The following is a 115343-nucleotide window of genomic DNA, read 5'->3' as shown; positions in this document are numbered from 1 at the left end:
TCCGGGAAGTCGTACACGCTGGTCTGCGAAGCAAAGGCGAGTGGACAACCCAGATTTGTAAACTCCGCCATCCTGCAACTTCGTGACTACATCAACACGCGGGAGATCGATGCCACACCCATCCTGATAGCCCCTTATCTTTCCCCGGCAGCCCGACAAGCCTGTCGAGAAAAAGACGTTGGGTATCTGGATCTGGAAGGAAACGCCTGGATTTCGTTCGCGGGTGTTTTCATTGATCATCAAGTCGCTGAAAAGCCCCCGTCTGAACATAGAGAGCTGAAGTCTCTGTTCAAACCAAAATCGGCGCAGATTATTCGCAGGATGCTTCGAGAGCCAGCTCATGAATGGCGAGTAATAGAGCTTTCTCAAGCTTCCGGCGTCAGCCTTGGTCAAGTCAGCAACGTCCGCACCGCTCTGCTCAACCGAGAATGGGCAGAAGCGACAAACAATGGATTTCTCTTGCGCGATCCTCAGACCGTTCTGGATGCCTGGATTGAGGCCTATGAACCGCCACCAGGAGTGCGCAAGACGTTCTACACCCCATTACATGGCAGCGCCCTGGAAAGCGCGGCTCGAAATGCTATCAGCCAACATAACGACGCAACTGTGCTCTTTTCCTCGTTTTCTGCCGCACAGTGGTTAGCCCCTTACGCGCGCGTCAGCACCCATCACTTCTACGCAGACGAAAAAGGAGTAGACGTGTTGATCAAGGCGTTAAAGCTCGCTCCCGCGTCCAAGGGTGAAAATGTCGTGATCACTCTTCCCAAGGACGAAGGGATTTTGCTGGACACCGTCGAAGCAGCACCTGGTGTCATTTGCACCAGTCCTGTTCAGACCTATCTGGATTTATCTGTTTCAGGAGAACGCGGCAAGGAAGCTGCCGAGCATCTACGACAGGAGCAATTGACATGGCCCCGTTAGTGCCTCAAGAACCTCAAAATGCCTCGGAATATGACGACAGAACAACGACCGCAGTGAAAGCTGTACTCGTTGAAATGGGACAAATTCTTGGTAGCTTCAGAGGCAAGTTCACAGTGATAGGCGGTGCGGTGCCATGGTTACTGCTTGCAAATGATGACATGCAACATGTCGGGACTCTGGACGTCGACTTGAGCCTGGATCCGCAGGCACTGGGTGACGGCGAGTACGCAACCTTGATCGAGGCCTTGATGGGCAACGGCTATGAACAAAGAGGCGACTTACGACGCTTCCAACTCGTTCGTCAGGTGCCCGCCGAAGACGGGGGAGCCCCGATAGATGTGATCGTGGATTTTTTGATGCCACGCGACGCCGAAATCATCAAAAACAGGCCACCCATTCTCAGCGACTTTGCAGTACAACGCGCTGACGGCGCCGACCTGGCCATCCGTTTCTACCAGATGGTAGCAATCGAAGGACCTATGCCCACAGGCGGTAAAAATCGTGTAGAAGTTGCCGTATGTTCCATACCAGCACTTCTTGCGATGAAGGGTTACGCCTTGAATGGGAGACACAAACAGAAAGACGCCTACGACATCTACTACTGCGTCCGCAATTATCCCGGAGGCACAGAATCACTTGCTGATGAGTGCCGGTCAGTGTTGGAAACAGGAAGTGGCGAACAAGGCTTTATATACATCAGCCAGAAGTTCGACGTCATTGACGGGTACGGCCCAACGTCAGTTAGACGCTTTGTTGAAGACAGCCAAATCCTTGAAGATCGAACACCGGATCAGTGGCAGCAGGATGCCTTCGGACAGGTGGATGCTTTGCTACGCGCCTTGCGACTGCGGGACTAAAGCTACAAAAAAAGAAAGGCCCTGATTCTCAGGGCCTTTCTTTTATCTATCAGACGCCGAACTGGGCGCGATAGGCTTCAACGGCTGGCAGGTGCTGCTTGAGTTGCGGGTCGTCTGCCAGGAATTCCAGTACCTGGTTCAGCGATACGATGCTGATGACCGGGATGCCGAAATCACGCTCGACTTCCTGGATTGCCGACAGCTCGCCGTTGCCGCGCTCCTGACGGTTCAGGGCGATCAGCACGCCGGCGGCCTTGGCGCCGTCCTGGGAAGCGATGATCTGCATCACTTCACGGATCGCGGTGCCAGCGGTGATCACGTCGTCGATGATCAGCACGTCGCCGGTCAGCGGTGCGCCGACCAGGCTGCCACCTTCGCCGTGGGCCTTGGCTTCCTTGCGGTTGAAGCACCATGGCAGGTCACGGTTGTGGTGTTCGGCCAGCGCCACGGCAGTGGTTGCCGCCAACGGGATGCCTTTGTAGGCCGGGCCGAACAGCACGTCGAACGGAATGCCGCTCTCGGCGATGGCCGCAGCGTAGAAACGACCCAGCTGCGCCAGCGCGGAACCCGAGTTGAACAGGCCGGCATTGAAGAAGTAAGGACTGGTACGCCCGGACTTCAGGGTGAACTCACCGAAGCGCAAAACGCCGCGATCGATGGCAAAACGAATGAAATCGCGCTGATACGCTTGCATGAAAAAAACCCCAAATACCACGGATTTAGCTAATTAGCTTGACGCCGTGTATCATACACGCACGCGATTTTTGGGGCCATTTATGCGGATCATCAGTGTGAACGTCAATGGTATTCAGGCTGCAGTCGAGCGCGGTTTGCTCAGTTGGCTGCAGGCACAGAATGCCGACGTCATCTGCCTGCAGGACACCCGTGCCTCCGCCTTTGAACTGGATGACCCAGCCTTCCAACTGGACGGCTACTTCCTTTATGCCTGCGATGCTGAAGTCCCTGCCCAAGGCGGCGTGGCTTTGTATTCGCGGTTGCAACCGAAGGCTGTCATCAGCGGTCTCGGTTTCGAGACGGCCGACCGCTACGGGCGCTACCTGCAAGCAGATTTCGACAAAGTCAGTATTGCCACCTTGCTGCTTCCTTCGGGGATGAACGGCGATGAGGACTTGAACCAGAAGTTCAAGCTCATGGACGACTTCGGCAAGTACCTGGACAAACAGCGGCGCAAACGTCGCGAGTACATTTATTGTGGCTCGCTGTACGTCGCGCAGCAGAAGCTCGACATCAAGAACTGGCGCGACAGCCAGCAATCCCCGGGTTTCCTGGCGCCGGAACGCGCCTGGATGGACGAGATTGTCGGCAACATGGGCTACGTAGATGCCCTGCGCGAAGTCAGCCGCGAAGGCGACCAGTACAGCTGGTGGCCGGACAACGAACAGGCCGAGATGTTGAATCTGGGCTGGCGCTTCGATTACCAGATCCTGACCCCTGGCCTGCGGCGCTTCGTGCGCAGCGCACGCCTGCCGCGTCAGCCACGGTTCTCGCAGCATGCGCCGCTGATCGTCGACTACGACTGGACGCTGACCATCTAAGCAGCCTTTCGCAGACACAAAAAAACCGACATCACTGTCGGTTTTTTTGTGGGCGATCGTTCGTTATTTGATCAACCGCCAGGTGAACGGATAACGGTACGGGAAACCTTCGTTGGCTTTCACCCCACCGATAATCGTCAACACCAGCGCCGCGATGGCCAGCAGGCCAAACAGCACGAACCCGATAAGCAACAGCATCAGCACGAAGCAGATCATCGAAGCGATCGCCACGGTGATCTGAAAATTCAGCGCTTCCTTGCCCTGGGCGTCGATGAACGGATCGGTCTCGCGCTTCATCTGCCACAGAACCAGCGGCCCGATCAGCGTGCCGAACGGAATCCAGATCCCCAGCAAGGCGGACAAGTGACAAAACATGGCCCATTGGCGAACCTCCTGGCTCGGTTTGGGCAGCAACTCTTGCTCATCACTCATTGCGTCCTCCTTGCGGGTTACGAACCTGCTCAGTCGGCCAGTGCAGCCTTTTGCAGTTCGAAGATTTCGTTCATGCCTTTCTTCGCCAGTTCCAGCATCGCGTTCAGCTCTTCAGGCTGGAACGGGGCGCCTTCGGCAGTACCCTGCACTTCGATGAAACCGCCGGTGCTGGTCATCACCACGTTGAGGTCGGTCTCGGCGGCGGAATCTTCAAGATAGTCCAGATCCAGCACCGGCTCGCCCTGGTACATGCCCACGGAAATAGCGCCGATCATTTGCTTGAGCGGGTCGCCGCCCTTCAGGCCGCCACGCTTCTTGATCACTTTAAGTGCATCGACCAGCGCAACCATGGCGCCGGTGATCGACGCGGTGCGGGTACCGCCGTCAGCCTGGATCACGTCGCAGTCGACGTAAAGGGTGACGTCGCCCAGCTTGGACATGTCCAGCGCGGCGCGCAGGGAACGACCGATCAGGCGCTGGATTTCCAGGGTACGGCCGCCCTGCTTGCCGCGGCTCGCTTCGCGCTGGTTACGCTCGCCGGTGGCGCGCGGCAACATGCCGTATTCGGCGGTCAGCCAACCCTGGCCCTGCCCTTTGAGGAAACGCGGCACGCCGTTCTCGACGCTGACGGTGCAGATGACTTTGGTATCACCGAATTCGACCAGTACCGATCCCTCGGCGTGTTTGGTGTAGTTGCGGGTAATGCGGATCGAGCGGAGCTGATCGGCAGCGCGACCACTTGGACGTTTCATAGGAGATACCTGTACTGGGGACGGAAAACTGCGGAGCATTATAGAGCTGTGCACCGCGCCTGGGCACTCGTTAAAAAATCCGGCCGACGACCGAAGGCCCTGAAACGCGCTTTGCCGACGGCCTGCAGCCCTTTGTCACACCGTGTGTTTGGGCGCATCCGCCGCACTGCGCTACAATCCTGCGCCTTTGCTGCCAGTCGGCTTACATTCATTGAGATCGTCCGCGCGGAACGTCGTTTCTGCGCCGATCTGCATTGCGAGGTACCACCATGGTGCACAGCATGACCGCCTTCGCCCGCGTCGAAAAAGCCGGCGTCCAGGGCACCCTGAGCTGGGAACTGCGCTCGGTCAACAGCCGCTACCTGGAACCCCACCTGCGCCTGCCTGAGTCGTTCCGCGACCTCGAAGGCGCCGTCCGCGAAGCCCTCCGCCAGGGCCTGTCGCGCGGCAAACTGGAATGCACCCTGCGCTTCACCGAGGAAAGCACCGGCAAGCCGTTGCAGGTGGATCGCGAGCGCGCCGCGCAACTGGTCGCCGCGGCCGAAACGGTTGCCGGCCTGATCAAGAATCCGGCGGCGCTGAACCCGTTGGAAGTGTTGGCCTGGCCAGGCGTACTGGTCGCCGACGCCACCGACCCGCAGGCGCTGAACGCCGAGGCGCTAGCCTTGTTCAATCAGGCTCTGAAAGACCTCAAGGCCGGCCGCGAGCGCGAAGGCGCGGAGCTGGCCCGCCTGATCAACGATCGCCTGACCTCCATCGAAGAAGATGTGGTGACCCTGCGCGAACTGGTTCCGCAGATGCTCGCCACCCAGCGTCAGAAAGTCCTCGACCGCTTTGCCGACATGAAGGCCGAACTGGATCCGCAGCGCCTGGAACAGGAAATGGTCATCCTCGCGCAGAAGAGCGACGTGGCCGAAGAACTGGATCGCCTGAGCACCCACATCATTGAAGTTCGCCGGGTGCTGAAATCCGGCGGGGCCGCCGGCCGGCGCCTGGACTTCCTGATGCAGGAGCTCAACCGCGAAGCCAACACACTGGGCTCCAAGGCCTTCGACCCGCGCAGCACACAGGCAGCGGTCAACCTCAAGGTGTTGATCGAGCAGATGCGCGAACAAGTGCAGAATATTGAGTAAGGCTACCCCGACATGACCCACAGCACCGGCACCCTGTACATCATTTCCGCCCCTTCGGGTGCGGGCAAGAGCAGTCTGGTCAAGGCCCTGACCGACACCAATCCGGACATTCGCGTCTCGATTTCCCACACCACCCGCGCCATGCGCCCGGGTGAAGTGGACGGCGTGAACTATCACTTCGTGACCCGCGAAGAGTTCGTGAAGATGGGCGAGCACGGCGATTTTCTGGAACGCGCCGAAGTCTTCGGCAACTTCTACGGCACCTCGCAAAGCCGCCTGCAGCAGACCCTGGACGAAGGCCACGACCTGATTCTGGAAATCGACTGGCAAGGCGCCGAGCAAGTGCGCAAGCTGATGCCGCAGGCCCGTTCGATCTTCATCCTGCCGCCATCACTGCAGGCCCTGCACCAGCGCCTGACCAACCGTGGCCAGGACAGCGACGAGATCATCGATGGCCGGATGCGTGAAGCGGTCAGCGAAATGAGCCACTACGTCGAGTACGACTACCTGATCATCAACGACGATTTCGCCCATGCGCTGGACGATCTGAAGGCGATTTTCCGCGCCAATCAGTTGCAACAGAAACGTCAGCAAGTGCGTTTCGGCAAATTGCTGGCTGAATTGCTGGGCTGAAACAGCACTTCCCAAAACCGCTGCAAGGGCTTTACATTGGCACTTGCAGCGCGTTGAAGAGTCTGGTCAAAAAATCAGCGCTTCCCTAATCGCTGGTGATTTTTTAAACTGTTGAGTCCGCTCGCCCAACCGGGCAGCGCGCATATTGCATTCGCTCCGAGGAATACCATGGCCCGCGTAACCGTTGAAGACTGCCTAGAACACGTGGAAAACCGCTTTGAGCTGGTCATGCTCTCTACCAAGCGTGCCCGTCAACTGGCCACCGGCGGCAAAGAGCCCCTGGTTCAGTGGGAAAACGACAAACCGACCGTTGTTGCGCTGCGTGAAATCGCTGAAGGCCTGATGAGCTACGAGTTCATCGCCGAGCAGGAAATCGTCCACGAAGACCCTGTCTTCGCTGCGTTCGAGGACGAGTCCAACGAGGCCGTCTAAGCCTATGCCTGGTCGACGTAGCACGGCGCGGGATCACAGCTTGCGGCAGGAGACATCATGCCGAGCATAGACGCCCTCGCCGATCGCTTATCGACCTACCTCGGCAACGACCAGGTCAACCTGGTCCGCCGAGCGTATTTCTACGCCGAACAAGCCCACGACGGCCAACGCCGCCGCAGCGGCGAGGCGTACGTCACGCATCCTCTCGCCGTGGCTAACATTCTTGCCGACATGCACATGGACCATCAGAGCCTGATGGCCGCGATGCTGCATGACGTGATCGAAGACACCGGTATCGCCAAGGAAGCGCTGCAAGCGCAGTTCGGTGAAACCGTGGCCGAACTGGTCGACGGGGTCAGCAAACTGACCCAGATGAACTTCGAGACCAAGGCCGAAGCCCAGGCTGAAAACTTCCAGAAGATGGCGATGGCGATGGCACGCGACATTCGCGTGATCCTGGTCAAGCTCGCCGACCGCCTGCACAACATGCGCACGCTGGAAGTGCTGTCCGGCGAAAAACGCCGGCGCATCGCCAAGGAAACCCTCGAGATCTACGCACCCATCGCCAACCGGCTGGGCATGCACGCGATCCGCATCGAGTTCGAAGACCTCGGCTTCAAGGCGATGCACCCGATGCGTTCCGCGCGGATCTACCAGGCCGTCAAACGCGCCCGGGGCAACCGCAAGGAAATCGTCAACAAGATCGAAGAGTCCCTTGCCCACTGCCTCGCCATCGACGGCATCCAGGGCGAAGTCAGCGGTCGCCAGAAACACCTCTACGGCATCTACAAGAAAATGCGCGGCAAGCGTCGGGCCTTCAACGAGATCATGGACGTCTATGCGTTCCGGATCATCGTTGACAAGGTCGATACCTGCTACCGCGTGCTGGGTGCTGTACATAATTTGTACAAACCGTTGCCGGGGCGCTTCAAGGATTACATCGCGATCCCCAAGGCCAACGGCTATCAGTCACTGCACACCACGCTGTTCGGCATGCACGGTGTACCGATCGAAATCCAGATCCGCACCCGTGAAATGGAAGAGATGGCCAATAACGGCATCGCCGCTCATTGGCTGTACAAATCCAGCGGCGACGAGCAGCCGAAAGGCACTCATGCCCGGGCCCGTCAGTGGGTCAAAGGCGTGCTGGAAATGCAGCAACGTGCCGGCAATTCGCTGGAATTCATCGAGAGCGTGAAGATCGACCTGTTCCCGGACGAGGTCTACGTGTTCACGCCCAAGGGCCGGATCATGGAGCTGCCCAAAGGCTCCACGGCGGTCGACTTTGCCTACGCGGTGCACACCGACGTCGGCAATAGCTGCATCGCCTGTCGGATCAACCGTCGTCTCGCGCCGCTGTCCGAACCGCTGCAAAGCGGCTCCACGGTCGAGATCGTCAGCGCTCCCGGCGCACGGCCGAACCCGGCGTGGCTCAACTTCGTGGTCACCGGCAAGGCGCGCACTCACATCCGCCACGCACTGAAACTGCAACGCCGCTCCGAATCCATCAGCCTCGGCGAACGCCTGCTGAACAAGGTGCTCAATGGCTTCGACAGCGCGCTGGAACAGATTCCGGCCGAACGCGTGAAGGCAATGCTCACCGAGTACCGCCTCGAACTGATCGAAGACTTGCTGGAAGACATCGGCCTCGGCAATCGCATGGCCTACGTCGTGGCGCGCCGCCTGCTCGGCGAAGGCGAGCAACTGCCAAGCCCGGAAGGCCCGCTGGCGATTCGCGGCACCGAAGGCCTGGTCCTCAGCTACGCCAAATGTTGCACACCGATCCCGGGCGACCCGATTGTCGGTCACCTGTCGGCAGGCAAAGGCATGGTCGTGCACTTGGACAACTGCCGCAACATCAGCGAAATCCGCCACAACCCGGAAAAATGCATCCAGCTCTCGTGGGCCAAGGATGTCACCGGCGAATTCAACGTCGAGCTGCGCGTCGAGCTGGAACACCAGCGCGGCCTGATCGCCCTGCTGGCCAGCAGCGTCAACGCAGCCGACGGCAATATCGAGAAAATCAGCATGGACGAACGCGATGGCCGCATCAGCGTTGTCCAGTTGGTGGTCAGCGTCCACGACCGTGTGCACCTGGCCCGCGTGATCAAGAAACTGCGCGCCCTGACCGGGGTGATCCGCATCACCCGCATGCGTGCATAACTCAAACATTACAAGGAGTCATACATGACCAAGACCGTTATCACCAGCGACAAGGCCCCGGCCGCCATCGGTACTTACTCCCAGGCGATCAAGGCCGGTAACACCGTTTACATGTCGGGTCAGATTCCCCTCGATCCAAAAACCATGGAACTGGTCGAAGGCTTCGAAGCCCAGACCGTCCAGGTGTTCGAGAACCTGAAAGCCGTGGCCGAAGCCGCCGGTGGTTCGTTCAAGGACATCGTCAAGCTGAACATCTTCCTCACCGACCTGAGCCACTTCGCCAAGGTCAACGAGATCATGGGCAAGTACTTCGACCAGCCGTACCCGGCCCGCGCCGCCATCGGCGTGGCAGCCCTGCCAAAGGGTTCGCAGGTTGAAATGGATGCCATTCTGGTCATCGAGTAATGCGCACGGCGCGGCCCTAGACGCCGCGCCGACTGCTCTGCGGTAAAGAAAAGGTTTTGAAAGGATTCCACCATGCGCAAAGCGCTTGCTCTCTCGCTGCTCGCCATTTTCCTCGGCGGTTGCGCCAGCAACCCTGCCGACCGTGACATCAGCGGCACCTGGATCAATCAGGTCGCCATCGATGCCGCTGCCAAGGGCGGCCCCCTGCGCGAAGCGCTTCAGGCTTACGGCCCGAACCTGGAGTGGGACGTCAACACCAAGGCCGGTCAGGCCCGCTACACCAACGGTTTCGAAAACGTCGAAGGTCGCTTGCTCGGCGAACAGGCCGGTGCCTGGAAGGTCGACTTCTATGGCAGCTCCGCCAGCGAGCTGAAACGTGACGGCGGTCAACTGCGACAAGCCGCCAACGAAAACGAACCGGAACAGGTCTTCGACCGCGCACAGATTCCGGTTCCGGAAGGCGCACCGATCGGCGCCAGCTTCGAACGCGCGCTGTATTCCGCTTATCTGGGCGGCAACTGGACGATCACCAGCGGCCAGGGCGAAGGCGCCACCGTGCAATTCCAGGCGGACGGGCAAGTCTCCGGCCTGCCGGGTGCCGATCGTTATGCGCTGTGCCTCGCAGGCGATTGCGCGTCGATGAGCAGCGGCAACGACAGCATGTGGTTGCAGCAGAACGGTCAGGGCAACAACTGGATCTTTGTGCGCAAGGGCAAAGAGCTGGAAATCCTGCAGGCCGTGAACACGGCGCTGGCGGACGAACAACCGCAGTTCACCCCGGGTGAGCGCAAGTGGTTGCTCGAGAAGCAGTAACTGCACCTGAGAACAGCATATAACCCTGTGGGAGCGGGCTTGCCCGCGATGAGGCCATAGCATTCAACATTTATGCTGACTGTTATGCCACCATCGCGAGCAAGCTCGCTCCCACGGTTATTTGTTGCGCTTGAAATTCAGCACTTGCCCTCAAGAATCGCGGCATACCCCTCGCGATAACTCGGATACTTCGGCACCCAACCCAAGGCTTTCGCCCGGGCATTGCTGCAGCGCTTGCTGCCGGTGCGACGTACGCTCTCGTCTTCCGACCATTCGGTGACATCCAGATAATCACGCAGCCACGCCACCACCTCGGCCAGCGGCGCCGGCGCATCGTCCACGCCGATGTAAACGTTATCCAGTTCCACACCCTTGCAATCCGCGTCCAGCAAGAACGCCATCAACCCCGCCGCGTCATCGGCATGGATGCGATTGCCATACAGCGGCGGATCGACCGCCACGCGATAGCCACGACGCACCTGGGTCAGCAGCCATTCACGGCCGGGGCCGTAAATGCCGGTCAGGCGCACGATGCTTGCGGGAATGCCAGAGTTGAGCGCAACCTGCTCGGCTTCCAGCATCACCCGCCCGGAATAACCAGCGGCGACGGTTTCGGATTTTTCATCGACCCATTCGCCGTTCTGCTGCCCATAAACACTGCTGCTGGAAACGAACAGCAGCCGCTCCGGCTCCTGCCCGTAATCGTTCAGCCAGCCCAGCACATGCTGCAAACCCTGCACATAAGCCGCGCGATATCCGGCCTCATCGTGATCGGTCGCCGCCGCGCTATACACCAGGTAATCGATGGCACCCACCGGCCAGGTCGCCGGGCAATCCTCGTTGAACAAGTCACCAGCGACACCGATAACGCCGTCCGGCAAACGCGAAACATCCCGGCGCAGGCCGTAGACCTGGAAGCCGGCAGCCAGCAATTGCGTGGCCAGACGGCTGCCGACATCACCGCAACCGGCGATCAAAACAGAAGGCGCGGACATCAAAAATCTCCCATCGGAAAGCTACAGACTAGCCTCGGCAAGGGACGAGCGGCTAGCAATGAAGGAAAAAAAGCAACTCTATTACTTTTGTTAACAAGAATTACTTGCAATAATGCATGCCACTTTTGTTCTCGGCCTCACGAGGCCTGGAAGAGCATCACCGTTTTTCTATCTCAGGTCCGGCCAGCATGACACGCATTCAAAACTCCGCTTCGCCAACCAACCGACCTCGCGCCTGGAGCGCCGTGGCTGCCCTGCTGCTCAGCCTGATGCTGGCGCCGGTCGCCGCCTTCGCTGACGCACAAGCCCCGGCCGCACCAGCCGCCACCGAGCAGAGCGCTCCGGCCGCCGCACCTGCCGCGACCGACCCGGTGCAGGCCGTAGACGCCAGCGCCGCCGACGCACCGGAAGCCCTCGAAGCCGACAACACTCTGGGCATGGCCCACGATCTGTCGCCATGGGGTATGTACCAGAACGCCGACGTGATCGTTAAAGCCGTGATGATCGGCCTGGCCATCGCCTCGATCATCACCTGGACCATCTGGATCGCCAAGGGTTTCGAACTGATGGGCGCCAAACGCCGCCTGCGCGGTGAGATCGCCAACCTGAAAAAAGCCGCCTCCCTCAAGGAAGCCAGCGCCACCGCCGCGAAAGAAGGCACCCTGGCCAACCTGCTGGTACACGACGCCCTCGAAGAAATGCGCCTGTCGGCCAACGCCCGCGAGAAAGAAGGCATCAAGGAACGCGTCAGCTTCCGCCTCGAGCGTCTGGTTGCAGCCTGTGGCCGCAACATGAGCAGCGGCACCGGCGTCCTCGCCACCATCGGCTCCACCGCGCCGTTCGTCGGTCTGTTCGGTACCGTGTGGGGCATCATGAACAGCTTCATCGGCATCGCCAAAACCCAGACCACCAACCTTGCCGTCGTAGCACCGGGTATCGCTGAAGCGCTGCTGGCTACCGCACTGGGTCTGGTGGCCGCGATTCCTGCCGTGGTCATCTACAACGTCTTCGCCCGCTCCATCGCCGGTTACAAGGCTCAGGTGTCCGATGCGTCGGCTCAGGTGCTGCTGCTGGTCAGCCGCGACCTCGACCACCAGCCTGAGCGCAGCAGCTCGCATCCGCACATGGTGAAAGTGGGGTAATCGGCCATGGGCCTGCATTTGAAAGAAGGCGCAGACGACGATCTGGCCGAGAACCACGAAATCAACGTCACGCCGTTCATCGACGTGATGCTGGTGCTGTTGATCATCTTCATGGTCGCCGCTCCGCTGGCCACCGTGGACATCAAGGTGGACCTTCCCGCCTCGACCGCCAAACCGGCGCCGCGGCCGGAGAAACCGGTGTTTCTCAGCGTGAAGGCAGACCAGCGCCTGTTCATTGGCGATGACGAAGTGAAAGCCGAAACCCTCGGCGCCGCACTCGACGCCAAGACCCAGGGCAAGAAAGACACGACGATCTTTTTCCAGGCCGACAAAGGCGTGGATTACGGCGATCTGATGAGCGTGATGGATAACCTGCGCGCCGCCGGTTACCTGAAGGTCGGTCTGGTCGGACTCGAGAGCGCAGTCAAGAAATGATCACGACGCGCCATAAGCTGACGCGTTACAGCGGTAGCCTGGCCGTGGTGCTGGGTGTTCACGCGCTGGCCATCGCGCTGGCGCTGAACTGGAACGTCCGCCCGCCCATCGAATTGCCGCCGCAGGCAATGATGGTCGAGCTGGCGCCGGTTCCGGCCCCGCCACCGCCCGCACCGCCGAAAGTCGTCACGCCACCGCAGCCACCGGCTCCGGTTGAGGAACTGCCGATCCCGAAACTGGCCGAAGCGCCGAAAGCCGAGATCGCGGTGCAGAAACCGAAGCCCAAGCCGAAACCCAAACCGCCGAAGCCGATCGAGAAGAAACTGCCCGATCCGCCGAAGGAGAAACCGTCCGAAGAGAAGCCGGCCGATACCCAGCCGACTCAGGCCCCGACGGAGAAATCCGCCCAGCCTGCACCGGGCCCGTCGCCTGCACAATTGGCCGCCAAGGCCAGCTGGCAAGGCACCCTGCTCGCGCATCTGGCCAAGTACAAGAAGTACCCGGCCAGCGCTCAGGCACGGGGCAAGGAAGGCTTGAACCGGTTGCGCTTCGTGGTCGATGGCGAAGGCAACGTGCTGTCGTTCGAACTGGTGGGCCGCTCCGGCAACGCCGATCTGGACCGGGCCACCCTGGACATGATCCGCCGCGCCCAACCGCTGCCCAAGCCACCGGCCGACATGTTGACCAATGGCTCGATCGAAATTGTTGCGCCGTTTGTTTACTCGCTGGAACGCCGCCGCTGATCTGCACTGGCAGAACACGGCTCGATCCCGCCCAAAAGGCACCGAAAGGTGCCTTTGTCATATCTGCAAACGGCAAACCGGCATTGCCCGGTGTCGCATTCATCACTCAGTCTGATAACGTGCGTCTATCGATTGCAGCCGGTATGCTTGGCCCGCATCTTCATGGACGCTTGCTATGACTCTCACAGAATTACGCTACATCGTTACCCTCGCCCAAGAGCAGCATTTCGGCCACGCGGCCGAGCGTTGCCACGTCAGCCAGCCGACCCTGTCGGTGGGCGTGAAAAAGCTTGAAGACGAACTCGGTGTGCTGATTTTCGAGCGCAGCAAAAGCGCCGTGCGTCTGACCCCGGTCGGTGAAGGCATCGTCGCCCAGGCGCAGAAAGTGCTGGAGCAGGCCCAGGGCATCCGCGAACTGGCGCAGGCCGGCAAGAACCAGTTGACCGCCCCGCTGAAAGTCGGCGCGATCTACACCGTCGGCCCGTACCTGTTTCCGCATCTGATTCCACAACTGCACCGGGTCGCCCCGCAGATGCCGTTGTACATCGAAGAAAACTTCACTCACGTGCTGCGCGACAAACTACGCAACGGCGAGCTGGACGCGATCATCATCGCCCTGCCGTTCAACGAAGCCGACGTGCTGACCCTGCCACTCTACGACGAGCCGTTCTACGTCCTGATGCCGGCCCAGCACCCGTGGACCCAGAAAGAATCCATCGACGCCGCCCTGCTCAACGACAAGAGCCTGCTGCTGCTCGGCGAGGGTCACTGCTTCCGCGATCAGGTGCTGGAGGCCTGCCCGACCCTGACCAAAGGCAACGACGGCGCCAAACACACCACGGTCGAATCCAGCTCGCTGGAAACCATTCGCCACATGGTCGCGTCCGGCCTGGGCATCTCGATCCTGCCGCTGTCGGCGGTGGACAGTCACCACTACGCCCCCGGCGTGATCGAAGTGCGCCCGCTGTCGGCACCGGTGCCGTTCCGCACCGTGGCCATCGCCTGGCGCGCGAGCTTCCCACGGCCGAAAGCCATCGAGATCCTCGCCGACTCCATTCGCCTGTGCTCGGTCGCCAAGCCTGCCGCGCCGGTCACGGCCGGTTAAGCCAGCGTCATGACGGAGCTGTCGCAGGTGTCGGTCACCGCACTCAAGGGTGTCGGTGAAGCCATGGCCGAGAAACTGGCCAAGGTCGGTCTGGAAAACCTCCAGGACGTGCTGTTCCACCTGCCACTGCGTTATCAGGATCGCACCCGCGTGGTGCCGATCGGCGCGTTGCGGCCGGGGCAGGACGCCGTGGTCGAAGGCACCGTCAGCGGCGCCGACGTGGTCATGGGCCGGCGCCGCAGCCTCGTCGTGCGCTTGCAGGACGGCACCGGCGGCCTGAGCCTGCGCTTCTACCACTTCAGCAACGCGCAAAAAGAAGGCCTCAAGCGCGGCACGCGGATTCGCTGCTACGGCGAAGCCCGGCCCGGCGCCTCGGGGCTGGAGATCTACCACCCGGAATACCGCGCCATCAACGGCGACGAACCGCCGCCGGTGGATGAAACCCTGACCCCGGTCTACCCGCTGACCGAAGGCCTGACCCAGGCGCGTCTGCGTCAGTTGTGCATGCAGACCCTGACCCTGCTCAAACCGGCCACCCTGCCCGACTGGCTGCCGACCGAACTGGCCCGCGACTATCAACTGGCGCCGCTGGCCGATGCGATCCGCTACCTGCACAACCCGCCCGCTGATGCCGACGTCGATGAACTCGCCCTCGGTCATCACTGGGCCCAGCATCGCCTGGCCTTCGAAGAACTGCTGACTCACCAGCTTTCGCAGCAACGCCTGCGCGAGAGCATGCGCTCCTTGCGTGCGCCAGCGATGCCGAAAGCCACCAAACTGCCGGCGAAATACCTGGCCAACCTCGGCTTCAACCCGACCGGCGCTCAGCAACGGGTCGGCAACGAAATCGCCTACGACCTCAGTCAGCACGAACCGATGCTGCGACTGATTCAGGGCGACGTCGGCGCGGGCAAAACCGTGGTCGCCGCCCTCGCCGCGCTGCAAGCGCTGGAGGCGGGTTATCAGGTCGCGTTGATGGCGCCGACCGAGATCCTCGCCGAGCAGCACTTCATCACCTTCAAGCGCTGGCTCGAACCGCTGGGCATCGACGTGGCGTGGCTGGCCGGCAAGCTCAAGGGCAAGAACCGCGTCGCCGCGCTGGAGCAGATCGCCAGCGGCACACCGATGGTGGTCGGCACCCACGCGCTGTTCCAGGATGAAGTGCAGTTCAAGAACCTCGCGCTGGTGATCATCGACGAACAGCACCGCTTCGGCGTGCAGCAACGTCTGGCGCTGCGGCAGAAAGGCGTCGGCGGGCGCATGTGCCCGCATCAACTGATCATGACCGCCACGCCGATTCCCCGGACGCTGGCGATGAGCGCCTACGCCGACCTCGACACCTCGATCCTCGACGAATTGCCGCCCGGCCGAACCCCGGTCAACACCGTGCTGGTCACCGACACGCGTCGCGTCGAAGTCATCGAGCGGGTGCGCAGCGCCTGCGCCGAAGGTCGTCAGGCCTATTGGGTGTGCACGCTGATCGAAGAGTCCGAAGAGCTGACCTGCCAGGCCGCCGAAACCACTTTCGAAGACCTGACCGCCGCCCTCGGCGAGTTGAAAGTCGGGCTGATCCACGGCCGCATGAAACCTGCCGAAAAAGCCGCCGTCATGGCCGAATTCAAGGCCGGCAACCTGCAACTGCTGGTCGCCACCACCGTGATCGAAGTCGGCGTCGACGTACCCAACGCCAGCCTGATGATCATCGAGAACCCTGAGCGTCTCGGCCTTGCGCAACTGCACCAGTTGCGCGGTCGCGTCGGCCGGGGCAGCGCGGTCAGCCATTGCGTGCTGCTCTACCATCCGCCGCTGTCACAGATCGGCCGCCAGCGCCTGGGCATCATGCGCGAGACCAACGACGGCTTCGTCATCGCCGAAAAAGACCTCGAACTGCGCGGCCCCGGCGAAATGCTCGGCACCCGCCAGACCGGCCTGCTGCAATTCAAGGTCGCCGACCTGATGCGCGACGCCGATCTGCTGCCCGCCGTGCGCGATGCCGCACAGGCCTTGCTCGAGCGCTGGCCCACCCACGTCAGCCCGTTGCTCGACCGCTGGCTGCGACACGGGCAGCAATACGGCCAAGTGTGAGCACCGTCGCAGTTTCTGACAGCTCGTTCCAACCAAGCTGGTTATACTCCTGCAATTGTTTCAAAAACGGATACAGACCATGACCGAAGCTGCTCTCGCCCCCGAATCACCGCACGCTCCGTCTGTTATTCGGCTGCTGCTCAACAAGCTGGGCGTCGCCTACGAAGAAGTGCTCGACCACCACGGCCTCAATGCCTCGCGCAAAGTGCAGGCGGTGTTGCTGGACGACGCGGTCGGTGCGCTGATGGTGCTGTTTCCACAGAGCCAGTTGCTGGATCTCAACCGCCTCGCCGAACTGACGGGCCGTCGCCTGACCGCCGTGTCCACCGAGCGCCTGGAAAAGATGCTCGGCAAACACAGCCTGAGCCTGCTGCCGGGCCTGCCGGCGCTGACCAGCTCGCCGTGCCTCTACGAAGAAGGCCTGCTGCGCGAGCCGAAGTTGCTGATCAACTCCGGCGAGCCGGGTCTGCTGCTGGAAATCGCCAGCGAAGACTTCAAGACCATGCTGACCAAGGCCAGCGCCGCCAACTTCGGCGAAGCCCTGAGCAGCATCCGCCCGAACCTCGACCGCCCGGACGATGACCGCGAGGAAATCACCCAGGCCGTGCAGGCGTTCACCGCGCGGCGCATCCAGCAGCGTCTGGAAGCGACCATCGAGATTCCGCCGCTGGCCGAAACCGCGCAAAAAATCATCAAGCTGCGCGTAGACCCGAACGCCACCATCGACGACATCACCGGCGTGGTCGAAACCGACCCGGCGCTGGCCGCGCAAGTGGTGAGCTGGGCGGCATCGCCGTACTACGCCTCGCCGGGCAAGATCCGTTCGGTGGAAGACGCGATCGTGCGCGTGCTGGGCTTCGATCTGGTGATCAACCTGGCGCTGGGCCTGGCCCTCGGCAAGACCCTGAGCCTGCCCAAGGATCACCCGCAGCACACCACGCCGTACTGGCAGCAGTCGATCTACACCGCCGCCGTCATCGAAGGCCTGACCCGCGCCATGCCGCGCGCCCAGCGCCCGGAATCCGGCCTGACCTACCTCGCCGGCCTGCTGCACAACTTCGGCTACCTGCTACTGGCCCACGTGTTCCCGCCGCACTTCTCGCTGATCTGTCGCCACCTGGAGGTCAACCCGCACCTGTGCCACAGCTATGTCGAGCAACACCTGCTGGGCATCAGCCGCGAACAGATCGGCTCCTGGCTGATGCGCTACTGGGACATGCCGGACGAACTGGCCACCGCCCTGCGCTTCCAGCACGACCCGAACTACGACGGCGCCTACGCCGAATACCCGAACCTCGTCTGCCTGGCCGTGCGCCTGCTGCGCAGCCGCGGGATCGGCTCCGGCCCGGATGAAGATATTCCGGATGCGCTGCTGGAGCGTGTTGGTTTGACTCGCGACAAGGCCAATGATGTGGTCAGCAAAGTGCTTGAGGCGGAAGTGTTGCTGCGGGAACTGGCTTCGCAGTTCAGCCAGGCTTAAAGCATTCTTCGGAACGTCAACCAGGGCCTGTCTTGATTGCAGATAGGGCCCTGGCTCCACAGATTTCGGCCACTTTGCCAGCAACGACAGCAAACAAGCGCCCTGCTATGATTTGACGGCATTCAGAGGAATTTCCGATGACCCAAACAGATGCTGTCAGCGTTGCAAGCGAAGTGCGCAAGCTTGCCAAAGACAACAAGGTTACAGCCAGTCGTGACGGCATGAGTCGTATGGCCGTGGGGATTACCCGCTTGTCTGGCGATGTCGTCGAGCTGGATGGCATCGAACAGTTGCTCGTCAATCTCAAGCGAAAAGGCGTTCTGAGCAAATCTGAAATCCTGGCGCTCCAAGGGCGCTATCTTCAGGAAAGGCGTGCACAGAAACGTAGCGCATGACTTTTGATCCATTCGGCGACTTCGAAACGGCTGGATATCTTCAAAACTCGCTGCAACTGAAAGATCCCGTCGAAGTAAAAGAGTCAGAGCATCTTTCGTTCGAATTGAGTATCGAAGAGGCGCTTGCCTATCTGGCCAAGAAAAAGCCAATCGATTACCAGACTGTACTCAAGGTTCACGAGATCCTGTTCTCAGGCTTCTATCACTGGGCAGGAAAAGACCGGAACGAGCTCGTCCCCCATCTGGCGGTCTTCAAGGGCTCTTTCGACGACCCTCGCAGCACAGTCTTCGAGCGCCCGGACTCCATCAAAATGTCTGTCGACTATGCACTCAAGCTCGCATCAGACAAAAAACGCTTCAGAGACCATCCCGGTGGAGTGATGGGCCAACTGGCTTTCGCACACCCCTTCCTGGACGGCAATGGACGCGCGATTCTATTGGTCTTCATGGAACTCTGTTATCGAGCCGGGTTCGCCATCGACTGGTCAAGAACAAACAAAGACGACTACTTGCGGGCCCTCAGCGACGAGATCCGAGAGCCGCGCGAAAGGCATCTCGATAACTACCTCAACCCGTTCGTAGTCGATATATCCAGTCGTGACGAATGGCCAGAGACCATTAGTGGCATCCGAGGCTTGGATGGCCTGGACAAGGAAGACATCACTTACGAAAACCTGGACAACCCGCAAGTCCAGCAGATCTACAAGACATACCGGGCCCAGCCCCTGGACGCCGAGCCTCCCGAGCCCGAAAGCTGAAGAGGCAGGCCCGTCCCGACAAGCTGCCTGAAAGCCCTATGACTTCGGCTTGGCCTTCCGCGGCTTCAAATACTTCATCAACCCCTGAAACCACATCACCAGCGCCGGATTCCCCTTGAGCTGGATCGACTTGTCCTGAATCCCCTGCATGAATGCCAACTGCTTGTTCTTGGCCTGCATCGTGGCAAACCCGAACGCCGCGTCTTTAAAGGCAATCGCAAACGCCGGCTCCGCCACCACCCCGGACTTGCTGGTAATGCGCTGGCCTTTCACCACGAAATGCCGCGCCACCTTCCCGTCCAGAGTCTGCAGCTGAAACACCAGATCCTTGTCACCCAACTGCTGCTGGAACGCAGGATTTGTCCGACTGGCCTTACCCATCAACAGACCCAGCATCCACAGTAGAAAACGAAATTTCATGCGCACAGCCTCAAAAGGAAAATGAACGGCTGGGGGAGTGTAAGGGATTCGGACGGTTTCGCCACTATCTTGGACTGATAGAAGACGATGCAGCGCTTTTCCTGCCAGATGACTACCAAGTCACGATTTCCAGACCTCGAACCTGATCGTTCCCACGCTCTGCGTGGGAATGCATCCCGTGACGCTCCGCGTCACACCATCCCCCCGTCCTACACCTGAAGAAACACATTCCTGTAGGAGCCGCCGAAGGCTGTGGTTTCTTGTTCCTCTACCTCGCAAATCCTTGGGAAATGTCCTTCAAACTGCGGTGCTGTCCATGAACTAGGCAGGCTGGACCATCGTCGATAGCCTCTGTGTGTCACCGCAAAATCGGTGACCGGATGTGCAAGTCCGAAAACCGGAGCAAATCTTTCCAACTCAAAAGGATTTACACCGATGATCGACCCAACCTTCACTGACGAAGAAGTTTCCCCTTACGAATTCCCAGACTCGAAGAACTCCACGAAGCCGCCGAACGCGCCCTCGACCACCATTTCAAACCCAGCGCCCCACGCCCAAAACGCCTGGGTGGCCTGTTCGCCCTCTGCCCCAACGCCGACGCCGAAGCCCTCATGGCCAACGCCTCCGAAGACCTGCTCTCCATCAGCGCCTTCGCCGCCAACCTGGCCGACGACCTCGACGGCCCCCGCCGCTCGATGGCACTGGGCCTGAGCAGAATGGCGGACGGCGTGCGGTTGATGGTGGAAGGCACGCTCGATCACATTGAGTTTCGGGAGTATCAGGCCAAGCCGTAGCTGAATCGCGGGCGGAAAAAAGGGGACGATGAGTCCCCTTTTCCAACTGACCAATTCCTCACCACTGACAGCCCGTCTCCGATGAGAAATCCATACTGAAATCGTGTTCGAAGGAGTACTTCTTCCCGGTTTTGTAGTTCGTATAAGTCATGCCATAGACCCGGGCACCCTGACTCACCATTTCATACTCACCCGTCAGCGCGCCCTCCGATACCTCAACCCAAGTCGTAGTGAACTGATACGGACGATCCTCTGCCAGAATTTCTTGCTCGGTATTCCGATACACCAGAGAAATGGCCTTCTTTGACTTGCTGTACCTGACAGCCGCTCCGCTCCATTTGGAGAAGGAGTCGTAATAAGTTCTGAGTTCGAAATTGATGCTTTTGGCGCTTTCTTGCGAACGGAAGCAATAAATCTCCGTCGAGACCTCACTGTGCGCCGCCATAGGAAAGAGAACAAACAGTGCAGCAGATAAAACTCGCAGTGACTTCAATCTGATCATTCCTTCAACGATTCAGAGGCAACTGAAAACGCATTCGCACTGCGCAGTTAGCGATGTCCTCCCGGAACACGCGCTCACTCATTTCACAGTGCCCATCGACGTATTGCCGCCACAACGGATCATCGAAGTTGTCACCCCCCAATCGCTCCATCGAAGCCACCAGACCTTTTTCTCGATCCTGCCCCGCCATGGCCGATGCAGCTTTATAAAAACCGTCCAGGGGTAACCCAGTCTGCAGAGCAACCAATTCCCCCAACCGGGCATTGGTTGTTTGCACCAGGCACCCAAGCTTTTCGATGGGCGCCTCTGCACCGGGCAAGGCCGACTGATAAATATCCTCGCAATACGCCTCTTTGAAGCTCACCCACTTCTTTTGCACGTCAGTCAGTTGCTTCTTGTCGGCGGGCGCCAGACTGACCAGCGCTTTCTTGTATTGCTCATTCAACACTGCGTCGACTTTCTTGAAAGTCTGCTGACCGCAAATGACCAAATCGGGATTGGAAAAGCTGTCGGGATTGCAGGTTTCCTGGGCATGCGCAGGAACCAGCAAAGCAGTCAAAGAAACACCTGCGATCAGCCCAAAGAACGCCTTGAGTTTGATCATGATCCGGATACTCCGGCACTGCGCTCAGCAACCCGAGCGGGAATCTTCGAAGCCTTTCCCGCGTCCGACATACGCGATGCATATTGTTTGTACGCCGGCACCGCCCGCTCTTTATTGTTCATGGCCCAATAGCTATCTGCGAGATTCAGGTAAGCCACCGTCCGTTCCGGGTTGTGGGCAATCACCGCATTCAGCAACTGGACAGACTCCGTGTAGTAACCTGCCTCGCCCAGCAGAAAACCGACGTCGTTGGACCAACCAGGCTGCTGCGAGAAGAAGTACTTTCCGACGATATAACTTTCCGGAGAGCACGCGCCATGCGCATCATTTCCCATCAACATATTACCCATCACCTCCTTGAACGAGCTGCTGTCGCCCTTTCGATAGGCTGCCAGCGCTTTATCCAGCAGGTCAGCCGAACCAACTGTCATCAGTTTTTTATAACCGCCCTGAGGGCTGCCAACGTTTGCAGCCCGCAACTTTTTAAGCGCTTCGAGGCCGTTGAATGAAGCCAAAGTGGTTGGGCCAAGCGTCTCAATCGGCAGCTCCGCGATGCTCACAAGCGAGCGATCGCAGGAGTCGTTATTGACCACTTTCAGCAAACTTTTCAGCTCGAACTGCTTTGAGCCTTTATTGAAGGTGAACAAAAGATTGAAGTTATAAACAGCGTTGTCTTCTTCGTTGGTCACCAGCGCAATGTAGTCCCCCGCCTCAACGAACCGCTGCTTGACCAGAACCTCTTCCTCTTGTGGATCCACAACCGTCATGGCTCCAGGCCGGCCGTTGAAAACCCGCACGCTAAAACTATCCAGAAGATCAGACGAGTACTGACTCTTCGTAAGAGGCAAAGCCTTGGACGTATCGAGCAATATATCCTCATTGCGCCCTTGAACCGGCGCGATCAACAACCGGTTGGATGCCTCGTCCGCGCCTCCCGCCAGAACGAACACGTTTTGCCGTGATCCATCACCCAGCAGGCTTGCCGGGATTTCCTTGAGGACTTGGGGTGCAGCGAGCGCGTGTGGTGTGAAAGCCACGGACGTGGCAATGGCCAAGAGGCCACCGAGTAGAATTGAACATCCTTTCACGCTGTAACTCCGTTCGGTCTTCGCAGGCTTACTCAAAAGCCATGCTGCGCACCGCTGTTTTGATTTGTTCAAAGCCTTCGGCGCTGATCGCCAATGAGGTGGATGAACCCGACTCCGCCGAACCGATCAGCACCTGTTCGTTATGCATCAAGCAGAAGGTGATACGACTGAACTGACGTGGATTCTTGCCGTGGTAACCAATGACGAATCCTGATGAACTCGCGCTCTGCAGGGATTCGAAAGTGAAGGATTGCGGATCACCGGCCAACAACGTCGGTTCCCAACCATGATCGGTCAGGGTCGCCGGGCATTTAAGGTCGTTACTTTCTCGCACTAGTTGCAACTCAATCGCGTCATCAAGCGGCGGCTTCTGAGTGGTGAGCGCGGAAAGGTTGTTGGCACTTTCACACATGACACCGAACCAGGGCTGGCTCAGCTTTGCGGGCTTTTCGAAATTCCACTCATAACCAGTCGAGGTCTGAGCCTGCGATAAACGCGGGGCGTTAGTGGTTTCAGGCAGTTGTTTGGCCGCAATGAATACCAGATCAGGCGTATTGAACTGCAACCATTGATCTTTCGAGAGCGTCATTGAGAACCGGCAAGGTGTCATGTCGACCGCAGCTTCGGCTGGGCCTTGCGCGATCTGCGACTGACCCGACGCATTGCCCACCGAGACAACACTTGCGGCGGCATGACTGGCCTGCGCGAACGCAGCAACGCTGATCAGCAATACCCGCAGAAATCGAGGCCTCACGAAACCCGGTATCGACAAGTCAGGCACAGTTCCACCCACTTGGAATTTAACGGCAAAGAATCGCGACACATCCGCGCTCCGAGTTTCAAATGCAATGGCTCGCCTTGATCGGCTCTGGAACTTGCGACTTCAATCGCGCCACACTGTCGACGCCCGACCGATAACCTTTGTCAGCCGCCATTTGATAACAGGCTAACGCCCGGGACATATCTTTCGTTCCCAACTCGCCCCCCTCAAGGGTAGATGCCAGATAAAACATCGCTTCCTTTGAGCCCATGGTAATCGCCCGAATGACCTGCTCTTCTGCCTGCTTGGGATGAAGGCAAGGACCGTTATAGTCGGTGGAGTTTCCTGAACAAAGAAACGTGGCGTAGCCCAACGCACCACTCGGTATTTTCGAAGCCGCTTTGAACAACGCTTCAACCTTGCTGGTTTCCAACTGAGACGCCATCTGCGAAAGACTCAAGCTCGCCGCTGACAGGCTCGCCTCTGGATCACCCGACTCAGCCGCACAGACATAATTTTCCAGGGACGCTTCTAACAATTCCGCAGTCAGACGGTATTGCTCGAGCGAACCCAGCCCTCCCAAAGCCTCGGCACGTTGATCACAGAAGTTCTCGGCACGGCTCATTGCAGGGTTACGTGTTGCGACAAGATCCTTCTCGCTGATCGACCAGTCTTCAACGCCTTCAAGCACCCAGCACGCCTGACGAGAGAAGTTGAAGATTTTTACATTGCTGTTGCCCGCCCGTTTATCGACCACATCGACGTGACTGTCATCGACCTCTTCAATCTCGACTCCAGGTGTCTTGCCGGGTGTGATGGCGGCCATCAGCGGATAGGTGAAGGAAGCTCCGCTGACGCCCGAGGTCGAAGGCTCAAAGGTACTACGGTCCTTGCCTGCAACCGGCTTCAACAAAAGCAACTTGACCGTCATCGCAGTGAGACGACGCTGTGATTCACTGCTGGCGGAAAACGCTGTCAGGAAAGCAGGGAATTCCTCCGAAGGACAAGCGCCGTTGGCCGGCGTCGTCGAAGTGCTCTTGTCGGATGCAAGAACAGGGACGATCTTGTCCAGGTACGCCGAGCGCTCGCGACTCATTCTTGTGATGCACGAGTTGACCGCGAACACATGCGCCGGCATCCCCGTCTCGATCTCGAATGCCTCCAATGGACAATTCGCATCGCGCAATTTCAGCCACGCGCGTTGCGACTCTTTAACCTTCGCCGCGTACTCTGCGCCCAATGCCGGATCTGCTCGATAGTCAGACTCAAGCCGCGCCATCAATTGCTTATAGCTGACGTTCAGCTGCGTATCGGCAGCCTTCATTGCCGATTCGGAACAGGGCACCATTTCCAGACTCGAAGTAACCTGAGTGCAGCCATCCTGCGCATACACCGCCGAAGCCGGCAGCAAAAACCCGCCGATAAACGCAAAAAAAAAACGCTTCACTGTGTTTAATCCTTGATTCATTCAGGTCATCACGCTTCGCGCTTTGCAAAACGGATTGCTTGGCGGCGGTCATTTCCCTCGCCATTCAAACCCTAATTTTTTGCCCTGTTCATAGTCCCGTGATATCAGCATCCATCCGCATCACCACATAAGATCCATCCGCGAATTTCTTTACCTTTTGGTGTTTTGAACATAACCGAGAGCCAGCCAGCCTCAACAGCTTCCTGCTGGACCTTGTCCCCAGCGATCAGATACATACGAGTGACATCGTCAAAAACCGGAGAACTATAAATTTTGGCTTTTTTGTTTATCGTCAGCTGAACAGGAATACCGTCATTCCATTTAGAAAAAGCCGTGGTAGCAAGTTTATTACTGACAGATAATTGATCCTTGTAAGGAAACACGTACAAAAACCCCTTATAGTCATCCGTCAATATATCCCCACCCTCACCAAAATACTTGGAAATCCGCTCATCCCTTGAGTAACCATCATCGCTCTTTTTGTAAACATGCACACTGTAGTACTCGCCAGAGTACTTAACTCCGGTATCAGAATGTATTCCCACACTGTGAATTACAAATAGTTCACTTTCAGAGCCGCCTTTTACATCAGCAAAAAAAGCCGCACGGACTTGTCCTGTATCTGCCAAATACGGTAACTGCCCGACCAATGTCTTAGCCCTACTCGCACAATCAATATAGTTAACATCTATACCCATTTGACTGTTTGATCCGTCACTACTCGCCTCACCCTCTATGGGAACCAGATCAAAAACAATCGCACCGTCTTTTGTTGAGATCGAATGGTAAGCTTGACTCTCAGGGACATCGCAAGCAAATGAAGCTACCGAATACAGACAAAATGAAATTAGAAATCCCGACTTAAACAAAGCTCTCATAACGAACAGCCTCCAAATCCAGCCTTAAATTTTTCAGCAATCTCTTTCGTGTACTTCTCTCGTTTATCAAGCTCTTTCAGCCCAGAGTTGATAACCCTAGTTACAGACTTAATCTTGGCATCTATATCAGATGAGCTAGCATCCGCAAGCGCACCGATACCTTTCGACTTCCAAAACCACAGACCAGACTCTATTGCGACTTTCATATTGTCTTGTGCCAGGTTTGGATTAGCATCGATATTCACACCTATCGCCACAGCGCATTCACGATAGTTAGCATAGTGAGTCAAATGAAGAAGACCTCTACCCCTGTAGTCGTTATGAGGGTACTGATTGCTACCAAAGCTATGTTTACCGTACGCTGGATCGTTTTCAATCAAATGCTGATCTATATACTCAAGTTTTTCCTCTCTGGTTAGTGACATTCCCAGCCTTGCAAAACCATCATTAATAGCGGTCGGTGCCATTCTATAGAGTTTTTCGGCAGTATAACTACGGCGAGTATAATTTAGACTCTCTCTGAAAGCAGAAAATTGAAAAGTTTCGTGCTTACCCTGCCCCATTATATGGAAAACCTGAGAACAGGTATTCACACCATACTTGGGGAAAAGCTCGTTCGCCACCGTAACAAATTCACTGATAAATGTATCCGCTACAGAGGATGGACAAATGCTTCGCATCAATGCATTAGTTAACGCGATATTACTGCCACACTTCTTGCACATATTGGTGCCCGACGAAGGCATCATATTTCCGATCATAGCAATTGGATGAAAATGCCATACATTTCCATCGCCCACGCCTTTAGACTGCGTAACCGGATCATCCCAAAATATTAAGCTATCTATCCGTTCTTTCTCGTGCTTTAAAACAGACGGATTCCCCTCGAGCAACGTATCTAGCCGTGCCCACTTGGCAGAATCAGACTTAGACCTCCACTCTGTTGGGTGATATGCAATAAGCTTTGACCAGTGGTTTCTAAACTCTACATTCTTAAGCGCAATTGGAAAATCTTCGGGAGTGACTTTTTGATCCTTATTACCAAACTTATCCAAATCCTTATATAAGGCTTGAAAAAAATCCGGCATATCTCCGGGATCCAGAAAACCATCGGAATTTGAATTCGACTCCTTAACAACACGAAAACCTAGTTTTTCCCAATCGTGTTGACTGAGGAGCTTTGCGCCTTCTTTTTTGAGCAAGCCGGTTTTGCTTTCTGCGTTATCAATTATAGTTATTTCATACCATTCTTCAGTGTCCTTATATAGAACGGCCTTTCCAAGCTCTACAAAGCTTTCATTAGAAATCGTCACCACTCCGGTTTGCGGTGGCTTGCTTCTTAAGTTCGTATTCGCTGGCAAATGTAGGTATTGTTTCCCCTGTTTCACATTTGCTTTATTTTTTAGAAAATCCTCAATTTTAGGATCAGCCGAGAAAATCTCCACGTGAACTTGATAACTTCTCGAAACTCCACCATCTGGACCTGCCAATGTTTCATTTAAACCAAGAAAACCAATTGTGTCGCCTGCCTTAATTGCCGTATCCATCGGCACAATCTTATCAAACTCAGTCGGAACCAAGCCTTGCAATTGAACATAAGGTTTTTCAACACAAGCCCAAAAAGTGGCGGGCACAGGAGTGGAGTGGCTTTTCAAACCGGTTGCAGCGCCGGAAGCACTCGGTACAAAGGAGCATTCCGCCATTTTGAAAAACTTAGAGCCAATCTTCAGGCTAAAAACTTTCCCGCTATCAAATTCTATTATGCTATTTGTACAAAGAACTAGGTCTGCGTTCTGTCCTAGACTATTTACCTGTCTAATTGCAGCCCCAGCTAAAGCACCGTGACTTTGCGTTGAGGGAGCCGCTCGCAAAGTAAGCCCCGTTCCGGAAACTACAGCTCTGACTTTGCCCTTCCAATAGTCTGGTTTCTTTCGCTCTGGTGCAGTTATTGCGCTCCAGCTCGGGCTTCCATCACCTCTTGGATAGGCGATGCCGTTTTGCTTATAGGCGAACCAAAAATCTTGCCCTGGAGTGCGCCCTCCAACAGTACCTTTAATCAGCTTACCCTTGGCGTGGACGTGATCAGAATGTTCTTCTAGTATTTCAATTTCAGTTCCAGCAGAAATTGAACCATATTCGACGCAGCCGCTTGCACCAAGAATATCGCTTCGCGCTTTAAACCCACTTGCGATCATTTTTATTTTTGGAGCACCTGGTTGCTCTGGGTCATCCGCATACCTGTCATATGGTAGCAGATGCATATACAGGCTATAAAATACGAGCTCATTCTCAGTGTTAGGCGTCACTTCCTTATTCGGAGGTGACTTATAGTCATGCCTAACAAGACAAAATGAATTTGAGTATTTCAATACTTCTGTAGAATTTGATGCCTCAAATGCAGTCGCTAGATAATCTTCATTCAAACGGTAGGCTACGACGACACCGTCTCCAATACAACGAATAGGCTCGTCTCGCATACATTGCGGGGCAATCCTATGTGATATATGAATTCCGCCATGCCAAAAACCATGATTACCTAATAAAAAATTTCCCGAAGTCTCACCCTCAAGGGCCTTAAAAACCTCTTCAGAATCTTTGAACTGTGTTCCATCAGCCTTTCTAAATGGAAATTGAAAATTCATTATAGGAGCAGCGGCTGGCGCAGTCGGCGCTGTGGGAGTCGGCGCAGGGGTAGACGCAGGTTGGGAACCTGTCTTAAAAATCTCCTTAACTCGTAAGAACTTTATCGGCATTCGCCAATAATTTGAACCGTTCCCAAATTTAGCGGAAGCAGGACCAGTAGAATTTTGTGAACCGAAAAAGTTTCCACTTCTGTTTTCGACATCGATATCTTCGACAAATCCCGTATGGGTTGGCCAAAGCGCGATGTCCCCTGGCAACACATCTTTCCACTCAATAACATCGTAATTGTCGACGTTCGTTTTGAGCAAAGCAGTATTATTGTACGGAACGTTATAGCCAGCCGCCTTTAGCATTTCCCACACTAAAGTTGAGCAATCAATCTCTTTTTTGCCGTCGCCATCAGTATCTTTTCCCTTGCCGCCACCATAAACATAATCGCCTTTGGTATAGAGCGGTCGCTGCTCAAGAACTCCAGTAGTCATCAGTTAGCTTCCTGCTTCAAGCAATTTGAGGATTCAGTTTTTACATTCTTGGCAATCAATCTCGCTGCATTTTCCTTGGATAACTCAAAACCTTGAGCAGCCGCAGCTTGGAAACACGCCAGTGCACGATTGATGTTTTTAGTACCGAGGGTCCCCCTTTCATATGAGAGTCCCAATTGATTCAACGCTTCCATAGAGCCCAGTTTTGAACCTGCCTCAAGGGCGTTCAAAGACTTTTGGGGATCTGCGCAGGGACGGACTTGGTCATAACGGCCTTCGTCGCAATAGAAGTTCGCTAGTGCCAGATTTGCTGCTCCAGAAGTGCTGGCCGCGCTGAGCAAAAGCTCAAGAATCCTTGCGTCATCCAAGCGCGGCGCTTGACCTGATAGGCTCAGCAAGACTGCCTGATACCCCGCTTCTATGGAGCCCTTATCTGCGCCGTTCATATAGCTATCAAGTGCAGAAATATAAAGCTGACTTGATGCTGGAAACTCTGCTTCCATCGCCAAATCAGCATAGTTTTTCCCTCTCATCAAGCTGCGCTCCCCAGGAGGGAGACTTGATGCATCAACCTGAGAGTCCAACACGGTTTCTAGCGACCAGTTTTCAAGGCTACTCAAAGACCAGCAATCGGCTTTTTGGAATGTAAGGATTTTCAGCAACTCTCCTGCCCGATCACGTACGAAGATCTTATTCGGAGGTTGAACCTTTACCTCCAAACTCGACATTTCGACTACTTCGGGAGAGACCGCGCTCAGCTCGCCCCCCCCTAGTACCTCAATTTCTCGCTCAACCACTTTAGGTTGACTACCCTCGGCAACAACCTCCAAAAAGTGGATAGGAGAAGCGGTAAACGCGCGTTGCACCTCTGGCTTCGCCAAAAACTCTTTCACAAAACCATGAAAATTATCAGAAGGGCACTGAATGGCGAATACGTCTGAACTCAGGCCCAATACCAGCAACACGATCCATCTCAAGCCGAATTTCCCGGCGTTCTTTTTAATTTTCATAACTAACTCATCACTCAGAAAACACAAAAAAAGCCTTCGGCTTAACCTTCTCAGGCGGCGCATTCAACAACGCCTGATCCATCAAACTCCCCGCCTTATCCTTATCCGCCGCCCCCGGCAGCACCGGCGGTTTGATCCCGATCCCGGTGCCACTCCCCGCCGACCCGCCAGCATTAATCTTCACCACCGGCCCAACCACCGTCACACCACCGCCATCGAGCTTGATGAAACTGCCGCCGCCGAGAATCGTCAGCTCAGTCCCCGCCTCAATGACAATCTTGTCCCCAGCCTTGATGTGAATCTCTTTCCCGACACTGGTCAGTTGCGCCGTCCCGAGCTTCACATGCTGGCTCTCACCAATAGTGAGGTGGTCATCCATCCGCGCTTCAATCTTGCGGTCGCTGATGGTGGTGCGGTGCTCTTCAGCCTTGAGTTCGGTGTAGGTGTTCTTCACCACCGTGTCGTGACGTTCATTGCCGACCCGAATCTTCTGGTCGTGTTCGACGTTTTCATCCCAGTCGCGCTGGGCGTGGATGAAGATTTGTTCGGCGCCTTTTTTGTCTTCGATGCGCAGTTCGTTATAACCACCGCCGCCCGGGGAGCTGAGGGTTTTGAAGACGCTGCGGGTTTTGTTCGCCGGCAAGGCGTACGGCACCGGGTTTTCCTTGTGGTACAGGCAGCCGGTGACGAGGGGCTGGTCGGGGTCGCCTTCGAGGAAGGTGACGAGGACTTCCATGCCGATGCGCGGGATGCTGATGGCGCCGTAGCGGTCGCCGGCCCAGGAGCTGGAGACGCGCAGCCAGCAGCTGGTCTTGTCGTCGGCCAGGCCTTCGCGGTCCCAGTGGAATTGCACTTTGATGCGGCCGTATTGGTCGCAGTGGATTTCTTCGCCTTTCGGGCCGGTGACCATGGCGGTCTGGCTGCCGAGCACGCGGGGTTTCGGGTGTTCGAGGGCCGGGCGGTAGAACACGTCCCACGGGGTGGCGAGGAAGCGGTTGCGATAGCCCTGGTGGAAGTCATCCTTGTTGTCGGTGGTGTCGCTGGTCACCGATTCTTCGAGGACTTGCGGCTGTTTGCCTTCGTGGAAGATTTCGGTGAGCAGCCACAGGTCGTTCCACTCGCTGCGCGGGTGGTCGGACATTTCCATGAAGTGGCCGCTGACGAGTCTGGTCTGGTCACCGCGACCTTCGGCCTGGCGGTAGTCGGCGCGGTGGCGTTCGAGGGCGCGCTGGCTGAGGAACTTGCCGCGCGCGCGGTCGATGAAACGGCCGGGGTAGTCGTAGTCTTCCAGATCCGGTTCAGTGCTCTCGCCATCAGGTCTGTACGCAGCCTCCATTTGCAGGCGCGGTTTCTCGAAATCGTAGTCGCGGCGGGTGGTGCGGCTGGTGCGGGTTTCCAGGCGCAGCTTGAAGCCTTTGATCACCGGTTCTTCGGCGACCATGCCGCTGCCCTGCACATACGCGGTCGGTTGGCCGAGGTTGGGGAACACGGTCTGGTCGTCACCGAACACCAGCAGGTGACCTTTCTTGCTGTGCTGGAAGTGGTAGTGAATGCCTTCTTCTTCGCACAGACGCTGGACGAAATGCAGGTCGGTTTCGTCGTACTGCACGCAGTAGTCGCGATCCGGGCACGGCTGGCTGAGCTGGAAGCTGTAGGCGTTGCCCTTGATGCCGTGCTCGTCGAGGATCAGCGCGATGATTTTCGGCGCCGACATCTGCTGGTAGATGCGCTGGTTGGTGCGGTGATGCAGGTATTGCAGCTGCGGCACCAGCGAAACCTTGTAGCGGGTCAGGCGCTTGCCGGCATCGCCCTGGGCGACGCGGTAGATCTGGCCGTGGATGCCAGAGCCCTGCGGATCGAGGGCGAGGAATGCCTGTTTGTGCAGAAGCTTTTCCAGGTCCAGATCCGGGTTTTCGCTGACCAGTTCCAGGTCGAAACGGAACGGCTGGCTGATGCCTTCGGTGCCGGTGAACGACAGGACTTGCAGGTCGCCCACGTAGTCTTCAACGGTCAGGCTGAAGTGCGTTTCGTTAGCTGGGTTGAACATAAAGTGCTCCCTGTTCGAATGTCATCCGTTACGCCCGCAGTCGCAAACGCTGCAGCCAGGACGAAGTGGCGCCCAAGGCGTCACGCAATTGGTCGGCAGTGATGGTGCGCTCTGCCGCGTCAAAGGCCAGCGCGGTGCGCAGTGCGGGCCAGCAGTGTGTCGGCAGATTTGCCGGGGCTTGCAGTTCACGATCCAGGTGTTCGTCACGGGCCTGGGTCGAGGGCAAGCGGCGGAACGGGTGTTTGCCGCCCGCCAGTTCATAGATCACGCAGGCCACGCCGTACAGGTCCGCGCTGGCCGACAGCGGTTGGCCCTCAAGCAGTTCGGGGGCGGCGTAGCCCGGGGTCCAGGCGTTGAAGCGCTCGCGGCTCAGGTGCGGCAGGCCGGGCAGGATGCCCTCCTCGGCTTGCCCGAGACCGAAGTCAAAGAGGCGCACGCCGTCTTCGCTGAGCATGACGTTGCTCGGTTTCATGTCACCGTGCAGCACGCCGCGACGGTGGGCGTAGGCCAGCGCGTCGAGCAGCGGCAGCGCGATGTCGCGCAGTTCTTTCCACGGCAGGCCCAGTGGCCGCTCGCAGAGCAGTTTGTCCAGGGTCAGGCCACGCATGAGTTCCATGGTGATGAAGGCCCGCTGGCAATCGGTGTCCACTTCGAACGTGTGCGGTCGCAGCACGTTGTCGTGGCGCAGGCGTCGGGTCAGGGCGAACTCGCTGTAGAGCAAGGCACTGGCGTCCGGCGACTCGGCAAATTCTTCGCTGAGGATTTTCAGCGCAATGTAAGGATCGGGATCGCCGAACTGTTCGTGCAGCAGATCCCGGGCCCGGTAAACCGCACCCATGCCGCCGGCCCCGAGCAGGCGCTCGAGGTGGTAGCGGCCTGCCAGAACATCCGGCAGTTCGCCGACGCTGGCCTTGGTCGGCGCCAGCGCGGGTTCGGCGTTGTGCTGCTTTGCGAAAGCAAAATAGGTCAGGTTGTTGGCCTGCTCTTCGCTCATCAGCAAGTCGTCGACTGAGGATTCGATTTCAGTCATTGGCGGATCACCACGGCCGTCAGATTGTCGCGGGCGGCGCCACGCAGGGCGCCGTCGAACAGACGTTCCAGCGCCACATGCGGCGCCGCCAGGCTGAGGGCGTTGCCGAGGGCATCGCTGCTCAGGCCTTGATACAAACCATCGCTGCACAGCAGGAACACATCGCCCGGATACACCTCAAGCTCCAGCACATCCAGGGTCAGTTGTTCCGCCGCTCCGACCGCCCGGGTCAAGGCCTGGGCCGCCGGGTGCGCCGCTGCCTGTTCGACGCTCATCTGTTGCTCGTCGATCAGTTGTTGCTGCAGCGAGTGATCCTTCGACAGCTGATATAACCGCTGCCCGCGCCACATGTAGCAACGGCTGTCGCCGGCCCAGATGCAGGCCGCACGGTTGCCTTCCACCAGCAGCGCCACGACGGTGCTGCCCATGATGCTGTCGTGGCGCCCGGCGGTGACGGTCAACTCCTGCCCCAGGCGCCGGTTCAGCCAGTGCAGGCACTGGCGGATGGCTTTGAGGCGTTCGTCGAAGTCCTCGTGTTGCGGCAGTTCAGCCAGGCTGGCGACGATCAACTGGCTGGCGATGTCGCCCCCCTGATGACCGCCCATGCCGTCCGCGACCACCCACAGCCCATGCTGCGGGGTGTCGAGGAAGGCATCTTCGTTGCGCGACCGCACCTTGCCCGGGTCGGTTCGCGCCGCGCTGCGCCAGGGACTGGCCACCAGCATCAGAGCTGCACCGGCATACGGAAGGTGCGCAGCACGCCCATGTCGAACGGGTTCGGCGTGCGCTGGCTGGTCAGCAGGTAGTTGGCGCGCAGGCCACCCACGTCGGCTTTCAGCACCAGCACGTCGCGACCGGTCAGGTACTCGGTCTGCATCAGGTCGAACAGACGGAACAGCGACCACGGGCCGGAGTTCTTCTCGATGCCGATCGGGCGCCCGGCCATCTTGTCCATGACCAGGCTGGTGCGACCGTCTTCAGCATCGGTCGGCCACTTGAAGCTCATGGGCAGGATCGGACCGTGGCGGTACTCCATGGTCTTGTCGCCGAACTTGAACTCGGAACGGCTGACCGCCGGATCGAGGGTGTACGGCTCAAGTTTGAACTGCACGGTCGGTTCGGCCGGGTTGATCGAGAAGAAGCTCTGGCGAATGTTCAGGGCCGCCGCCATCTGGTCGAGGAACACCTTCGACACCGGCAGGCTGCGACCGTCGATGCTGCGCATCCGGTAGTTGCCCGGATCACCGCTGACGAACGGACGCATGTAGCTGTCGAAGAAGCGGTCGATGGTGCCTTGAGCCCGGAAGAACTCGCGGAAATCGCTGATCGCCACATCGCTGGTGCTCGAGGCGCTGAACGGGTAACGCTTGTTGATCGTCTTGCCATACACGCTGTACAGCTCGTTCTGATAACGGCCGTTCAGGTACTGGTAGGCATCGTTGAGCACCAGGCGCCACGAGTCTTCGGCCAGCACGTTGAACCACACGCTCAGCGGACGCGGCAGACGACCGGACGCATTGCGCAGGTTGGTCAGCGCATCACGCTGGCCGCTCATGCGGGTCTTGGCCAGTTCGAACGCGGCCTGCTCCGGCGTGCTGGAACGGGCAAGGCCCGCCAGTTGCAGTTGCAGGTCGTTGAGCGCGGTGAAGGCCGGGGTCAGGTCAGCGGCCGGGCCGTTGTTGTCGTCGAGCAACTTGTGCAACGGCTCGAAGCGACGTTGCAGCGACTTTTTGGCGGTGTCCGGCAGGTTCTTCGCCACGTTCAAGGCCGAGGCCTTGTCCGCTGCCGCCGCGGCGAGTTTGCCGACCTTGCCCAGTTTGCCTTTCTGTCCGGCCAGCGCATCAGCCGCGTCACCCGCCTCGTCCACCGGATCGGCAGCGGCCGGGAAACGGGTGTTCTCACGCACTTCGGTCAGCAGCGCCAGCACCGGCGAGTTGGCCGAGGTCAGGCCCGCCAGTTGCTCGGCTCCTTCACCGGCATCGCTGATCGGCGGCAGCGCCACCTGGCCAACGGCTTCGCTCCAGTAATTGGCGTAGTCGCGGAAGTACAGTTGCTCCAGCTCGACCATCAGGCGACGCAAGTCCATGTCGCTGATGCCCGCGCCTTCGCCCAGCACCCAGTTGTCGCGCAGGATGTCGGTCACCAGCGACGCGCCTTGGACCGAGAAATACTGCTGATAACCGGTCTGGGTGTAGAAGCCCGGAATCACGTATTCAGTGCCGATGAACAGCGAGCCCTGCGGCCCGAGGTGCTGGCTGAAACGGTAGTCCGGCAGGTTGCGCGCCTGCTCGCGGAGCATGCGGTAAACCACGGTCGCCAGCGATTCGCTGCGCAGCACCTGACGCGCCTGAGTCACCAGCTGCTCGTTGAGCGGATAGATAAACGGCTGCTGCAACAGACGCTCAAGGTGCGTGTTCAGACCGTTCTGCACTGCGGTGTTGCCGGTGTAGCGCTGCGACCAGTCAGCCGCGATCCAGTCCTTGAGCCATGCCGCGTCACGACGATCCTTCATGTTCAGCATCAGGTACGCGCGCAAGCTGTTGATCAGCTTTTCGCGGTCCTTCATGTTGGCGCGGATCTGGCCTTCAAGCATCGTCGCGACGCGTGGCAGCAGTTGCTTTTCAAGCTCGCGCTCGTAAGCCTCCTTGACCACCGGATTGACGTCCTGGCCCTGATACAGCCCCATCCGTTCGTGGTACGCCGCGTCGCCTTTTTTCGGGAACACCTGGGTGGCAGCGTAGCTGGTGTCGAGGGTTTTCAGTGCGCCCATGGCGTCATCGCGCGGCGACAGTGCCGTACGCTGCTGAGTCCAGTTCTGCGCCAGATTGCGCAGGTTTTCCAGGCGCTCGTAGTTGGCCGAGAAACCACCGGCCCAGAGCATGCCGAACAGCACCAGCGCACCCAGTGCGCCGACGTACAACGCACGCTGGCCCCAGTGGATGCGGCTGCGTTCGCGCTTGTCCAGACCGGCCAGATCGGCCTCGGGGAAAATCACCCGGCTAAGCAAGTGATGGATGAAACGCGAACGACCGCTGCGCAGGGTCGGCAACACGCCGGCGCTCATGCCCAGACTCGCGCCGATGCCGGCGGTGGTCGAATCCATTTCCTGAGTCAGGTGCGGTGCGCTGGTCAGGTAGAAACCACGCAGTTGCGTCGCACGCTGGTAGCGGTTGCCGGTGAACGCCATGTCGACCAGCAGGCACAGACGCTCGCCGATCTGGCCCATCTGGTGCGGGAAGTCGAGGATGCGGCCACGGCGCTGGGTGTCGCGCTCGGAGTGCATGCGCATGATCACCTGGCTGTTGAGGCGACGCAGCAGCTCTTCGAACTCGTTGCGCAGTACCGTCACGTCGGTGCCGACCTGATCCTTGCGGAAACTGGTACCCAGCACCTGATCGCTTTCTTCGCGGGTCAGTTGATCGAAGAACTCGTCGAAGCCCAGCAGCTTGTCGGCCTTGCTCAGCACCAGATACACCGGCACATCGACGTGCAGCTTCTGATAGACGTCTTGCAGACGCGCACGCACCTGACGGGCCAGGGTTTCGATGTCCTGTTCGCTGCCACCGGTCAGGGTTTCCACCGGAATGGTCACCAGCACGCCGTTCAGCGGACGACCGCGACGACGCTTGCGCAGCAGCTCCAGCAGGGTGGTCCAGGCGCTGCCGTCGACTTCCGCATCCGGCTGGGTCAGGTAGCGGCCGGCGGTGTCGATCAGTACACCGTGATCGGCGAAGTACCAGTCGCAATGACGGGTGCCGTGGGTGTCACGGGTCAGCTTGCGGTCAATCTTGTTGATCGGGAATTCCAGCCCGGAGAAGTCCAGCAGGCTGGTCTTGCCGCTGGCCTGCGGGCCGATCAGCAAGTACCACGGCAAGTCATTGCGCCAGCGCTCGCTGCGGCCGCGATACAGGCTCGAAGTCTTGAGGGTTTTCAGGGCGTCCTTGAAACGCTCCTTCAACTCTTTCTGCTCTTCGTCGATCAACTCTTCGCGGCGGATACGGTCCTGGCCGTCTTCGGTTTCTTCGACGGCTTTCTTGCGGATCCCGGCGCGCCAGCTGACGAAGACCATGGTCAGGCCCCAGATCAGGAACAGCACGCTGATGGTCAGCAGACGCGAGGTCGCGCTTTCCCAGAACTTGTAGTCATCCACTGCCAACAACGGGCCGACGAACCACACCAGCAGCGCCACGAACAGCACCAGCAGCAAGGTCCAGACCCAGGTCTGGCGCAGGAAGGCGCCGACTTTCTTGAAAAACTTTTTCATCACACGTCCCTGTTTACGGCTGCGACTGCGGCTGAACCGCGGCCGGATCAAGCGGCTGATAAGGTTGCAGAACGGTGTCGCGCTGCTCGCCCAAGACCCAGGCGAAGCCCGAATACATCATCACCAGACAGACGAAGGTGAACAGCACCACCATCCACGCCGGCACGATGCGCACCAGATTGCGGCGCTGATCGTTGAGGCCTTCCCACTGCGGCGACAATTCACGCGGCACATCGCCACGCAACTGACGGATCTGCCGGTACAGGGCGTCGCGGATGCCTTCGAGTTCCAGCATGCCGCGCGCCTGCACGCGGTACTTGCCCTCGAAACCGAGGGACAGGCACAGGTACATCAGCTCCAGCATCGGCAGGTGCTTGACCGGGTTTTTCGACAGCCGATCGAGCAGCTGGAAGAACTTCTCGCCACCGAAGGTTTCGTTGTGGAAGCTGCTGAGCAGGCTCATCTGCGACCACTCGCTTTCGTTGCCCCACGGCGTGGTCACGACGGCTTCGTCGACCACGGTGCAGAGCACGTAACGGGCGGCCATCACCTGGCTGCTTTCGGCGCCGTTGTGCAGGGCGCGCACTTCGAACAGCTTGAGCCCGGCGGTCAGGCGCTCGTTGAGCGCGTAGAGGTCTTCGCGGGTTTCGCTGTGTTTGAGGCGCACCACTTCCGACAGCAGTTCGGACGACGCGGCCACCAGCGAATTGAGGCTGATGTTGAAGGCCTCCGCCGGGCGCAGGCGCGCGGCGTAGATCATCCGTTCTTCCAGTTGTTCGAAGCGCGGCGGCGCGGCGAAGTCGGTCAGCGGACTCGCCGCCGGGCCATGGCCCTGACGGTCGAGCAGGACGGTTTTGTCGTCCTGGTTGTGTTCCATGTCCTTGATCATGTCGGTCAGTTCCTGATGGCCCAGAATTTCAGTTCAAGCTCGGCGAATTCGCCGGACACATGGAACGCGAAGCCGCCGGAGCGCTCGAGTTGTGCCAGGTCTTCGGAACTGAGTTCGAGGATGAAATAGGTTTTGTTGGAGTGGAACGCGATCTGCCGCGGGGCCACCGGCAACGGTTTGACCTTGATCCCCGGCAGGTGCAGGTTGACCAGTTGGCGGATGCGCTCCACCGGGCCGACCTTGAGGTGCGCAGGCAAGCGATTGCGCAGTTCTTCGGAGTCGCAGTTGGCACTGGCTGCCAGCACGAACGACGCCGAGCCCAGCAGTTTGTGGTCGTGCAGCGGCGATACGATGATCCCGTACTGACGCGCTTGCAGGATCAGTTCGATGGCGTGCTGTTCCAGCACCATCGACAGCACCTGACGGATCGACTCCATCAGTTTGCGGAAGCTCGCGCCCTGGTCGGCGTGGGAGTAGCGGCTGTCCAGACGCGGGCGTTTGCTGTCGCTGGAGAACGTCGCCAGATCGCCGAGCATGGTCAGCAGCGTACGGTACAACTCTTCCGGGTGAACCTGCTCCAGGCCCAGGTAGTGGCGCAGCAGCAGTTCGGTGCGGTTGATCAGTTGCAGCATCATGAAGTCGCCGATTTCCGCGCCGCCGACCTTGCCGTTCGAACGAATACGCTCGGCAATGGTGTCGCCCCGGTGGCCGAGCATGCTGATCACTTCTTTCAGGCACGACAGCAGGTAGCTGGAGGCGTGGGCCTGAATGTAGGTCGGCACGAAATCCGGATCGAGGCTGATCACGCCGTCCGGCGTGGTGTCGAGCACATCGCAGATCTTCAGCTTCACGTAAGCCTGGTCACTCTGCTGCTCGCCGAGCAACAGCTTGAAGTCCGGGCGGCCGCAACTGACCTGACTGGCGGAATCATCACCGGCGTTGGAGTCGGCGACTTCGGCGTCATATGCGGTGTAGCGCGCCAGCACATCGGACTGCTCCGGGCGCCGGGCCTCGATGTGGTTACCGGTGACCAGCGGCAGCGCCAGGTAGATCGGCATGTTGCCGGTGTTCGGCGGTACGTCCAGCGCCAGCGGCTCGGTGTTGCCACCGAGTTCGAACAGGCTGCCGTCCGGCAGGATCCCCGAGGCTTCACTGATCACCAGTTTGCCCATGTTGAGGAACTGCAGGTCGATCTCGAGATTCAGGAAACCCCAGGTGTAGCCGCCCAGCAACTGGGTGCGGGTCTTCATCTGGTGATCGTAGTAGCGGTCGTTGTGCTGGAAGTGCTGCGGACGCAGCAGCATGCCTTCCTGCCAGATGACTTTATGGGTATTCATGATCAGTCATCCGCCTTGGCGAGCACTTCGTTGGTCTTGCGGATACCGGCCTGATCCAGGGTCAGATCGGCTTCGGTGACTTCCAGCGGCGTGATCGGAAAGGTGTGGCGCCACTTGGTTTCCGGCAGGTCGCGGTACGCGGCGAGGATGCCGATGAAGCGGCTGCCCTCCTCCACGCTGAGTTTCAGCTCCACGGTTTCACCCGGGCGCAGTTCGAGTTCTTCGCTGGCCACCAGATCCGGGTTGAGGGATTCCTTGGCGCGCTCGTAGAGGCTGAAGAAATCGGCGTTCTCGAACGTCACCGGGTGCTTGAGTTCGAACAGGCGCACCACGATCGGCGACGGACGACCGTTGAGGTCCGGGTTCAATTGATCGCTGCCGGTCAGCTTCAGGTTGATCTTGGTCACTTTCGAATACGGCGACAGCGACGAGCAACCGGCAAGCAGCACCAACAGGGTGAGCGCGGTCAGCGTCTTGAAAAAAGCGGTCGAGCGGCGAGACATGCGCATCATCCTTGGTGGTCGGTGTGGAGGGTGGAGATCAGGCGGATCTGTTCTTCGTAGGCCTGGGCGAAGTCGCGGGCCAGCAGGCGCTCGCTCCAGTCGTCGTCCTGACGCAGCGCATGGTGGTAACGGTTGAACGCTCTCCAGCGCCCGCCAGCGGTGGCGAGCAACGGCTTGTTGTCGCGCTCGAAACGCAGGGTCAGTTGCTCCGGCGAGAAGTGTTCCAGAGTGCCGCGTACCGCCGCGCGGCTGGCGGTCAGCAGCGCCACCTGATGCGCCTGCAAGTCGCGGAACGCCCGGGAGATCGCCTGCTCGGCCGGCAAGTGGCCCGGCTTGTGCGGCTGCAACAGGATGTCCAGCGCTTCGCTCGGATCGACGGCGAATTTCAGCGGATTCTTGTTGGTGCCTTGCACGGTGGTCTGGGCCAGACGCAGTTCGTTCTTCAGCTCGGAACGAGTGCGCAGGCTCTGTTGCAGACCGCCGATGCTCTGGCGCAGCAGACGTGCGGCGTTCAGCGCGAGGGCTTCACGCTCGTCGTGGCTGAGGTTCTTCACGTTCACGCCGAGGGCCGCGCCGAATTTGTCCCAGAAGGTTTCGCTCTGGCGCTCGACCGCTTTCGGTGCCGGTGCAGGCTCAGGCTTGGGCTCGACGATCAGCTCCGGCACCATCAGGCTTTCCATGTCGATACGCGCGTAGTCGGCGCGCTGACGGGAGTCTTCAGGGTCGGTCACCGGTGCGAGCATTTCCTCGAATTCCGAGTACACGCGCTCTTGCTGCTCCAGCGACTTCAGCGGATCGAGATCGAGGAACGCGTCGTCCGGAATGATGCTGCCGGCGGCACGCGGCAGGCCGACTTCACCGTCGAACGTCGCCGGGTCGCGCACCAGTCGTGCGCGAATCTCGAAGTCGCCCAGCACGTAGGTGCTGCCGTGCTCGATGCGCACCGGTTCGCCCTTGTGCAGGCGTGCGCCGCTGTCGCCGTCCTGCACACCGTTGCTGCTGGTGTCGGTCAGGAAGAACGAACCCTCGCGATAGCTGACGATGGCGTGGTGGTTGGACAAGTGCCGCTTGCGGTCAGGGATGATCCAGTCGCAGTCCTCGCCCCGCCCGATCACGCCGCCGGCCTGTTTGAAGGTCCGCTGGCACAGCTCGGTGGGCACGAACTGCTTGGTGTTCAGCATTTCGAAAACCAATTCCATGTTTGATGCTCCTTGCGGTCACTTGCCGCGATTGACCGCCTGCGGATCACCCAGCGGGCGGTAATCGTTATCGTTGAATTTGTAATTGCCGCTGCAGCCGCCGAGGCCGCATAGAACGACGAGGGTCAGCAGGACAGCGTGCCAGTGACGAACAGACATCAGAGGGTCTCCAGGTGTAGACAAAGCACAAAGCGCCGACCCTTGCGGGCGGCGCTGAAATAGGTGTTCGAGGTGAATCCGACGGACTTTCGCCTACCCATCGAAATCACCCAGATTGATGTTCAAGCGGCCGAGCCGGTACAGCAGCGTGCGTCGCGGCAAGCCCAGTTCACGGGCGGCGAGCGTCTGGTTGCCGTCGTTCTTGCGCAGGCAATCGAGCAGCAGATTGCGTTCGACCGCTTCCAGTCGTTCGCGCAGATTGAGGCCGCAGTGGTCTTCCGGCACCGGCGCCGATTCCAGGCGCAGCGAGAAATGCTCCGCCAGCAATTCGCCGCCCTCGCACAACAGCACCGCCCGCTCGACCAGGCCTTTGAGTTCACGCACGTTGCCGGGGAAGGTGTAACCGGAAAGGTGTTCCAGCGCTGCGTCCGACCAGCGCACCGGGTCACGTTGCAGGAAGGTGCAGGCCTTGTCGGCGAAGTGCTTGGCCAGGTCGAGGATGTCGCCTTCACGCTGACGCAGGGCCGGCAACTCGATCGGAAATTGCGCGAGACGGTAGTACAGGTCTTCGCGGAATTTGCCTTCGCTGACCAACACCGACAAATCGCGGTGCGTCGCAGCGATGATGCGCACGTCGATCTTGTGGGTGTCGTTGGAACCCAGCGGACGGATCTCGCCTTCCTGCAATACACGCAGCAATTTGGCTTGCAGCGACAGCGGCATGTCGCCGATTTCATCGAGCAACAGAGTGCCGCCGTTGGCCGCGTCGAACAGCCCGGCGCGGTCGCGATCGGCGCCGGTGAACGCACCTTTGCGATAGCCGAACAGCTCACTTTCCAGCAGGTTTTCCGGGAACGCCGCGCAGTTCTGCACGATGAACGCTTGCGACCGACGCGGGCCGCAATCGTGGATCGCCCGCGCGACCACTTCCTTGCCGGTGCCGGTCTCGCCACGCAACAGCACGGTGTACGGGCTGTGCAGGACTTTGCTGATCAGCGAGTAGGTCTGGCGCATCGCCGCGCTCTTGCCGATCAAGCCGTAGCCGCTGGCACTCGGCAGATTGCGCACGACCGGTGCGGCCGCATCCACTGGCTGGCGCAGACGCTGCAGCAAGTGCAGTTGACCAAGCACGAACGAGCCGAGCTGGCCGAGGGAATCGGCGAAGCCTTGCAGGTCGATGTGGCGACGACTGGCGCACAGCAACAGGCCTTCGACGGCCTTCTGCTGATTGACCAGCGGCACGCACAACAGCGACTGCCACGGCGTGGACGACGCCGGCAGAAAACTGGTTTCGTGCAGGCTGCCGCCCAGGTCGTCGAAGCTCACCACGCGGTTCTGGCACAGGGCGAACTGCAACAGTTGCTCGCCGTTGTAGTCCGCCGGCAGACTCGCCGCGCTGCGCGGTTGCAGCACGCCGTCCAGGCATTCGGCATTCATCCCCAGCGACGTGTGCGTAGCGTCCAGCAAGTACAGCTGCGTCAGTTCGCAACCGCTCAGCCCGGCCAGACCGCGCACGAAGTCACCCAGCAGCGCAGCACCGTCCGCCGCGCGCGACAGGCTGGCGAACTGCGCCAGCAAGGCTTCGGCATAGAGCAGTGGCTGCGGCACTTGAGTGAACATCACACTCACCTCAGGCGAACTCGCAGGTCACGCTGGCTTCACCGTCGAGCGTCGCATGCACGCGCTTGAGGCTTTCACCGGTGGCCATGGCGTCGAGCAAGCGGTCGGCCACCAGCGGCAGCACGTGCTGGTCGAGCAAGTGGTCGATCAGGCGTGCACCGCTTTCGCTTTGGGTGCAGCGCTCGGACAGGTGATCGACGAGGTTCTGGCACCAGGTGAAATCCAGCTGGCGACGGTTCAGACGCTCGCCCAAGCGACCGAGCTTGATCTCGATCAGCTCGCGCAGCACCGGGCCGCCGACCGGGTAGTACGGCACCACTTTCATCCGCGCCAGCAGCGCCGGTTTGAAGTGTTTGCTGAGCACCGGGCGAATGGTTTCTTCCAGCACTTCGGCAGTCGGACGCGCGCCGTCTTCGCAGAGGTCGCTGATCTTGTCGCTGCCCAGGTTCGAGGTCATCAGGATCAACGTATTACGGAAGTCGATCTCGCGCCCTTCGCCGTCGTTGGCCACGCCTTTGTCGAAGATTTGGTAGAACAGGTTGAGCACGTCCGGGTCGGCCTTCTCGACTTCATCGAGCAGCACCACCGAGTACGGCTTCTGGCGCACGGCCTCGGTGAGCATGCCGCCCTCGCCGTAACCGACGTAACCTGGCGGTGCACCGATCAGGCGGGAAACGGTGTGCTTCTCCTGGAACTCGGACATGTTGATGGTGGTGATGAAACGGTCGCCGCCGTACAGCAGGTCGGCAAGTGCCAGTGCGGTTTCGGTCTTGCCGACGCCGCTCGGGCCGACCAGCAGGAACACGCCGACCGGTGCGTCAGGCTTGTTCAGGCCGGCAGCGGTGGCGCGCATCGAGCGATCCAGGGCGTGCACGGCTTGTTCCTGACCCCGGATGCGGGTGCGCAGGTCGGTGGCGAAGCTGGCGACCTTGGCGTTGTGCTCGCGGGCCAGTTGCGCCAGCGGCACGCCGGTCCAGGCGCTGATCACTTCGGCCACCAGACGCGGGCAGACTTCGAAGCTGACCAGACGCTCCTTGACCTGAGCGGCGGTCAGGGCGCTGTGGGTTTCGTTGAGTTGCGCTTCCAGCGCTTCGACGCTAAGAGCTTCGTCAACTTCGGCGGCGTGGGTTTCGATCACGGTGCCTTCGGCGTCTTCTTCAACGGTCACCACCGGCTCGACCGCAGCGGCTTCACGGGCCTTGGCCAGTTGCTGGCGCAGTTCCAGCAGGCGCTCGGCCAGTTGTTTTTGCTCGGTCCACTGGGTTTCCAGTGCGACCATTTCGGCTTCGGCTTCGTCCAGGCGCGCTTCCAGTGCCTCCAGCGCTTCGTGGTCGATCAGCAGACCGGCTTCGGCATCGCGGCGCAGGGCCTGACGCTGACGACCGCCTTCAGCCAGTTCGCCACGCAGGCGTTCCAGGCTTTCCGGGGCAGCAGCGAGGCTGATGCGCACGCGGGCGCACGCGGTGTCGAGAACGTCGACGGCTTTGTCCGGCAGCTGGCGACCGGCCAGATAGCGGGCGGACAACTCAGCGGCGGACACCACCGCGTCATCGCGCAGATAGATGCCATGACTTTTCTCGTAGACCTGAGCCAGGCCACGCAGGATGGTGACGGCTTCGCTCACGGTCGGTTCGTGCAGTTGAACCGGCTGGAAACGACGGGCCAGCGCCGGGTCTTTCTCGAAGTATTTCTTGTACTCGGCCCAGGTGGTCGCGGCGATGGTGCGCAGTTCGCCGCGCGCCAGTGCCGGCTTCAGCAGGTTGGCCGCATCGGAACCGCCGGCATTGCCGCCCGCGCCGATCAGGGTGTGGGCTTCGTCGATGAACAGGATGATCGGCTTCGGCGAGGCTTTGACCTCGTCGATCACGCCTTTCAGACGACGCTCGAATTCACCTTTGACGCTGGCACCGGCCTGCAACAGGCCCATGTCCAGCGACAGCAGCTCGACACCCTTGAGCACTTGCGGCACTTCACCGGCAGCGATGCGCGAGGCCAGGCCTTCGACGATGGCGGTTTTACCGACACCGGCCTCACCGACCACGATCGGGTTGTTCTTGCGGCGACGGGCAAGGATGTCGACCATCTGGCGGATCGCGCCATCGCGGCACAGCACCGGGTCGAGTTTGCCGTCGCGGGCCTGTTGGGTCAGGTTATGGGTGAAGCGCTCCAGCAGCGATTCGCCCTGGGCGGCCGGCTTACCGTTGGCCGCTGCCTGAGGCTGTTGCGACAGGGCAAATTCCTTCAGGCGATCAATGTTCAGTTTGGCCAGCAACGGCTGGTAGCGGCTGCCGGCGTAGCGCATCGGGTTGCGCAGCAGCGCGAGGATCAGCGCCGCGTCTTCGACCGAGGTCTGGCCCAGCTCAAGGTTGGCCACCAGCAGCGCGTCTTGCAGCCACTGCACCAGTTCCGGAGCGAACACCGGGTTGCGCGAAGCGCTGTGCTCGACCCGCGATTGCAGGGCGGCGCTCAGTTCGCCGGCATCAACGTCGGCATCCTGCAGTGCCCGCGAGAGCAAACCGTTCGGGCGCTCCAGCAGGCCGAGCAGCAAGTCTTCGACCAGAATCTTGCTGCCGCCACGGGCCACGCAGCGCTCGGCCGAACGCTCCAGATCGCGACGGGTTTCGGCGTCCAGCGCCTGGATGAGTTGTTGCAGGTCTACGTTGATCATGGCTCACGTCCTTAATGAATTTTGCTGCCCAGGGTCACCACGCCGTCTGCTTTCTCGCAGCCCAGCCAACTGGTCCAACCCAGGCGACAGTCGTTCTTCTCGCCAATGCGCAGTTCGCGGATTTCTTCCGGGCGCAGCACCAGGCGAATGTCGTAATCGAGCGGGTCACGCAAGGTGAACCGCACCAGCGCGCAAAGCGGCTGGTAACCGAAACCGATGGGCAGGAATTCGTGGAATCGCTCCCAGTCGAGTTCGGTGATGTGAATGCGGAACTTGCCGCTGCGATCGCGCACGCGTTCGCCCAGCACCAGGTCTTCACCCAGCACACTGTTGGCGAAGCCGAGGCGGTTGCGCTGTTCTTCGAGGATTTCCACGCGGCGCTCGATGCACTGCTCGATGACCAGGTCTTCGTGCTTGAAGTAGTAACGCAGCACCGCTTCGATCAGCGCCGCCGAGTGCGCCCGCAGGCTCAGCAGGCCGAGGTACGGCAGCAGGCGCTTCCAGTTCAGTTCCTTGGCCTTGCGGATCTCGTCGCCACCGAGGCCGATCAGGGCGAACAGCTGCGACGAAAACGGGTCGACCGCGCCGCTCTGGAAGCTCGCGCGATAGCGGTACTTGCGCCAGATCGGCAGCATCAGCCGTTGCAGGCGATGGTGGAACAGGTCGAGGAAGTTGCGCGTCGGGTTGCCGTCTTCGCTGTCGCCCAGGGCTTGCTCGCCGTAGAACGCCGGCAGCGGCGAACCGGAACCGACCAGACCGATCAGGTTGAACCGCAGGCGCGCGCGCATCTGCCCGTGCTCTTCAAAAAACTCCACGCGATCGACGTCGCTGCGCGGAAATCCGAGGCTCGGGTTGGCCTGGAATTCCAGCTGGTCGTACAAATCGTCTTCGCTCAGGTACGGGTGCGCATCGCGCAGCCGGTCGATCACCAGCAGCACGGCCTGAAACAGCGAGTACTCGCGTATTACCTTCGTCAGCCCGCTTAAAGCAGGGGCTGCAGGCCCATACGTGGTGTCCATTGGTACACCTCTCCCTGTGTGCTTTTTACCCGCAGCTCATGGAATGAATTGAGACTGGCGTAAAGCGCGAAAAACTCGTTGAGAACCGAGGCGAAGACGAACAGGTCGCCTTCGCCGATATACCCTTCCGGGTCGATGGTCAGTTCGGTGCGCAGACCGCGCACCGGCAAACCACGGTGCAAGCGGTCCACGTGGTGATGCTTGATGTGCTTGAGACCGCCGAGCAGGCGTTTGCTGACCTTCTCCGCGTGCTGGTCGTAGTAGCGCGGCAGGTCGTAGGTTTCGAGAATCACCTTCAGTGCATTGACGTCGGCCAGCGACAGATAGTTAAGCGACATGTTGCTGATCAGCTTCCACAGGAAGTCACGGTTCAGCGGCGGCGCAAAACTCGAAGTGGCCGGGGTGATGTTGCGGAAACTCAGGAACTCCGGGGTCTCTTCGCAGGCCATGCAGATCTGCCCGAGCTTGAGTTTGCGCGGCAGGTTCTGGTTGGTGCAGACCAGCTCGATCGACAGGGTTTCATGGGCTTCGGTGTGGCGGATGCCGAAGCTCAGGTAGGTGTCGAGGCCGTCGTGCAGCAGCGACGAACGCTGACGGATGCTGTAATGCGGACGGCTGTTGGGCACGTCGAAACTAGGGTCGTGCTCGAAGGATTCGAACGGCACGTACTCCTGATAACCGAGCCCACCGGGCTTCCAGCCGGTCACGGTTTCCACCGAGAACACGCCGCAGTTTTCCAGATCGTATTCAGCCGGCAGCAGCAGGTATTCGTCCTGTTTGCCGTCGAGGCGGATCGGCAGTGCGTCGTGCTTGAACAGATTGACGATCGGCGTGCAGAACAGCTTCACGTTATCCAGGGTCGGACGCATGCGCATGATGCCGCTCTTGCGGATGTCGAAGCGCAATTCCAGGCCGCGCATCTGCTTGAGGGTGTCTTCCGGCAGCGCCTTGAGGATGTCGAGGCCGTGGACATCGACGAACAGGAACTTGTCCTGGAAGGCGAAGTATTCCTGCAGATAGCGATAGCCGCGGAAAGTGTTCAGCGGATACGGGATCAACGCTTCTTCTTCGGCAAAGCCCACCGGTTTGACCCGGTCGCCCGGAATCTTGAACGCCATCGGCTTGCCGCTCACGCCATCGATCGGCTTGCCGGCGCCGTCGAGCGGGATAAGTTCGATGCCGTCGAGGTTGCGCAGCAGGCTCAGGTAGAGCATCTGGCTGATGTAGCGCTCGCCGGCAAAGTGCAGGCGCAGCTTGCTCAGCTCAAGCTCGCCGAGGTGGCCGTCGGCACTCATCTCCAGGCGCAGGCTGAGCAGCGAACCGTCGCCCTTCACCGAGTAGTTCAGCGCGGCCAGATCCAGCGCCATGACTTCGGTCGGGTAGCAGGTGCGAAAGCGGCAACGCACGTCTTCGATCGGCACGCTCTCGATCGGCGTATCACGCTCGACCTTCAGCGCCGGCCCGGAACGCTTGAGCGGATCGAACTGCAGAATGCTGAACGCCGGCAGCGGGCGCATGTAGTTCGGCCACAACAACTGCATCAGGGAATGGCTGAGCTCCGGCAACTCGTCATCGAGCTTCTGGCGCAGCCGCCCGGTCAGAAACGCAAAGCCTTCCAGCAACCGCTCCACATCCGGATCCCGCCCGGCCTGCCCCAGGAACGGCGCCAACGCCGGACTACGCTCGGCAAAACGGCGGCCCAGTTGGCGCAGTGCGGTGAGTTCGCTTTGGTAGTAGTGGTTAAAGGACACGGGTTACCTGCCTGGTAGTGGAACTCATTAAAAAACAGCAGAACGACTCACGCGGGCTACATCGGCGATGACACCCTACAGTCATGTTTCAACTTTTATTTTCGAAAAAAAAGGCGATCAATTAATTGACCAGCGAATATCGCCGCAAAAGTCAGAATGCCACCCATTAATGTGTATGCCATCGCACGGACGGGATAGTGTGGCAAAAAATAATACAAAATAAGCGACAGCATGAATGCAACAAAAACGAGTTTGAGTTTAAGCTTTGAAATAAAAAAAGTTATAGCATTCATCAACACAAAATACTGAACCATTAGATCCGGCGTCATGCCGATACCGACGCCTCTAGATGTCAGCCCACCATACATATCTATATATACATCGACGCAATAATTATGCAAAGGAATGTAAATTACGCACACTATTAAATGCGGCACAAGACCGATCCAGCGACTCACACTCATTTATTCCATGTCCCGTACTGATCCATATCGCCTTGCGAGATAGAATTTACCAACTTAGCATTAGAAACGGGAACGTAAGGCGCCTCAGTAAGTTCAATTACGTGAGGAATACCTTTATCGTATACCGTGTCTTTTTTTACCACTAACTTACAGTTTTCTTTCGCCCACAAAATCCCTCGCAATATGATGAAGTTGTCGTAAACGTCTTTCGGACCTTTCTCTGCGCCAGTATAGGCCTTACCGTCGCCCCACTTCACGCCCGTTTCGCCAGCCATCTTTATCGCGAGATCTACCTGCTTTGTTTCTCGTAGATATTTTCTATAGGTATTAACCGCAAAAGGCACTTGGCCGATTCCATCAGCCCAATAGGGTTTATCCTCCATGAACACCATCAGGAATTCGTCACCGCCAGCGCTCTGGAATTTCCAGTCACCTGGCAGTCCGGAGTGGAAGGTAAAAGAAAAACGGTCAACAACCGCAAAGTCAATCAGCTCCTGCCAAGTAACATGCTTATATGCGGTATTTGAATCCGTTCCAGCCTGCATTGTTTCAGGATTAAGCCAGATAAGTTCTCTGTAATATCTGGCCAACGGTTCAAACCATTGACCTTTTTCTGCGTATAGCTTTTCTGCGGTGATAATTCTGAATGCAGAGTCATCCTTACCTGGTTTCAAGGCGAAGAGAGGAACGCCGTTTTTCCTGGTAATAATCCACGCCGACGGAAGGTCAACTTTCTTTGGTTTTGTATCTTTGCTTTCAGTTGTTTCAGCAAGAACCTTAAGCGTCGTCACTTCATCCTGCGTCACAAACGTGTAAGCGACACCATCGATGTTGATTATGGTCTCCATGCTTATTAGTCCGCCGAAATATATATAGTTACAGGCTCTGCTGTTTTGCCAGTTGAAAAACCACCTGACATACCTGTAGACGTTGAGCCTGTTTTCTCAATCCCGCTATCAGAACGCATGGTGTAGTTTAAATTTTCAACCGTCCTGCCATCTGCAGTTTTGAATTCAAAGACACGATTGAATATTCCAGGAATGATGACCGGCTCCGGCGGCACAAACGGCGCCGGCGAATGTGAATTCCCGATAATCACCGTCCCGGAACCGGCGGTGACTTTGTTACCGTGGGAGCCTACGGAATCAACAGTGACAGCAGACTTGCCGTTGATTTTCACCGTCGTGGCCAAACCGCCGACCATCGCACCACCACACGCGGAGGCATCGCCTTCGCGGGCGGCCGCAAGGCCGTCGAAGAACACGTCGCCGGAACCGGCGGCGATCGGATTGGTGCCGTGGCCGGGGAGCGGGCAAGCGGTGGGGTCGGATACGCGTGCTGCAGGTTTGCCAGACATCGGGGTTCTCCTTAGTTGACCTTCACTTGACCGCTGCCATCCAGGCGCGCGGCGAAACTGACCTGACGCTTGAAACCCTCGACTTCCAGCAGGCCTTCGATGCTGAAGGCCAGGCGTAGCTGGTCGTGGTCTCGCGGCAGGGAAATGACACGCACGTTGCTCAGGCGCGGTTCGTAGGCTTCGATGAAGCTTTCGATGGCCAGGCGGGCCTGACTCAGGGAGTCGTGCAGGCTCAGGCGCATGTCATTGAGATCGGGCAACCCGTAGTCGGACAGCGTTTGCACGCTGCCGGCCCGGGTGCTGAGCATTTTGGCCAGATGGGCAGCCACCGACGCCATGGCCGAAGCCTCGAGGCTCTTGCCCTTGCGCTGTTCCGCGTCGCCGTTGAGGCGCTCGAAAAGGCTGCCGTATCCGTCCATGAGTCGCTCTTACTCTTTGTCCAGCTTGCCAACCAGCGACAGGGTGAAATCGGCACCCATGTACTTGAAGTGCGGACGCACGTTCAGGCTGACGCGGTACCAGCCCGGCTCGCCTTCAACGTCACTGACGATCACTTGCGCAGCGCGCAGCGGACGACGGCCACGTACTTCGGCGCTCGGGTTTTCCTGGTCGGCCACGTACTGGCGGATCCACTTGTTCAGTTCCAGCTCGAGGTCGGTACGCTCTTTCCACGAACCGAGTTGCTCGCGCTGCAGCACTTTCAGGTAGTGAGCCAGGCGGTTGACGATCATCATGTACGGCAGTTGGGTGCCGAGCTTGTAGTTCAGCTCTGCGGCCTTGCCTTCTGCGCTGATGCCGAAGAACTTCGGCTTCTGCACCGAGCTCGCGGAGAAGAACGCCGCGTTGTCGGAGCCTTTACGCATGGTCAGGGAGATGAAGCCTTCCTCGGCCAGTTCGTATTCACGACGGTCGGAAACCAGAACCTCGGTAGGAATCTTGGTTTCGATTTCGCCCATGCTTTCGAAGTGGTGCAGAGGCAGGTCTTCAACCGCGCCACCGCTCTGTGGGCCGATGATGTTCGGGCACCAGCGGAATTTGGCGAAGCTGTCGGTCAGCTTGGTGCCGAACGCGTAAGCGGTGTTGCCCCACAGGTAGTGCTCGTGGCTGTTGGCAACGTTTTCCTTGTACACGAACGATTTGACCGGGTTCTCTTCCGGGTCGTACGGGTTACGCAGCAGGAAACGCGGCACGGTCAGGCCAACGTAGCGGGAGTCTTCGGAGGTACGGAAGCTCTGCCATTTGGCGAATTGCGGGCCTTCGAAGTGATCTTTCAGATCCTTCAGGTCCGGCAGACCGGTGAAGCTTTCCAGGCCGAAGAATTTCGGGCCGGCGGCGGCGATGAACGGCGCGTGGGACATGCAGGCTACGCTGGACACGTACTGCATCAGCTTCACGTCCGGCGAGCTTGGGGACATGTAGTAGTTGGCAATGATCGCGCCAACCGGCTGACCACCGAACTGGCCGTATTCAGCGGTGTAGATGTGCTTGTACAGGCCCGACTGCATGACTTCCGGCGAGTCTTCGAAATCGTCAAGCAGGTCTTCTTTGGAGACGTTGAGGATTTCGATCTTGATGTTTTCGCGGAAGTTGGTGCGGTCGACCAGCAGTTGCAGGCCACGCCACGACGATTCCAGGGCCTGGAAGTCCGGGTGGTGCAGGATTTCGTCCATCTGACGGCTGAGCTTGGCATCGATCTCGGCGATCATGCGGTCAACCATGGCTTTCTTGACCGGCTCACCGTTGTTCTGCGGCTTGAGCAGCTCTTCGATGAACGCCGACACACCGCGCTTGGCGATGTCGTAGGCTTCGTCGTCCGGCGTCAGGCGGGTTTCGGCGATGATGCTGTCGAGAATGCTGTACTCGCCGTTTTCTGCGGCGTTCTGTTGTGCTGCGCTAGTGCTCATTGTGTTGGCTTCCTTGGCTGCTGGAGTCTCAAGCGTCCGGAGCTGCGGCGTTCAGGCCCAGCTCACCGAGTACGCGACCGCGGGATTCATCGTCGGCGAGCACGCCTTCGATGGCTTTACGGAACGCAGGTGCGTTACCCAGCGGGCCTTTGAGGGCCACCAGCGCGTCGCGCAGTTCCATCAGTTTTTTCAGCTCAGGCACTTGCTCGACCAGGCTGGCCGGGTTGAAGTCCTTCATGGAGTTGACGCGCAGTTGCACAGCCAGCTCGTCGGCCTCGCCATCTTCCTGCAGACGGTTCGGCACGCTCAGCGTCAGACCCAGCTCTTGCTTGGCCAGCACTTCGTCGAAGGTCATCTTGTCGATGCTGATCGGCTTGCGATCCTCGATCTTGCGATCGTCCTTGCGGTGGGTGTAGTCACCGATTGCCAGCAGCTTCAGCGGCAGTTCAATCTCTTCCTGAGCACCGCCGGTGGCGGGTTTGAAGGTGACGTTGATGCGTTCCTTGGGGGCTACCGAGCCTTCTTTGGCCATGGCTTTTCTCCTTGCGGTTGTGGCCCTGGGGCCTATTCGAGTACCACTTCGAGGTCGAGGTGGCACAGCCTGCGATAAATCTCTTCCTTGCGTTCACGTACGGCATGGTTCTGCGGTAACAACTCGCAGCAACTGTGCAGCAGGTGCAGCACTTCCAATGCAAGATCGGGCTCCCAGGCGTGCAGGCCTGAGTCCTGTAATGTCTGATCGAGGGTTTCGAGCTGGTTCTTGGCCAGTTCGTATTTCTTGGCCAGGAAACACAGCCGCGCGAGGGCGAACTGCCAGAAGAAGCGTTCGCGCCCGCCGTGCGCCGATTGCAGGCCCTGCTTGAGGATCTGCACTGCGGGCTTGAGGCCTTCCTTGCGCAGGATCGGCTGGACTTCTTCGAGGGCCTTTTCCCAGGCCGGCTGGGTTTCGGCGTTTTCGGTTTCGACCTTGCGCGGCGCGCTGGCGCTTTGCAGGTGCGGCATGACGTTGGCGGCGATCCACGCCCGGGTGGACGGATCGGCGAACGGCGCGCCGTCATGGAAACGCAGCTCGATGATGCCGGGCAGGCGTTGAATCAAAAGCGCGAAGTGGATTTCCACTTCGCGCATGGCCAGCTCGGCGTTGAGGTTCTGGAGACATTCCCAGACCATCCTCTGGCCATCGAACCAGAACGGTGCCTTCGCCAGGCTCGCCTCCAGTTCCACCAGCAGGTCGGCGTATTTGCCCTGATCGAAGCGGTCCTGATACTGCTTGAGCTTGTCGACCGGCAACCCGCGCAGCACGGTGATCTGCTCGGCGTTGCGCTCGGGCACCGCGTCGATCGTCATCCACAGCAAGGTGCGGTTGAGGCGCAGCGCGCGCAGGTCGGTGGCTTTCTGCTTGAGCCACCAGGCGCACAACGGGCGGGCGCTTTCCTGCTGGGCGCGCAGGGCCTTGTGGGCTTCTTTCTCGTTGTCGATCGGCGCACCGGGTGCCAGCAACTGAGTCGCCGCCTGCTTGACCTGGGCCACCGCCGCGCCCACCACGCCGGGCGCCGGCTGGTTGTCGGCGGCGCGCTGGATCATGGTTTTCAGACGACGGGAGAGCGGCAGCAGCAGCGGCGCATCATCGCCCAGATGCTCGGTGCAGACGGCGTCGAGACCGGACAGATGCTCGGACAACTGCCGGAACATCGGCAGCTGTTCCTTGATCGCGATGTTCTCGGTGATCACCTGCTCAAGACGCGGCACCAGCCAGCCGATGGCGGCGGCCCGGGTGCGGGGTTTGAGCGGGTGAATCTCGGCCCAGTTGTTTTCCGACAAATGGTGCAGAAAACCGAGGCCGGCCAGCAGGCCGGGGAAGGATTCACGCTGGTACAGCGACCAGGTCAGCCAGGCGCCGACACGCAAGTCCTTGGATTGGGTACGCAGGAGGTTTTCGCTGTTTTCGCGAATTTTCAGCCAGTCGATCTGCCCGCTTTCGTGCATCGACGAGGCTTTGGCCAGCTCGCTTTCCAGGGCCTCGAATTCGCTCGAGAAGCGAACGTCTTCGCCCGCAAAATTCTCTTTGGAAACAGAGACTTTAGCGAGTTCGAGGTAATGGGCGGAAAGTTTGCTTGAGTAGGACATCCATGGCCTTTATAAGGATTACGGTCGTGCGCCTATTGGAGTTGCAGCGGCGCGGGACAGTATCGAAGAGCAGTCGGAAGACTCATCCAATTGAGTGTTTGCTCTTTCAAGTGCGCGCATCGTAATCACAATGATGGCCACTAGCAAGCATCTGATTAAACAACAAGACGAACTGTTCATTGGGCTCTGTAGGAGATCGCCCTATATGTGACAGGGGATTCCCTGATGTCCCTTTATATTTCACTTTTAAGCCTATCCCTTCCGAAAGCATTGGGCCAGAGCGGCCGGCGCGCGGCGTCGAGAGCATCTGCACGCTCGTTCCACAAGTAAGCGGAGAAAGCATGACAAACCCCGAAAAAATTTGAAGTAGGACGCTTCCGAAAATACACCACCATTTATTAACAAATGACTGGCGACAACAGACAACATTAAAAGTGCCATCAAATTGATGGCATTTATATGTTTAATAGTCTTGGATCCTTGCCTGCATAAGACTATTACGCAGGATTCCAATCACCCGCCGTCACTTTCCCGCAGCCATTTCCCACAATTTCCACGTTGTTTTACAACCCGGAAAGCTCCGACTTAAACAAGCGATCCTTCTTACATAAATCTGTTTAACGCCTTGTTAGCGTGCCGGCCAATGTTCGCGTGCGCTGACCAGGGAGGGTTTCGACATCACGCCGTCTTCCCCTCTCTGCTTAAGGACAAGCGTATGTCTGGAGCTGTCAGTTCTGCGCGCTTTACGCTGCAGATTCACGCTGTTCGCAACGACTTCAAGGTGCTGGCCTTCGAAGGCACCGAGACCATCAGCACCCTTTATGCCATCCACGTCGAACTGGTCAGTGAAGACCCCGACTTCGATATGGAAGGCCTGCTCGGTCAGCCTGCCTTCCTGCAGTTCGGCCTGAACGGTGAAGGCATTCACGGGCGCATCGAAGATGTGTTGGCGGGTGAGTCGGGAAAACGCCTGACCCGTTATCGCCTGATACTGGTGCCGAGCCTCCACTATTTGCAGTTCAGTCACGATCAACGGATTTACCAGGAGCAGACTGTCCCGCAGATCATCACGCAAACGCTCAAGCGACATGGCATCCTCGCCGATGCGTTCACCTTCCATGTCCAGCCCCTAGCGGCACGGGATTACTGCACCCAATACGGCGAAAGCGATTTCGAGTTCATTCAGCGCCTGTGTGCCGAGGACGGAATCGCCTGGCATCACCAGCACTCCGCGCAAGGCCATTTGCTGGTGTTCACCGATGACGCGGTGTTCCTCCCGACATTGCGCGCCACACCCTATCGCCGGGATAGCGGGATGGTCCCGGAATATCCAGTAGTCAGCAGGTTTTCCTTGCGCGCCGCCACCCGGACAAGCCGGGTCACGCGACGCGACTATGACCTGAGGCGACCGACGCTTTTAATCGAAAGCCGCTTCAGCGCCGAATTCACCCCGACGCTTGAGGACTACCAATACCCGTTGCCGCTGGACAACGAAAAGCGTGGCAAGCAACTGGCCCGTCAGGCCCTGGAGCGCCATCGCGCAGACTATGAAATGGCAGAGGGTCAAAGCAACCAACCTACCTTGCGCTGCGGCCATCTGTTTGAACTGACCGAACACCCTCGCCAGAAATACAACGGTCTGTGGCTGCTGCTCGGGATCACCCACACCGGGCGGCAGCCGCAAGTGCTCGAAGAGTCGGTTAGCAGCGAAACTCAATCGGCGGACGGTTTTACCCAAGGCTATCGCAACACCTTCCACGCCATTCCGGCCGAGGTAGTTTTCCGTCCGCCGCTTCCCGCACGCAGGCCACCGCTGGTCAGCCAGACCGCCCGGGTGACCGGCCCCAAAGGCGAAGAGATCTACTGCGATGAGTTCGGTCGCGTAAAAGTCGAATTCCACTGGGACCGAGCCGAATTAAACAGTGAGCGCAGCAGTTGCTGGGTGCGGGTCTCGTCGAGCTGGGCCGGGAACGGTTTCGGTGTCGTCACCCTCCCCCGCATCGGGATGGAAGTGGTGGTGACCTTCGTGGAAGGTGATCCCGACAAGCCGCTGATTACCGGCTGCGTGATCAACAAGGTCACCCCTGCACCCTACAAACTTCCCGAGCACAAGACCCGAACCGTGTTGCGCAGTCGCAGCTCGCCTGACACCGGCGGCTACAGCGAATTGATGATTGAAGACCGCGCCGGACTGGAACTGGTCTACCTGCGTGCCCAGCGCGACATGGAGCGGCAGGTTCTCCATGACAGCCGGCTGGTGGTCGGGCGCGATCGATGGGAAAGCATCCAGGGCAGCAGCCAGACGACGGCCGGGAAAATCATTACCGTCGAGGCGGGCCAGCAGGTGCAGATCAAGGCCGGCGCCAGCGTGGTGCTGGATGCCGGCGCCAGCATCACGCTGAAGGCGGGCGGTCACCATATCGTGATCGACAGGGGCGGGATCTTCAGCAGTACCGAGGTCGTGGCGGGAGGAAAGACGTCCGCCAGCGGAGCCGCTGATCATCCAGAAGCCGCAATGGCGGGAGCCTTGGCGGCCGGACTGACGGCCTCATCCACTCAAGACCCGGAAGTCGCCGAACTCGAAGAAGAGGAGGAAGAAGTTGAACTGGAAGATGAAATGCCTGCCGGCATCACCTTGCGGATCGGCGTGTTTTTCGATGGGACGGGGAACAACAAGGCCAACAGCGAAACGGTCGCGGCTTGCTATGCGCCAGATGCCAATCTGGCGGAGGCAGCCGAAGAGATTCAGAAGCACTGCGCCGCTTATGGCTATGACGGAAATGGCAACTCGCCGGATAACAGCTACGGCAATGATGTAAGCAATATCGTGCGGTTGCATGAGCTGTATACAGACCATGCCTTTGACGTATTACCAGAGAACACGAAACAGGCTTCTTTGCGCGTATACATCGAAGGCATCGGTACAACCGCTGACGGAGACGACTCACTTTACGCACAGGCAACCGGCCGAGGCGAAACGGGTGTTCTGGCTCGTGTGGAGCAGAGCCCTGAAAAAATCATGGAGCAAATTCGGTCACTGATTGATAGCAACCCCAACACGCTAATAGAAAGAATCGAATTCGATATTTTCGGTTTCAGTCGAGGCGCCGCCGCTGCACGGCACTTCGCAAACGAGGTGCTAAAAGGCAAGCGCAGCATTCTCGCAAAGGCGTTGCCAGCAGGCTCTCCGTTCTTGGTCAGTAGCTTTGACTGGGTTTCACAATCCAGTATCAGCATCAATTTCATTGGTCTGTTTGATACCGTCGCGGCAATCGCCAATCCATGGTTGCTCGACTTCACTGGCGCCAACAGCAGAAATCCGGGACTGAACTTGAAGCTGCCGGAGGGTTGCGCCAACAAAGTGGTGCGCCTGGTGGCGCGTGATGAACATCGCGAGAACTTTGCCCTTAATAGCCTGGGTGAGATTGATCTGGTATTACCCGGCGCCCACTCGGATCTGGGAGGTGGCTATCTGCCCAGGGCCAGGGAGAAACTTCTGTTGAGCAGTCCGATCACCAGCACCATCAGCCAAAGCAAGGAAGCGACCCGGAGCGCAGCCTATGTCTCTGCCGAAAAGGAGGCGTTTGCCTGGTATACGAAAGGCGTCATCGAAGATGACGCTCCAGGCAATCAACTGCGGGTTGCACTCTGGGAAGCCCCTGTCATTCAACGATTGGAAAGGGGCAGATCCACACCGGAGCCCCAGAAGCGGGTTTATGCTGCGGCCATGATTGAACGCCCGGTACACGGTGAGTTGTCGCTGGTGTATTTACGCATCATGCGTGAGCTGGCGGTAAGAGCCGGGGTGCCGCTCAAGCTGATTCCCGACAGGTCAGCGCTAAATTTGCCCGCAGAGTTAGTACCCATTCACAAAAAACTTCAGGCTTACGCCTTGGGTGAGTCATCTGTTGAAGGGCTGACTATCAAAGAACGGGCTTTGTTACGCAGTCGCTATATCCACCTATCTGCGCACTGGAACGCAGCCAAAGATTTCAACAACAGCGACTGGAGCGTTGTTTTTATCAACCGCCCAACAAAGAACAAACAACGAGTGGTGCACCCCCATGAATAAATTCACTCGGCCCGTCAAAAAACACACGGGGTTCGTCTTCGGATTGCTGTTGGTGCTTTGCACTCAAAGTCATGCACAACCGATCACCAAACGGCCTTGGTATCTCGGCTTCGGAGCACCCGCCTACATGGAGGTCTGGATTGAAACGGCCGACGTGGTGGATATCCGTGAACGTGTGTTCAAACGCGCCGGAGCCGGGATTGCCTCGGTGAACACACCCGCCGACAACAAGGGCAAGCCCGCAGGCTGGCCTGACAGCCCCGGTAGTGGCGGCGGACGTGACGTCACTGGTGCCGATCTTCCCCGCTTGATCTATGTGCGATGGCAATCACTGGCTGAGCCTCAAACCTATGAGGCCTACATTGTGATTCCCGAATCTGCGCGGGAAATCATGCACAAACCGGAAAAGGCGTACTGCAGACTGGATGGCAAATGGATCACGGATTACCGCGATCGCGTAACTATTGGATTGGCGCCCGGCGGCATTGCCAAGGTTTGGCAGCGTGGGCCTTGTCTCAAGCCTGTCGAGATTGCTCGGGTTGAAGGGAGCATCGTCAAGCAGGGGCCGTATCAAGGGAAAAATGGAGGACGCTACGCGCTACCTCTTTCACCGGAGTCCAAAACCTACATCGAAAAATACGGCATCCCCTTCGGGAGCTGGTAAGGCATCTCACCCCCTCCAGTCACTTGCCAATCTGCAATCACTGAACAAAGGGATCCATAAGTAACGTCAGGGAGCGTTAAACCATCATGAGCGGCAGACACAATAAACGATCAATATCAGGGTTTGGATGCGCTTTGGTTGTCATGCTAACGCTCACAACCAGCACCTCTGCTCGTGCTGAGGGCTGCATCGGATTTGGATGCCTGTTGAACGGTGGCCCCTTGGAGTTCTCGATGCTGACCGGGATCGGGTTGCTATTCACAACGGTTGGACCGTTCATTACAACTTCAGACGCCAGTTCGGACGGCCCCTCGAAACATTACACCCAAGCCTTGATAGACGATGCAGCTGCGCATCTAGCGACGGAGGGCGAATACGAAAGTCCCATACTCGAGTCCGAGTGGCGTAAATACCTGAAATCTTATGGACACCAGCCAAGCAAGAACGAGTTCGCCAGAATGGTGCTGGCCACCTACGGGTAACCGGCTAGACGAATCCCATAACGATCCACCAAGACCAGCTCGGCTCGCCATCAGCCAAAAAAATGGGCATCCGACCGCAATCGGTATGCCCATTTTTCATGCAACGCGCCCGGCTGACCGGGCGTTCGCCGCGATTATGGATTGACGCTGTCTTTCAACGATTTGCCTGGCTTGAACGCAACGGTGTTGCTGGCCTTGATCTTCACCGGTTCACCGGTTTGCGGGTTTTTGCCGGTGCGGGCACCGCGGTGGCGTTGCAGGAAGGTGCCGAAGCCCACCAGCGTGACGCTGTCCTTGCGGTGCAGGGCGCCGGTGATTTCTTCGAGAACGGCGTTGAGAACGCGGTTGGCCTGCTCTTTGGTCAGATCCGCTTTTTCAGCGATTGCAGCGGCGAGTTCTGGTTTACGCATTAGTGAAGCCCCTTTGACGGTTTTTTGTTGTTATGTCCGTGCTGTTCTCGTTGGAACAGCGCCCAAGGCGCCGCAGGCTCTACTCTGCGGCAGACGGGAGTGAGGATGGCACGCGGTTAAGGGCGGCGCCAGTCTCCCCGCGACGTTTGTGGGGGCAAAAGCGGGGTGATTCCGACAGAACGACCGGTATTTACGCCAGTAAGGCCGGAAGCTGTTTGTTCAGTGCGAGTTTTTCCATCACCGCCGCGCCGGTCAGGGCGTAACCGAGCAATTGCCCTTCGGCGTCGTGGCACAGCACCTTGACGTCGGCGCCCTGCCCTTCGACCGTCCAGACGCCCTCGCGGCCCCGTGGCGGCGGGGAAACCACCAGCGGGCAGACCGGGGTTTTCACGGTGATCGGCATCGGTCCGTAGTTCACCACGGTCGGGTTGCCGGCCAGGGTTTGTGCCAGCGCTCGCGCACAACTCATGAGGGGCATGACGTACAGAAGATTCAGCCCGTCGACCTCGGCGCAGTCGCCCAGGGCGTAAATGTTGGCGTGCGAGGTTTGCAGGTGACGGTCGACCACCACGCCGCGATTGGTCTGGATGCCGGCTGCCGCTGCCAGATCGATCCGCGGGCGCAGGCCGATGGCCGAGACCACCACATCGCACGGGACAACCTGGCCATCGGACAGGTGCGCTTCCAGCCCATCCGCGACTTTTTGCAGGCGGGTCAGCACCGGGCCGAGATGAAAACGTGCGCCGAGGCTTTCCAGCCCGGCCTGCACCGCAGCCGCCGCCGCGGGATGCAGCAGGGTCGGCATCACCTGTTCACACGGTGCAACCAGTTGCACCTCGTAGCCGCCCAGAATCAGGTCATTGGCGAACTCGCAGCCGATCAGACCGGCACCGAGCAGCAAAACTCGACGCTTGCCGGCCGCTGCGGCGCGAAAACGGGCGTAGTCTTCGAGATCGTTGATCGGGAACACCAGGTCCGCGCCATCGCCTTCGATCGGCACGCGCACGGTTTCGGCGCCCCAGGCCAGGATCAGGTCGCGATAGCTCACTGCTTCCTCGCCGATCCACAAACGCTTGTGGCCGGGATCGATGCCGCTGATGCGGGTGTGGGTGCGGATTTCGGCCTTCAACTGATCGGCCATGGCGCCCGGCTCGGCCATGCTCAGGCCATCGGCGTCCTTGTTCTTGCCGAAGCCGGTGGACAGCATCGGCTTGGAGTAGGAGCGACCGTCATCGGCGGTAATCAGCAGCAGCGGGGTTTCGCCATCGAGTTTGCGAAACTCGCGGGCCAGGTTGTAACCCGCAAGCCCAGTGCCAACGATTACGACAGGTGCGCTCATGCCCTACTCCTCAGTGTTTTCTCAGTTGATTTCGATCATTTCGAAGTCCATCTTGCCGACGCCGCAGTCCGGGCACAGCCAGTCTTCCGGCACGTCCTGCCACAGGGTGCCCGGCGCAATGCCGTCATCCGGCCAGCCGTCGGCTTCGTTGTAGATCAGGCCGCAGACCACACATTGCCACTTTTTCATTCAGGTACTTCCTCAGGGTTCAGGCTTAATCCGGCGCGGACGGTCGATGGTGCAGCGCTGCCGTCCGGCTCAGGGCGTTTTGTACTGATCGTACCGGGCAGATGCAAGCCTGTTCGGCGCAGCGGCGACCCGGATCAATCAAACTCGCGGCTCACCATGGTAAGCTCGCCGCCTCATTTGCTGCCAATACTGACTCATTGTGCAACTCAAAAATGCCCCGCTGTGGTGCCCGCAAAGCCACCTGACACCCCTCCCCGACACATCCACGCTCGACTGGCTGTTCGACGAAGGCTCCCTGACCCGCCGCCTGACCCGTCTGTCCGATGACGGCTTCAGCATCACACCGCTGTTCGAAGGCTGGCAGACCCTGCGCGACGACGAATGCGCCGCGCTGGACCTGGCCGAAGGCAGCGAGGGCTGGGTGCGCGAGGTGTATCTGCGCGGCCATGGCCAGGCGTGGGTGTTCGCCCGCAGCGTGGCGTCGCGCAGTGCCTTGCAGGGCGACGGCTTGCACATGGATGAACTGGGCAGCCGCTCGCTGGGCGAACTGCTGTTCTGCGATCAAGCCTTCCAGCGTCGCGCCATCGAGGTCTGTCATTACCCGGAGCACTGGCTGCCCGAGTGTTCCCGGGCCACCGGTCTGTGGGGCCGTCGTTCGCGTTTCGACCGTGGTGCATTGAGCGTACTGGTGGCGGAGATTTTCCTGCCTGCGCTGTGGGAAGCCGTCCGCGCCCGTCCGGAGAACTGCTGATGTATCAAAGCCTGCTCAAATCCCTGAATCGCTTGAACCCGCGCGCCTGGGACTTCATCCAGCTGACCCGGATGGACAAGCCGATCGGCATTTACCTGCTGCTGTGGCCAACGCTCTGGGCCCTGTGGATTGCCGGCAAAGGCTCGCCATCGCTGGCCAACATCGTGATTTTCGTCCTCGGCGTGGTGCTGACCCGTGCCGGCGGCTGCGTGATCAACGACTGGGCCGACCGCAAGGTCGACGGCCACGTCAAACGCACCGCGCAGAGGCCTATTGCTGCTGGCAAGATCAGTTCGAAAGAGGCGCTGGTGTTCTTCGCGCTGCTGATGGGCGTGAGTTTCCTGCTGGTGCTGTGCACCAACGCCGCAACCATCTGGCTGTCGCTGGGTGGTCTGGCGCTGGCGTTCACCTATCCGTTCATGAAGCGCTACACCTATTACCCGCAGGTGGTGCTGGGGGCGGCGTTTTCCTGGGGGATGCCGATGGCGTTCACCGCCGAAACCGGTGAGTTGCCGGCGACCGCCTGGTTACTGTGGATCGCCAATTTGCTGTGGACGGTGGGCTACGACACTTATTACGCGATGACCGACCGCGACGATGACCTGAAGATCGGCGTGAAGTCCACGGCGATCCTGTTCGGCGACGCGGACCGGGTGATCATCCTGACCTTGCAGGCTCTGTCACTGGGCTGCCTGGTGCTCGCGGGGTCGAAATTCGAGCTGGGGATATGGTTCCACCTCGGCCTGCTGGTGGCGGCCGGGTGCTACGTCTGGGAGTTCTGGTACACCCGCGACCGGGACCGGATGCGTTGCTTCAAGGCGTTCCTGCACAACCACTGGGCCGGGCTGGCGATTTTCGTCGGGATCGTGCTGGATTATGCGTTGCGTTGATCCACAGAACCTGTGGGAGCGAGTTTGCTCGCTCCCACAGGGCATTTGCGTTTATTTGTGCTCGCGCATCACGTGCCACACGTCCTTCATCTTGTCGCCGGTCATATCGCCCGGCTTGGCATCTTTCACAAAGGTATACAGCGGTTTGCCGTCGTAGGCGTACTGCATCATGCCGTCATCGCGCTTGATCACCGTCCATTTGCCTTCGGCCTTGGCGCCTGCGGGAGCCATCAGCGGCGGCCAGTTCTTGGCGCAGTCGCCGTTGCACATCGACTTGCCGCCACTGTCCTTGTCGAACGTGTAAAGCGTCATGCCGTTGTGGTCGACCATCATTCCGTCTTTCATCATGGCCGGCTCGGCCGCCATCGCCAGTCCAGGCAGAGTCAGGGCGGCAGCCATCAGCAAAGCCTTAAAGGAAGCAGTCATTTGAGTCATGGAAACCTTCTCTTGTGGTTGTCAGGATTCGGACTTAGAGCTTAGTTCAGGATTCGCACAATCGCCGCCGGACTAAAATACTGTCACACGACTGCAATAATTCCGTTATCTAATGCGGCGCAAGACAGTTAAATGACAAGAGGATTAAGGCATGGTTGGCAGGAGCATTCTGATCGTCGACGACGAAGCGCCCATTCGCGAAATGATCGCCGTTGCGTTGGAAATGGCCGGCTATGACTGCCTCGAGGCAGAGAATTCGCAGCAGGCCCACGCCATCATCGTCGACCGCAAGCCGGACCTGATCCTGCTCGACTGGATGCTGCCCGGCACCTCCGGCATCGAGCTGGCCCGCCGCCTCAAGCGTGACGAACTGACCGGGGACATCCCGATCATCATGCTCACCGCCAAGGGCGAAGAGGACAACAAGATTCAGGGTCTGGAAGTCGGCGCCGACGACTACATCACCAAACCGTTTTCCCCCCGCGAACTGGTGGCACGCCTCAAGGCCGTGCTGCGTCGCGCCGGCCCGACCGATGGCGAAGCGCCGATCGAAGTCGGCGGCCTGCTGCTCGACCCGATCAGCCACCGCGTGACCATCGACGGCAAACCTGCCGAGATGGGCCCGACCGAATACCGTCTGCTGCAATTCTTCATGACCCACCAGGAGCGCGCCTACACCCGTGGCCAGTTGCTGGACCAGGTCTGGGGCGGCAACGTCTATGTTGAAGAGCGCACCGTCGACGTGCACATCCGGCGCCTGCGCAAGGCCCTCGGCGACGCCTACGAAAATCTGGTACAAACCGTGCGCGGCACCGGCTACCGGTTCTCCACCAAAGCTTGAAAACAGCCGCAAGCTGCGAGCTACAAGCGGCAAGCAACAGCGAGCCGCCCTGACTTATAGCTTGCGGCTTGAAACTTGAAGCTGTGTTAAGGACGCTCCGTGAATCAAAACTGGCATGGCACCCTGATTCGCCACATGCTGTTGCTGGTCACCGGCTGCCTGGTGATCGGTTTGATCACCGGTTATTACGGCTGGAGTCTGGCGGCAGGCCTGGGCCTGTACCTGGCCTGGACGCTCAAGCAACTGCTGCGCCTGCACGAATGGCTGCGCCTGCACCAACCCGATGAAGCACCGCCCGACGGTTACGGCCTGTGGGGCGAGGTGTTCGACAGCATCTACCACCTGCAACGCCGCGACCAACGGGTACGCGGGCGCCTGCAAGCGGTGATCGACCGCGTCCAGGAGTCCACCGCTGCGCTGAAAGACGCGGTGATCATGCTCGACAGCGACGGCAACCTGGAATGGTGGAACCGCGCCGCCGAAACCCTGCTCGGCCTCAAGACCCCGCAGGACAGCGGTCAACCGGTGACCAACCTGGTCCGGCATCCGCGCTTCAAGGAATACTTCGAGCAGGAAAGCTACGCCGAACCGCTGGAAATCCCCTCGCCGACCAACGATCGCGTACGCATCCAGCTGTACCTCACGCGCTACGGCAACAACGAACACTTGATGCTGGTGCGCGACGTCACGCGCATCCATCAACTGGAACAGATGCGCAAAGACTTCATCGCCAACGTCTCCCATGAGCTGCGCACCCCGCTGACGGTGATCTGCGGCTACCTGGAAACCCTGCTCGACAACGTCGAGGAAGTGAACCCGCGCTGGAGCCGCGCCCTGCAGCAGATGCAGCAACAGGGTGGGCGCATGCAGACCCTGCTCAACGACTTGCTGTTGCTGGCCAAGCTGGAAGCCACCGATTACCCGTCGGACAATCAGCCGGTGCACATCGACACCCTGCTGCAGTCGATCAAGAGCGACGCCCAGCAGCTGTCAGGTTCGAAGAATCAGAAAATCACCCTGGAAGCCGACACCAGCATTCTGCTCAAGGGCAGCGAGGCAGAACTGCGCAGTGCGTTTTCCAACCTGGTGTTCAACGCCGTCAAATACACCCCGGCCGAAGGCAATATCCGCATCCGCTGGTGGGGCGACGATCAGGGCGCGCACCTGAGCGTGCAGGATTCCGGAATCGGCATCGACAGCAAACACCTGCCGCGCCTGACCGAACGCTTCTACCGCGTCGACTCCAGCCGCAACTCCAACACCGGCGGCACGGGTCTGGGCCTGGCCATCGTCAAACACGTGCTGCTGCGCCATCGCGCACGGATGGAGATCAGCAGCGTGCCCGGTCATGGCAGCACGTTCACCTGCCATTTCGCCCCGGCCCAGGTCGCTCAGGCACGGGTCATCAGCGCCGCTGAGTAATGCCGGACTAGGCAATCGCCAGGTCAGCCGCTACATTGGCTGACTTGCGCCTGCCTTTCAGGTGCGGATTTTTCTTTCTTTCGAATCACACGGAACCCGCAAAACTCCATCATGGACCCTTCCCCTGGCTTGTCCCTCGCAACAATATTCGCCGATTTCGGCATGATTCTTTTCGCTCTGATCCTGGTTCTGCTCAACGGCTTCTTCGTTGCGGCGGAGTTCGCCATGGTCAAACTGCGCTCGACCCGGGTCGAAGCCATCGCTGAACAGCACGGCTGGCGCGGGCACATCCTGCGCACCGTACACAGTCAGCTCGATGCTTACCTCTCGGCGTGCCAGCTCGGTATCACCCTCGCCTCCCTCGGCCTGGGCTGGGTCGGCGAGCCGGCGTTCGCGCACATTCTCGAACCGCTGCTGAGCGCGGTCGGCGTGCAGTCGGCCGAAGTCGTCAAAGGCATCTCGTTCTTCACCGCGTTCTTCATCATTTCGTACCTGCACATCGTGGTCGGCGAACTCGCACCCAAATCCTGGGCGATCCGCAAACCCGAGCTGCTGTCGCTGTGGACGGCGGTGCCGCTGTACCTGTTCTACTGGGCCATGTACCCGGCGATCTACCTGCTCAATGCCAGTGCCAACACCATCCTGCGCATCGCAGGGCAAGGTGAACCCGGCCCGCATCACGAGCACCATTACAGCCGCGAAGAACTGAAACTGATCCTGCACTCCAGCCGTGGCCAGGACCCGAGCGACCAGGGCATGCGCGTACTGGCCTCGGCGGTGGAAATGGGCGAACTGGAAGTGGTCGACTGGGCCAACTCCCGAGAAGACCTGATCACCCTCGAGTTCAACGCCCCGCTGAAAGAAATCCTGGCGATGTTCCGTCGCCACAAGTTCAGCCGTTATCCGGTGTACGACAGCGAGCGCAAGGAGTTCGTCGGCCTGCTGCACATCAAGGATCTGCTGCTGGAACTGGCGGCGCTGGACCACATTCCCGAGTCGTTCAACCTCGCCGAACTGACCCGCCCGCTGGAGCGCGTCTCCCGGCACATGCCGTTGTCGCAGCTGCTGGAGCAGTTCCGCAAGGGCGGCTCGCACTTCGCCGTGGTCGAAGAAGCCGACGGCAACATCATCGGCTACCTGACCATGGAAGACGTGCTGGAAGTGCTGGTCGGCGATATCCAGGACGAACACCGCAAGGCCGAACGCGGGATCCTCGCCTACCAGCCGGGCAAGTTGCTGGTGCGGGGCGATACGCCGCTGTTCAAGGTTGAACGCCTGCTGGGGATCGACCTGGATCACATCGAAGCCGAAACCCTCGCCGGGCTGATCTACGAAACCCTGAAACGGGTGCCGGAAGAGGAAGAAGTGCTGGAAGTCGAAGGTCTGCGGATCATCATCAAGAAGATGAAAGGTCCGAAGATCATTCTGGCCAAGGTGCTGATGCTCGACTGACGGGTTTACTGCTTGCCCAACGCAAAGTTGGGCAACGCCCCCAGCGGCCGGTTGAATTGATACGGAATCGACACCAGCCCCATCCCGGTATTGCGCTGCACCACGAAGTGCAGGTGCGGGCCGCTGCTGTTGCCGGTATTGCCTGACAGCGCCAGCGGGCTACCCACCGTAACCCGTTGCCCCTCCCGGACACTCACCGATCCTTGCTTGAGATGCAGGTACACACCCATCGTGCCGTCGTCGTGCAGTATCCGCACGAAGTTGCCGGACGGATCAGTGCCGCGCCCGTTCTGGGAATTCTCGGTCTTCACCACCACCCCGGCCCGCGCCGCAATGATCGGCGTGCCGACCGGCATGGCGATGTCCATCGCGTACTTGTTCTTCGGCCCGAAGTGGCTGTAGTCGCCGTTGGCGCCCTGGCTGAGGCGAAACGGCCCGCCACGCCACGGAAACGGATAGCGATAGCCCTGAGCCGCGCCAGCCGGGTCACCGAGGGAATAATGGAACTGCGGCGTGTACACCAGCGGCTTGCCACCGGACACCGCCGTCAGCAGCGCCAGCCGCGTATTGCTGCGCGCCGGCAACACCCGGCGGATCGTTTGCGTCGGTGCGCCGCGTACATTGCTCATTCCGGTAAACGCCAGGGCAATCTCGACCGGCGCATACAGATCGTTGCGCACGAATACCACGTCCGCGCCCTTCTGCTTCTTGATGTCGAGATAGACCTGGCGCTCGAGGCGCTCGACCATCCGGTCCTGAAACACGAACACCTGGGAGCCTTTGCTCGGACGGTCGCTGTACGAAACCACTCCGTTGGCATCGGTGGATTTGTAGATCGTCATGGCCACAGTCGAGGTGGAGGCCATGAACAGACCACAGAAAAACAGCAGGCGCAGGGGCATGGGCAAAAATTCTGTCGAGTAAGGCCTGGGAATCAGCCTAGCAGCTGAAGCAGACCAGGCTAGTCGACAGATGTTTCAAAAATGCGCGAATGATCGTCCCCACGCTCTGCGTGGAGATGCAGCCCGGGACGCTCTGCGTCCCATGCGTGAGGACGCAGAGCGTCCCTTGAGGCACTCCCACGCGGAGCGTGGGAACGATCAGCGTAAAACTGCGCTTACGCGCCCGGAACGAAGTGCTTCTGCGCCGTGCCGCGGGCGATCAGGCGGGAGATGTAGTCGAGCTTCTGCGCGTCCTGGTCGACGAAGCGGAAGGTCAGTTGCAGCCAGTCGCTGTCGGGTTTCGGCTCGTGGGCGACGACGGCGTGCAGGTAGCCGTTGAGGCGGGCGATTTCGGCGTTGTCGCCCTGCTCCAGATCGAGCACGGCGCTGTCGAGGATCTGCGGCAGGGTGTCGGTGCGTTTCACCACCAGCAGCGCTTCCTTGATGCTCAGGGCCTTGATCACGCATTGCTGGGTGCCGCTCGGCAAGCGCAGTTGGCCCTGACCGCGACCACCGGCCGGAGCGCTGGAGGCTGCCGGGGCTTTCACCGGCGGGCTGTTGAGCAGGCCACGCTGTGGCGCGGCGGCAGGTGCCGGGGCCGCAGCGGCAGGCTTGGCAAACGGGTTGGCCGCAGCAGCAGCGGGTGCGGAACCGACCACGGCAGCCTTGCCACCGGTCAACGCGCTCAAGGAGTCGTTGCCGAACGCCGAGTTCATCTTGGTCGGGGCGCTGTTCATCAGGGTGTCGAGCTTGCCGACCTTGTTCAGAGCCTGCTTGACCTTGGTCAGCAGTTGCTCGTTGGTGAACGGTTTGCTGACGTAACCGGTGACGCCGGCCTGGATCGCCTGCACGACGTTTTCCTTGTCGCCACGGCTGGTAACCATGATGAACGGCATGGTTTTGAGATTGTCCTGCTCACGGCACCAGGTCAGCAGTTCGAGGCCGGACATTTCCGGCATTTCCCAGTCGCACAGCACCAGGTCGAAGGCTTCCTTGGCCAGCATGGCCTGGGCCTTCTTGCCGTTGATGGCGTCCTCGGTGCGAATCCCCGGGAAGTAATTACGCAGGCACTTTTTCACCAGGTCACGAATGAACGATGCATCGTCCACGACCAACACACTGATCTTGCTCATCCAACACCCCTATTAAAATCCCGGCAAGCATAACGCTGGCTGATGGCACATTGCCAAAACTCTTCAGTCACGCCGGGACTTTTCGTTCGCGGGTGCTGCTTTTTAATTCGGTTCTGCCTATGAAAAGCAGAAACAAAAACGCCCGGCCAAAGGGCCGGGCGCTTTTCTCAGGCAATCTTACTTATCGTCAGCATCGCCCGGAACATTAGCGGTTTCACCACTTGTCCCTTCAACTTCTTCCTTCATGCGCTTGAGGCCCATGTGGCGCACATCGGTGCCGCGCACCAGATAGATCACCAGCTCAGAGATGTTGCGGGCGTGGTCGCCGATCCGCTCCAGCGAACGCAGCACCCAGATAATGCTCAAGACCCGCGAGATAGAGCGCGGGTCTTCCATCATGTAGGTCGCCAGTTCGCGCAGAGCGGTTTTGTATTCGCGGTCGATGATCTTGTCGTACTGCGCCACCGACAACGCCAGATCGGCGTCGAAGCGGGCAAACGCGTCCAGCGCATCGCGCACCATGTTGCGCACCTGGTCACCGATGTGGCGCACTTCGACGTAACCGCGCGGCGCTTCGCCTTCTTCGCACAGCTGAATCGCGCGGCGGGCGATCTTGGTCGCTTCGTCGCCGATGCGCTCAAGGTCGATCACCGACTTGGAGATGCTGATGATCAGACGCAGGTCGGAGGCCGCAGGCTGACGACGGGCCAGAATGCGCAGGCATTCTTCGTCGATGTTGCGTTCCATCTGGTTGATCTGGTCGTCGATCTCGCGCACTTGCTGGGCCAGGCCCGAGTCGGCCTCGATCAGCGCGGTGACCGCGTCGTTGACCTGCTTCTCGACCAGCCCGCCCATGGCCAGCAGGTGGCTGCGCACTTCTTCCAGTTCGGCGTTGAACTGCGCGGAAATGTGATGAGTGAGGCCTTCTTTGGAAATCATGCGTTCGCTCCGAAAAAGCGTTTAACCAAGAGCTGCAAGCTACGAGCTGCAAGCTGTTATGTGGTGTTCCCTGCCGCATCGCTTCTAACTTGCCGCTTGAAGCTTGCCGCTTGCAGCTGTACGGCTAGCCGTATCGCCCTGTGATGTAGTCTTCGGTCTGCTTCTTGGCCGGATTGGTGAACAGGGTATCGGTATCGCCGAATTCCACCAGTTTGCCCATGTACATGAACGCCGTGTAGTCGGACACCCGCGCCGCCTGCTGCATGTTGTGGGTCACGATGACGATGGTGAACTTGGATTTGAGCTCGTAGATCAGCTCTTCGACTTTCAGGGTCGAGATCGGGTCGAGGGCCGAGCACGGTTCGTCGAGCAGCAGCACTTCCGGCTCCACGGCGATGGTACGGGCGATCACCAGACGCTGTTGCTGACCACCGGACAGGCCGAGGGCCGAGTCATGCAGACGGTCTTTCACTTCATCCCACAGGGCCGCGCCTTTCAGTGCCCACTCGACGGCTTCGTCGAGGATGCGCTTCTTGTTGATGCCCTGGATGCGCAGGCCGTAGACCACGTTTTCGTAGATGGTCTTCGGGAACGGGTTCGGCTTCTGGAACACCATGCCGACCCGGCGACGCAGCTCGGCCACGTCTTCGCCCTTGCGGTAGATGTTGTTGCCGTACAGGTTGATCGCGCCTTCGACGCGGCAGCCGTCCACCAGATCGTTCATGCGGTTGAAGGTACGCAGCAGCGTGGACTTGCCGCAACCGGACGGGCCGATGAAGGCGGTCACGCGCTGTTTCGGAATGTTCATGCTGACATCGAACAGCGCCTGTTTCTCGCCGTAGTACAGGCTCAGGCCCGGCACTTCGATGGCTACGGTTTCCTGCTCGAGGTTCAGGCTCTGCTTGTCGCGGCCCAGGGCAGACATGTTGATGCCGTGGGTATGTGTTTCGTGCTGCATGGGAGATCCCCTGTGCTAACAAATTCGGTTCGTTGAACCACTGGCCAAACCAGCGGGTAACGCAAATTCAGTTTTTGTCGCGATCCCTGTGGGAGCTGGCTTGCCAGCGATGGCATCACTGCGGTGTAACTGAAACACCATGTCGCCTGCATCGCTGGCAAGCCAGCTCCCACAGGATTTGTTTTAACTGTCTAGAGCTTTGTACTTCTCGCGCAGGTGGTTACGGATGTACACCGCCGACAGGTTCAGGGTGGCGATCACCAGCACCAGCAACAGCGCCGTGGCGTACACCAGCGGCCGCGCGGCCTCGACGTTCGGGCTCTGAAAGCCAACGTCATAGATGTGGAAGCCCAGGTGCATGATCTTCTGATCCAGGTGCAGGTACGGGTAGTTGCCGTCCACCGGCAGCGACGGCGCCAGTTTCACCACACCCACCAGCATCAGCGGCGCCACTTCGCCGGCGGCGCGAGCCACGGCGAGGATCATGCCGGTCATCATGGCCGGACTGGCCATCGGCAGAACGATCTTCCACAGGGTTTCAGCCTTGGTCGCGCCGAGGGCCAGCGAGCCCTCACGCACGGTGCGCGGGATACGCGCCAGACCTTCTTCGGTGGCCACGATCACCACCGGCACCGCCAGCAGTGCCAGGGTCAACGAAGCCCAGAGCAGACCCGGTGTACCGAAGGTCGGTGCCGGCAGCGCTTCAGGGAAGAACAGACGGTCGAGCGAACCACCCAGCACGTAGACGAAGAAGCCCAGACCGAACACGCCGTAAACAATCGCCGGAACACCCGCCAGGTTGTTCACCGCGATCCGGATCACCCGGGTCAGGGTGTTCTGCTTGGCGTATTCACGCAGGTACACCGCCGCCAGCACACCGAACGGGGTCACGATCATCGCCATGATCAGAGTCATCATCACGGTGCCGAAGATCGCCGGGAAAATCCCGCCTTCGGTGTTCGCTTCACGCGGGTCGTCGGACAGGAATTCCCAGACCTTGCTGAAGTAGAAACCGATCTTGGTGAACGTACCCATCGCGTTCGGCTGGTAGGCGTGAACCACTTTGCCCAGGCCGATTTCGATTTCCTTGCCGTTCGCATCACGAGCGGTCAAGGCGTCACGGTTGAACTGCGCGTGCAGGTCGGCCAGACGGGCTTCGATGTCCTGATAGCGGGCGTTCAGCTCGGCGCGCTCGGATTCCATGTCCGCTTGCGCGGTGGCGTCGAGCTTGCCTTCCAGCTCCAGCTTGCGACCGTGCAGACGGATGCGCTCGAGGCCGGCGTTGATCGCACCGATATCGACTTTTTCCAGAGTCTTGAGCTGGGCGGCAAGTTTGTTCACGCGATCGATCCGCGCTTGCAGCTCAGGCCAGGCCGCTTCGCCTTCGGCGATCACCTTGCCGTCCTGTTTGACGTTGACCAGGTAGCCGTAGAAGTTGCCCCACTCACGACGCTCCAGCGCCATCAGCTCCGGCGGATTCTTCTGGTCGGTCAGCCACTCGCCGACGATCCAGGTGAAGTCGTTGCCGTTCAGGTCACGGTTACCGACCTTGATCAGCTCGCGGGTCATGAATTCCGGACCTTCGTCCGGCACCGGCAGGCCGGCGCTCTTCAGACGGGCGCGCGGCACTTCTTCTTTCTGCACCACCTCGCCCACGACCAGATGCTGGCCCTGGCCCGGTACGTCATAGCTGGCGTGGATCAGATCCGCCGGCCAGAAGTGACCCATACCGCGCACGGCGATCACCGCCAGCAGGCCAATGGTCATGATGACCGCGATGGACACCGCGCCGCCGCTGATCCAGACGCCGGGGGCGCCGCTCTTGAACCATCCTTTCAGGGAGTTCTGTTTCACAGACTTCTACCTTTGCTTAAAGCGACGAGTATTTCTTGCGCAGACGCTGACGAATCAGTTCCGCGAGGGTGTTCATGACGAAGGTGAACAACAGCAGCACCAGCGCCGAGAGGAACAGCACGCGGTAGTGGCTGCCGCCGACTTCCGACTCCGGCATTTCCACCGCGACGTTGGCGGCCAGGGTGCGCAGGCCTTCGAACAGGTTCATTTCCATGACCGGGGTGTTGCCGGTGGCCATCAGCACGATCATGGTTTCGCCGACCGCACGGCCCATGCCGATCATCAGCGCCGAGAAAATGCCCGGGCTGGCGGTCAGGATGACCACGCGAGTCATGGTCTGCCACGGTGTGGCACCGAGGGCCAGCGAGCCCAGGGTCAGGCCGCGCGGCACGCTGAACACGGCGTCTTCGGCGATCGAGTAGATGTTCGGAATCACCGCAAAGCCCATGGCCAGACCGACCACCAGGGCGTTGCGCTGGTCGTAGGTGATGCCCAAGTCGTGGGAGATCCACATGCGCATGTCACCGCCGAAGAACCAGTTCTCCATAAACGGGCTCATGTACAGCGACAGCCAGCCCACGAACAGGATCACCGGGATCAGCAGCGCACTTTCCCAGCCGTCCGGGACTTTCAGGCGGATCGACTCAGGCAGACGACTGAAAGTGAAACCGGCGATCAGAATGCCGATCGGCAGCAGCATCAGCAGGCTGAAGATGCCCGGCAGGTGCCCTTCCACATACGGCGCAAGGAACAGGCCGGCGAAGAAACCGAGGATCACCGTCGGCATCGCTTCCATCAGCTCGATCACCGGCTTGACCTTGCGGCGCATGCCCGGGGCCATGAAGTACGCGGTGTAAATCGCCGCGGCGACGGCCAGCGGTGCAGCCAGCAGCATCGCGTAGAACGCGGCTTTCAGGGTGCCGAAGGTCAGTGGCGACAGGCTCAGTTTCGGTTCGAAATCGGTGTTGGCCGCAGTCGATTGCCAGACGTATTTAGGCTCGTCGTAGTTCTCGTACCAGACCTTGCTCCACAGCGCGCTCCACGAAACTTCCGGGTGCGGGTTGTCGAGCAGCAGCGGTTGCAGCTTGCCGCCGGCTTCGACGATCACGCGGTTGGCGCGCGGCGACAGGCCGAACAGGCCCTGGCCTTCGACGACTTGATCGACCAGTAAGGTGCGGTGCGCGGTGCTGTGGAACACGCCGAGCTTGCCGCTGGCATCCAGGGCCAGGAAGCCCTTGCGACGTTCTTCGGCGGAGATTTCCACGATCGGCGTGGTGCCCATCTGGAAGGTGCGGATCTGCTTCAGGCGCAGTTCGCCGTCGGTGTCGCGGGCCATGAACCACTGGGCCAGGCCACCCTTGGAGTCACCGACGATCAGCGAGATGCCACCCACCAGTTGCGTGGCGGCGGTGACTTCGGCGTCGGCGTTTTCCAGCAGCTTGTAGCGTCCGTTGAGGCTCTTGTCGCGCAGGCTGAACACGTCGGCCTGGGCACGCCCGTTGACCACGTACAGCCACTGCTGGCGCGGGTCGACGAAGATGTTTTTCACAGGTTCAGTCATCTGCGGCAGATCGATACGCTTCTGCTCGTTGGTGACTTCGCCGGTCATCATGTTTTCTTCGCTGGTCAGCGACAGCACATTGAGTTGCGAACCGGTGGAGCCGACCAGCATCAGGGTCGAATCGGTGGCATTGAGGCTGACATGCTCCAGCGCACCGCCGCTTTCGTTCAGCGCGATCGGTGTCTCGCCGTACGGGTACTCAATGGCCGGGGTGATGGTTTTCTTGCCGTCCGGGTAGCTGACTTTATAAGTGTGACGGAACACCAGCGCCTGGCCGTTGGACAGGCCCACGGCCACCAGCGGATGGCCCGGCTGGTCTTCGCCGATGGAGGTCACACTGGCGCCTGCCGGCAGGGGCAGATCGACGCGCTTCAATTCAGCGCCACTGTCGATGTCGAAGAACAGCGCCTGACCCTTGTCGGAAACGCGCATGGCCACCTGATTCTGCTCTTCGAGCGAAATCATCAGCGGCTTGCCGGCGTCCTGCATCCAGGCCGGGGTGATTGCATCTTTCGCAGTCAGGTCAGCACCTTTGAACAGCGGCGCGACCACGTAGGCGAGGAAGAAGAAGATCAGGGTGATGGCTGCCAGTACCGCCAGACCGCCGACGAGGACGTACCAGCGGGTGAAGCGATCCTTGAGCGCGCGAATGCGGCGCTTGCGTTGCAACTCAGGCGTATTGAAGTCAATGCGCTTGGGAGGGTTCGTAGTCATTTTGGAATTGGCCAGATCATTCATGCGCACACCCTAGCGATCCTGTATGACAGAAAGATGACAATGCAGTGACGCACCAAATCCGCCGCCAGCAGGGCACTGGCAGTGGATAGAAGAATTCGGGGAGTGTGGGGGCCGGGCCGCTTGCGGGCCGGGCCCCACACGGGAGTCAGGCGGGGTTCACCCCTGACTCAGTTTGTTACTTTTTTGCGACTTCAGCGCCGCCTTCCTGCAGACCCAGGTCAGCCAGTGCTTTTGCAGCAACCTTGGCTGGCAGCGGGATGTAGCCGTCTTTCACGACCACTTCCTGGCCCTGTTTCGACAGAACCAGTTTCACGAACTCGGCTTCCAGCGGGGCCAGAGGCTTGTTCGGGGCCTTGTTGACGTACACGTACAGGAAACGCGACAGCGGGTATTTGCCGTTCAGGGCGTTTTCTTCGGTGTCTTCGATGAAGTCAGTGCTGCCCTTCTTCGACAGAGCAACGGTTTTCACGCTGGCGGTCTTGTAGCCGATGCCCGAGTAACCGATGCCGTTCAGCGAGGAGCTGATCGACTGCACGACCGAAGCCGAGCCTGGTTGTTCGTTGACGTTAGGCTTGTAGTCGCCTTTGCACAGGGCTTCTTCCTTGAAGTAGCCGTAGGTGCCGGATACCGAGTTACGGCCGAACAGTTGAACCGGCTTGTTGGCCAGGTCGCCGGTCACGCCCAGGTCACCCCAGGTTTTAACGTCGGTCTTGGCGCCGCACAGACGGGTGGACGAGAAGATCGCGTCAACCTGTTCCATGGTCAGGTGCTGGATCGGGTTGTCCTTGTGTACGAAAACAGCCAGGGCGTCCACGGCAACCGGGATAGCAGTTGGCTTGTAGCCGTATTTCTGTTCGAAGGCCGCCAGTTCGGTGTCCTTCATCTTGCGGCTCATGGGACCTAAGTTGGAGGTGCCTTCAGTCAGCGCAGGTGGCGCAGTGGCGGAGCCGGCAGCCTGAATCTGAATGTTTACGTTCGGGTATTCTTTTTTGTAGTTCTCAGCCCAGAGGGTCATGAGGTTGGCCAGGGTATCGGAACCGACGCTGGACAGGTTGCCCGACACACCAGTGGTCTTGGTGTAGCTCGGGATAGCAGGGTCAACAGCGGCAACCGCGTTGGCAGTCGCAACGCCAGCAGCGACAAAAGTCATTGCCGCCATCAAACGCTTCAGTTTCATGCCTTACTCCTAGCAGATAGGGTGTGTTAAGTCGGGGCCAAGTATCAGCAGGCCGTGTGAACACTCTATGGCTGAAATATGACAATTGGATGAAAGGCCAGCATCCGAGGCGTCACAAAAAATGAATTCCGCAGCAGGTTGACAAATCAAATGCAAAAGATAGCCTTGTCAACCACGAGAGGAACTCATGATAAACGACCGAATTCGCCGCGCCCGCCTGCAACGAGGCCTCACCCTAGAGGGTCTGGCGGCCCAGCTTGGCGACATCACTAAACAAGCGTTAAGCAAATATGAGAAGGGGTTGAGCACTCCAAACTCTTCTCGCCTGCTGCAACTGGCCAAGGCACTTCAGGTCAGTCCCGAATATTTTTTCCGCGCGGAGGTTATTCCGCTGGCACCTCTTGAGTTTCGAAAGCTGGCCAAAATGCCCAAGTATCGCCAAGCTCAGGTTGAAGAAAAAATTCGGGAACATCTCGAACGCTACATTTCACTTGAGCAATGCTTCGATCCTGCGGATATCCACACCCCTGCCACCCCCGCGCAGATGCTCCCGGTGTCGACCCTGGAAGAGGCTGAGCTCGCAGCCGAGAAGCTGCGCCAATTTTGGGGAATCGGTAGCGATCCCATTGCCAATCTGACTGAGCAACTGGAAGAGCACAGCATCAAGGTTGCGATGCTCAACGGCCCAGATGATTTTGACGGAGCTTGCGCGGCTACCGGTGACGGCGACCATGTATTGATTGCTTTGAATTCTGACCGTCCAGGTGAGCGAATCCGATTTACGGCTGCTCATGAGCTCGGCCATTGGGTTATGGCGTTACCTGAAGACATGCCGGAGAAAGACAAAGAAAACTGTTGTCACCGTTTTGCCGGTGCATTTCTCTATCCCGCCAAAAGCGTAACCGGCGATTTCGGCAGCCATCCCCGTTCCAGAGTGCACCCACGAGAGCTACTCATCGCCAAACGCCAATACGGAATATCAATGCACGCTGCGTTGAGACGACTGAAGGATTTGAAGCTACTTAGCGAAAGTGGCTACAAATCCCTCACTATTCAATTCAGTGCCAACGGCTGGCGCAAAGCTGAGCCTGAACCTATGCCGTGCAAACCACCCCAGCGCTTTGATTCACTGGTGTTCTGGGGATTGGCGGAAGGATTGATCACCAAGTCGCGGGCTGCTGAACTCCTGCGCAAACCAGTGAGCGCACTTGATCCCAATTTCTTGGGCTCACTGGAGAGTGCATGAATCTGATCTATATCAGTGATACGAATATCTGGATCGACTTCAGAAATGCCGGATTACTGGAGCAGATGTTCAGCTTGCCGTTTACGCTGTGTTGCACTGACTTTGTAATGTACGAACTCGACGACTTTTCACACGACGAACTGCTCGATAGAGGGTTGATTGTCGAGTCGTTCGATGAGGCAGGTGTAATACGATTGTCGGGGTTGAGGATCGAGCACAACAACAGCTCTTTAGCCGACGTCTCCTGCTACCTGCTTGCGCAGGAAACGGGCCGTCCTTTACTCACTGGAGATGGCAGGTTGCGCCGTCAGGCCCAAAGAGATGGGCTACAGGTACACGGCGCGCTATGGCTGCTCGATTTAATGGTAGAGCACCAAGTCATCGACGAAACAGAAGCCGCAAATGCTTTGGCTCACATGCTCGAACACGGTGCTCGCCTGCCGGTTGGCGAGTGTGAAACAAGGCTTTCGCGCTGGCGAAAGCCCTGAGTTCTGAAACTGAATCAGCGACCTTTGCTCCACAACCACGCACCGACCAGGATCCCCATCCCGCACAGCACCGCCACATAGTAGGCAGGCCCCATCGCGCTTTCTTTCAGCAGCAGGCTGACCACCATCGGGGTCAGGCCGCCGAAGATCGCGTAAGCGACGTTATAAGAGAAGGACAGACCACTGAAGCGCACCACCGGCGGGAACGCTTTCACCATCACATAAGGCACCGCGCCGATGGTGCCGACCAGGAAACCGGTCAGCGCGTACAGCGGGAACAGCCAGTTCGGGTGATCGGCGAGGCTGTGATAGAAGGTCCAGGAACTGGCCAGCAAGCCCAGGCAGCCGAACACGAACACGCGACCGGCGCCAAAGCGATCCGCCAGCGCACCGGAAATGATGCAGCCGAAGCTCAGGAACACGATCGCCAAGCTGTTGGATTGCAACGCAGTGGTCGGCGAGAAGTGATAGACCGTCTGCAGCACGGTCGGGGTCATGAGGATCACCACAACGATACCGGCGGACAGCAGCCAGGTCAGCAGCATCGACACCGCAATGGCCCCGCGATGGTCGCGCAGTACGGCGCGCAGCGGCACTTCCTCGGCCAGCGCCTTACGCAGTTGCAGCTCGGCGAACACCGGGGTCTCGTGCAGCCAGCGACGCAGGTAGACCGAGAACAGACCGAACACGCCGCCGAGCAGGAACGGGATCCGCCAGGCGTAATCCGCAACTTCCACAGGCGTATAGATACTGTTGATCGCAGTAGCGACCAGCGAGCCGAGCAGGATGCCCGCCGTCAGGCCGCTGGTCAGGGTGCCGCAGGCGTAGCCGATGTGCTTGCCGGGCACGTGTTCGGAAACGAAGACCCACGCCCCCGGCACTTCGCCGCCAATCGCCGCGCCCTGAATGACGCGCATCAACAGCAGCAGAATCGGCGCCCACATGCCGATCTGCGCGTAGGTCGGCAGCAGGCCCATGATCAGGGTCGGCACCGCCATCATGAAAATGCTCAGGGTGAACATCTTCTTGCGCCCCAGCAGGTCGCCGAAGTGCGCCATCACGATTCCGCCCAGCGGCCGCGCCAGATAACCGGCGGCAAAGATGCCGAAGGTCTGCATCAGGCGCAGCCACTCAGGCATGTCGGCCGGGAAGAACAATTTGCCGACCACGGTGGCAAAGAACACGAAAATGATGAAATCGTAGAACTCCAGCGCGCCCCCCAGGGCCGATAGCGACAGAGTCTTGTAGTCATTGCGGGTCAACGGTCGTGCGGGTTGGTCGGGCTGCGCGAGGCTCGAGGGCGCTGTGGTCATGGCAAGGTCTTCTCTTATAGTCGGATCTGCCGCCACAACAACGCTGGCTGTGGCTCGGGCAGGTTCGGCACCATAGCAAATTGTTCGAAAAAGCACATAGAGGCGCGTATTTGCCGGTCGAAATGAGAACCGGACGGTCGTCGCGGAGTCTACCGACCGATATACTCGCAACCTTGCTCCGGTTTGTAGGGGGTTGCTGTGCGAAAACGTCGTTGGCCCGACCTTTGCTCGGGATTAGCCGGTTTCGCAGAGTTTCTCCTTAGGCGCCTGATGGAAAACGTGACGAACGTAGTATGTTCGGTGCTGAATCGTTTTTCCCGAAGACGGCTACCACCAGCAGCACCCACGAAGAGTCACGGGTCAGAGGCCCCCCGGCATGATAGAGCTAGAACAAGAAGATCCGATCCCGCAAGGCGACCTGGCTTTGCAAATCACCGCGCTTCCCCGCGAAACCAACGGCTTCGGCGATATTTTCGGCGGATGGCTGGTGGCACAGATGGACCTGGCCGGCACGGCCATGGCCAGCCGTGTTGCCGGTGGCCGTGTCGCGACCGTTGCCATTGATCGCATGGCGTTTCTGGTCCCGGTGGCCGTCGGCGCGCAATTGTCCTTTTATACCCAGACCCTGGAAATCGGCCGCAGCTCGATCCAGATGATGGTCGAGGTGTGGAGCGACGACCCGCTGTCCAGCGAGTGGCGCAAGGTGACTGAAGCGGTGTTTGTGTTCGTTGCCATCGATGGCAGCGGTCGCACTCGCTCGGTTCCGCCACGCGCACGTTAAACCTCGCGACCGTTTCACGGTCGATAGTCGTCCAAGTTGCTGATCGAGAGTTGCCCCATGAACACGCCCAACGTTGAAGCCGTGAAACTGGATGAACTGAACTGCTGGCGCATCCGCCACGGTCAGGCCGAAGTGCTGGTGGCCCAGCAAGGTGCGCACATTCTCAGTTATCAGATCGATGGCCAGCCGCCGATCATCTGGCTCAACGACAAGGCCGTGTTCCAGACCGGCAAAAGCATCCGCGCCGGTGTGCCGGTGTGCTGGCCGTGGTTCGGCAAGTTCGAACGCAACCCGCAGAGCGTGCAGGCCATGTACACAGGTGCGCAACCAGCCCCCGCGCACGGCCTGGTGCGGGCAATGGATTGGGAGCTGGGCGGCATCGAATCAGAGGCTGACGGCGTCAAGGTCGAATTCAGGCTGCCCCGTCCCGAAGGCGGACTGCCGGGCTGGCCGCATCAGGTCGATCTGACCCTGACCCTGCACTTGTCCGAGCAATTGCAGTTCAGCCTGACCAGCCACAACCGTGGCAACGACACCGTCAGCCTCAGTCAGGCGTTGCACACGTATTTTTCCGTCAGCGACGTGCGCAACGTGCGCGTCGCCGGCGTCGATGGCTTGAACTACATCGAGACCCTCGACGACTGGAAGACCTGCACCCAGCAAGGCGACCTGCACTTTGCCGGCGAAACCGACCGCATCTATCTCGACGCCCCGCCGCAACTGAGCATCGTCGACCCGGCCTGGGAGCGGCGCATTGTGCTGACGGCTACCGGCTCGCGCACAGCGGTGATCTGGAACCCGTGGATCGACCGCGCAGCGGCGCTCAGCGACATGGACAACGACGGCTGGCAGCGCATGCTGTGCATCGAGACGGCGAACGTGATAGACGATGTCGTGACACTGGCACCGGGCGCTAGTCACACGATGGGTGTCCGCATCGGCAGCCAGCCACTCTGAAAACAAAAATCGCAGCCCCGGGGCTGCGATTTTCGTTTGCGGCTGTGTATTACAGATCAGATTCCTGCACCACCCGCACCTTGTCCGCTTCCAGCGCGTACGCCGCATCGGCCAGATCATTGCTGACCTTTTCGATCTTCAGCGTGCCGGTCACCCACAGCGGTGTGTAGATGTCATCCAGCTTCAAGCCCTTTGGATAGCGCACCAGCACCAGTTGATTCGGTGGCGGTGGCGGCACGTGGATGCACGCGCCCGGATACGGCACGAGGAAGAACAGCGTGCTGCGACCCTTGGCGTCGGATTCCAGCGGCACCGGATAACCACCGATGCGGATGTGTTTGTCGTTCATCGACGCCACGGTCTTGGTCGAATACATCACCGCCGGCAAACCTTTGGCCTGCTTCATCCCGCCTTTCTGGGTGAAGGTGCCGGTGGCTTCCGGAGAGTTGTGGTCGATTTCAGGCATGGCCTCAAGGGCTTTCTGGTCCGACTTGGGCATCAGTTCCAGCCAGTCGGTTTCCGGCAGTTCGCCGGCGTGGGCCAGACCACTGCCCAGCAAAAGGAGAGTCAACAGAAGACGGCGCATGAAAGTGCTCGGTAAAGGATGCTCGAATAGGGAGGGAACGCTGAATCGCCGAGCATTCTAGCCCTCCCCGCCGGATTGGCAGAGAGGGCTTTGTCGCTTTGGATCAGTTCTTTTTGATCAGGCCGTAGATCACCAGCAGCACGATCGCGCCGACCAGTGCGCCGATGAAGCCTGCGCCCTGACCGGCCTGATAGATGCCCAGGGCCTGGCCGCCGTAGGTGGCTGCCAGCGAACCGCCGATACCGAGCAGGATGGTCATGATCCAGCCCATGCTGTCATCGCCCGGTTTCAGGAACCGCGCCAGCAGGCCGACAATGAGGCCGATAAAGATGGTTCCGATAATTCCCATGGCATTTCCCTCTGAATGGTAGATATGCGATGAAGCCTAGCCAGACTTTCGCATCCTGCCATCAGAGAACGGCGGCCCCTTAATGGTTCCGCCGCTGCCAGATGAAACTGTCGTTACTCGGCGATCAGCGCTTCGACCTTGAGGATCTGTTGCTCGAGAGTTGCCTTGTCCTTGCAGCGCAGGTTGGCGTGACCGACCTTGCGCCCGGCCTTGAAGGCCTTGCCGTAGTGATGCAGGTGGCAATCGTCGATGGCGATGACTTTTTCAACCGGCGGAACAACGCCGATGAAGTTGAGCATCGCGCTCTCGCCGACCTTGGCGGTCGAACCCAGCGGCAGACCGGCAACGGCCCGCAGATGGTTTTCGAACTGGCTGCACTCGGCGCCTTCGGTGGTCCAGTGCCCGGAGTTGTGCACGCGCGGTGCGATTTCGTTGGCCTTGAGGCCGCCGTCGACTTCAAAGAACTCGAACGCCATCACACCGACATAATCCAGCTGCTTCAGCACGCGGCTGGAATAATCTTCGGCCAGGGCCTGGAGCGGGTGATCGGAGCTGGCGACCGACAGCTTGAGGATGCCGCTGTCGTGGGTGTTGTGCACCAGTGGATAGAACTTCGTCTCGCCATCGCGGGCGCGCACGGCGATCAGCGACACTTCGCCGGTGAATGGCACGAAGCCTTCCAGCAGGCAAGGCACGCTGCCCAGTTCGGCGAAGGTACCGACCACGTCTTCCGGCTTGCGCAGGACTTTCTGACCCTTGCCGTCGTAACCCAGAGTGCGGGTTTTCAGCACGGCCGGCAGGCCGATCGACGCGACGGCGGCGTCCAGGTCGGCTTGCGACTGGATGTCGGCGAACGCCGGGGTCGGAATCCCCAGGTCCTTGAACATGCTCTTTTCGAACCAGCGGTCGCGAGCGATGCGCAGCGCTTCGGCGCTCGGGTAGACCGGCACAAATTGCGAAAGGAACGCCACGGTTTCGGCCGGAACGCTTTCGAACTCGAAGGTCACCAGGTCGACTTCATCGGCCAACTGGCGCAGATGATCCTGATCGCCGTAATCGGCCCGCAGGTGTTCGCCCAGCGCAGCGGCGCACGCGTCCGGCGCAGGGTCGAGGAAAGCGAAGTTCATGCCCAGCGGAGTGCCCGCCAGAGCCAACATGCGACCCAACTGGCCGCCACCGATTACACCGATCTTCATCTCAACAACCTCAGGCAATACGTGGGTCTGGATTGTCCAGGACGCTGTCTGTCTGCTCGGCACGGAAGGTTTTCAGTACCGCGTGGAATTGTGGATGCTTGGCGCCCAGGATGCTCGCCGACAGCAGCGCTGCGTTGATCGCGCCGGCCTTGCCGATGGCCAGAGTGGCGACCGGAATACCGGCCGGCATCTGCACGATCGACAGCAGCGAGTCGACGCCCGAGAGCATCGCCGACTGCACCGGCACGCCCAGCACCGGCAGGTGGGTCTTGGCCGCACACATGCCTGGCAGGTGGGCTGCGCCACCGGCACCGGCGATGATCACCTCGATGCCGCGGCCTTCAGCCTCTTCGGCGTACTGGAACAGCAGATCCGGGGTGCGGTGGGCGGAAACCACCTTGACCTCGTACGGGATGCCGAGCTTTTCCAGCATATCGGCGGTGTGGCTAAGGGTGGACCAATCGGACTTGGAGCCCATGATCACGCCAACCAGTGCACTCATCGTCGCGCCTCTTCTCTCTGGGCGCCCGCAGGCGCGTCAAAAACAACAAGCCACGCAGAATGCGTGGCTTGTTGTAGGAAAAATGGCCGGACGAACCGGCCGAAGGCCGCGCAGTATACCGCAAAGAAAGCAATAAACAGCCCCCGTCGCGACCATCTGTCATCTGAACCTAACCACACATTTTGCTGACTCGAGGTTCAAGAATACTGCTTCGTTTTTTCCCACGGGAAACATGATCAACAGGTCGAATGGAGAGCGCACTCAAATTTCCGCATGAGTTCATGTAATAAAAATCAAAATATTCCCAAGAGCCACAATAAAATTTAAATGATATACAACCAAGCATGAAACAAAAAAACAGAGAGCCCACCAAAAACAAAAACTTATATTGCACAGCAACAAATCCATATTAAAAGCACTTCCAAAATCACAACGGCAGGACAGTCGGCACCATCAGGCCTGCCCGTCACTATCAAGTAAATTGCAATCATCCAAGGAACGGAACATGGCCAAACAGCCTTTAACACTGAATGTCTTCATCCATGAGGACTTATCGGACGACAGCAGACGAGACTTGTACAACACTCATTTTTCCTGGTTTACCGACGAAATCCAGAAACTTTCTGGCCGCAAGCTATCAGTCAATATGTTCACCCCGTCAGAAGCAGAAACCTTGAGTGGTTTTGATTATAAAAAAATATCTGCCGCCAGTTCTTTGGACGCTTGGGCAGAAAAACTAAGAAGCCATTTCGGCTCCGTGCTCCTGCAAGACTCGCACACAAGATTCAACAAGTATCTATTACTGACCCGCGACAATATAAACCCGAGCACAATGGGAATTGCACAAAGCAAGGGTTACGCGGGTATATCCTCGATAAGAAGCGACATGGTTCCTGCTCACGAAGCAGGCCACATGTTCGGCGCGACTCATGAAGACAGCGAAATCCTGTACAACGGCTGGTGGAGCGAAACAATCATGAGTGATGATGATTTCTCACCACTTCGAAGCAATGCCAACCGCTTCAGTGATAAAAACAGAGAGAACATTCGCAATTACCTGGACAAACCGATTGCACAGCGGGCCGTGCCGCGCCCCCAAGACGACTGGGACGACGATTGAACTGATGCAAACCTGCCGCATCCCACGAGCTCTCGTATTTTAATAAAGCTCACCCGGCTTGGCAGAGGCGAAAAACAACATTCGCCTCTGCTTTCACTCAGTTATTGCCACTCGCTGCACCGCCTTCCAGCTTGCGCCACAACAACCGCACATTGGCCTTGCGCACCAGCGCGCAGCGGTACAGGCGGATCTCCAGCGGCACATGCCATTGCGCGCCGCCGCAGACCACCAGTTCGCCACGGGCCAGTTCGGCTCGTACGCTCAGTTGCGGAACCCAGGCGATACCGAGGCCTTCCAGCGCCATGCTTTTCAGACTGTCGGCCATGGCGGTTTCATAGATCGTGGTGAAACGCAGCTGACGCTGGCGCAGCAAGCCATTCACAGAACGCCCGAGAAACGCCCCGGCGCTGTACGCCAGCAGCGGCACACTGCCCTCGCCTTCCAGATCGAACATCGGTTTGCCGTCGGCATCCGCCGCGCACACCGGGAGCATTTCGGTCTGGCCCAGGTGCAGCGACGGGAAGATTTCCGGGTCCATCTGCATGGCGGCGTCCGGGTCATAGAACGCCAGCATCAGATCGCAACCACCTTCCCGCAGCGCGTGAACCGCGTCACCGACGTTGGTCGCTACCAGCCGCGTGGCAATGTTCAGGCCTTCGTTGCGCAGTTGAGCGATCCAGCGCGGGAAGAATCCGAGCGCCAACGAATGCGCCGCTGCGACCTGGATCACTTCGCCTTGCCCACCTTCGAGGTGATGCAAATGGCGCAACACCTCACCGAGCTGTTCGACCACGGTGCGCGCGGTCACCAGGAACAGTTGTCCCGCCGCCGTCAGCTCGATCGGCGTACGCGAGCGGTTGACCAGCGTCAGTCCGAGAGCCGCTTCCAGGCTGCGGATCCGCCGACTGAACGCCGGCTGGGTCACGAAGCGCCGTTCGGCCGCCTGCGAGAAGCTGCGGGTGGCGGCCAGAGCACTGAAGTCCTCGAGCCATTTGCTTTCCAGATTCATCACGTCCTCCCGGACACGCACCAAAACAGGTCACACGTCTGCCGCGCACGCGGCGTCACACGGGCATTATGCCGAATGTGCATAGGGCAGTGTTTAACAGCATTGGCCCAAAAATTCCCACAAGCCTAGCATTCGCAGCGTTCCGGCACAGACCGGGTCCATATCGAGATGATTTCTATCATGTCCTCCGCTGCATCATTCCGCACAGAAAACGACCTGCTTGGCACCCTCGAAGTCCCTGCTCAAGCGTATTACGGCATCCAGACCCTGCGAGCGGTGAACAACTTCCGTCTCTCCGGCGTTCCGATTTCGCACTACCCGAAGCTGGTTGTCGGTCTGGCGATGGTCAAACAGGCTGCCGCTGACGCCAACCGCGAGCTGGGTCACCTGAGCGAAGCCAAGCACGCTGCCATCAGCGAAGCCTGTGCCCGTCTGATCCGCGGCGATTTCCACGAAGAGTTCGTGGTCGACATGATTCAAGGTGGCGCCGGTACCTCCACCAACATGAACGCCAACGAAGTGATCGCCAACATCGCGCTGGAAGCGATGGGTCACCAGAAAGGCGAATACCAGTACCTGCACCCGAACGACGACGTGAACATGGCGCAGTCGACCAACGACGCCTATCCGACCGCGATCCGTCTGGGTCTGCTGCTGGGTCACGACGCGCTGCTGGCCAGCCTCGACAGCCTGATTCAGGCGTTCGCGGCCAAGGGTGAAGAATTCAATCACGTCCTGAAGATGGGCCGTACCCAGCTGCAAGACGCCGTACCGATGACCCTGGGTCAGGAATTCCGTGCTTTCGCCACCACCATGGGCGAAGACCTGGCCCGTCTGAAGACGCTGGCCCCGGAACTGCTGACCGAAGTGAACCTGGGCGGTACCGCGATCGGCACCGGCATCAACGCCGACCCGCGCTACCAGGCCCTGGCCGTACAGCGTCTGGCGCTGATCAGCGGTCAACCGCTGGTTCCAGCCGCCGACCTGATTGAAGCCACTTCCGACATGGGCGCCTTCGTGCTGTTCTCCGGCATGCTCAAGCGCACCGCGGTCAAACTGTCGAAGATCTGCAACGACCTGCGCCTGCTGTCCAGCGGCCCGCGCACCGGCATCAACGAAATCAACCTGCCGGCGCGTCAGCCAGGCAGCTCGATCATGCCAGGCAAGGTCAACCCGGTAATCCCGGAAGCCGTGAACCAGGTGGCATTCCAGGTCATCGGTAACGATCTGGCGCTGACCATGGCAGCCGAAGGCGGCCAACTGCAACTGAACGTGATGGAGCCGCTGATCGCCTTCAAGATCCTCGACTCGATCCGCCTGCTGCAACGCGCCATGGACATGCTGCGCGAGCACTGCATCGTCGGCATCACCGCCAACGAAGCGCGCTGCCGCGAACTGGTCGAACACTCGATCGGTCTGGTCACCGCACTGAACCCGTACATCGGCTACAAAAACGCCACCCGCATCGCCCGTATCGCCCTTGAAAGCGGCCGCGGCGTGCTGGAACTGGTGCGCGAAGAAGGTCTGCTCGACGAAGCCATGCTCGCCGACATCCTGCGCCCGGAAAACATGATTGCTCCGCGTCTGGTTCCGCTCAAAGCCTGAGCCGACGCGTGACGTGTAGCACCGCTCACCAGGTCGAGGGACTAGACACCTCTCACCTTTTGAGGGCTTGGGGAGCATTCCCCGAGCCCTTTTTTTTAACTGTTTGAACCTGAGAACCGTATGTATGGAAGCTGGCTGCAAACCGGCTCCCAGACAAGCCCGACGCCGGTAACGTCGGGTGTTTCAAAGCTTCGTTTCGTCGCTTGCACCACAACCGTGCAGACGGGCGCCGCACTGATCGGTATAGTGCCGCCCCTCTTCGCGTGAGCGGTCGTCGGTAACGAGGCCATAACCCATGCGAAACCCGAACTAATAACAAACCCGCGATATGGATCCGGGACGAAACCCTCGCCTCGCCCGTTGTGCCGCACGCACACCGGTGTAACGCGATGTTTCTGACCATCCAGCATTTGCTTAAACAATAAACAGCGAGGAAAAATCCATGCTCGAAGTCATCAACGACTTCCTCTCAGGGAAAGTACTGATCGTGCTCATTGTCGGGCTCGGTAGCTACTTCACGATTCGCTCGCGTTTCGTTCAATTGCGCCACTTCTTCCACATGTTCGCGGTGTTCCGCGACAGCCTCAAAGGCAGCGCCGGGCAACTCAGCTCGTTCCAGGCCCTGATGCTCAGCCTCGCCGGCCGCGTCGGTGCAGGCAACATCGCCGGTGTCGGCATCGCCGTGACCCTGGGTGGTCCGGGGGCGGTGTTCTGGATGTGGGTAACCGCTCTGGTCGGCATGTCCAGCAGCTTCTTCGAATGTACGCTGGCCCAGGTCTACAAGCGTGCCGATGGCGACGGCCTGTACCGTGGCGGTCCGGCTTACTACATCCAGCACGGCCTGAAGCTCAAAGGCATGGCGGTGGTGTTCTCGATCCTGCTGCTGGTCACCTACGGCTTCGCCTTCATCGGCCTGCAGTCCTACACCGTGACCCACTCGCTGCAAAACGCCTTTGCCTTTGATCCGCAACACACCGGTATCGTCCTGGCAGTGCTGCTGGCCATTACCTTCATCGGCGGCATCAAGCGCATCGCTTCGGTGTCCGACCTGCTGGTGCCGATCAAGACCCTGGCCTACATCGGCGTGACCCTCTACGTGATCGGCACCCAGATCGAACACGTGCCAGCCATGCTGGTCACCATCTTCAAAAGCGCCTTCGGTCTCGACCCGGCCTTCGGCGGCCTGCTCGGCAGCGCGATTGTCATGGGCGTGAAGCGTGGCGTGTTTGCCAACGAAGCGGGCCTGGGCAGTGCGCCGAACGTCGCCGCCGTGGCCGCCGTGAAGCACCCGGGCGCTCAAGGCGTGGTTCAGGCGTTCAGCGTGTTCCTCGACACCTTCGTGATCTGCACCTGCACCGCGCTGCTGATCCTGCTGTCGGGCTTCTACACCCCGGGCTTCGAAGGTGACGGCATCGTCCTGACCCAGAACTCGCTGGCCGCCGTGGTGGGTGACTGGGGCCGCATGTTCGTCAGCGTCGCGCTGTCGCTGTTCGTCTTCACTTGCATCCTCTACAACTACTACCTGGGCGAAAACAGCCTGCAGTTCCTCACTCGCAACCGTGCTGCGCTGATGACCTTCCGCGGCCTGGTGCTGGCGCTGGTGGTCTGGGGTTCGATGCAAGACCTGTCGACCGTATTCGCCTTCGCCGACATCACCATGACCTGCCTGGCCTTCGTCAACCTGATGGCCCTGGCCCTGCTGTTCAAGGTCGGCATGCGCGTGATGCGCGACTACGATGCGCAGCGCCGCGCCGGCGTCGACCAGCCGGTATTCGACTCCAGCAAGTTCAGCGACCTGGATCTGGACCTGAAAGCCTGGCCTGCCAATCCGTCGGCCGACACCCAGGCCAACGCTCAGCCGCAAGGCATCCCGGCAGCGCAACGCTGATCGGGTAAAAACCGGGCGCAGATCCTGCGCCCGGCGTGACACAAGCAGCGGTCGGCGTCATGCTCGACCGCATGCTGTCCTCGTTCAGGAGAACTCCCCATGAATTCCTCGACCTACCCTGCCGCCCAGCACGTCATGGTGCTGTACACCGGTGGCACCATCGGCATGCAGGCCAGCGCCAATGGCCTGGCTCCGGCGTCCGGTTTCGAAGCGCGGATGCGCGATTACCTGCACAGCCAGCCGGAGCTGGTGGTGCCGCAGTGGCGCTTTCGCGAGATGTCGCCGCTGATCGACAGCGCCAACATGACCCCGGCCTACTGGCAGCAACTGCGTGAAGCGGTGGTCGACGCCGTCGATGTGCAAGGTTGCGACAGCGTGCTGATCCTGCACGGCACCGACACCCTGGCCTACAGCGCCGCCGCCATGAGCTTCCAGCTGCTCGGCCTGCATGCCCGCGTGTGCTTCACCGGTTCGATGCTGCCGGCCGGCGTCACCGACAGCGACGCCTGGGAAAACCTCAGCGGCGCACTGGTCGCCCTCGGTCACGGCCTGGCGCCGGGCGTGCATCTGTATTTCCACGGCGAACTGCTGGCGCCGACCCGTTGCGCGAAAGTGCGCAGCTTCGGCCGTCATCCATTCAAGCGCCTGGACCGTCAGGGCGGCGGCGTGAAAGCCACTTCCCTGCCGGCAGCGCTGAACTACAACCAGCCCAAGCAACTGGCCAGGGTTGCGGTATTGCCCCTGTTCCCGGGCATTGGCGCCCAAATCATCGACGGCCTGCTCGACAGCGACATTCAGGGCCTGGTGCTGGAATGCTACGGCAGCGGCACCGGGCCGAGCGACAACCCAGAGTTCCTCGCCAGCCTCGGCCGGGCGCGGGACAGCGGCGTGGTCGTGGTGGCGGTCACGCAGTGCCATGAAGGCGGTGTGGAACTGGATGTGTACGAAGCCGGCAGCCGCTTGCGTGGTGTCGGTGTACTGTCGGGTGGGGGCATGACGCGGGAGGCAGCGTTCGGCAAGTTACACGGGTTGCTGGGGGCAGGACTCGAAGTAACAAACATTCGGCAGCTTGTGGAACTGGATCTCTGTGGAGAACTGTCTTTGTAACTTGGTTTGTTCTGCAGTCAACTGATCAATGATGAACAAAAATACCCCTCCTTACTGCCAATGGAGGGGTATCAACTATTTCACCTGAACAATAAAAAGATGCGCCTTCAATTTTGCCGTTTCAGGATTTTGCGGATTACCTCGATAAACTGTTGCATCAACGTCGCATTCATACTTTCCCGTGACGCTGTCAAACGTTGCATTTGAAAGCCTTGTTGTGTCCGCCCACCAACGCGCCTCAGCAACACTAGGCTTCGTATTTAAATATTCGCGCTTACTCATTTGAAGAGTATAGGTGCTCAATTTCAGCGCTGACTCCGGGATCTCAAGGTTAAAATCAGAATGCTTGCTCTTAAATATAAAAATTATACTTGTTCCGTGTTGACCATTATTTACCACAAAAGAGTTGGCATCAGAGAGTAAGTATTTGTTATCTACTGCCCCTTCAACGCGCCCCTCAGTTGCAGGATTCTTTCCATTTCCATATTTTTCCCATATCTCTTCCATATCATCCCATTGAGCTTCGACATCACTATCTTTCGAACTCATTTCCCATTCTCCTCTATTGAAAAACTTCACAGACATTACGACTGCAAACTTGAGCGTAGCCCCAGAAAAATACAAATCAAATAAAAAAACGAAAATCAAGAAAACCAGTAACTAAACGACCAGCGGTGCACTTATATTTAAAAACCTGTTACTTCTGACAGTCGTCAAAAGAGCAATCTCGCATTAAGTTAAACAGGCGGGAGCCATGACCCTATAACTAACAAATCAATCTGGTCTCCTCTGTTAACTTTAATTAGCGCAAACAACTGAAACCGGCAGGTGGCATGTAATTTGCCCCTTCAAAGTTGTATTCGCTCAGGACATTCCCATGCTCCACTCCCACCTCACCACCCTCAACGCCGTCTCCCTGATGCTCATCACCTTCAGGGATCAGGGCCTGTCCAGCGAAGCGCTGCTGGCCGGCAGCAGCATCGGTGCGGCGGAACGAGTCGCCCTCGGCCACGGCCTGGCGCCGGGCGTGCATCTTCGTGGTTGCGGTCACGCAGTCGAAGCGGGCAGCCGCTTGCGTGGTGTGGGCATGCTGTCCGGTGGCGGGATGAATCGTGAGGCAGCGTTTGGCAAGTTGAATGCCTTGCTGGTGGGGGCAGGCCTTGAAACGGCCGAAGTACGACGTCTGGTCGAACTCGATCTATGAAGTGAGCTAATCTGATTCGACGTACAAACCTGCAGCCGGATAGATATGGCCCTGCCCCAATGGATGTTAGGGGGCAGGGTCAATAGACCTGGACAACTCCACAGGCTTCTCGCTCTCGATACGTGAAGATTTGCGTTAATCACTTGATGCTGAAAATGCCGTCTTTTAACTGTTTGATCGTGCTGTCTGGATGAGCGAACTCGGCCTCCACGATTCCGTAAAAATATCCGCCGATGGGATCCCGATTTATTTGGATGACCCCGCTCGTAGCAATATTATGTTCATCTTTGTAGATAGCTTGAATGGACCCGTACTCTTCTGGAATACGAACCTTTTTTCCAAGATCTTTTGCATCAATGAAGAACGCGATCGTTTGCTCGAGTTTATTGTCAGGACCCAAAATGGCGAAAGCAATCAAAATATTACTTTCAGGGTCAAGCCTGTAGGCAGAGAGCCTGACATCTTGCCCATCACGATTTATCTTAATCTCGCCCTCAAGCGCGTTTTTCGCGATTAGATCGATTTTTTTATTCAGATCTTCAAAAGATTTCATTGCCTGATTCTCCGTAGGGATAAAACTGGATTTCACATCTGTTACTGCCATGGTTCAGTCTATGAATTTGCCAGAATGAAAGCCGTCAACCCATTGCCAACTCCAGATTGATCGTACTCCAACAGGCCGAATCCAGTGACACGACCATTCGAAAATAGATGCGGAAGTGCACCAAGTCAAACCAAAAACCGCTCCCGACAAACGGTACACTTTACGGGAAAAACCTGTAACTTCTGACAGTAGCCAGCAAATATCAAATAATATAAATTAATTGAGCGCCGCTCTAACTTATTACTGCCAAATTTCTATTTTTGCTTGTGATGAGCATTTAAAAAACAACAAATCGTCCAACTAACGAATCGGGCAAAGTTATCTTGCTGATTTTCGACAGCTGTCGCCGGCACATAACTTGCTCGCCTTTCCGGCACCGCCCGGCTGGAAGATCCTATGCTTCACTCCCACCTCACCACCCTCAACGCCGTCGCCCTGGTGCTCAACACCTTCAGGGATCAAGGCCTGTCCAGCGAAGCACTGCTCGCCGGCAGCGGCATCAGCGCGGCGGATCTAAGCCGGGCCGACACCCGCATTACCACCAATCAGGAGATGCAGGTCTGCGCCAATGCGGTCGCGCTCAAGCACGACATCGGCCTGGAGCTGGGCCGGCGCATGCATGTTTCCTGCTACGGCATCCTCGGTTACGCGCTGCTGACCTGTGCCACCTTCGGTGACGCTTTGCGGCTGGCGATCCGTTATCCGGCGCTGCTGGGAACACTTTTCGAACTGAGCCTGGAAGACGACGGCGAGCGCGTCTGGTTCGTCGCCGCCGATTATCGCGAGAGCCCGGCGATGGCGGTGTTCAACGCGGAGTTCTGTCTGGTGTCGCTGAAAGTCATCTGCGACGACCTGCTCGGCCATCCGCTGCCATTGCTGGCCGCGCGCTTCGAACACGCCGCGCCGGATTACCGCGACAGCTACGCCGATCACTTCAAGGCGCCCCTGCACTTCGGCGCCAAGGACAACGCCTTCGCCTTCGACCGGCGCTGGCTCGACCAGCCGCTGCCGCTGGCCGACATCATCACCCACCAGGCCATGGCCGAACGCTGCCGCAAACAGAACACCGAGTTCACCGGCCGCCAGGCGTGGCTGGGGCGGATCCGCCAGTTGCTCAGTGCGCAACTCAATGCCGCACCGGGCCTGGAAGGTCTGGCGCAGCAGATGAACTGCTCGCCGCGCACCCTGCGCCGGCATCTGAAGGACATGGGCTGCAGTTATCAGGAGCTGCTCGACGAGCTGCGTTTCGAGCGGGCCAAGCAGATGCTTTGCGAAGATCAACTGCCGATCTACCGCATCGCCGAAACCCTGGGTTTCAGCGAGACCGCGAGCTTTCGCCATGCGTTCGTGCGCTGGAGCGGTGTGGCACCGAGTCAGTTCCGGCCACACTGATACTTACTTTACGGGAGCTGACTGGCCAGCGATGGCGTCGACACACTCGGCATTGAAGTCGCCTGACACTCCGCTATCGCTGGCAAGCCAGCTCCCACATGTTCTGCGTTCCAAATCAAAGGGCCAGAGGAGGGGCGAATTTCGGTCAGTTCTTTTGGCCATATCGATCCCCTTTTGGCCGCTCCTGACGTTCTCCGATTCGCCCCGCGCCGCAACACTGGAGCCAACCGAATCAGCCCCTGCGGAGAACAACAAATGCTGACGATCTACTCTGACGATCACCACCTGCACCATGGCCGCTGCGAATTGATCGACGGGCAACTCAAGCCTTGCTTCGAGATGCCGTCGCGCGCCGACCACGTGCTGCAACGGGTAAAAAATCAAAACCTCGGCCCGGTCGAGGCACCGAAGGATTTCGGCCTCGGGCCGATCGAGCGCATTCACAGCCGCGACTACCTCGACTTTTTCAAAGGCGCGTGGGCACGCTGGACCGAGTTCAACACCGACGGCGACTTGCTGCCTTACACCTGGCCGGCGCGCACCTTGCGTCAGGTCAAGCCGACCAGCCTGCACGGCCAGCTCGGCTATTACAGCTTCGACGGAGGCGCGCCGATCACCGCCGGCACCTGGCAAGCGGCGTACAGCGCGGCGCAAGTGGCGCTGACCGCACAAGCGGAAATCCAGCGCGGCGCCCGCGGTGCCTTCGCCCTGTGCCGTCCACCGGGACACCACGCTGCCGGTGATTTGATGGGCGGTTATTGCTACCTCAACAACGCCGCCATCGCCGCGCAGGCATTCCTCGATCAGGGCCACAAGAAGGTCGCGATCCTCGACGTCGACTACCACCACGGCAATGGCACCCAATCGATTTTCTACGAGCGCAGCGACGTGCTGTTCACCTCGATCCATGGCCACCCGGAAGCGGAATTCCCGTTCTTCCTCGGCTACGAAGACGAACGCGGGGAAGGCGCCGGGGAAGGCTTCAACTTCAACTATCCGCTGCCAGCCGGTTCCGGCTGGGATATCTGGAGTGCGGCACTGGATCAGGCCTGCCAGGAGATCGACAACTACGGCGCCGACATCATCGTCGTGTCGCTGGGTGTGGACACCTTCAAGGACGATCCGATTTCGCAGTTCAAGCTCGACAGCCCGGACTACCTGGCCATGGGCAAGCGCATCGCGGCCCTCGGCAAACCGACCCTGTTCGTCATGGAAGGTGGCTACGCGGTGGAAGAAATCGGCATCAACGCGGTGAACGTGCTTGAAGGTTTCGAACAATGAGCAGACTCAAGCACTTCATCGCGCCGGCGTTGTGCGCGGCTCTGCTAAGCGGCGCCGCACACGCCGAGGAACGCACCCTGCGGGTCTACAACTGGTTCGACTACATCACCCCCAAGGCACTGGAAGATTTCAAGGCGCAGAACAGCCAGACCAGACTGGTCTACGACATCTTCGACACCAACGAAGCACTGGAGGCCAAGCTGCTGACCGGCAACTCCGGCTACGACGTGGTGGTGCCGTCCAACGTGTTCCTCGCCAAGCAGATCGAGGCCGGGGTGTTCCAGCCGCTGGATCGCAGCCAGTTGCCGAACTGGAACCACCTCGACCCGAAACTGATGAAGCTGATCGAAGCCAACGATCCGGGCAACAAGTTCGCCGTGCCGTACATGTACGGCACCATCCTGATCGGCTTCAACCCGGCCAAGGTCAAGGCCACGCTGGGCGACAACGCGCCGGTGGACAGCTGGGACCTGATCTTCAAGGAAGAGAACATCAGCAAGCTCAAGCAGTGCGGCGTGGCCCTGCTCGATTCGCCGTCGGAGATCCTGCCGCTGGCCCTGCAACACCTCGGCCTGGATCCCAACAGCAAGAACCCGGCGGACTACGCCAAGGCTGAAGCGCTGTTGATGAAGATTCGCCCGTACGTGACCTACTTCCATTCGTCCAAGTACATGGCCGACATCGCCAACGGCGACATCTGCGTCGCGGTCGGTTATTCGGGCAGCTTCTCGCAAGCGGCCAACCGTGCGAAGGAAGCGAAGAATGGCGTGGTGGTGGACATGCGTCTGCCGAAAGAAGGCGCGCCGATCTGGTTCGACATGCTCGCGATCCCGAAAGGCGCGAAGAACCCGCAGGACGCCTACACCTTCATCAACTACCTGCTGCAACCGCAGGTGATCGCGCCGGTCAGCGATTTTGTCGGTTATCCGAACCCGAACAAGGACGCCACCGAACTTGTCGACCCGGCGATTCGCAACAATCCGAATCTGTACCCGACCGATGCGGCGATGAATACGCTGTACACCCTGCAGCCATTGCCGCGCGATGCGGAACGGGCACGCACGCGGGCGTGGACGAAGATCAAATCCGGCACCTGAAACCTGCTCATCCAATCCGGACCCGCCCCGGCGGGTCTTTGGATACCGACGCTGCGTCTTCACTCACCCCAGGCTTGCCGCAAACGGGCCAGGGCCGACTCGATCGCCGGCTCCGGCACCGCCGCAAAACCCAGCACCAGACCGGCGCGCTGATCGAGCGGCGTCGTCGAGTCCGGCAGCCAATATTTGCTCAAGCCATTGACTTCCACCTTTACCCTGGCGGCCTGTTCGATCAATTGCTGTTCACGGGCCACGCTATCGACCGCCACGGTGAGATGCAGTCCGGCCGACACGGCTGGCAGTTCGCCGACACCCGCCAGCCCCTCGGGCCAGCCATTGAGAAGTACATTGCGCCGGCTCAGTGCGGCCCGACGCATCCGCCGGATGTGCCGCTGGAAGTGCCCGGCCGCCATGAATTCGGCCATCACCGCTTGAGTGCTCACTTCGGAATGCCGGACATCCACCGCCCGCCGCTGCGCAAACGCCTCCACCAGTCCCGGCGGCAACACCAGATACCCCAGGCGCAGCGCCGGGAACGCGACTTTGCCGAAGGTGCCGACATACAACACGCGGCCCTGGCGGTCGAGTGCTGCCAGCGGGGCCAAGGGTGCGCCGGTGTAGCGATACTCGCCGTCGTAGTCGTCCTCGACGATCCAGCCGCCGTTGCGCTCGGCCCAGGCCAGCAGTTCCAGACGTCGCGCCAGGCTCATCACCAGCCCGGTCGGGTATTGATGAGACGGTGTGACATACGCCACCCGGCAATCTTCGGCGGCCGCCAGTGCCGCGCAGTCGATGCCCTCTTCGTCCACGGCAATGCCGTGCAATCGACCGCCGGCCAGCGCGAACGCATGACCCGCTGCGCGATAACCGGGATTCTCGATGCCCACGCCGGCGCCCGGTTCCACCAACAACTGTGCACAAAGGCTGATTCCCTGCTGCGCGCCACTGGTGATCACAATTTGCTCAGCCGAACACTGCATGCCGCGTGAGCTGCGCAAATACGCAGCGATCAGACCACGCAGGCGCGCATCGCCCGCCGGGTCGCCGTAACACAGTTGCTGCAAATCGGGTTTGCGCCAGAACGCCGCGTTCAGCTTGGCCCAGACATCGAACGGGAACAGATCAAACGCCGGAACACCGACCCGGAATGCTCGCGGCGGACCGCTCGGTGGCATCGGTAAATGGTTCTGCTCAAGCCGCTGCAATGCACCACTGTGGATAACTTTGCTGGATAAATCCCCAGTGGAATTGGCCGAAATTGTGGATAAGGCTGTGGGTAAGCTTGTTGAAAACCCTGTGGATACTTTTGTGGATAATTTTTTCGCGGGCGCCACCGATTGCGGTAACTGCGCCACATAAGTGCCGTCCCCGACCCGGCCTTCAATGAAGCCCTCCGCATACAGCTGATCGTAGGCACGCACCACGCTGTTGCGGGAAATCCCCAACGCTGCCGCCAGATCGCGACTGGCCGGCAGGCGCGTGCCGCTGGCCAGACGTCCGTCGAGCACCCGCAGGCGCAAGGCCTGATAGAGCTGACGGCTCAGGCCTTTGCGGCGGTCGAGCTCGATACCGGCAGGGTTGAACGGCAGCGACAGCGTGGTCGAATCGGGCATGACAATGGACCTATGAAATTGGTCATCAATGGCTCTTACAACAGACCAATAGCCTGCCTACGATGCAGGCATTCGCCAAGGAAATTTTCTCCATGTACACGCCCCGCGCCTTTGCCATCGACGATCTGTCCCAACTGCACGAACTGATCCTCGCCACCCGCCTCGCCATCCTGGTCACCCACGGCGAACAAGGCTTGCAGGCCAGTCATGTGCCGGTGTTGTTGCATCGCGAACAAGGTCCGAACGGCACGCTGTACGGGCATCTGGCCAAGGCCAATCCGCAGTGGAAAGACCTGCGTGACGGCGCCGAAGCGATACTGATTTTTCCCGGTGCCGATGCCTACGTAAGCCCCGGCTTTTACCCGAGCAAGGCCGAGCACGGCAAAGTCGTGCCGACCTGGAATTACGTCGCCGTACACGCCTACGGTCACGCCGAGACCTTCAGCGATGGCGGTCGGCTGCTGGACATCGTCAGCACCCTCACCGATCGCCATGAAGCGGGCCGCGCCCAGCCCTGGTCGGTTGACGATGCCCCGGCCGATTACATCGACGGCATGCTCAAGGCCATCGTCGGGTTCGCCATTCCGATCGACCGCCTCGAAGGCAAGCGCAAGCTCAGCCAGAACCGCAGCGCCGAAGACATCGCCGGCGTGCGCGAAGGCCTGGCCGCCAGCCCCGACATCAACGATCAAACCCTCGCTCACTTGATGCGTTAAGGAAATCACCATGAGTCAGATCGACATCCGCCCGGTCAGCGCCGCCGATCACGCCGCTTGGCTGCCGCTGTGGCAGGCCTACCTGCGCTTCTACAACACCGAGTTGCCGGACGCCGTCAGCCAAAGCACCTGGCAGCGCTTTCTCGACCCGAACGAACCGACTCACGCCGCCCTCGCCTGGGCCGACGGCAAAGCGGTGGGCATGGTGCATTTCATCTACCATCGTTCGAACTGGAGCATCGAAAACTCCTGCTACCTGCAAGACCTGCTGGTGGAGCCGCAAACCCGTGGCACCGGCGTGGGTCGCCTGCTGATCGAACACGTTTACGCCACGGCCAAGGCGGACGGTTGCTGCAAGGTGCACTGGCTGACCCACGAAACCAATGCCACGGCGATCCAGCTCTACGAGCGCATCGCCGAACGCCCGGGTTTCATCCAGTTTCGCAAAGCCATTTAAGGAGCCCTGCCCATGACGACTTCACTTGCCGACTGGAAAGGCGTACCGCCGCCCTCCACCACCCTGATCGAAGGCCGCTTCATCCGCCTGGAAAAACTCGCCCCGGCACGCCACGGTGACGACCTGTTCAACGCTCTGCAAGGCCCCGGCGCCGATCCGAAACTCTGGGATTACTTGCCCTACGGCCCGTTTCCGGAGCGCAGCGCTTTCAATGACTGGCTGAACAACCACGCCGCCCACAGCGATCCGTATTTCTTCAGCGTCATCGACCGCGCCAGCGGCCAGGTGCAAGGCCTCCTCAGCCTGATGTCGATCGTCCCGGCCCAGGGCCGCATCGAAATCGGCCACGTCACCTTCGGCGCCCCGATGCAGCGCTCGCCGAAAAGCACCGAGGCGGTCTACCTGCTGGCCAAAGAATCCTTCGCCCTCGGCTACCGCCGCCTGGAATGGAAATGCAACAACGGCAACGCCCGCTCCAAATACGCGGCCGAGCGTCTGGGCTTCAGCTTCGAAGGCGTGTTCCGCCAGCACATGGTGGTCAAGGGCCAGAACCGCGATACCGCGTGGTATTCGATTCTGGACTCGGAATGGCCGGCGATTGCAGCGGGATTCGAGCGCTGGTTGAGCGATGAGAATCAGACGGCGGATGGGCAGGTGAAGGGGTTGGTTGAGTGCCGCGGTTGAAACTTGATCGACACTAAACAGGTTGCGGGTTCAGCTGTTGTTTCGCCGAACCCGTACCACGCCCATTTTCAGCCCGAACGGGCGGAACACGGCATTCAGGGATTTCAGTGTCTGATTACCTTCGCCGTGTTCGATGTGCACCAGCGTGCGTACCGAAATCTTGCACATCTTCGCGAACTGGGTCTGATGCAACCCGGTCACCTCCACGCGTAAACGGCGAACTGCTTCACCGATTTCTACGGTTCCTTCAGCCAGCGCTTCTTGAATGCTTTCGATGAGCACGGTGCGCTCGGCGACGGTCATGCTCATTTCAGATCCCACTCTTTCAATCGTTGCTCCAGGTTTTTCAGGTGGACGCCCGGATGATTCATTGTGCGGTCAGGCAAACCGCTGGCGCTCAAAATATCCGGCAACTCGGCCAGGCACTGCGCATCTTCACGCAGACGCTCGAAAGACTCCGGCGCGTCGGACAACCCTGCCAATGGGTCATCCGGATCGGAAATATCCGCCAATGCGCGACAAACCCCTCGCCAATCGACATCTCCCGCCCTCTCCAGCTCTTTTGGCCATTTGGTCGTGCGGGTCACACCTTCGTCATCCATGACCATGGGGGCCAGATCATAAATGGGGGCCAGACGATACGAGCCCTCGTCACGAATGATTGCGGTATTGCGACCGTGGTTATCCGAGTTACCAAGAATTTTGTTGATCAGGTCCCGACGTAAATAGTCCGCCACCAGTGCCGGAATCTGATTCGCTTGCCCCGCATTGCGCCAGAGTTCGGCGAGCATGCGAATGACATCCATATGGCTCATCGCGCTTCCCGGCGTCGTCACTTCGGCCAGCGAATAAATCGACTCCACGGCAAAACGCTCGACCCCACGGCTCGTCACCTGGCGATCAAAACGCTGCATCCACAAGCTGGGCTTGTTCGCTTCCTCTAACGCCAGACCTTCTGCTGCGACGGTTTCGATACCCAGTGCCTGAAGCGCCTGGTAGTAGTGGAATTCGCTGCGCAGGATGTCTTGATCGGTTTGACTTCCCTTATTCCGGGCGAATTTCACAAACCAGTGCTGACGGACGTTTTCATCATCCAGCACGGCATCGGGGTACAAAAGACCGGCGTGATCCTCCGCCAGAAGAATCTTGGGAGCCTCACCTCCGGCCCCTGTCGCCCCACCAATCGCAGCTCCCATTTCATAGGCATATTCAAGGAAGCGGTGGTCACGGCTGACGACCTCCTGACGCTGAAAACCGATGGGCTTGCGCTCATCGACAGCCTCAGCCGATTCTTTTATCCGCATGTTGCCGATCGGAGCCGGAGTGCAGCGACCAAGCAGATAAAGATCGGCACTGATGCCTGCAGGTTTCTCCTGCCCCAAACGTGCAAGAAGAAACCTTTTAGCGGCGCCTGCCGGTGCGATGTCATGCACGAATGCAGGCGTGATGGATCGCCGCCCTTCCCAATCAAGGGGAAACAGCGCACTCACGGCCTTGGAAAAAGGGGAGCCAATGGCCTCAATGTTTTCGACCAGATACGCCGACTCGTAGCCAAAACTGCAGCGGCTTTCGAAGCCTTTTTCGGGCGAGTCAAAACTCAACACCATCGCGTCGTGCCATTTACCGGCGTCGAATATCTGCAATGTCAGGTTGTGCATGCGGCTCTCATCTGCAGTTAAATGCATTGCTGCGGTCGTTTGGTGAACTACAAGTGCAATATAGTGCATTTCAGAAGATCAAGAGACTGGTTTATCTGCATTAAAGTGCAGATCAAGAGTTTAAACCTCGAAATAAACGCAAAATAATGCAGATGCTGCTGAGTCCGCCACGGACATCATTCTGTAAAAACCCTCCGCTATACAGGACGCCCCGCTTATAACAAAAAGGACGTTCTGCCCATGCCCTTCCCGCCCCAGCGCCTGTCGCTTGCCATTGCCCTGCTGATCGCCACCAGCGCCGCCCACGGCAAGACCGTGCAGATCGACACCGCCACCACTGCAGCGCAGACACTGGGTGGCAGCGACACGCTGACGATTTCCGCACCGGGCAGCATTACCAACAGCGGCAAGGCCGTGAGCCTCAAGGATGGTACCAGTGGGATCGGCGTGATCATCGACAACGCCGGCAAGATCATTTCCAGCGGCGGCCGGGCCATCGACAGCAGCGGCGACCTGACCCAGGTGCGCAACTACACCCTCTATAACCGCAGCGGCGGGCAGATTCTCGGTTCCAACGACGCGATTCGCATCGACAGCAACTTCGTCAGCGGCAGCCTGTTGATCGACAACAGCGGCACCATTCGCTCGACCACCGGCCAAGGGCTGGATCTGGATGCGTTGCGCAGTGACGGGGTGAAAACCACGATCATCAACCGCGCGGGCGGGCTGATTCGCGGTGACGCCAGCGACGGTATGAAGACCGGCGCCAATGCGACCATCAGCAACTACGGCGAGATTTCCACTGGCGACTCGCACAACGCCGATCAGAAGTTCGACGGCATCGATATCGACACCGCGACCGGCGTCAGCGTGACCAACTACGGCGTGATTTCGGGCGGCCGGCATGGCATCACCGCTGACCTCGGAGCGACGCTGGTCAACTACGGACAAATCACCGGGCGCAACGGCTCCGGTTTCGGTTCCGACGGCGACGGCACGGTGATCAACCACGGCACCATCACCGGAGCATATTCCGGGTTGCAAGCCAATGGCGACGGCGATGGCGTGGACATCGACAAGATCGCCCACATCGAAAACTACGGCACCATTCAGGGTGTCGGCGCTGGTGGTGTGGACAAGGGCGGTTTTGCCAATGGCAGTGAAGGCATTGCGCTGGGCGGCGGTTACATTCTTAACGCCAGGGATGCGCTGATCAGCGGCGCCAACAGCGCCATTCTGGTGGATGACGGCAGCGGTGGTTCGGGACTGGCAGCCACCTCGCTGGAAAACTACGGCACGATCCAGGGCCTCGACGGTTTCGGCGTGAAGTTCGTCGGTGAATTCGCCGACAGCGTGATTAACGGCGGCACGATCAGCGGCAGCAACGGTCTGGCGCTGGACCTGGGTGGCGGCAATGACAGCCTGACCCTGCGCAGCGGCAGCCGCTTCGTAGGTACGGTCGATGGCGGCAGCGGTTATGACCGCGTAGTGATGGACGATGCGGCGGGCGGCAGCTTCGGTGCCAGCCGCAACTTTGAATGGCTGGAAGTCAAACAAGGTGCCTGGACACTGACCGGCAGCGGCGACTTCAGCGACGGCGGTGCCGTGCGCAGCGGCGCCACGCTGATCAACCAGGGCGGTATCGCCGGCAATCTGACCGTGGACGCCGGTGGTGTGTATGCCGGCGGCGGGTCGGTAGGCAGCCTCAACGTGAATGGCACGTTGCGCACCGACACCCGCCTCGGCACCGCAACCATCGTGCACGACTTGAACATGAGCAGCGCCTCCACCCTCGTCTACGGTGTCAACGCCGATGGCAGCAGCGCGCCGACCAAGGTCGGCGGCACGGCCAACCTCAATGGCGCAACACTGGCGGTCAATCCCGGCAGCGGCACCTATCCGTGGCAGAGCCATTACACGGTGCTGCAAGCTGCGCGGGTCAACGGCACATTCGGTGCAGTCACCAGTGACTACGCGTTCCTCACGCCGACCCTCGCTTACACGCCGACTCAGGTCGATCTGACCTACACCCGCAATGACGTGGCCTTCAACGAATTCGCCGCCACCGGCAACGGCAGCAACGCCGCCAACAGCCTGGCCTCGATCGGCAAGAACAATGCGCTGTACAACGCCTTGCTCAACACCACTCAAAGCAGTGCAGGCGCGGCCATCGAGCAACTGGCCGGTGCCAGCAACGCCAACCTGACCAGCGCCACCCTCGGCGCCAGCAGCCAGGTCGGCAGCAGCATGCTCTCGGCGATGCAGCAAACGGGTGGCAGCCCAGGCTTGCTGGTCGGCCTCGATCAGCGTGATACGCCGATCCTCGCGGCCAACGGCGTACCGTCCGAAGCGCGAAACCTGAATGATCCGAACGCCCGGGGCCGGCTCTGGCTGCAGGCCATTGGCGGCTACGGCAAGCTCGATGGCGAACACGGCAGCAGCGGCCTGGAGCAACGCACCAAGGGCAGCGTGCTCGGCGCCGACTGGGCACTGAATCCGCAATGGCGTCTGGGCGTGCTCGGTGGCTATTCGAAGACCGATCTGGATGCCAGCGGCGTCGACGGCAATGTCGAGAGCTGGCACGCCGGCGTTTATGCGCTGCATCAAAACGGTCCGATCGCCTTGCGCCTGGGCGCGGCTTACAGCGGTCATCAGGGCGAAAGCAAGCGCACCATTGCATTCAATGGTTTCAGCGATCGCCCCAAAGGCGATTACGACGCCGACAGCCAGCAAGCCTTCGCCGAACTCGGCTACGCCATGGGCAGCGGCCGAATGAGCGCCGAACCGTTCGCCAGCCTCGGCTACCAGCGCTATCACCGCGAGCGCTATCAGGAAAAGGGCGGTGCGGCGGCGTTACAAGTCGACAGTCAGACTCAGGACAACTTCAGCAGCACCTTCGGCCTGCGCCTGGCGCACCTCGGCTCGCTGGACAATGGCATGAGCTTCACCCCGCGAATGGCCGCCGGCTGGAAGCACACCTACGGCGATGTCAGCAGCTCGACCCGTCAGGCGTTTGTGGTCGGCGGCACGGCGTTCAGTGTCGATGGCAGCTCGCTGGATCGTGACAGTCTGGTGCTCGAAGCAGGGCTGGATCTTGGTATTTCCGCGCGGCATACGCTGGGGCTGGGATACAGCGGCGAGATTGGCAGCAACAGCCGTAATCACGGGTTGATCGGGCAGTGGCAGATGAGTTTCTGAGATTTCGCCAATCCGGATTTCAGCGGGCGTTGTAGGTAAAGGCATCTTGTCGATCGGGTAATCATGGCGGGTTCATTACCCGCCAGCGACCGGGCTACAAAAGCAGACGTCATCGCCTGCATCCGACTCGGAATTGCCCGGCATCGATGGACCGGCATCGACTTTTACAGTTTGGCCTCAATTCACCTGAGGCGAACGGAATGCCCATTCAATGCAAATACAAGCTCCAACATCTTGTCCTGGCGGTTGCTCTAGGAGTCGGTTGCGTGGAATTTTCTCTGGCAGAGCAGTCGGAGCCCGACGCGCCCGTCGTGGACGAAGTGAAACCCAAGCCTGCGCGCAAGAAGAAAGAAAAACCTGCTCCGCCCAGTCTCGCTCCAAAGCCACTGCTTGCAGAAAGTATCGCTCCGACGCCAGAAACATTTCCGGTCAGCACTGAGATTCCAGCGGCACCCCTTCCTGCACCCGATGACATTCCATCCGGGAAAGTCGCCACGACGCAAAGCGGCAGCGCACTCAAAGAAAGCCTGGAAAAACCAGCGCCCTTACCGGAATCGGTTCTGGCCGAAACGTCCGCAGCTCAACAACCCCAAGTGGTAGACCAGCCACCGTCAACGGACTCCCCTTCACCAGCAGGCAACCCAGCCATTGCGGCTCTGCTCGCTGCCGACGAAACCACCGCAGCACTCGCCCTCAATCAACTGTCCGGCGGCAGCAACGCCAACCTCGCCAAGGCCACCTTGAGCAGCGTCACACCGGTCAGCGCCAGCCTGCTGTCGGCCATGCTTCAGCTCGACGACCAGCATGACAACCAGCCAAGCGCACCCCGCCACGCGGCCGGAAACGCCGAGAGCGGCAGGATCTGGCTGCAAGCCCTCGGTCATAGCGGCAAACTGGATCGCGATGTGGAGCCCATGCAGCATTCCACCAAAGGACTGCTGCTCGGTGCGGACTGGCGCCTCGACGAAGAATGGCGACTGGGTTTGATGGGCGGTACCTCCGACACGCGGATGGACAGCAAGGAGCTGGACGGCGACCTCGACAGTTGGCACCTCGGCGCCTACGCCTTGCGCCAGACCGGTTCGTTGGCACTTCGGCTCGGCGCAGCCTGGAGCAACCATGAAGGCAGTACCCGTCGCGAAGTCGCGTTCGGCCGCTTCCATGACCGACTCAAAGGCAACTACCAAGCCAGCACCCAGCAAGCGTTCATCGAGTCGGGATACAACCTGGGGCGGGCCAACGTCAGCATCGAACCCTTTGTCGGTATCGGCTATCAACGCTATCAGCGTGACGGCTACACCGAGAAAGGCGGGGCGGCGGCGCTCAGGGTGGATGATCAATCCCAAGGCAACTTCAACACTACCGTCGGTCTGCGCATGGCGAACGTCAGCACACTGGATAACGGTATGCGCCTCACGCCACGATTCGGCGCGGGATGGAAACACGTTTACGGCGAGACTTACACCAGCACCCGACAACGTCTGGTCACTGGCGGCCATGGCTACACCGTTTACGGCGCAGAGCTGGATCGCAATAGCCTGACGCTGGACACCGGGCTTGATCTGGCCGTCTCGTCCAGCCACACATTCGGCGTTGGCTTGTCGGGCGAGATCGGTACCGACAGCCGAAACCACGGCGTATCGGGCCAGTGGCGAATGGCGTTCTGAGTCCAGACTGGCTGCTGCCGCACGTTGCGGCAGCAACCTGAAAGCAAAAAAAAGGGGAGCACATGCTCCCCCGAGGTTTAAAGCGTTGTATCGAGGCCGTTATCTCAGCCTTCGATCTCGATCAGGATTTCGCCCGGGTTGACCCGGTCGCCCTTGGCAACGTGGATGGCGGTGACCTTGCCGGCAATCGCCGCCTGGACTTCGGTCTCCATTTTCATCGCTTCGGTGATCAGCACAGCCTGGCCGGCCTTGACGGTGTCGCCTTCCTTGACCAGTACATCGACGATGTTGCCCGGCATGGTGGTGCTGACGTGGCCCGGCGCCGAAGCCTGCTTGCGCTTGCTGCTGCCGCCGCCGACGAATTCGTTGAGCGGTTCGAACACCACTTCTTCCGGCATGCCGTCGATGGACAGGTAGAAGTGACGCTTGCCTTCAGCCTTGACGCCGACACCGGTGATGTCCACACGGTAGGTCTCGCCGTGAACGTCGATGACGAACTCGGTCGGTACGCCTTCGCCGCCGGCCGAAGCCACCTTGCCCGCTTCCGGGATCGGCAGCAGCACTTCCGGGGTGAGGGTGCCGGCGGCACGCTCCTCGAGGAACTTGCGACCGATGTCCGGGAACATGGCGAAGGTCAGCACGTCTTCTTCGGACTTGGCCAATGCGCCGATATCGGCACGCAGCTTGGTCATTTCCGGCTTGAGCAGATCGGCCGGACGCACGTCGATCACCTCTTCGCTGCCGATGGCCTGACGACGCAGCTTCTCGTTCACGGTGCCCGGCGCCTTGCCGTAGCCGCCTTGCAGGTAGAGCTTCACCTCGTTGGTGATGGTCTTGTAGCGCTCGCCGGCCAGCACGTTGAAGAACGCCTGGGTGCCGACGATCTGCGAAGTCGGGGTCACCAGCGGCGGGAAGCCGAGGTCTTCACGTACGCGCGGGATCTCCGCCAGCACTTCGCCCATGCGGTTCAGAGCGCCCTGCTCTTTCAACTGGTTGGCCAGGTTGGAAATCATCCCGCCAGGCACCTGGTTGACTTGAACACGGGTATCGACGGCGGTGAATTCGCTTTCGAACTGGTGGTACTTCTTGCGCACGGCGTAGAAGTACAGGCCGATTTCCTGCAGCAGCTCCAGGTTCAGACCGGTATCGAACTCGGTGCCTTTGAGCGCAGCAACCATCGATTCGGTGCCAGGGTGACTGGTGCCCGAAGCGAAGCTGGAGATCGCGGTGTCGATGTGGTCGGCACCGTTTTCAATGGCCTTGAGCTGGCACATGGTTGCCAGGCCGGCGGTGTCGTGGGAGTGGATAAACACTGGCAGCGACTGCTCGGCTTTCAGTGCACGTACCAGTTCACCGGTCGCGTATGGGGTCAGCAGACCGGCCATGTCCTTGATCGCCACCGAGTCGCAACCCATGGCTTCCATTTGCTTGGCCTGGGCGACGAACGCGTCGATGGTGTGCACCGGGCTGGTGGTGTAGGCGATGGTGCCCTGGGCGTGTTTGCCGGCAGCCTTCACCGCTTCGATCGCCACGCGCAGGTTACGCACGTCGTTCATTGCGTCGAAGATGCGGAACACGTCGATGCCGTTGACCGCGGCCTTGGCGACGAACGCCTTGACCACGTCATCGCTGTAGTGGCGGTAGCCCAGCAGGTTCTGCCCGCGCAGGAGCATTTGCAGACGGGTGTTGGGTAGCGCGGCGCGCAGCTGGCGCAGGCGCTCCCACGGGTCTTCTTTCAGGAAACGTACGCAGGCGTCGAAGGTTGCGCCGCCCCAGCATTCCAGTGACCAGTAGCCGACTTTGTCGAGCTTGTCGCAGATCGGCAGCATGTCTTCGGTGCGCATGCGGGTGGCGAGCAGCGATTGGTGAGCGTCGCGCAGGATGGTATCGGTGACAAAGATCTTCTTGCTCATTCTTGTATTCCTCACAGGCCTGCGTGGGCGGCGATGGCGGCGGCGATGGCCAGGGCCAGCTCTTCGGGTTTGCGCTTGATCGAGTAGTTGGTCAGTTCGGGGTGGCTTTCGACGAAGCTGGTATTGAACTGGCCGCTACGGAATTCCGGGTTGCGCAGGATTTCCTGGTAGTACGCGGCGGTGGTCTTCACGCCTTGCAGACGCATGTCGTCGAGCGCGCGCAGACCACGGTCCATGGCCTCTTCCCAGGTCAGCGCCCAGACCACCAGTTTCAGGCACATCGAGTCGTAGAACGGTGGAATGGTGTAGCCGGTGTAGATCGCCGTGTCGGTACGCACGCCAGGTCCGCCGGGGGCGTAGTAACGGGTGATCTTGCCGAAGCTCGGCAGGAAGTTGTTCTTCGGGTCTTCGGCGTTGATCCGGAATTGCAGGGCAAAACCGCGATGCTGGATGTCCTCCTGCTTCACCGACAGCGGCAGCCCGGAGGCGATGCGGATCTGTTCGCGGACGATGTCGATCCCGGTGATTTCTTCGGTGATGGTGTGTTCCACCTGCACCCGGGTATTCATCTCCATGAAGTACACCTCGCCCTCGGCGAGCAAAAACTCCACGGTGCCGGCGTTCTCGTAGCCCACGGCCTTGGCCGCACGCACCGACAGGTCGCCGATGTAGGCGCGCTGTTCCGGGGTCAGCTGCGGGCTCGGGGCGATTTCGATCAGCTTCTGGTTACGGCGCTGGATCGAGCAGTCACGTTCGAACAGATGCACGACGTTGCCGAAGCTGTCGCCGAGTATCTGCGCTTCGATGTGCTTGGGATTGACGATGCATTTTTCCAGGAACACTTCCGCCGAACCGAAGGCCTTGGTGGCTTCGGAAATGACCCGGGGGAAATTCTGTTCGAGTTCTTCACGGCTGTTGCAGCGACGGATACCGCGACCGCCACCACCGGAAGTGGCCTTGAGCATCACCGGGTAACCGATGCGGTCGCCCTCGCTCAATGCTTCCTCGATGCCCGAGACGTTGCCTTCGGTGCCCGGCGTGACCGGCACACCGGCCTTGATCATGCTGCGGCGCGCTTCCGTCTTGTCGCCCATGCGGCGGATGACTTCCGCCGACGGGCCGATGAATTTGATCCCGCGTTCGGCGCAGATGTCTGCCAGCTCGGCGTTTTCCGAGAGGAAACCGTAGCCGGGGTGCAGCGCATCGCAGCCGGTTTCCACGGCCAGGTTCACCAGCTTGCGCGGGTTCAGGTAACCGGCCAGCGGCTCGGCACCAATGCTGTGGGCCTCGTCCGCACGCTTGACATGCAAGGCATGCCGGTCGGCGTCGGAATAGATCGCGACCGAGCGGATGCCCATCTCGGCGCAGGCACGCACGATTCGTACGGCAATCTCACCACGGTTGGCGATCAGGATCTTTGTTATCACTTGGAGGTTCCCTTGAGCCGGTGGCACCACGACCTGCTAGACCCAGGTCGGCACGTGACCAAATGTTTCAATCTGGTCTCGGCTCCACACTAGCGCTGACAAGGGATTAACAAAAATGAATAAAAATTGGGTCAGGCATAAGTAAAGACTTATAGTCAACGCATCAGCCCGCGGCCAGAGTCGGTAGAAAATGCGTAAGTCCTTGATGCGTATGACATTGCGTCAATTGCAGATCTTCAACGAAGTGTGCGATTTGCGCTCCTACAGCCGTGCCGCCGAGGAAATGTCGCTCACACAACCGGCCGTCAGCCTACAGATTCGTCAGCTCGAAGAGCTGATCGGCCAGCCACTATTCGATTACGTGGGCAAAAAACTCTACATGACCGAAGCGGCCGAAGCACTCCAGCGCGCCAGCCGGGACATTTTCGGCCGCCTGGAAAACCTCGACATGCAGCTCTCGGACATGCAGGGCTCGCTGCAGGGCCAATTGAAGCTGGCGGTGGAATCCAGCGCCAAATACTTCGTGCCGCACCTGTTCGCGGCGTTCAAGCGTCAGCATCCGGAAGTGAACCTGCAACTGACGGTGGTCAACCGTGGCCAGGTGATTCGCCGCCTCTCCGACAACCGCGACGATCTGGTGATCATGTCGATGGTGCCGCAGGACATGGGCCTGGAATTCCTGCCGTTTCTCAACAATCCGATCGTCGCCGTGGCGCGGCCGGATCATCCGCTGGCACACATGGGTCCGCTGCGTTTGCAGGACCTTGAGCCGTACACCCTGCTGATACGCGAACCCGGCTCGGGCACGCGACTGGCCTGCGAGGAGTATTTCAAGGAGAAGCGCGTGCACTTCACCCAGACCCAGGAAGTGGCGTCGGCCGAGGCCCAGCGTGAATGCGTGGTGGCGGGTCTGGGCCTGGCGCTGTTGACGCGCCACGCCCTGAACCTGGAGCTGGCGACCGGCGGCCTGGTCGAGCTGCCGGTCGAAGAGTTGCCGCTGTTTCGCAGCTGGTGTCTGGTCCAAGCCAAAGCCAAACGGCTGTCGCCGGTGGCGCACGCCTTCCTGGCGTTTATCCGCAGCGAACGGGTGCAGATCAGCGCGCTGGTTGAGCGCTTCGACGGGAAGCTGCCGGCGCGGCCTGCCAGTAGTTGAGTTCAATGTCCTCGGGAAAATCGCTGATCGCGCTCTGAAGCTGGCGAAGTTCGAAGCGATCTTCGATGGCGCGGCGAAATTCCATGCGGCGCTGGTCTTCCTGCTGACGACGGGTTTTCGCGGCGCTGTTACGTTCTTCGTAGGGCTGAGCCATTTCGAGTCTCCCAAGGCGATGACGGGAGTTTCACGATAGGCCCGGGGGATGACGATTTGGCTGCGTCGGGGTTACAGGCAGATGAAGATTACCGTCACCCCACCACAATCAATCATCCAGCGCTTTCACCGATTTTGGCGACAGCCGCAAGCTGCGCAGGCTGCGCTTGACGCTCTTGAGGTGGTTGACCAGGCTCGGCCCGCGCGCCATGGCCACGCCCATCGCCAGCACGTCGATCACCACCAGGTGAGCGATGCGTGAGGTCAGCGGCGTATAGATTTCGGTGTCTTCGTGAACATCGATCGCCAGGTTGACGGTCGACAGTTCGGCCAGCGGAGTCTGACTCGGGCACAACGTGATCAGCGATGCACCGCTCTCGCGGACGAGGTTGGCGGTAATCAACAGGTCTTTGGAACGGCCGGACTGGGAAATGCAGATCGCCACATCGGTCGGCTTCAGCGTTACCGCCGACATTGCCTGCATATGCGGATCGGAATACGCCGCGGCGGTCAGTAGCAGACGGAAAAACTTGTGCTGCGCATCCGCCGCCACCGCGCCCGACGCACCAAAACCATAGAACTCGACGCGCTGGGCCTGGGACATCAGCGTCACCGCCCGTTGCAGCTCCAGAGGATCGAGCTTTTCGCGAACCTCCATCAGCGTGTGCAACGTGGTGTCGAAGATTTTCAGGCTGTAGTCGGCGACGGAATCGTCTTCATGAATCGCGAACTGACCGAAGCTGGCGCCGGCCGCGAGGCTTTGCGCGAGCTTGAGTTTCAGATCCTGAAAACCGGAGCAGCCGATGGCGCGACAGAAGCGCACGATGGTCGGCTCGCTGATGCCGACGCTGTGGGCCAGGTCGGCCATAGAACTGTGCATCACTGCCGCAGGGTCAAGCAGCACGTGGTCGGCGACCTTGAGCTCCGACTTGCGTAACAGGTGACGTGACTGGGCGATGTGTTGCAGCAGATTCAAGGGGCTGGACTCTTGTTATGGAAAGATGTGCTTTGGCCAGATGCCAAGGATGTAGCAAGCTTGTAGTTATACTACATGAATCGGCTTTTTGCCTGCTCAATGCGTAACTGGATCCCCCCGGATCAGGCGACATGCGCTGCATGTAGCCCTTTACAGCGGTTTTTCCTGCTCATGCAACAACGCGGCAAGACTGACTGCCTCCACCGGACGGCTGATCAGATAGCCCTGCACTTCGTCGCAGCCTTCAGCTTTCAGAAACGCCAGTTGCTCGGAACGCTCGACACCTTCGGCGACAACTTTCAGTGACAACCCGTGAGCCATCGCAATGATCGCCCGGGTGATCGCTGCGTCTTCGCTGCCCTCGCCCAACCCGCGAATAAAGGCCTGATCGATCTTCACGTAGTCCACCGGGATCCGCTTCAGATAGCTCAGCGATGAATAGCCAGTGCCGAAATCGTCGATCGCCAGTTTCACCCCCAGATCCCGCAACTGCTGGAACGTGGCGATGATGTGTTCGACGCTGTCGAGCAGCTGGCTTTCGGTCAGTTCCAGTTCGAGGTAGTGCGGTGCCAGTCCGGTTTCTTCCAGCACCTGGCGCACCAGACTGACCAGTTTGCCCTGACGCAGTTGATGCACCGACAGATTCACCGAAACCCGGATCGGCGTAAGCCCCTGGCGTTGCCATTCGCACGCCTGCCAGCAGGCCTGGCGCAGCACGAACTCACCGATCGGCCCGATCAGCCCCGTCTCCTCCGCCAGACCGATGAAATCCCCCGGCGGTACCCGGCCCATGGTCGGGTGATCCCAACGCACCAGCGCTTCCGCCGCGTTGAGACGGCCGGTCGCCAGACACAGTTTCGGTTGATAGAAGACGTTGAGCTGCTTGTCCTCGATGGCTTTGCGCAGCTGGTTTTCCAGTTGCAGGCGCTCCAGCGTGCTGGCCTGCAGACTATCGGTGTAGAACTGGAAATTGTTGCCGCCCAGGTGCTTGGCATGTTGCATGGCCATGTTCGACTGGCTGACCAGCGCGGAAATCTCCCGCGCGTTGTCCGGCAGCATGCTGATGCCCATCGAGGCGCTGACTACCAGCTCATGCCCTTCCACGGTCAACGGCAGGCGCAGCTTGCTCGACAGTCGCGTGGCGACCCGCGCCAGGCTCGACAGGTTGCCGTAGGCGTCGAACAGTACCGCGAACTCATCGCCGGACAGCCGGGCGATGGTGTCGGCTTCCGGCAAGGCGTTGACCAGCCGCCGCGACATCTTTTGCAGCAACTGGTCGGCAATCTCGTGGCCAAGGCTGTCGTTGAGCAGCTTGAAGCGATCCAGATTGATGTGCAGCAACGCCAGACTCCGGCGTCCGCCCTGCCGCACGCGCTGATGGGCTTCATGCAGACGTTCGCGAAACAGCGAGCGATTGGCAAGGCCAGTGAGCTCGTCGTAGTGGGTCAGGTAGCGCATGCGCTCTTCGGATTCGCGGCGCGCCGACAGATCGGCGAAAAAGCCGACGATATGGCTCACATTGCCCCGACTGTCGCGCACGGCATTCAGTTGCAGCCATTGCGGATACAGCTCGCCATTCTTGCGGGTTTCTACCAGTTCGCCCTGCCAGCTGCCGTGCTGCTCCAGCGCGTGGCGGATCGCGACGTAGTGCCGACGGGCGTCGCGACTGCAAGGCAATTCGACGACGTTGCGCCCGAGCATGTCGCCGATGTCATAGCCGGTGACCCGACTGAAGGCCTGATTGATGGCGATCAGCGAATAATTCGGGTCGAGGATCACGATGCCTTCGCTGGCGGCCTCGAACACCGTCGCAGCCAGCTGCTGCTGGGCTTCCAGGCTTTTGCTGACGCTGATGTCGCGGCGGGTGCCGACCATGCGGATGACCCGGCCGTTCTCGTCGCGCTCCACTGCACGCCCACGGTCTTCGATCCAGACCCAATGACCGTCGCCATGGCGCACGCGGTACTCGATCTGATAATCCTCGGTGCGCCCCTTCAAGTGCTCGATCAACGCGCGCTTGAGCGGCGGCACATCTTCCGGGTGCAGCCTTGGCCGCAGGTGCCTGAGCAGCCCGGTGACGTATTCCGGATCAATACCGAACAGTTCCTGAATCTGCGTGTGATGAACTTCGTCGGTCTGCAGGTTCCAGTCCCACAGCCCCAGCTCACTGGCCTTCAATGCCAGGGCCAGGCGCGCCTCGCTTTTGCTCAGGGCCTGGTTGGCGACGTCCAATTCCCGGCTGCGCTGGGCAACCCGGTCTTCCAGCTCGACCTGGGCTTCGCGCAGTTTGCCCTCGGCGCAGCGCCTGTGCTCGATTTCCTTCGCCAGCTCCTGATTGAGCTGTTCGCTGCGGGCTTGCGCTTGTTGCAGGTGTTCGATCAAGTGCTGGTTCTGGAAGCGCCGCAGCAAACCGCGATCGATCAGCCGATTGACCTGCCACGCCACCACGCTCAGGGAGCCCAGCAGGATCAGTCCGAGCCAGCCCCAGCCCCGCGCCTGCTCGTCGCCGCCCCAGAACAGATAACCGATGGCCGGCAGCAGGCACGGCAAGGTAAAGGAGAGAAAGGCCGGAATGCTCACGGCGTAAGCCACGCTGGCCGACAGGGTCGCGGCGCCGATCAGGCCGAACACCCAGGCCTGCTGCATGAAATTGTCGGCCGGGACCAGGGCGATGCCGGCGCCGGCCAGGGTCAGGCCGGTCATGGTCGAGCCGAGCAGGAACATCCGCCCCCAGATCGGCTGGGCCTGGCGATCGGGAATCGCCGAGTCGAACGCGGCGACCTGAATCACCCGCAACGCTACCAGCGACAGCAACCACACCAGCCAGACGCTGACCACAAAATAACGCTGCGGGCTCCAGAGCAGACCGGCGCAGACCAGACCATTGATCAACATGAACAGGGTGGGCAACAGCGAACCCTGATAAAGAAGGCGCGTGCGCTCGACCGCCATCTGGGTGGCGTAAAGCTTGCGGATTACCCGGGGTTCCACAGAGGGGCCCGACAGGTCGAAGCTGAGGGTCATAGGCAACGTTCTTGTTCTTATAAGTGTGAGCATGCGCCCGGAAACGTGGACGGAGCATACACAAGCCGAACCACTTGCCAAACTGCCCCAGATCATAATTTCGCCGAAACTTTTTCGCGGCTCGCCCCCCTCCAAAGCCCCGACGCCAGGCGGGCCAACGCCTGTAGCCGGTGACCGACCGGTCGTCACGGGCAGCACTTTCATCGGCTAATGCAAAGCTCGGTTTGCCCGGGCCTGCGGCGCACCCTAGAATGCCCCGATGCGCGATGATCTCTCCCTTCTGCTGAACTCCCTCAACGATGCCCAACGCCAGGCCGTAGCGGCCCCCGTTGGCCGTCAATTGGTCCTGGCCGGTGCCGGCTCCGGCAAAACCCGAGTGCTGGTGCACCGTATCGCCTGGTTGATCCAGGTCGAAAACGCCTCGCCCCACTCGATTCTGTCGGTGACCTTCACCAATAAGGCCGCTGCCGAGATGCGTCACCGCATCGAGCAATTGCTGGGCATCAACC

Annotated in this window: 102 protein-coding genes and 2 pseudogenes (2 of these 104 cut by a window edge); 44 read left to right on the top strand and 60 right to left on the bottom strand. The window is 59.6% G+C overall.

The window, feature by feature from the left end; all coding sequences use genetic code 11:
- Together CAF77_RS01315 and CAF77_RS01310 are read left to right on the top strand one after the other, a co-directional pair.
- Positions 1–921, top strand: partial view of a type IV toxin-antitoxin system AbiEi family antitoxin gene (locus tag CAF77_RS01315; protein WP_064379849.1) — the 3' portion only. Its footprint begins 138 nt before the window's first position; 921 of the gene's 1059 nt are visible here — the last part of the coding sequence; its start codon lies beyond the left edge, outside the window; its stop codon occupies positions 919–921.
- The gene (locus tag CAF77_RS01310; RefSeq protein ID WP_064379847.1) at positions 909–1778 is read left to right on the top strand and encodes a nucleotidyl transferase AbiEii/AbiGii toxin family protein; all 870 of its coding nucleotides are present in this window, start codon (positions 909–911) and stop codon (positions 1776–1778) included. The genes CAF77_RS01315 and CAF77_RS01310 overlap by 13 nt, the downstream gene beginning before the upstream one ends.
- 49 nt (positions 1779–1827) lie before the next feature.
- Here the strand turns inward: CAF77_RS01310 and pyrE are convergent, their stop codons facing one another.
- Entirely contained in the window at positions 1828–2472 is a 645-nt protein-coding gene (gene pyrE, locus CAF77_RS01305) for an orotate phosphoribosyltransferase (RefSeq protein ID WP_011336558.1), read from the bottom strand.
- An 82-nt stretch (positions 2473–2554) separates the two neighbouring features.
- On the opposite strand from pyrE, the gene CAF77_RS01300 reads away from it, so the two are divergent.
- A complete protein-coding gene (locus tag CAF77_RS01300) occupies positions 2555–3334 on the top strand; it encodes an exodeoxyribonuclease III (protein WP_007920349.1) in 780 nt (259 codons plus the stop codon).
- 63 nt (positions 3335–3397) lie between these two features.
- Here CAF77_RS01300 and CAF77_RS01295 read toward each other — a convergent pair whose 3' ends face one another.
- On the bottom strand, positions 3398–3766 hold the full coding sequence (locus CAF77_RS01295) for a DUF4870 domain-containing protein (RefSeq protein ID WP_007954441.1): 369 nt from the start codon (positions 3764–3766) through the stop codon (positions 3398–3400).
- Positions 3767–3795: 29 nt separating this feature from the next.
- Positions 3796–4518, bottom strand: coding sequence for a ribonuclease PH (gene rph / locus CAF77_RS01290; protein WP_064379846.1), 723 nt, complete (start codon positions 4516–4518; stop codon positions 3796–3798).
- Positions 4519–4787: 269 nt separating this feature from the next.
- Here rph and CAF77_RS01285 point away from each other — a divergent pair, with 269 nt between their 5' ends.
- From CAF77_RS01285 to CAF77_RS01260, 6 genes are all read left to right on the top strand, one after another.
- Entirely contained in the window at positions 4788–5651 is an 864-nt protein-coding gene (locus tag CAF77_RS01285; RefSeq protein WP_011336560.1) for a YicC/YloC family endoribonuclease, read from the top strand.
- 12 nt (positions 5652–5663) lie between these two features.
- On the top strand, positions 5664–6284 hold the full coding sequence (gmk, locus tag CAF77_RS01280) for a guanylate kinase (protein WP_011336561.1): 621 nt from the start codon (positions 5664–5666) through the stop codon (positions 6282–6284).
- A 168-nt stretch (positions 6285–6452) separates the two neighbouring features.
- Positions 6453–6716 (top strand): DNA-directed RNA polymerase subunit omega, encoded by a 264-nt coding sequence (gene rpoZ, locus CAF77_RS01275; RefSeq protein ID WP_003229503.1) that lies wholly within the window; start codon positions 6453–6455, stop codon positions 6714–6716.
- 57 nt (positions 6717–6773) lie between these two features.
- Positions 6774–8879, top strand: a complete 2106-nt coding sequence (gene spoT, locus CAF77_RS01270; RefSeq protein ID WP_064379844.1) for a bifunctional GTP diphosphokinase/guanosine-3',5'-bis pyrophosphate 3'-pyrophosphohydrolase — start codon at positions 6774–6776, stop codon at positions 8877–8879.
- Between the two features lie 24 nt (positions 8880–8903).
- Positions 8904–9284 carry a RidA family protein gene (locus tag CAF77_RS01265; protein ID WP_003229509.1) on the top strand — a complete coding sequence of 127 codons (381 nt, stop codon included), beginning with the start codon at positions 8904–8906 and terminating at the stop codon, positions 9282–9284.
- A gap of 72 nt (positions 9285–9356) precedes the next feature.
- Positions 9357–10097, top strand: coding sequence for a hypothetical protein (locus tag CAF77_RS01260; protein WP_064379843.1), 741 nt, complete (start codon positions 9357–9359; stop codon positions 10095–10097).
- 137 nt (positions 10098–10234) lie between these two features.
- Here the strand turns inward: CAF77_RS01260 and CAF77_RS01255 are convergent, their stop codons facing one another.
- The gene (locus tag CAF77_RS01255; protein ID WP_064379841.1) at positions 10235–11092 is read right to left on the bottom strand and encodes an SDR family oxidoreductase; all 858 of its coding nucleotides are present in this window, start codon (positions 11090–11092) and stop codon (positions 10235–10237) included.
- Positions 11093–11280: 188 nt separating this feature from the next.
- Here CAF77_RS01255 and exbB point away from each other — a divergent pair, with 188 nt between their 5' ends.
- From exbB to CAF77_RS01215, 8 genes are all read left to right on the top strand, one after another.
- Entirely contained in the window at positions 11281–12234 is a 954-nt protein-coding gene (exbB, locus tag CAF77_RS01250) for a tonB-system energizer ExbB (RefSeq protein ID WP_064379839.1), read from the top strand.
- A gap of 6 nt (positions 12235–12240) precedes the next feature.
- Positions 12241–12669, top strand: coding sequence for a TonB system transport protein ExbD (gene exbD / locus CAF77_RS01245; protein ID WP_064379836.1), 429 nt, complete (start codon positions 12241–12243; stop codon positions 12667–12669).
- The gene (locus CAF77_RS01240; RefSeq protein WP_064379833.1) at positions 12666–13412 is read left to right on the top strand and encodes an energy transducer TonB; all 747 of its coding nucleotides are present in this window, start codon (positions 12666–12668) and stop codon (positions 13410–13412) included. The genes exbD and CAF77_RS01240 overlap by 4 nt, the downstream gene beginning before the upstream one ends.
- A 175-nt stretch (positions 13413–13587) precedes the next feature.
- Positions 13588–14517, top strand: coding sequence for a hydrogen peroxide-inducible genes activator (locus CAF77_RS01235; RefSeq protein ID WP_064379831.1), 930 nt, complete (start codon positions 13588–13590; stop codon positions 14515–14517).
- Positions 14518–14526: 9 nt separating this feature from the next.
- A complete protein-coding gene (gene recG / locus CAF77_RS01230; RefSeq protein ID WP_011336566.1) occupies positions 14527–16602 on the top strand; it encodes an ATP-dependent DNA helicase RecG in 2076 nt (691 codons plus the stop codon).
- A gap of 79 nt (positions 16603–16681) precedes the next feature.
- Positions 16682–18082, top strand: coding sequence for an aminoacyl-tRNA deacylase and HDOD domain-containing protein (locus CAF77_RS01225; RefSeq protein WP_039765182.1), 1401 nt, complete (start codon positions 16682–16684; stop codon positions 18080–18082).
- Positions 18083–18219: 137 nt separating this feature from the next.
- Positions 18220–18477, top strand: coding sequence for a hypothetical protein (locus tag CAF77_RS01220; protein ID WP_039765180.1), 258 nt, complete (start codon positions 18220–18222; stop codon positions 18475–18477).
- Positions 18474–19235, top strand: a complete 762-nt coding sequence (locus CAF77_RS01215) for a Fic family protein (protein WP_064379830.1) — start codon at positions 18474–18476, stop codon at positions 19233–19235. The genes CAF77_RS01220 and CAF77_RS01215 overlap by 4 nt, the downstream gene beginning before the upstream one ends.
- Positions 19236–19271: 36 nt before the next feature.
- Here CAF77_RS01215 and CAF77_RS01210 read toward each other — a convergent pair whose 3' ends face one another.
- Positions 19272–19655, bottom strand: a complete 384-nt coding sequence (locus tag CAF77_RS01210; RefSeq protein ID WP_085653937.1) for an SCP2 sterol-binding domain-containing protein — start codon at positions 19653–19655, stop codon at positions 19272–19274.
- 435 nt (positions 19656–20090) lie between these two features.
- On the opposite strand from CAF77_RS01210, the pseudogene CAF77_RS01205 reads away from it, so the two are divergent.
- Positions 20091–20449 (top strand): annotated as a pseudogene (locus CAF77_RS01205) (DUF6124 family protein).
- Positions 20450–20507: 58 nt separating this feature from the next.
- Here the strand turns inward: CAF77_RS01205 and CAF77_RS01200 are convergent.
- The 28 genes from CAF77_RS01200 to tssA all read right to left on the bottom strand — a co-directional run bounded on the left by CAF77_RS01200 (position 20508) and on the right by tssA (position 54222).
- Entirely contained in the window at positions 20508–20942 is a 435-nt protein-coding gene (locus CAF77_RS01200) for a hypothetical protein (protein WP_309295773.1), read from the bottom strand.
- A gap of 13 nt (positions 20943–20955) precedes the next feature.
- The gene (locus tag CAF77_RS01195; RefSeq protein WP_064379827.1) at positions 20956–21555 is read right to left on the bottom strand and encodes a lysozyme inhibitor LprI family protein; all 600 of its coding nucleotides are present in this window, start codon (positions 21553–21555) and stop codon (positions 20956–20958) included.
- On the bottom strand, positions 21552–22610 hold the full coding sequence (locus CAF77_RS01190; RefSeq protein ID WP_223290650.1) for a M48 family metallopeptidase: 1059 nt from the start codon (positions 22608–22610) through the stop codon (positions 21552–21554). The genes CAF77_RS01195 and CAF77_RS01190 overlap by 4 nt, the downstream gene beginning before the upstream one ends.
- 61 nt (positions 22611–22671) lie before the next feature.
- Positions 22672–23466 carry a hypothetical protein gene (locus tag CAF77_RS01185; protein WP_223290649.1) on the bottom strand — a complete coding sequence of 265 codons (795 nt, stop codon included), beginning with the start codon at positions 23464–23466 and terminating at the stop codon, positions 22672–22674.
- A 16-nt stretch (positions 23467–23482) separates the two neighbouring features.
- Positions 23483–24871 (bottom strand): lysozyme inhibitor LprI family protein, encoded by a 1389-nt coding sequence (locus tag CAF77_RS01180; RefSeq protein ID WP_170928907.1) that lies wholly within the window; start codon positions 24869–24871, stop codon positions 23483–23485.
- Between the two features lie 104 nt (positions 24872–24975).
- Positions 24976–25749, bottom strand: a complete 774-nt coding sequence (locus tag CAF77_RS01175; RefSeq protein ID WP_064379824.1) for a hypothetical protein — start codon at positions 25747–25749, stop codon at positions 24976–24978.
- Positions 25746–28874, bottom strand: coding sequence for a glycoside hydrolase family 19 protein (locus CAF77_RS01170; protein WP_064379821.1), 3129 nt, complete (start codon positions 28872–28874; stop codon positions 25746–25748). The genes CAF77_RS01175 and CAF77_RS01170 overlap by 4 nt, the downstream gene beginning before the upstream one ends.
- Positions 28874–29884 carry a hypothetical protein gene (locus CAF77_RS01165; protein ID WP_064379819.1) on the bottom strand — a complete coding sequence of 337 codons (1011 nt, stop codon included), beginning with the start codon at positions 29882–29884 and terminating at the stop codon, positions 28874–28876. Before CAF77_RS01165 ends, CAF77_RS01170 begins: the two co-directional genes overlap by 1 nt.
- A gap of 10 nt (positions 29885–29894) precedes the next feature.
- Positions 29895–31931: a type VI secretion system tip protein VgrG gene (locus CAF77_RS01160; protein ID WP_064379817.1), complete on the bottom strand. Its 2037-nt coding sequence runs from the start codon at positions 31929–31931 to the stop codon at positions 29895–29897.
- Positions 31932–31959: 28 nt separating this feature from the next.
- Entirely contained in the window at positions 31960–32961 is a 1002-nt protein-coding gene (locus CAF77_RS01155) for a serine/threonine-protein kinase (protein ID WP_064379816.1), read from the bottom strand.
- Positions 32958–33686 carry a PP2C family serine/threonine-protein phosphatase gene (locus CAF77_RS01150; RefSeq protein ID WP_039765158.1) on the bottom strand — a complete coding sequence of 243 codons (729 nt, stop codon included), beginning with the start codon at positions 33684–33686 and terminating at the stop codon, positions 32958–32960. The genes CAF77_RS01155 and CAF77_RS01150 overlap by 4 nt, the downstream gene beginning before the upstream one ends.
- Entirely contained in the window at positions 33686–37225 is a 3540-nt protein-coding gene (tssM, locus tag CAF77_RS01145; RefSeq protein ID WP_064379815.1) for a type VI secretion system membrane subunit TssM, read from the bottom strand. The genes CAF77_RS01150 and tssM overlap by 1 nt, the downstream gene beginning before the upstream one ends.
- Before the next feature lie 13 nt (positions 37226–37238).
- Positions 37239–38114, bottom strand: a complete 876-nt coding sequence (gene icmH, locus CAF77_RS01140) for a type IVB secretion system protein IcmH/DotU (RefSeq protein ID WP_007954389.1) — start codon at positions 38112–38114, stop codon at positions 37239–37241.
- A 5-nt stretch (positions 38115–38119) separates the two neighbouring features.
- Positions 38120–39451 carry a type VI secretion system baseplate subunit TssK gene (tssK, locus tag CAF77_RS01135; protein WP_011336586.1) on the bottom strand — a complete coding sequence of 444 codons (1332 nt, stop codon included), beginning with the start codon at positions 39449–39451 and terminating at the stop codon, positions 38120–38122.
- 2 nt (positions 39452–39453) lie between these two features.
- The gene (gene tssJ / locus CAF77_RS01130; RefSeq protein WP_011336587.1) at positions 39454–39954 is read right to left on the bottom strand and encodes a type VI secretion system lipoprotein TssJ; all 501 of its coding nucleotides are present in this window, start codon (positions 39952–39954) and stop codon (positions 39454–39456) included.
- A gap of 5 nt (positions 39955–39959) precedes the next feature.
- The gene (tagH, locus tag CAF77_RS01125) at positions 39960–41153 is read right to left on the bottom strand and encodes a type VI secretion system-associated FHA domain protein TagH (RefSeq protein WP_064379813.1); all 1194 of its coding nucleotides are present in this window, start codon (positions 41151–41153) and stop codon (positions 39960–39962) included.
- Positions 41154–41171: 18 nt separating this feature from the next.
- Entirely contained in the window at positions 41172–41312 is a 141-nt protein-coding gene (locus CAF77_RS01120; protein WP_003229566.1) for a hypothetical protein, read from the bottom strand.
- 93 nt (positions 41313–41405) lie between these two features.
- Positions 41406–42932 carry a sigma-54-dependent Fis family transcriptional regulator gene (locus CAF77_RS01115; RefSeq protein ID WP_085653936.1) on the bottom strand — a complete coding sequence of 509 codons (1527 nt, stop codon included), beginning with the start codon at positions 42930–42932 and terminating at the stop codon, positions 41406–41408.
- Positions 42933–42942: 10 nt separating this feature from the next.
- Complete coding sequence (tssH, locus tag CAF77_RS01110; RefSeq protein WP_011336591.1) at positions 42943–45600, bottom strand: type VI secretion system ATPase TssH; 2658 nt, start codon at positions 45598–45600, stop codon at positions 42943–42945.
- 11 nt (positions 45601–45611) lie between these two features.
- Positions 45612–46619, bottom strand: a complete 1008-nt coding sequence (tssG, locus tag CAF77_RS01105; protein WP_039765146.1) for a type VI secretion system baseplate subunit TssG — start codon at positions 46617–46619, stop codon at positions 45612–45614.
- The gene (tssF, locus tag CAF77_RS01100; protein WP_011336593.1) at positions 46583–48370 is read right to left on the bottom strand and encodes a type VI secretion system baseplate subunit TssF; all 1788 of its coding nucleotides are present in this window, start codon (positions 48368–48370) and stop codon (positions 46583–46585) included. The genes tssG and tssF overlap by 37 nt, the downstream gene beginning before the upstream one ends.
- A gap of 95 nt (positions 48371–48465) precedes the next feature.
- Positions 48466–48828, bottom strand: a complete 363-nt coding sequence (locus CAF77_RS01095; RefSeq protein ID WP_139831948.1) for a hypothetical protein — start codon at positions 48826–48828, stop codon at positions 48466–48468.
- 2 nt (positions 48829–48830) lie between these two features.
- Positions 48831–49682, bottom strand: a complete 852-nt coding sequence (locus CAF77_RS01090) for a hypothetical protein (RefSeq protein WP_064379806.1) — start codon at positions 49680–49682, stop codon at positions 48831–48833.
- Between the two features lie 5 nt (positions 49683–49687).
- The gene (locus CAF77_RS01085) at positions 49688–50191 is read right to left on the bottom strand and encodes a PAAR domain-containing protein (protein WP_085653935.1); all 504 of its coding nucleotides are present in this window, start codon (positions 50189–50191) and stop codon (positions 49688–49690) included.
- 11 nt (positions 50192–50202) lie between these two features.
- Entirely contained in the window at positions 50203–50610 is a 408-nt protein-coding gene (gene tssE / locus CAF77_RS01080; RefSeq protein ID WP_064379801.1) for a type VI secretion system baseplate subunit TssE, read from the bottom strand.
- Between the two features lie 9 nt (positions 50611–50619).
- The gene (tssC, locus tag CAF77_RS01075) at positions 50620–52095 is read right to left on the bottom strand and encodes a type VI secretion system contractile sheath large subunit (protein ID WP_011336600.1); all 1476 of its coding nucleotides are present in this window, start codon (positions 52093–52095) and stop codon (positions 50620–50622) included.
- 28 nt (positions 52096–52123) lie between these two features.
- The gene (gene tssB, locus CAF77_RS01070) at positions 52124–52627 is read right to left on the bottom strand and encodes a type VI secretion system contractile sheath small subunit (RefSeq protein ID WP_003229587.1); all 504 of its coding nucleotides are present in this window, start codon (positions 52625–52627) and stop codon (positions 52124–52126) included.
- Positions 52628–52659: 32 nt separating this feature from the next.
- Positions 52660–54222, bottom strand: coding sequence for a type VI secretion system protein TssA (tssA, locus tag CAF77_RS01065; protein ID WP_064379799.1), 1563 nt, complete (start codon positions 54220–54222; stop codon positions 52660–52662).
- A gap of 715 nt (positions 54223–54937) precedes the next feature.
- On the opposite strand from tssA, the gene tssI reads away from it, so the two are divergent.
- Both tssI and CAF77_RS01055 read left to right on the top strand, forming a co-directional pair.
- Positions 54938–58294: a type VI secretion system tip protein TssI/VgrG gene (gene tssI, locus CAF77_RS01060; RefSeq protein WP_085653934.1), complete on the top strand. Its 3357-nt coding sequence runs from the start codon at positions 54938–54940 to the stop codon at positions 58292–58294.
- A complete protein-coding gene (locus CAF77_RS01055; protein ID WP_011336603.1) occupies positions 58287–58958 on the top strand; it encodes a DUF2931 family protein in 672 nt (223 codons plus the stop codon). Before tssI ends, CAF77_RS01055 begins: the two co-directional genes overlap by 8 nt.
- A gap of 616 nt (positions 58959–59574) precedes the next feature.
- Here CAF77_RS01055 and CAF77_RS01045 read toward each other — a convergent pair.
- From CAF77_RS01045 to CAF77_RS01035, 3 genes are all read right to left on the bottom strand, one after another.
- Positions 59575–59850 (bottom strand): HU family DNA-binding protein, encoded by a 276-nt coding sequence (locus CAF77_RS01045; protein ID WP_003213368.1) that lies wholly within the window; start codon positions 59848–59850, stop codon positions 59575–59577.
- A gap of 190 nt (positions 59851–60040) precedes the next feature.
- Positions 60041–61189: an NAD(P)/FAD-dependent oxidoreductase gene (locus CAF77_RS01040; protein WP_064379793.1), complete on the bottom strand. Its 1149-nt coding sequence runs from the start codon at positions 61187–61189 to the stop codon at positions 60041–60043.
- Between the two features lie 21 nt (positions 61190–61210).
- Positions 61211–61378: a rubredoxin gene (locus tag CAF77_RS01035; RefSeq protein ID WP_007954349.1), complete on the bottom strand. Its 168-nt coding sequence runs from the start codon at positions 61376–61378 to the stop codon at positions 61211–61213.
- 199 nt (positions 61379–61577) lie between these two features.
- Between CAF77_RS01035 and CAF77_RS01030 the strand changes: the two genes are divergently transcribed.
- Both CAF77_RS01030 and ubiA read left to right on the top strand, forming a co-directional pair.
- Positions 61578–62129 carry a chorismate lyase gene (locus tag CAF77_RS01030; RefSeq protein ID WP_064379791.1) on the top strand — a complete coding sequence of 184 codons (552 nt, stop codon included), beginning with the start codon at positions 61578–61580 and terminating at the stop codon, positions 62127–62129.
- Positions 62129–63019, top strand: coding sequence for a 4-hydroxybenzoate octaprenyltransferase (gene ubiA, locus CAF77_RS01025; protein ID WP_064379790.1), 891 nt, complete (start codon positions 62129–62131; stop codon positions 63017–63019). The genes CAF77_RS01030 and ubiA overlap by 1 nt, the downstream gene beginning before the upstream one ends.
- A 51-nt stretch (positions 63020–63070) precedes the next feature.
- On the opposite strand, the gene CAF77_RS01020 is transcribed toward ubiA, so the two are convergent.
- A complete protein-coding gene (locus tag CAF77_RS01020; RefSeq protein WP_011336608.1) occupies positions 63071–63454 on the bottom strand; it encodes a hypothetical protein in 384 nt (127 codons plus the stop codon).
- 151 nt (positions 63455–63605) lie between these two features.
- On the opposite strand from CAF77_RS01020, the gene phoB reads away from it, so the two are divergent.
- The 3 genes from phoB (at position 63606) to CAF77_RS01005 (ending at position 67169) form a co-directional block, all read left to right on the top strand.
- Positions 63606–64295 (top strand): phosphate regulon transcriptional regulator PhoB, encoded by a 690-nt coding sequence (phoB, locus tag CAF77_RS01015; protein ID WP_007896474.1) that lies wholly within the window; start codon positions 63606–63608, stop codon positions 64293–64295.
- A 135-nt stretch (positions 64296–64430) separates the two neighbouring features.
- Positions 64431–65717 (top strand): phosphate regulon sensor histidine kinase PhoR, encoded by a 1287-nt coding sequence (phoR, locus tag CAF77_RS01010; protein WP_232253752.1) that lies wholly within the window; start codon positions 64431–64433, stop codon positions 65715–65717.
- A 111-nt stretch (positions 65718–65828) separates the two neighbouring features.
- Entirely contained in the window at positions 65829–67169 is a 1341-nt protein-coding gene (locus tag CAF77_RS01005; protein ID WP_007954342.1) for a hemolysin family protein, read from the top strand.
- Positions 67170–67174: 5 nt separating this feature from the next.
- On the opposite strand, the gene CAF77_RS01000 is transcribed toward CAF77_RS01005, so the two are convergent.
- From CAF77_RS01000 to CAF77_RS00970, 7 genes are all read right to left on the bottom strand, one after another.
- Entirely contained in the window at positions 67175–68071 is an 897-nt protein-coding gene (locus CAF77_RS01000; RefSeq protein WP_064379787.1) for a M23 family metallopeptidase, read from the bottom strand.
- Positions 68072–68286: 215 nt separating this feature from the next.
- Positions 68287–69243 carry a response regulator gene (locus CAF77_RS00995; RefSeq protein WP_011336612.1) on the bottom strand — a complete coding sequence of 319 codons (957 nt, stop codon included), beginning with the start codon at positions 69241–69243 and terminating at the stop codon, positions 68287–68289.
- A 177-nt stretch (positions 69244–69420) separates the two neighbouring features.
- Entirely contained in the window at positions 69421–70182 is a 762-nt protein-coding gene (phoU, locus tag CAF77_RS00990; protein ID WP_007954334.1) for a phosphate signaling complex protein PhoU, read from the bottom strand.
- Between the two features lie 124 nt (positions 70183–70306).
- Positions 70307–71140, bottom strand: a complete 834-nt coding sequence (gene pstB / locus CAF77_RS00985; protein WP_007954333.1) for a phosphate ABC transporter ATP-binding protein PstB — start codon at positions 71138–71140, stop codon at positions 70307–70309.
- Positions 71141–71323: 183 nt separating this feature from the next.
- Entirely contained in the window at positions 71324–72994 is a 1671-nt protein-coding gene (gene pstA / locus CAF77_RS00980; RefSeq protein WP_085653933.1) for a phosphate ABC transporter permease PstA, read from the bottom strand.
- Between the two features lie 16 nt (positions 72995–73010).
- Positions 73011–75044: an ABC transporter permease subunit gene (locus tag CAF77_RS00975; protein ID WP_170928910.1), complete on the bottom strand. Its 2034-nt coding sequence runs from the start codon at positions 75042–75044 to the stop codon at positions 73011–73013.
- Between the two features lie 424 nt (positions 75045–75468).
- Positions 75469–76470 (bottom strand): phosphate ABC transporter substrate-binding protein PstS, encoded by a 1002-nt coding sequence (locus CAF77_RS00970; protein ID WP_007954316.1) that lies wholly within the window; start codon positions 76468–76470, stop codon positions 75469–75471.
- Positions 76471–76657: 187 nt separating this feature from the next.
- Here CAF77_RS00970 and CAF77_RS00965 point away from each other — a divergent pair, with 187 nt between their 5' ends.
- Positions 76658–77716 (top strand): helix-turn-helix domain-containing protein, encoded by a 1059-nt coding sequence (locus CAF77_RS00965; protein WP_064379779.1) that lies wholly within the window; start codon positions 76658–76660, stop codon positions 77714–77716.
- Positions 77713–78204: a nucleotide-binding protein gene (locus CAF77_RS00960; RefSeq protein ID WP_085653932.1), complete on the top strand. Its 492-nt coding sequence runs from the start codon at positions 77713–77715 to the stop codon at positions 78202–78204. The genes CAF77_RS00965 and CAF77_RS00960 overlap by 4 nt, the downstream gene beginning before the upstream one ends.
- Before the next feature lie 14 nt (positions 78205–78218).
- Here CAF77_RS00960 and CAF77_RS00955 read toward each other — a convergent pair whose 3' ends face one another.
- Positions 78219–79517, bottom strand: coding sequence for an MFS transporter (locus CAF77_RS00955; RefSeq protein ID WP_085653931.1), 1299 nt, complete (start codon positions 79515–79517; stop codon positions 78219–78221).
- 376 nt (positions 79518–79893) lie between these two features.
- On the opposite strand from CAF77_RS00955, the gene CAF77_RS00950 reads away from it, so the two are divergent.
- Both CAF77_RS00950 and CAF77_RS00945 read left to right on the top strand, forming a co-directional pair.
- Positions 79894–80298 (top strand): acyl-CoA thioesterase, encoded by a 405-nt coding sequence (locus tag CAF77_RS00950; RefSeq protein ID WP_003229628.1) that lies wholly within the window; start codon positions 79894–79896, stop codon positions 80296–80298.
- Positions 80299–80355: 57 nt separating this feature from the next.
- On the top strand, positions 80356–81255 hold the full coding sequence (locus CAF77_RS00945) for a D-hexose-6-phosphate mutarotase (RefSeq protein WP_064379776.1): 900 nt from the start codon (positions 80356–80358) through the stop codon (positions 81253–81255).
- Positions 81256–81304: 49 nt separating this feature from the next.
- Here CAF77_RS00945 and CAF77_RS00940 read toward each other — a convergent pair whose 3' ends face one another.
- From CAF77_RS00940 to purE, 4 genes are all read right to left on the bottom strand, one after another.
- Positions 81305–81841, bottom strand: coding sequence for a DUF3299 domain-containing protein (locus tag CAF77_RS00940; RefSeq protein WP_064379774.1), 537 nt, complete (start codon positions 81839–81841; stop codon positions 81305–81307).
- A gap of 103 nt (positions 81842–81944) precedes the next feature.
- Complete coding sequence (locus CAF77_RS00935; RefSeq protein ID WP_003229635.1) at positions 81945–82190, bottom strand: GlsB/YeaQ/YmgE family stress response membrane protein; 246 nt, start codon at positions 82188–82190, stop codon at positions 81945–81947.
- A 113-nt stretch (positions 82191–82303) separates the two neighbouring features.
- Positions 82304–83386 carry a 5-(carboxyamino)imidazole ribonucleotide synthase gene (locus CAF77_RS00930; protein ID WP_011336621.1) on the bottom strand — a complete coding sequence of 361 codons (1083 nt, stop codon included), beginning with the start codon at positions 83384–83386 and terminating at the stop codon, positions 82304–82306.
- Between the two features lie 10 nt (positions 83387–83396).
- On the bottom strand, positions 83397–83888 hold the full coding sequence (purE, locus tag CAF77_RS00925; protein ID WP_007954291.1) for a 5-(carboxyamino)imidazole ribonucleotide mutase: 492 nt from the start codon (positions 83886–83888) through the stop codon (positions 83397–83399).
- A 505-nt stretch (positions 83889–84393) separates the two neighbouring features.
- Between purE and CAF77_RS00920 the strand changes: the two genes are divergently transcribed.
- Positions 84394–85008, top strand: a complete 615-nt coding sequence (locus tag CAF77_RS00920; RefSeq protein ID WP_064379771.1) for a hypothetical protein — start codon at positions 84394–84396, stop codon at positions 85006–85008.
- A gap of 97 nt (positions 85009–85105) precedes the next feature.
- On the opposite strand, the gene CAF77_RS00915 is transcribed toward CAF77_RS00920, so the two are convergent.
- Positions 85106–86017 carry a LysR substrate-binding domain-containing protein gene (locus CAF77_RS00915; protein WP_064379769.1) on the bottom strand — a complete coding sequence of 304 codons (912 nt, stop codon included), beginning with the start codon at positions 86015–86017 and terminating at the stop codon, positions 85106–85108.
- Positions 86018–86197: 180 nt separating this feature from the next.
- Here CAF77_RS00915 and aspA point away from each other — a divergent pair, with 180 nt between their 5' ends.
- The 3 genes from aspA to CAF77_RS00900 all read left to right on the top strand — a co-directional run bounded on the left by aspA (position 86198) and on the right by CAF77_RS00900 (position 90617).
- Complete coding sequence (gene aspA / locus CAF77_RS00910; protein ID WP_039765095.1) at positions 86198–87622, top strand: aspartate ammonia-lyase; 1425 nt, start codon at positions 86198–86200, stop codon at positions 87620–87622.
- Between the two features lie 442 nt (positions 87623–88064).
- Positions 88065–89510 (top strand): sodium:alanine symporter family protein, encoded by a 1446-nt coding sequence (locus tag CAF77_RS00905; RefSeq protein ID WP_011336625.1) that lies wholly within the window; start codon positions 88065–88067, stop codon positions 89508–89510.
- A gap of 99 nt (positions 89511–89609) precedes the next feature.
- Positions 89610–90617 carry an asparaginase gene (locus CAF77_RS00900; protein ID WP_064379767.1) on the top strand — a complete coding sequence of 336 codons (1008 nt, stop codon included), beginning with the start codon at positions 89610–89612 and terminating at the stop codon, positions 90615–90617.
- Between the two features lie 75 nt (positions 90618–90692).
- Here the strand turns inward: CAF77_RS00900 and CAF77_RS28730 are convergent, their stop codons facing one another.
- A complete protein-coding gene (locus tag CAF77_RS28730) occupies positions 90693–91166 on the bottom strand; it encodes a hypothetical protein (protein WP_139831544.1) in 474 nt (157 codons plus the stop codon).
- A gap of 508 nt (positions 91167–91674) precedes the next feature.
- On the opposite strand from CAF77_RS28730, the pseudogene CAF77_RS28725 reads away from it, so the two are divergent.
- A pseudogene (locus CAF77_RS28725) lies at positions 91675–91821 on the top strand (asparaginase); the annotation flags it as partial.
- A 139-nt stretch (positions 91822–91960) separates the two neighbouring features.
- On the opposite strand, the gene CAF77_RS00890 reads toward CAF77_RS28725, so the two are convergent.
- Positions 91961–92425 (bottom strand): hypothetical protein, encoded by a 465-nt coding sequence (locus tag CAF77_RS00890; RefSeq protein ID WP_011336627.1) that lies wholly within the window; start codon positions 92423–92425, stop codon positions 91961–91963.
- Between the two features lie 396 nt (positions 92426–92821).
- On the opposite strand from CAF77_RS00890, the gene CAF77_RS00885 reads away from it, so the two are divergent.
- From CAF77_RS00885 to CAF77_RS00875, 3 genes are all read left to right on the top strand, one after another.
- The gene (locus CAF77_RS00885; RefSeq protein ID WP_064379764.1) at positions 92822–93817 is read left to right on the top strand and encodes an AraC family transcriptional regulator; all 996 of its coding nucleotides are present in this window, start codon (positions 92822–92824) and stop codon (positions 93815–93817) included.
- A 255-nt stretch (positions 93818–94072) separates the two neighbouring features.
- A complete protein-coding gene (locus CAF77_RS00880; RefSeq protein ID WP_011336629.1) occupies positions 94073–95098 on the top strand; it encodes a histone deacetylase family protein in 1026 nt (341 codons plus the stop codon).
- Positions 95095–96195, top strand: a complete 1101-nt coding sequence (locus tag CAF77_RS00875; RefSeq protein WP_064379762.1) for a polyamine ABC transporter substrate-binding protein — start codon at positions 95095–95097, stop codon at positions 96193–96195. Before CAF77_RS00880 ends, CAF77_RS00875 begins: the two co-directional genes overlap by 4 nt.
- Positions 96196–96254: 59 nt before the next feature.
- On the opposite strand, the gene CAF77_RS00870 is transcribed toward CAF77_RS00875, so the two are convergent.
- Positions 96255–97808 (bottom strand): PLP-dependent aminotransferase family protein, encoded by a 1554-nt coding sequence (locus tag CAF77_RS00870; protein ID WP_064379761.1) that lies wholly within the window; start codon positions 97806–97808, stop codon positions 96255–96257.
- 92 nt (positions 97809–97900) lie between these two features.
- On the opposite strand from CAF77_RS00870, the gene CAF77_RS00865 reads away from it, so the two are divergent.
- The 3 genes from CAF77_RS00865 to CAF77_RS00855 are packed head-to-tail and all read left to right on the top strand — an operon-like array spanning position 97901 to position 99665.
- Positions 97901–98524, top strand: a complete 624-nt coding sequence (locus CAF77_RS00865) for an FMN-binding negative transcriptional regulator (protein ID WP_064379759.1) — start codon at positions 97901–97903, stop codon at positions 98522–98524.
- 10 nt (positions 98525–98534) lie between these two features.
- A complete protein-coding gene (locus CAF77_RS00860) occupies positions 98535–98981 on the top strand; it encodes a GNAT family N-acetyltransferase (RefSeq protein WP_011336633.1) in 447 nt (148 codons plus the stop codon).
- A 12-nt stretch (positions 98982–98993) separates the two neighbouring features.
- Positions 98994–99665 carry a GNAT family N-acetyltransferase gene (locus tag CAF77_RS00855; RefSeq protein WP_085653930.1) on the top strand — a complete coding sequence of 224 codons (672 nt, stop codon included), beginning with the start codon at positions 98994–98996 and terminating at the stop codon, positions 99663–99665.
- A 30-nt stretch (positions 99666–99695) separates the two neighbouring features.
- On the opposite strand, the gene CAF77_RS00850 is transcribed toward CAF77_RS00855, so the two are convergent.
- Both CAF77_RS00850 and CAF77_RS00845 read right to left on the bottom strand, forming a co-directional pair.
- Positions 99696–99974, bottom strand: coding sequence for a helix-turn-helix domain-containing protein (locus tag CAF77_RS00850; RefSeq protein ID WP_064379753.1), 279 nt, complete (start codon positions 99972–99974; stop codon positions 99696–99698).
- A complete protein-coding gene (locus CAF77_RS00845; RefSeq protein ID WP_064379751.1) occupies positions 99971–101323 on the bottom strand; it encodes a HipA domain-containing protein in 1353 nt (450 codons plus the stop codon). Before CAF77_RS00845 ends, CAF77_RS00850 begins: the two co-directional genes overlap by 4 nt.
- 240 nt (positions 101324–101563) lie before the next feature.
- Between CAF77_RS00845 and CAF77_RS00840 the strand changes: the two genes are divergently transcribed.
- The gene (locus CAF77_RS00840) at positions 101564–104521 is read left to right on the top strand and encodes an autotransporter domain-containing protein (protein WP_085653929.1); all 2958 of its coding nucleotides are present in this window, start codon (positions 101564–101566) and stop codon (positions 104519–104521) included.
- A gap of 593 nt (positions 104522–105114) precedes the next feature.
- Positions 105115–106188 (top strand): autotransporter domain-containing protein, encoded by a 1074-nt coding sequence (locus CAF77_RS00835; RefSeq protein ID WP_371915524.1) that lies wholly within the window; start codon positions 105115–105117, stop codon positions 106186–106188.
- Positions 106189–106292: 104 nt separating this feature from the next.
- Here CAF77_RS00835 and oadA read toward each other — a convergent pair whose 3' ends face one another.
- Both oadA and CAF77_RS00825 read right to left on the bottom strand, forming a co-directional pair.
- Positions 106293–108101 carry a sodium-extruding oxaloacetate decarboxylase subunit alpha gene (oadA, locus tag CAF77_RS00830; protein ID WP_064379745.1) on the bottom strand — a complete coding sequence of 603 codons (1809 nt, stop codon included), beginning with the start codon at positions 108099–108101 and terminating at the stop codon, positions 106293–106295.
- 11 nt (positions 108102–108112) lie between these two features.
- Positions 108113–109528, bottom strand: a complete 1416-nt coding sequence (locus tag CAF77_RS00825) for an acetyl-CoA carboxylase biotin carboxylase subunit (RefSeq protein ID WP_007954255.1) — start codon at positions 109526–109528, stop codon at positions 108113–108115.
- Between the two features lie 190 nt (positions 109529–109718).
- On the opposite strand from CAF77_RS00825, the gene CAF77_RS00820 reads away from it, so the two are divergent.
- A complete protein-coding gene (locus CAF77_RS00820) occupies positions 109719–110681 on the top strand; it encodes a LysR family transcriptional regulator (protein ID WP_085653927.1) in 963 nt (320 codons plus the stop codon).
- On the opposite strand, the gene CAF77_RS00815 is transcribed toward CAF77_RS00820, so the two are convergent.
- From CAF77_RS00815 to CAF77_RS00805, 3 genes are all read right to left on the bottom strand, one after another.
- A complete protein-coding gene (locus CAF77_RS00815; RefSeq protein ID WP_064379743.1) occupies positions 110623–110835 on the bottom strand; it encodes a PA3496 family putative envelope integrity protein in 213 nt (70 codons plus the stop codon). The two genes, CAF77_RS00820 and CAF77_RS00815, sit on opposite strands and share 59 nt — an antisense overlap.
- Positions 110836–110943: 108 nt before the next feature.
- A complete protein-coding gene (gene hexR / locus CAF77_RS00810) occupies positions 110944–111810 on the bottom strand; it encodes a transcriptional regulator HexR (RefSeq protein WP_007954250.1) in 867 nt (288 codons plus the stop codon).
- A gap of 150 nt (positions 111811–111960) precedes the next feature.
- Positions 111961–114834 carry a GGDEF domain-containing phosphodiesterase gene (locus tag CAF77_RS00805; protein WP_085653926.1) on the bottom strand — a complete coding sequence of 958 codons (2874 nt, stop codon included), beginning with the start codon at positions 114832–114834 and terminating at the stop codon, positions 111961–111963.
- A 259-nt stretch (positions 114835–115093) separates the two neighbouring features.
- Here CAF77_RS00805 and uvrD point away from each other — a divergent pair, with 259 nt between their 5' ends.
- On the top strand, positions 115094–115343 hold the 5' portion of the coding sequence (gene uvrD, locus CAF77_RS00800; protein ID WP_085653925.1) for a DNA helicase II. Its footprint extends 1934 nt past the window's final position; only the first 250 of its 2184 coding nucleotides appear in the window; its start codon is at positions 115094–115096; its stop codon lies off the right edge, out of view.

It is taken from the genome of Pseudomonas sp. R15(2017), from assembly GCF_002112685.1.
GTDB classification, from domain to species: Bacteria; Pseudomonadota; Gammaproteobacteria; order Pseudomonadales; family Pseudomonadaceae; genus Aquipseudomonas; species Aquipseudomonas glycinae.
The sequence above is the reverse complement of the archived record's forward strand: the minus strand, read 5'-3'. Positions and strand labels throughout refer to the sequence as shown.

Bases quoted from the DNA above. Each gene is read 5' to 3' on its own strand.
- recG (WP_011336566.1), top strand. From the start codon at position 14,527: ATGACGGAGCTGTCGCAGGTGTCGGTCACCGCACTCAAGGGTGTCGGT.
- CAF77_RS00885 (WP_064379764.1), top strand. From the start codon at position 92,822: ATGCTTCACTCCCACCTCACCACCCTCAACGCCGTCGCCCTGGTGCTC.
- CAF77_RS00960 (WP_085653932.1), top strand. From the start codon at position 77,713: ATGAATCTGATCTATATCAGTGATACGAATATCTGGATCGACTTCAGA.
- tssM (WP_064379815.1), bottom strand. From the start codon at position 37,225: ATGAAAAAGTTTTTCAAGAAAGTCGGCGCCTTCCTGCGCCAGACCTGG.
- tssE (WP_064379801.1), bottom strand. From the start codon at position 50,610: ATGGACGGATACGGCAGCCTTTTCGAGCGCCTCAACGGCGACGCGGAA.
- CAF77_RS01115 (WP_085653936.1), bottom strand. From the start codon at position 42,932: ATGTTCACTCAAGTGCCGCAGCCACTGCTCTATGCCGAAGCCTTGCTG.
- CAF77_RS01240 (WP_064379833.1), top strand. From the start codon at position 12,666: ATGATCACGACGCGCCATAAGCTGACGCGTTACAGCGGTAGCCTGGCC.
- CAF77_RS01255 (WP_064379841.1), bottom strand. From the start codon at position 11,092: ATGTCCGCGCCTTCTGTTTTGATCGCCGGTTGCGGTGATGTCGGCAGC.
- pstB (WP_007954333.1), bottom strand. From the start codon at position 71,140: ATGCAGCACGAAACACATACCCACGGCATCAACATGTCTGCCCTGGGC.
- phoB (WP_007896474.1), top strand. From the start codon at position 63,606: ATGGTTGGCAGGAGCATTCTGATCGTCGACGACGAAGCGCCCATTCGC.
- CAF77_RS01175 (WP_064379824.1), bottom strand. From the start codon at position 25,749: ATGAGAGCTTTGTTTAAGTCGGGATTTCTAATTTCATTTTGTCTGTAT.
- CAF77_RS01310 (WP_064379847.1), top strand. From the start codon at position 909: ATGGCCCCGTTAGTGCCTCAAGAACCTCAAAATGCCTCGGAATATGAC.
- tagH (WP_064379813.1), bottom strand. From the start codon at position 41,153: ATGGAATTGGTTTTCGAAATGCTGAACACCAAGCAGTTCGTGCCCACC.
- rpoZ (WP_003229503.1), top strand. From the start codon at position 6,453: ATGGCCCGCGTAACCGTTGAAGACTGCCTAGAACACGTGGAAAACCGC.
- CAF77_RS00970 (WP_007954316.1), bottom strand. From the start codon at position 76,470: ATGAAACTGAAGCGTTTGATGGCGGCAATGACTTTTGTCGCTGCTGGC.
- purE (WP_007954291.1), bottom strand. From the start codon at position 83,888: ATGAGTGCACTGGTTGGCGTGATCATGGGCTCCAAGTCCGATTGGTCC.
- CAF77_RS01090 (WP_064379806.1), bottom strand. From the start codon at position 49,682: ATGGAGACCATAATCAACATCGATGGTGTCGCTTACACGTTTGTGACG.
- CAF77_RS01180 (WP_170928907.1), bottom strand. From the start codon at position 24,871: ATGAATCAAGGATTAAACACAGTGAAGCGTTTTTTTTTTGCGTTTATC.
- CAF77_RS00840 (WP_085653929.1), top strand. From the start codon at position 101,564: ATGCCCTTCCCGCCCCAGCGCCTGTCGCTTGCCATTGCCCTGCTGATC.
- CAF77_RS00850 (WP_064379753.1), bottom strand. From the start codon at position 99,974: ATGAGCATGACCGTCGCCGAGCGCACCGTGCTCATCGAAAGCATTCAA.
- CAF77_RS00930 (WP_011336621.1), bottom strand. From the start codon at position 83,386: ATGAAGATCGGTGTAATCGGTGGCGGCCAGTTGGGTCGCATGTTGGCT.
- CAF77_RS00855 (WP_085653930.1), top strand. From the start codon at position 98,994: ATGACGACTTCACTTGCCGACTGGAAAGGCGTACCGCCGCCCTCCACC.
- CAF77_RS00920 (WP_064379771.1), top strand. From the start codon at position 84,394: ATGGCCAAACAGCCTTTAACACTGAATGTCTTCATCCATGAGGACTTA.
- CAF77_RS00965 (WP_064379779.1), top strand. From the start codon at position 76,658: ATGATAAACGACCGAATTCGCCGCGCCCGCCTGCAACGAGGCCTCACC.
- CAF77_RS01155 (WP_064379816.1), bottom strand. From the start codon at position 32,961: ATGACTGAAATCGAATCCTCAGTCGACGACTTGCTGATGAGCGAAGAG.
- CAF77_RS00950 (WP_003229628.1), top strand. From the start codon at position 79,894: ATGATAGAGCTAGAACAAGAAGATCCGATCCCGCAAGGCGACCTGGCT.
- CAF77_RS01150 (WP_039765158.1), bottom strand. From the start codon at position 33,686: ATGCTGGTGGCCAGTCCCTGGCGCAGCGCGGCGCGAACCGACCCGGGC.
- rph (WP_064379846.1), bottom strand. From the start codon at position 4,518: ATGAAACGTCCAAGTGGTCGCGCTGCCGATCAGCTCCGCTCGATCCGC.
- CAF77_RS00820 (WP_085653927.1), top strand. From the start codon at position 109,719: ATGCGTAAGTCCTTGATGCGTATGACATTGCGTCAATTGCAGATCTTC.
- exbB (WP_064379839.1), top strand. From the start codon at position 11,281: ATGACACGCATTCAAAACTCCGCTTCGCCAACCAACCGACCTCGCGCC.
- CAF77_RS01300 (WP_007920349.1), top strand. From the start codon at position 2,555: ATGCGGATCATCAGTGTGAACGTCAATGGTATTCAGGCTGCAGTCGAG.
- tssH (WP_011336591.1), bottom strand. From the start codon at position 45,600: ATGATCAACGTAGACCTGCAACAACTCATCCAGGCGCTGGACGCCGAA.
- CAF77_RS01020 (WP_011336608.1), bottom strand. From the start codon at position 63,454: ATGACTCAAATGACTGCTTCCTTTAAGGCTTTGCTGATGGCTGCCGCC.
- CAF77_RS01055 (WP_011336603.1), top strand. From the start codon at position 58,287: ATGAATAAATTCACTCGGCCCGTCAAAAAACACACGGGGTTCGTCTTC.
- CAF77_RS00865 (WP_064379759.1), top strand. From the start codon at position 97,901: ATGTACACGCCCCGCGCCTTTGCCATCGACGATCTGTCCCAACTGCAC.
- exbD (WP_064379836.1), top strand. From the start codon at position 12,241: ATGGGCCTGCATTTGAAAGAAGGCGCAGACGACGATCTGGCCGAGAAC.
- tssC (WP_011336600.1), bottom strand. From the start codon at position 52,095: ATGAGCACTAGCGCAGCACAACAGAACGCCGCAGAAAACGGCGAGTAC.
- CAF77_RS00905 (WP_011336625.1), top strand. From the start codon at position 88,065: ATGCTCGAAGTCATCAACGACTTCCTCTCAGGGAAAGTACTGATCGTG.
- CAF77_RS01225 (WP_039765182.1), top strand. From the start codon at position 16,682: ATGACCGAAGCTGCTCTCGCCCCCGAATCACCGCACGCTCCGTCTGTT.
- CAF77_RS01160 (WP_064379817.1), bottom strand. From the start codon at position 31,931: ATGTTCAACCCAGCTAACGAAACGCACTTCAGCCTGACCGTTGAAGAC.
- CAF77_RS00805 (WP_085653926.1), bottom strand. From the start codon at position 114,834: ATGACCCTCAGCTTCGACCTGTCGGGCCCCTCTGTGGAACCCCGGGTA.
- pyrE (WP_011336558.1), bottom strand. From the start codon at position 2,472: ATGCAAGCGTATCAGCGCGATTTCATTCGTTTTGCCATCGATCGCGGC.
- phoU (WP_007954334.1), bottom strand. From the start codon at position 70,182: ATGATTTCCAAAGAAGGCCTCACTCATCACATTTCCGCGCAGTTCAAC.
- CAF77_RS00845 (WP_064379751.1), bottom strand. From the start codon at position 101,323: ATGCACAACCTGACATTGCAGATATTCGACGCCGGTAAATGGCACGAC.
- CAF77_RS00935 (WP_003229635.1), bottom strand. From the start codon at position 82,190: ATGGGAATTATCGGAACCATCTTTATCGGCCTCATTGTCGGCCTGCTG.
- oadA (WP_064379745.1), bottom strand. From the start codon at position 108,101: ATGAGCAAGAAGATCTTTGTCACCGATACCATCCTGCGCGACGCTCAC.
- CAF77_RS01045 (WP_003213368.1), bottom strand. From the start codon at position 59,850: ATGCGTAAACCAGAACTCGCCGCTGCAATCGCTGAAAAAGCGGATCTG.
- CAF77_RS00975 (WP_170928910.1), bottom strand. From the start codon at position 75,044: ATGCAGGACGCCGGCAAGCCGCTGATGATTTCGCTCGAAGAGCAGAAT.
- CAF77_RS01170 (WP_064379821.1), bottom strand. From the start codon at position 28,874: ATGACTACTGGAGTTCTTGAGCAGCGACCGCTCTATACCAAAGGCGAT.
- CAF77_RS28730 (WP_139831544.1), bottom strand. From the start codon at position 91,166: ATGAGTTCGAAAGATAGTGATGTCGAAGCTCAATGGGATGATATGGAA.
- phoR (WP_232253752.1), top strand. From the start codon at position 64,431: ATGCTGTTGCTGGTCACCGGCTGCCTGGTGATCGGTTTGATCACCGGT.
- CAF77_RS00815 (WP_064379743.1), bottom strand. From the start codon at position 110,835: ATGGCTCAGCCCTACGAAGAACGTAACAGCGCCGCGAAAACCCGTCGT.
- CAF77_RS00890 (WP_011336627.1), bottom strand. From the start codon at position 92,425: ATGGCAGTAACAGATGTGAAATCCAGTTTTATCCCTACGGAGAATCAG.
- CAF77_RS01040 (WP_064379793.1), bottom strand. From the start codon at position 61,189: ATGAGCGCACCTGTCGTAATCGTTGGCACTGGGCTTGCGGGTTACAAC.
- CAF77_RS00875 (WP_064379762.1), top strand. From the start codon at position 95,095: ATGAGCAGACTCAAGCACTTCATCGCGCCGGCGTTGTGCGCGGCTCTG.
- CAF77_RS00880 (WP_011336629.1), top strand. From the start codon at position 94,073: ATGCTGACGATCTACTCTGACGATCACCACCTGCACCATGGCCGCTGC.
- CAF77_RS01260 (WP_064379843.1), top strand. From the start codon at position 9,357: ATGCGCAAAGCGCTTGCTCTCTCGCTGCTCGCCATTTTCCTCGGCGGT.
- tssB (WP_003229587.1), bottom strand. From the start codon at position 52,627: ATGGCCAAAGAAGGCTCGGTAGCCCCCAAGGAACGCATCAACGTCACC.
- CAF77_RS01285 (WP_011336560.1), top strand. From the start codon at position 4,788: ATGGTGCACAGCATGACCGCCTTCGCCCGCGTCGAAAAAGCCGGCGTC.
- CAF77_RS01165 (WP_064379819.1), bottom strand. From the start codon at position 29,884: ATGAAAATTAAAAAGAACGCCGGGAAATTCGGCTTGAGATGGATCGTG.
- CAF77_RS01220 (WP_039765180.1), top strand. From the start codon at position 18,220: ATGACCCAAACAGATGCTGTCAGCGTTGCAAGCGAAGTGCGCAAGCTT.
- tssI (WP_085653934.1), top strand. From the start codon at position 54,938: ATGTCTGGAGCTGTCAGTTCTGCGCGCTTTACGCTGCAGATTCACGCT.
- tssJ (WP_011336587.1), bottom strand. From the start codon at position 39,954: ATGTCTCGCCGCTCGACCGCTTTTTTCAAGACGCTGACCGCGCTCACC.
- CAF77_RS01035 (WP_007954349.1), bottom strand. From the start codon at position 61,378: ATGAAAAAGTGGCAATGTGTGGTCTGCGGCCTGATCTACAACGAAGCC.
- tssG (WP_039765146.1), bottom strand. From the start codon at position 46,619: ATGGACACCACGTATGGGCCTGCAGCCCCTGCTTTAAGCGGGCTGACG.
- CAF77_RS01195 (WP_064379827.1), bottom strand. From the start codon at position 21,555: ATGATCAAACTCAAGGCGTTCTTTGGGCTGATCGCAGGTGTTTCTTTG.
- ubiA (WP_064379790.1), top strand. From the start codon at position 62,129: ATGTATCAAAGCCTGCTCAAATCCCTGAATCGCTTGAACCCGCGCGCC.
- CAF77_RS01085 (WP_085653935.1), bottom strand. From the start codon at position 50,191: ATGTCTGGCAAACCTGCAGCACGCGTATCCGACCCCACCGCTTGCCCG.
- CAF77_RS01210 (WP_085653937.1), bottom strand. From the start codon at position 19,655: ATGAAATTTCGTTTTCTACTGTGGATGCTGGGTCTGTTGATGGGTAAG.
- CAF77_RS01265 (WP_003229509.1), top strand. From the start codon at position 8,904: ATGACCAAGACCGTTATCACCAGCGACAAGGCCCCGGCCGCCATCGGT.
- CAF77_RS00955 (WP_085653931.1), bottom strand. From the start codon at position 79,517: ATGACCACAGCGCCCTCGAGCCTCGCGCAGCCCGACCAACCCGCACGA.
- CAF77_RS00860 (WP_011336633.1), top strand. From the start codon at position 98,535: ATGAGTCAGATCGACATCCGCCCGGTCAGCGCCGCCGATCACGCCGCT.
- CAF77_RS00915 (WP_064379769.1), bottom strand. From the start codon at position 86,017: ATGAATCTGGAAAGCAAATGGCTCGAGGACTTCAGTGCTCTGGCCGCC.
- tssA (WP_064379799.1), bottom strand. From the start codon at position 54,222: ATGTCCTACTCAAGCAAACTTTCCGCCCATTACCTCGAACTCGCTAAA.
- CAF77_RS00945 (WP_064379776.1), top strand. From the start codon at position 80,356: ATGAACACGCCCAACGTTGAAGCCGTGAAACTGGATGAACTGAACTGC.
- CAF77_RS01000 (WP_064379787.1), bottom strand. From the start codon at position 68,071: ATGCCCCTGCGCCTGCTGTTTTTCTGTGGTCTGTTCATGGCCTCCACC.
- spoT (WP_064379844.1), top strand. From the start codon at position 6,774: ATGCCGAGCATAGACGCCCTCGCCGATCGCTTATCGACCTACCTCGGC.
- icmH (WP_007954389.1), bottom strand. From the start codon at position 38,114: ATGATCAAGGACATGGAACACAACCAGGACGACAAAACCGTCCTGCTC.
- CAF77_RS00900 (WP_064379767.1), top strand. From the start codon at position 89,610: ATGAATTCCTCGACCTACCCTGCCGCCCAGCACGTCATGGTGCTGTAC.
- CAF77_RS01120 (WP_003229566.1), bottom strand. From the start codon at position 41,312: ATGTCTGTTCGTCACTGGCACGCTGTCCTGCTGACCCTCGTCGTTCTA.
- CAF77_RS01295 (WP_007954441.1), bottom strand. From the start codon at position 3,766: ATGAGTGATGAGCAAGAGTTGCTGCCCAAACCGAGCCAGGAGGTTCGC.
- tssK (WP_011336586.1), bottom strand. From the start codon at position 39,451: ATGAATACCCATAAAGTCATCTGGCAGGAAGGCATGCTGCTGCGTCCG.
- CAF77_RS01215 (WP_064379830.1), top strand. From the start codon at position 18,474: ATGACTTTTGATCCATTCGGCGACTTCGAAACGGCTGGATATCTTCAA.
- CAF77_RS00870 (WP_064379761.1), bottom strand. From the start codon at position 97,808: ATGCCCGATTCGACCACGCTGTCGCTGCCGTTCAACCCTGCCGGTATC.
- aspA (WP_039765095.1), top strand. From the start codon at position 86,198: ATGTCCTCCGCTGCATCATTCCGCACAGAAAACGACCTGCTTGGCACC.
- CAF77_RS01005 (WP_007954342.1), top strand. From the start codon at position 65,829: ATGGACCCTTCCCCTGGCTTGTCCCTCGCAACAATATTCGCCGATTTC.
- CAF77_RS00940 (WP_064379774.1), bottom strand. From the start codon at position 81,841: ATGCGCCGTCTTCTGTTGACTCTCCTTTTGCTGGGCAGTGGTCTGGCC.
- CAF77_RS00995 (WP_011336612.1), bottom strand. From the start codon at position 69,243: ATGAGCAAGATCAGTGTGTTGGTCGTGGACGATGCATCGTTCATTCGT.
- CAF77_RS01235 (WP_064379831.1), top strand. From the start codon at position 13,588: ATGACTCTCACAGAATTACGCTACATCGTTACCCTCGCCCAAGAGCAG.
- gmk (WP_011336561.1), top strand. From the start codon at position 5,664: ATGACCCACAGCACCGGCACCCTGTACATCATTTCCGCCCCTTCGGGT.